General features: G+C 47.5%; 108 protein-coding genes and 1 pseudogene (2 of these 109 running past the window's edge). 84 read left to right on the top strand and 25 right to left on the bottom strand.

From position 1 onward, the window contains the following. The 9 genes from KI379_RS14740 to KI379_RS14700 all read left to right on the top strand — a co-directional run. Positions 1-1,108: the 3' portion of an NAD(P)/FAD-dependent oxidoreductase gene (locus KI379_RS14740; protein WP_076164735.1), read on the top strand. 77 nt of this gene lie to the left of the window's left edge; the window shows 1,108 of its 1,185 coding nt (coding positions 78-1,185); its start codon lies off the left edge, out of view; its stop codon occupies positions 1,106-1,108. A 134-nt stretch (positions 1,109-1,242) separates the two neighbouring features. Next, positions 1,243-1,767 carry a DUF5946 family protein gene (locus tag KI379_RS14735; RefSeq protein ID WP_076164737.1) on the top strand — a complete coding sequence of 175 codons (525 nt, stop codon included), beginning with the start codon at positions 1,243-1,245 and terminating at the stop codon, positions 1,765-1,767. Positions 1,768-1,784: 17 nt separating this feature from the next. Further along, complete coding sequence (locus tag KI379_RS14730) at positions 1,785-2,363, top strand: MBL fold metallo-hydrolase (protein ID WP_212984020.1); 579 nt, start codon at positions 1,785-1,787, stop codon at positions 2,361-2,363. 305 nt (positions 2,364-2,668) lie between these two features. Beyond that, on the top strand, positions 2,669-2,935 hold the full coding sequence (locus tag KI379_RS14725) for a CD3324 family protein (RefSeq protein WP_076164741.1): 267 nt from the start codon (positions 2,669-2,671) through the stop codon (positions 2,933-2,935). A 132-nt stretch (positions 2,936-3,067) separates the two neighbouring features. Next, the gene (locus KI379_RS14720; protein ID WP_212984019.1) at positions 3,068-3,922 is read left to right on the top strand and encodes a GNAT family N-acetyltransferase; all 855 of its coding nucleotides are present in this window, start codon (positions 3,068-3,070) and stop codon (positions 3,920-3,922) included. A gap of 169 nt (positions 3,923-4,091) precedes the next feature. Continuing rightward, the gene (locus KI379_RS14715) at positions 4,092-4,730 is read left to right on the top strand and encodes an HD domain-containing protein (RefSeq protein WP_076164746.1); all 639 of its coding nucleotides are present in this window, start codon (positions 4,092-4,094) and stop codon (positions 4,728-4,730) included. 171 nt (positions 4,731-4,901) lie between these two features. Further along, positions 4,902-5,453, top strand: a complete 552-nt coding sequence (locus KI379_RS14710; protein ID WP_244879297.1) for a hypothetical protein — start codon at positions 4,902-4,904, stop codon at positions 5,451-5,453. Between the two features lie 69 nt (positions 5,454-5,522). Further along, entirely contained in the window at positions 5,523-6,059 is a 537-nt protein-coding gene (locus KI379_RS14705; protein ID WP_212984018.1) for a DinB family protein, read from the top strand. Positions 6,060-6,375: 316 nt separating this feature from the next. Then, complete coding sequence (locus KI379_RS14700; protein WP_212984017.1) at positions 6,376-8,364, top strand: Na+/H+ antiporter; 1,989 nt, start codon at positions 6,376-6,378, stop codon at positions 8,362-8,364. An 8-nt stretch (positions 8,365-8,372) separates the two neighbouring features. Here KI379_RS14700 and KI379_RS14695 read toward each other — a convergent pair whose 3' ends face one another. Further along, on the bottom strand, positions 8,373-9,587 hold the full coding sequence (locus KI379_RS14695) for an MFS transporter (protein ID WP_212984016.1): 1,215 nt from the start codon (positions 9,585-9,587) through the stop codon (positions 8,373-8,375). Between the two features lie 243 nt (positions 9,588-9,830). After that, entirely contained in the window at positions 9,831-10,676 is an 846-nt protein-coding gene (locus tag KI379_RS14690) for an SDR family oxidoreductase (RefSeq protein WP_089547607.1), read from the bottom strand. 94 nt (positions 10,677-10,770) lie between these two features. Between KI379_RS14690 and KI379_RS14685 the strand changes: the two genes are divergently transcribed. Then, on the top strand, positions 10,771-11,184 hold the full coding sequence (locus KI379_RS14685) for a MerR family transcriptional regulator (protein ID WP_076164757.1): 414 nt from the start codon (positions 10,771-10,773) through the stop codon (positions 11,182-11,184). Between the two features lie 35 nt (positions 11,185-11,219). Here the strand turns inward: KI379_RS14685 and KI379_RS14680 are convergent, their stop codons facing one another. Both KI379_RS14680 and KI379_RS14675 read right to left on the bottom strand, forming a co-directional pair. After that, on the bottom strand, positions 11,220-12,131 hold the full coding sequence (locus KI379_RS14680; RefSeq protein WP_212984015.1) for a helix-turn-helix transcriptional regulator: 912 nt from the start codon (positions 12,129-12,131) through the stop codon (positions 11,220-11,222). Positions 12,132-12,340: 209 nt separating this feature from the next. Continuing rightward, complete coding sequence (locus tag KI379_RS14675) at positions 12,341-13,201, bottom strand: SDR family oxidoreductase (protein ID WP_212984014.1); 861 nt, start codon at positions 13,199-13,201, stop codon at positions 12,341-12,343. Positions 13,202-13,398: 197 nt separating this feature from the next. Between KI379_RS14675 and KI379_RS14670 the strand changes: the two genes are divergently transcribed. Then, complete coding sequence (locus tag KI379_RS14670) at positions 13,399-13,992, top strand: TetR family transcriptional regulator (protein WP_212984013.1); 594 nt, start codon at positions 13,399-13,401, stop codon at positions 13,990-13,992. 94 nt (positions 13,993-14,086) lie between these two features. On the opposite strand, the gene KI379_RS14665 is transcribed toward KI379_RS14670, so the two are convergent. Together KI379_RS14665 and KI379_RS14660 are read right to left on the bottom strand one after the other, a co-directional pair. Further along, complete coding sequence (locus KI379_RS14665; protein ID WP_212984012.1) at positions 14,087-14,482, bottom strand: hypothetical protein; 396 nt, start codon at positions 14,480-14,482, stop codon at positions 14,087-14,089. 371 nt (positions 14,483-14,853) lie between these two features. Continuing rightward, positions 14,854-16,326 carry an MFS transporter gene (locus KI379_RS14660; RefSeq protein ID WP_212984011.1) on the bottom strand — a complete coding sequence of 491 codons (1,473 nt, stop codon included), beginning with the start codon at positions 16,324-16,326 and terminating at the stop codon, positions 14,854-14,856. Between the two features lie 397 nt (positions 16,327-16,723). Here KI379_RS14660 and KI379_RS14655 point away from each other — a divergent pair, with 397 nt between their 5' ends. The 3 genes from KI379_RS14655 to KI379_RS14645 all read left to right on the top strand — a co-directional run bounded on the left by KI379_RS14655 (position 16,724) and on the right by KI379_RS14645 (position 20,849). Then, positions 16,724-17,164, top strand: coding sequence for a DUF5946 family protein (locus tag KI379_RS14655; RefSeq protein WP_212984010.1), 441 nt, complete (start codon positions 16,724-16,726; stop codon positions 17,162-17,164). Between the two features lie 484 nt (positions 17,165-17,648). Further along, positions 17,649-19,388: a Rieske (2Fe-2S) protein gene (locus tag KI379_RS14650; RefSeq protein WP_212984009.1), complete on the top strand. Its 1,740-nt coding sequence runs from the start codon at positions 17,649-17,651 to the stop codon at positions 19,386-19,388. Between the two features lie 237 nt (positions 19,389-19,625). Beyond that, entirely contained in the window at positions 19,626-20,849 is a 1,224-nt protein-coding gene (locus tag KI379_RS14645) for an RNA polymerase sigma factor (protein ID WP_212984008.1), read from the top strand. An 83-nt stretch (positions 20,850-20,932) separates the two neighbouring features. On the opposite strand, the gene KI379_RS14640 is transcribed toward KI379_RS14645, so the two are convergent. After that, a complete protein-coding gene (locus tag KI379_RS14640; protein ID WP_212984007.1) occupies positions 20,933-21,382 on the bottom strand; it encodes a MarR family winged helix-turn-helix transcriptional regulator in 450 nt (149 codons plus the stop codon). A 134-nt stretch (positions 21,383-21,516) separates the two neighbouring features. On the opposite strand from KI379_RS14640, the gene KI379_RS14635 reads away from it, so the two are divergent. After that, a complete protein-coding gene (locus KI379_RS14635) occupies positions 21,517-22,383 on the top strand; it encodes an SDR family NAD(P)-dependent oxidoreductase (RefSeq protein ID WP_373309591.1) in 867 nt (288 codons plus the stop codon). Between the two features lie 120 nt (positions 22,384-22,503). Here KI379_RS14635 and map read toward each other — a convergent pair whose 3' ends face one another. Continuing rightward, complete coding sequence (map, locus tag KI379_RS14630; protein WP_212984005.1) at positions 22,504-23,256, bottom strand: type I methionyl aminopeptidase; 753 nt, start codon at positions 23,254-23,256, stop codon at positions 22,504-22,506. Between the two features lie 5 nt (positions 23,257-23,261). Continuing rightward, positions 23,262-23,864, bottom strand: a complete 603-nt coding sequence (locus tag KI379_RS14625; RefSeq protein ID WP_212984004.1) for a TetR/AcrR family transcriptional regulator — start codon at positions 23,862-23,864, stop codon at positions 23,262-23,264. A gap of 476 nt (positions 23,865-24,340) precedes the next feature. Between KI379_RS14625 and KI379_RS14620 the strand changes: the two genes are divergently transcribed. Genes KI379_RS14620 through KI379_RS14600 form a run of 5 tightly spaced genes read left to right on the top strand, consistent with a single transcriptional unit; the run spans position 24,341 to position 26,898 of the window. Next, positions 24,341-24,649 carry a PadR family transcriptional regulator gene (locus tag KI379_RS14620; RefSeq protein ID WP_280518777.1) on the top strand — a complete coding sequence of 103 codons (309 nt, stop codon included), beginning with the start codon at positions 24,341-24,343 and terminating at the stop codon, positions 24,647-24,649. Beyond that, complete coding sequence (locus KI379_RS14615) at positions 24,646-24,993, top strand: DUF1048 domain-containing protein (RefSeq protein WP_076164786.1); 348 nt, start codon at positions 24,646-24,648, stop codon at positions 24,991-24,993. Before KI379_RS14620 ends, KI379_RS14615 begins: the two co-directional genes overlap by 4 nt. A gap of 12 nt (positions 24,994-25,005) precedes the next feature. Continuing rightward, on the top strand, positions 25,006-25,356 hold the full coding sequence (locus tag KI379_RS14610; RefSeq protein ID WP_076164788.1) for a DUF1048 domain-containing protein: 351 nt from the start codon (positions 25,006-25,008) through the stop codon (positions 25,354-25,356). 15 nt (positions 25,357-25,371) lie between these two features. Further along, the gene (locus KI379_RS14605; protein ID WP_212984002.1) at positions 25,372-26,130 is read left to right on the top strand and encodes an ABC transporter ATP-binding protein; all 759 of its coding nucleotides are present in this window, start codon (positions 25,372-25,374) and stop codon (positions 26,128-26,130) included. Beyond that, positions 26,131-26,898, top strand: coding sequence for an ABC transporter permease (locus KI379_RS14600; protein ID WP_212968192.1), 768 nt, complete (start codon positions 26,131-26,133; stop codon positions 26,896-26,898). A 259-nt stretch (positions 26,899-27,157) separates the two neighbouring features. Here the strand turns inward: KI379_RS14600 and KI379_RS14595 are convergent, their stop codons facing one another. Beyond that, positions 27,158-27,367 (bottom strand): hypothetical protein, encoded by a 210-nt coding sequence (locus tag KI379_RS14595; protein ID WP_076164794.1) that lies wholly within the window; start codon positions 27,365-27,367, stop codon positions 27,158-27,160. Positions 27,368-27,570: 203 nt separating this feature from the next. Here KI379_RS14595 and KI379_RS14590 point away from each other — a divergent pair, with 203 nt between their 5' ends. From KI379_RS14590 to KI379_RS14580, 3 genes are all read left to right on the top strand, one after another. Beyond that, on the top strand, positions 27,571-27,903 hold the full coding sequence (locus tag KI379_RS14590) for a winged helix-turn-helix transcriptional regulator (RefSeq protein ID WP_089547588.1): 333 nt from the start codon (positions 27,571-27,573) through the stop codon (positions 27,901-27,903). Between the two features lie 240 nt (positions 27,904-28,143). Further along, the gene (locus tag KI379_RS14585) at positions 28,144-28,872 is read left to right on the top strand and encodes an NAD(P)-dependent oxidoreductase (RefSeq protein ID WP_212984001.1); all 729 of its coding nucleotides are present in this window, start codon (positions 28,144-28,146) and stop codon (positions 28,870-28,872) included. Positions 28,873-28,885: 13 nt separating this feature from the next. Beyond that, complete coding sequence (locus tag KI379_RS14580) at positions 28,886-29,344, top strand: DUF2269 family protein (RefSeq protein WP_212984740.1); 459 nt, start codon at positions 28,886-28,888, stop codon at positions 29,342-29,344. Between the two features lie 48 nt (positions 29,345-29,392). Here the strand turns inward: KI379_RS14580 and KI379_RS14575 are convergent, their stop codons facing one another. Together KI379_RS14575 and KI379_RS14570 are read right to left on the bottom strand one after the other, a co-directional pair. Beyond that, positions 29,393-29,704 (bottom strand): Dabb family protein, encoded by a 312-nt coding sequence (locus tag KI379_RS14575; protein WP_152397843.1) that lies wholly within the window; start codon positions 29,702-29,704, stop codon positions 29,393-29,395. Between the two features lie 21 nt (positions 29,705-29,725). Then, positions 29,726-30,295 carry an NADPH-dependent FMN reductase gene (locus tag KI379_RS14570; RefSeq protein WP_212984000.1) on the bottom strand — a complete coding sequence of 190 codons (570 nt, stop codon included), beginning with the start codon at positions 30,293-30,295 and terminating at the stop codon, positions 29,726-29,728. 167 nt (positions 30,296-30,462) lie between these two features. Between KI379_RS14570 and KI379_RS14565 the strand changes: the two genes are divergently transcribed. Next, positions 30,463-31,371 carry a helix-turn-helix transcriptional regulator gene (locus KI379_RS14565; RefSeq protein WP_306433672.1) on the top strand — a complete coding sequence of 303 codons (909 nt, stop codon included), beginning with the start codon at positions 30,463-30,465 and terminating at the stop codon, positions 31,369-31,371. Here the strand turns inward: KI379_RS14565 and KI379_RS34345 are convergent. Together KI379_RS34345 and KI379_RS14555 are read right to left on the bottom strand one after the other, a co-directional pair. Continuing rightward, positions 31,368-31,796, bottom strand: a pseudogene (locus KI379_RS34345) (DMT family transporter); the annotation flags it as partial. The gene KI379_RS14565 and the pseudogene KI379_RS34345 sit on opposite strands and share 4 nt — an antisense overlap. Before the next feature lie 12 nt (positions 31,797-31,808). After that, a complete protein-coding gene (locus KI379_RS14555) occupies positions 31,809-32,300 on the bottom strand; it encodes a DMT family transporter (RefSeq protein ID WP_212983998.1) in 492 nt (163 codons plus the stop codon). A 487-nt stretch (positions 32,301-32,787) separates the two neighbouring features. Between KI379_RS14555 and KI379_RS14550 the strand changes: the two genes are divergently transcribed. From KI379_RS14550 to KI379_RS14495, 12 genes are all read left to right on the top strand, one after another. Further along, on the top strand, positions 32,788-34,380 hold the full coding sequence (locus KI379_RS14550; protein ID WP_212983997.1) for an extracellular solute-binding protein: 1,593 nt from the start codon (positions 32,788-32,790) through the stop codon (positions 34,378-34,380). A gap of 70 nt (positions 34,381-34,450) precedes the next feature. Continuing rightward, entirely contained in the window at positions 34,451-35,413 is a 963-nt protein-coding gene (locus KI379_RS14545) for an ABC transporter permease (protein WP_212983996.1), read from the top strand. 13 nt (positions 35,414-35,426) lie between these two features. Next, on the top strand, positions 35,427-36,308 hold the full coding sequence (locus tag KI379_RS14540; RefSeq protein ID WP_076164814.1) for a carbohydrate ABC transporter permease: 882 nt from the start codon (positions 35,427-35,429) through the stop codon (positions 36,306-36,308). A 94-nt stretch (positions 36,309-36,402) separates the two neighbouring features. Beyond that, the gene (locus tag KI379_RS14535) at positions 36,403-38,769 is read left to right on the top strand and encodes an AraC family transcriptional regulator (RefSeq protein ID WP_212983995.1); all 2,367 of its coding nucleotides are present in this window, start codon (positions 36,403-36,405) and stop codon (positions 38,767-38,769) included. 93 nt (positions 38,770-38,862) lie between these two features. Next, entirely contained in the window at positions 38,863-40,008 is a 1,146-nt protein-coding gene (locus KI379_RS14530) for an enolase C-terminal domain-like protein (protein ID WP_244879296.1), read from the top strand. Positions 40,009-40,272: 264 nt separating this feature from the next. Further along, a complete protein-coding gene (locus KI379_RS14525; protein WP_212983993.1) occupies positions 40,273-40,998 on the top strand; it encodes a stalk domain-containing protein in 726 nt (241 codons plus the stop codon). Between the two features lie 173 nt (positions 40,999-41,171). Beyond that, complete coding sequence (locus KI379_RS14520) at positions 41,172-42,326, top strand: GntR family transcriptional regulator (protein ID WP_212983992.1); 1,155 nt, start codon at positions 41,172-41,174, stop codon at positions 42,324-42,326. A 205-nt stretch (positions 42,327-42,531) separates the two neighbouring features. Next, positions 42,532-43,482, top strand: a complete 951-nt coding sequence (locus tag KI379_RS34075; RefSeq protein ID WP_076164825.1) for an ABC transporter permease — start codon at positions 42,532-42,534, stop codon at positions 43,480-43,482. A 33-nt stretch (positions 43,483-43,515) separates the two neighbouring features. After that, complete coding sequence (locus tag KI379_RS14510) at positions 43,516-44,433, top strand: carbohydrate ABC transporter permease (protein ID WP_076164828.1); 918 nt, start codon at positions 43,516-43,518, stop codon at positions 44,431-44,433. Between the two features lie 57 nt (positions 44,434-44,490). Next, a complete protein-coding gene (locus KI379_RS14505) occupies positions 44,491-46,182 on the top strand; it encodes an extracellular solute-binding protein (RefSeq protein ID WP_212983991.1) in 1,692 nt (563 codons plus the stop codon). A 117-nt stretch (positions 46,183-46,299) separates the two neighbouring features. Next, positions 46,300-47,283, top strand: a complete 984-nt coding sequence (locus KI379_RS14500) for a Gfo/Idh/MocA family protein (RefSeq protein ID WP_212983990.1) — start codon at positions 46,300-46,302, stop codon at positions 47,281-47,283. 19 nt (positions 47,284-47,302) lie between these two features. After that, positions 47,303-48,385 (top strand): Gfo/Idh/MocA family protein, encoded by a 1,083-nt coding sequence (locus tag KI379_RS14495; RefSeq protein ID WP_212983989.1) that lies wholly within the window; start codon positions 47,303-47,305, stop codon positions 48,383-48,385. A 103-nt stretch (positions 48,386-48,488) separates the two neighbouring features. Here KI379_RS14495 and KI379_RS14490 read toward each other — a convergent pair whose 3' ends face one another. Then, complete coding sequence (locus tag KI379_RS14490) at positions 48,489-49,529, bottom strand: NAD(P)-dependent alcohol dehydrogenase (protein ID WP_212983988.1); 1,041 nt, start codon at positions 49,527-49,529, stop codon at positions 48,489-48,491. Positions 49,530-49,676: 147 nt separating this feature from the next. Between KI379_RS14490 and KI379_RS14485 the strand changes: the two genes are divergently transcribed. Then, complete coding sequence (locus KI379_RS14485; RefSeq protein ID WP_076164838.1) at positions 49,677-50,099, top strand: MerR family transcriptional regulator; 423 nt, start codon at positions 49,677-49,679, stop codon at positions 50,097-50,099. Between the two features lie 63 nt (positions 50,100-50,162). Here KI379_RS14485 and KI379_RS14480 read toward each other — a convergent pair whose 3' ends face one another. Continuing rightward, positions 50,163-50,708 carry a TetR/AcrR family transcriptional regulator gene (locus KI379_RS14480; RefSeq protein ID WP_076164840.1) on the bottom strand — a complete coding sequence of 182 codons (546 nt, stop codon included), beginning with the start codon at positions 50,706-50,708 and terminating at the stop codon, positions 50,163-50,165. A gap of 208 nt (positions 50,709-50,916) precedes the next feature. Here KI379_RS14480 and KI379_RS14475 point away from each other — a divergent pair, with 208 nt between their 5' ends. The 4 genes from KI379_RS14475 to KI379_RS14460 are packed head-to-tail and all read left to right on the top strand — an operon-like array spanning position 50,917 to position 53,432. After that, positions 50,917-51,303, top strand: coding sequence for a DUF2255 family protein (locus KI379_RS14475; protein WP_212983987.1), 387 nt, complete (start codon positions 50,917-50,919; stop codon positions 51,301-51,303). 37 nt (positions 51,304-51,340) lie between these two features. Further along, positions 51,341-52,096: a carboxymuconolactone decarboxylase family protein gene (locus KI379_RS14470; RefSeq protein WP_244879295.1), complete on the top strand. Its 756-nt coding sequence runs from the start codon at positions 51,341-51,343 to the stop codon at positions 52,094-52,096. 17 nt (positions 52,097-52,113) lie between these two features. After that, the gene (locus tag KI379_RS14465; protein WP_212983986.1) at positions 52,114-52,977 is read left to right on the top strand and encodes an aldo/keto reductase; all 864 of its coding nucleotides are present in this window, start codon (positions 52,114-52,116) and stop codon (positions 52,975-52,977) included. 47 nt (positions 52,978-53,024) lie between these two features. Next, positions 53,025-53,432, top strand: coding sequence for a cupin domain-containing protein (locus KI379_RS14460; RefSeq protein WP_212983985.1), 408 nt, complete (start codon positions 53,025-53,027; stop codon positions 53,430-53,432). 87 nt (positions 53,433-53,519) lie between these two features. On the opposite strand, the gene KI379_RS14455 is transcribed toward KI379_RS14460, so the two are convergent. Further along, on the bottom strand, positions 53,520-54,008 hold the full coding sequence (locus KI379_RS14455) for a DinB family protein (protein ID WP_212983984.1): 489 nt from the start codon (positions 54,006-54,008) through the stop codon (positions 53,520-53,522). Between the two features lie 267 nt (positions 54,009-54,275). Here KI379_RS14455 and KI379_RS14450 point away from each other — a divergent pair, with 267 nt between their 5' ends. Genes KI379_RS14450 through KI379_RS34070 form a run of 3 tightly spaced genes read left to right on the top strand, consistent with a single transcriptional unit; the run spans position 54,276 to position 56,877 of the window. Next, positions 54,276-55,034 (top strand): cyclase family protein, encoded by a 759-nt coding sequence (locus tag KI379_RS14450; protein ID WP_212983983.1) that lies wholly within the window; start codon positions 54,276-54,278, stop codon positions 55,032-55,034. Then, a complete protein-coding gene (locus KI379_RS14445) occupies positions 55,031-56,200 on the top strand; it encodes a hypothetical protein (protein ID WP_212983982.1) in 1,170 nt (389 codons plus the stop codon). Before KI379_RS14450 ends, KI379_RS14445 begins: the two co-directional genes overlap by 4 nt. A 53-nt stretch (positions 56,201-56,253) precedes the next feature. Continuing rightward, positions 56,254-56,877: a hypothetical protein gene (locus KI379_RS34070; protein ID WP_244879294.1), complete on the top strand. Its 624-nt coding sequence runs from the start codon at positions 56,254-56,256 to the stop codon at positions 56,875-56,877. A 35-nt stretch (positions 56,878-56,912) separates the two neighbouring features. On the opposite strand, the gene KI379_RS14435 is transcribed toward KI379_RS34070, so the two are convergent. Continuing rightward, positions 56,913-57,272 (bottom strand): DUF6220 domain-containing protein, encoded by a 360-nt coding sequence (locus KI379_RS14435; protein WP_143811866.1) that lies wholly within the window; start codon positions 57,270-57,272, stop codon positions 56,913-56,915. A gap of 208 nt (positions 57,273-57,480) precedes the next feature. Between KI379_RS14435 and KI379_RS14430 the strand changes: the two genes are divergently transcribed. Next, positions 57,481-58,032 (top strand): dihydrofolate reductase family protein, encoded by a 552-nt coding sequence (locus tag KI379_RS14430; protein WP_089547557.1) that lies wholly within the window; start codon positions 57,481-57,483, stop codon positions 58,030-58,032. A gap of 177 nt (positions 58,033-58,209) precedes the next feature. Then, the gene (locus tag KI379_RS14425) at positions 58,210-59,301 is read left to right on the top strand and encodes a hypothetical protein (RefSeq protein WP_212983981.1); all 1,092 of its coding nucleotides are present in this window, start codon (positions 58,210-58,212) and stop codon (positions 59,299-59,301) included. A 181-nt stretch (positions 59,302-59,482) separates the two neighbouring features. Here KI379_RS14425 and KI379_RS14420 read toward each other — a convergent pair whose 3' ends face one another. Then, the gene (locus KI379_RS14420) at positions 59,483-61,768 is read right to left on the bottom strand and encodes a beta-L-arabinofuranosidase domain-containing protein (protein WP_244879293.1); all 2,286 of its coding nucleotides are present in this window, start codon (positions 61,766-61,768) and stop codon (positions 59,483-59,485) included. Positions 61,769-61,991: 223 nt separating this feature from the next. Here KI379_RS14420 and KI379_RS14415 point away from each other — a divergent pair, with 223 nt between their 5' ends. Beyond that, on the top strand, positions 61,992-62,843 hold the full coding sequence (locus KI379_RS14415) for an AraC family transcriptional regulator (RefSeq protein WP_076164862.1): 852 nt from the start codon (positions 61,992-61,994) through the stop codon (positions 62,841-62,843). Positions 62,844-62,965: 122 nt separating this feature from the next. Here the strand turns inward: KI379_RS14415 and KI379_RS14410 are convergent, their stop codons facing one another. Next, complete coding sequence (locus KI379_RS14410) at positions 62,966-63,736, bottom strand: MerR family transcriptional regulator (RefSeq protein ID WP_212983980.1); 771 nt, start codon at positions 63,734-63,736, stop codon at positions 62,966-62,968. Next, entirely contained in the window at positions 63,711-64,637 is a 927-nt protein-coding gene (locus KI379_RS14405) for a DUF2268 domain-containing protein (protein WP_212983979.1), read from the bottom strand. Before KI379_RS14405 ends, KI379_RS14410 begins: the two co-directional genes overlap by 26 nt. 195 nt (positions 64,638-64,832) lie before the next feature. Here KI379_RS14405 and KI379_RS14400 point away from each other — a divergent pair, with 195 nt between their 5' ends. The 6 genes from KI379_RS14400 (at position 64,833) to KI379_RS14375 (ending at position 70,781) form a co-directional block, all read left to right on the top strand. Next, a complete protein-coding gene (locus tag KI379_RS14400; protein WP_212984736.1) occupies positions 64,833-65,864 on the top strand; it encodes an aminoglycoside phosphotransferase family protein in 1,032 nt (343 codons plus the stop codon). A gap of 187 nt (positions 65,865-66,051) precedes the next feature. Then, a complete protein-coding gene (locus tag KI379_RS14395) occupies positions 66,052-66,501 on the top strand; it encodes a nuclear transport factor 2 family protein (protein WP_212983978.1) in 450 nt (149 codons plus the stop codon). Between the two features lie 744 nt (positions 66,502-67,245). Further along, a complete protein-coding gene (locus tag KI379_RS14390) occupies positions 67,246-67,689 on the top strand; it encodes a MarR family winged helix-turn-helix transcriptional regulator (RefSeq protein WP_076164873.1) in 444 nt (147 codons plus the stop codon). Between the two features lie 3 nt (positions 67,690-67,692). Continuing rightward, positions 67,693-69,495, top strand: a complete 1,803-nt coding sequence (locus tag KI379_RS14385; RefSeq protein WP_212983977.1) for a DHA2 family efflux MFS transporter permease subunit — start codon at positions 67,693-67,695, stop codon at positions 69,493-69,495. A gap of 41 nt (positions 69,496-69,536) precedes the next feature. Further along, positions 69,537-70,100 carry an NAD(P)H-dependent oxidoreductase gene (locus KI379_RS14380; protein ID WP_076164879.1) on the top strand — a complete coding sequence of 188 codons (564 nt, stop codon included), beginning with the start codon at positions 69,537-69,539 and terminating at the stop codon, positions 70,098-70,100. A gap of 189 nt (positions 70,101-70,289) precedes the next feature. Beyond that, positions 70,290-70,781, top strand: coding sequence for an NUDIX hydrolase (locus KI379_RS14375; RefSeq protein WP_244879291.1), 492 nt, complete (start codon positions 70,290-70,292; stop codon positions 70,779-70,781). 121 nt (positions 70,782-70,902) lie between these two features. Here KI379_RS14375 and KI379_RS14370 read toward each other — a convergent pair whose 3' ends face one another. Next, a complete protein-coding gene (locus KI379_RS14370) occupies positions 70,903-71,184 on the bottom strand; it encodes a hypothetical protein (RefSeq protein WP_212983976.1) in 282 nt (93 codons plus the stop codon). Positions 71,185-71,303: 119 nt separating this feature from the next. Here KI379_RS14370 and KI379_RS14365 point away from each other — a divergent pair, with 119 nt between their 5' ends. The 5 genes from KI379_RS14365 to KI379_RS14345 all read left to right on the top strand — a co-directional run bounded on the left by KI379_RS14365 (position 71,304) and on the right by KI379_RS14345 (position 78,007). Next, complete coding sequence (locus tag KI379_RS14365; RefSeq protein ID WP_212983975.1) at positions 71,304-73,613, top strand: helix-turn-helix domain-containing protein; 2,310 nt, start codon at positions 71,304-71,306, stop codon at positions 73,611-73,613. 156 nt (positions 73,614-73,769) lie between these two features. Continuing rightward, complete coding sequence (locus KI379_RS14360; RefSeq protein WP_163875335.1) at positions 73,770-74,684, top strand: ABC transporter permease; 915 nt, start codon at positions 73,770-73,772, stop codon at positions 74,682-74,684. Positions 74,685-74,699: 15 nt separating this feature from the next. Continuing rightward, the gene (locus tag KI379_RS14355; protein WP_076164886.1) at positions 74,700-75,596 is read left to right on the top strand and encodes a carbohydrate ABC transporter permease; all 897 of its coding nucleotides are present in this window, start codon (positions 74,700-74,702) and stop codon (positions 75,594-75,596) included. 25 nt (positions 75,597-75,621) lie between these two features. Next, on the top strand, positions 75,622-77,292 hold the full coding sequence (locus tag KI379_RS14350; RefSeq protein WP_076164889.1) for an ABC transporter substrate-binding protein: 1,671 nt from the start codon (positions 75,622-75,624) through the stop codon (positions 77,290-77,292). A 265-nt stretch (positions 77,293-77,557) separates the two neighbouring features. Then, the gene (locus KI379_RS14345) at positions 77,558-78,007 is read left to right on the top strand and encodes a DUF1569 domain-containing protein (protein WP_145132980.1); all 450 of its coding nucleotides are present in this window, start codon (positions 77,558-77,560) and stop codon (positions 78,005-78,007) included. Positions 78,008-78,085: 78 nt separating this feature from the next. On the opposite strand, the gene KI379_RS14340 is transcribed toward KI379_RS14345, so the two are convergent. Both KI379_RS14340 and KI379_RS14335 read right to left on the bottom strand, forming a co-directional pair. Beyond that, positions 78,086-78,886: a Cof-type HAD-IIB family hydrolase gene (locus KI379_RS14340; protein ID WP_076164895.1), complete on the bottom strand. Its 801-nt coding sequence runs from the start codon at positions 78,884-78,886 to the stop codon at positions 78,086-78,088. A 35-nt stretch (positions 78,887-78,921) separates the two neighbouring features. Further along, entirely contained in the window at positions 78,922-79,662 is a 741-nt protein-coding gene (locus KI379_RS14335) for an SIS domain-containing protein (protein WP_076164897.1), read from the bottom strand. Between the two features lie 212 nt (positions 79,663-79,874). Between KI379_RS14335 and KI379_RS14330 the strand changes: the two genes are divergently transcribed. The 20 genes from KI379_RS14330 to KI379_RS14240 all read left to right on the top strand — a co-directional run bounded on the left by KI379_RS14330 (position 79,875) and on the right by KI379_RS14240 (position 104,692). After that, the gene (locus KI379_RS14330; protein ID WP_076164900.1) at positions 79,875-80,648 is read left to right on the top strand and encodes a DeoR/GlpR family DNA-binding transcription regulator; all 774 of its coding nucleotides are present in this window, start codon (positions 79,875-79,877) and stop codon (positions 80,646-80,648) included. A gap of 274 nt (positions 80,649-80,922) precedes the next feature. Then, positions 80,923-82,554 carry an extracellular solute-binding protein gene (locus KI379_RS14325; RefSeq protein ID WP_076164903.1) on the top strand — a complete coding sequence of 544 codons (1,632 nt, stop codon included), beginning with the start codon at positions 80,923-80,925 and terminating at the stop codon, positions 82,552-82,554. Between the two features lie 71 nt (positions 82,555-82,625). Further along, on the top strand, positions 82,626-84,368 hold the full coding sequence (locus KI379_RS14320; protein ID WP_212983974.1) for a DUF4838 domain-containing protein: 1,743 nt from the start codon (positions 82,626-82,628) through the stop codon (positions 84,366-84,368). 54 nt (positions 84,369-84,422) lie between these two features. Continuing rightward, a complete protein-coding gene (locus tag KI379_RS14315; protein WP_084203662.1) occupies positions 84,423-85,412 on the top strand; it encodes an ABC transporter permease in 990 nt (329 codons plus the stop codon). Positions 85,413-85,428: 16 nt separating this feature from the next. After that, positions 85,429-86,337: a carbohydrate ABC transporter permease gene (locus tag KI379_RS14310; RefSeq protein WP_076164910.1), complete on the top strand. Its 909-nt coding sequence runs from the start codon at positions 85,429-85,431 to the stop codon at positions 86,335-86,337. A gap of 22 nt (positions 86,338-86,359) precedes the next feature. Further along, a complete protein-coding gene (locus KI379_RS14305; RefSeq protein WP_212983973.1) occupies positions 86,360-87,334 on the top strand; it encodes a BadF/BadG/BcrA/BcrD ATPase family protein in 975 nt (324 codons plus the stop codon). A gap of 54 nt (positions 87,335-87,388) precedes the next feature. Then, positions 87,389-88,117 (top strand): sugar isomerase domain-containing protein, encoded by a 729-nt coding sequence (locus KI379_RS14300; RefSeq protein ID WP_076164915.1) that lies wholly within the window; start codon positions 87,389-87,391, stop codon positions 88,115-88,117. 392 nt (positions 88,118-88,509) lie between these two features. Next, positions 88,510-89,556, top strand: coding sequence for a hypothetical protein (locus KI379_RS34065; RefSeq protein WP_244879290.1), 1,047 nt, complete (start codon positions 88,510-88,512; stop codon positions 89,554-89,556). A gap of 126 nt (positions 89,557-89,682) precedes the next feature. After that, entirely contained in the window at positions 89,683-90,765 is a 1,083-nt protein-coding gene (locus KI379_RS34060) for a glycosyl hydrolase family 95 catalytic domain-containing protein (RefSeq protein WP_244879289.1), read from the top strand. 22 nt (positions 90,766-90,787) lie between these two features. Beyond that, positions 90,788-93,115: a helix-turn-helix domain-containing protein gene (locus tag KI379_RS14290; RefSeq protein ID WP_212983972.1), complete on the top strand. Its 2,328-nt coding sequence runs from the start codon at positions 90,788-90,790 to the stop codon at positions 93,113-93,115. Between the two features lie 153 nt (positions 93,116-93,268). Then, the gene (locus tag KI379_RS14285; RefSeq protein WP_089547543.1) at positions 93,269-94,918 is read left to right on the top strand and encodes an extracellular solute-binding protein; all 1,650 of its coding nucleotides are present in this window, start codon (positions 93,269-93,271) and stop codon (positions 94,916-94,918) included. 78 nt (positions 94,919-94,996) lie between these two features. Beyond that, positions 94,997-95,968 (top strand): ABC transporter permease, encoded by a 972-nt coding sequence (locus tag KI379_RS14280; protein WP_084203664.1) that lies wholly within the window; start codon positions 94,997-94,999, stop codon positions 95,966-95,968. A 13-nt stretch (positions 95,969-95,981) separates the two neighbouring features. Next, a complete protein-coding gene (locus KI379_RS14275; RefSeq protein ID WP_212983971.1) occupies positions 95,982-96,872 on the top strand; it encodes a carbohydrate ABC transporter permease in 891 nt (296 codons plus the stop codon). A gap of 29 nt (positions 96,873-96,901) precedes the next feature. Continuing rightward, a complete protein-coding gene (locus tag KI379_RS14270) occupies positions 96,902-98,026 on the top strand; it encodes a glycoside hydrolase family 88 protein (RefSeq protein ID WP_212983970.1) in 1,125 nt (374 codons plus the stop codon). A gap of 182 nt (positions 98,027-98,208) precedes the next feature. After that, positions 98,209-100,437 carry a chondroitinase-B domain-containing protein gene (locus tag KI379_RS14265; protein WP_212983969.1) on the top strand — a complete coding sequence of 743 codons (2,229 nt, stop codon included), beginning with the start codon at positions 98,209-98,211 and terminating at the stop codon, positions 100,435-100,437. A gap of 260 nt (positions 100,438-100,697) precedes the next feature. Continuing rightward, positions 100,698-101,174: a GNAT family N-acetyltransferase gene (locus tag KI379_RS14260; protein WP_212983968.1), complete on the top strand. Its 477-nt coding sequence runs from the start codon at positions 100,698-100,700 to the stop codon at positions 101,172-101,174. Positions 101,175-101,331: 157 nt separating this feature from the next. Further along, positions 101,332-102,591: an FAD-binding protein gene (locus KI379_RS14255; protein ID WP_212983967.1), complete on the top strand. Its 1,260-nt coding sequence runs from the start codon at positions 101,332-101,334 to the stop codon at positions 102,589-102,591. A gap of 217 nt (positions 102,592-102,808) precedes the next feature. After that, entirely contained in the window at positions 102,809-103,411 is a 603-nt protein-coding gene (locus tag KI379_RS14250) for a hypothetical protein (RefSeq protein WP_212983966.1), read from the top strand. Positions 103,412-103,635: 224 nt separating this feature from the next. Continuing rightward, positions 103,636-104,199: a sigma-70 family RNA polymerase sigma factor gene (locus tag KI379_RS14245; protein WP_212983965.1), complete on the top strand. Its 564-nt coding sequence runs from the start codon at positions 103,636-103,638 to the stop codon at positions 104,197-104,199. Then, on the top strand, positions 104,189-104,692 hold the full coding sequence (locus tag KI379_RS14240; protein WP_089547535.1) for a DUF3600 domain-containing protein: 504 nt from the start codon (positions 104,189-104,191) through the stop codon (positions 104,690-104,692). The genes KI379_RS14245 and KI379_RS14240 overlap by 11 nt, the downstream gene beginning before the upstream one ends. A gap of 90 nt (positions 104,693-104,782) precedes the next feature. On the opposite strand, the gene KI379_RS14235 is transcribed toward KI379_RS14240, so the two are convergent. Next, a complete protein-coding gene (locus KI379_RS14235; RefSeq protein ID WP_076164951.1) occupies positions 104,783-105,340 on the bottom strand; it encodes a TetR/AcrR family transcriptional regulator in 558 nt (185 codons plus the stop codon). 142 nt (positions 105,341-105,482) lie between these two features. Here KI379_RS14235 and KI379_RS14230 point away from each other — a divergent pair, with 142 nt between their 5' ends. The 6 genes from KI379_RS14230 to KI379_RS14205 form a co-directional block, all read left to right on the top strand. Next, positions 105,483-106,751, top strand: a complete 1,269-nt coding sequence (locus KI379_RS14230; protein ID WP_212983964.1) for an acyl-CoA dehydrogenase family protein — start codon at positions 105,483-105,485, stop codon at positions 106,749-106,751. Beyond that, positions 106,748-107,293, top strand: coding sequence for an NADPH-dependent FMN reductase (ssuE, locus tag KI379_RS14225; RefSeq protein ID WP_212983963.1), 546 nt, complete (start codon positions 106,748-106,750; stop codon positions 107,291-107,293). The genes KI379_RS14230 and ssuE overlap by 4 nt, the downstream gene beginning before the upstream one ends. Before the next feature lie 414 nt (positions 107,294-107,707). Further along, complete coding sequence (locus KI379_RS14220; RefSeq protein WP_244879288.1) at positions 107,708-111,859, top strand: carbohydrate-binding protein; 4,152 nt, start codon at positions 107,708-107,710, stop codon at positions 111,857-111,859. 395 nt (positions 111,860-112,254) lie between these two features. Then, entirely contained in the window at positions 112,255-112,974 is a 720-nt protein-coding gene (locus tag KI379_RS14215; protein WP_212983962.1) for an endonuclease/exonuclease/phosphatase family protein, read from the top strand. A 419-nt stretch (positions 112,975-113,393) separates the two neighbouring features. Then, the gene (locus tag KI379_RS14210) at positions 113,394-114,881 is read left to right on the top strand and encodes an Lsa family ABC-F type ribosomal protection protein (RefSeq protein ID WP_212983961.1); all 1,488 of its coding nucleotides are present in this window, start codon (positions 113,394-113,396) and stop codon (positions 114,879-114,881) included. 255 nt (positions 114,882-115,136) lie between these two features. Then, positions 115,137-115,343 carry the start of an aldo/keto reductase gene (locus tag KI379_RS14205; protein ID WP_212983960.1) on the top strand. Its footprint extends 735 nt past the window's final position, so only the first 207 of its 942 coding nucleotides appear in the window; it begins with the start codon at positions 115,137-115,139; its stop codon lies off the right edge, out of view.

The raw sequence follows: 115,343 nt of genomic DNA, 5'->3' as shown, positions 1-115,343 counted from the left end.
CCGGGGGATGGCGAACGGACGGCGCATTCGGTTTCTTCTAATCGACAAGCAGCCCGGTCATGTACGCAAAGTGATGTTGTTCCGGCAAGCCGCAGACGGGGAAGAGATTATGATTCCCTGGAGTCATTATTGTTCAGAAGGAGTCGAATTCTTGCAAGGTACAGTTACTTGCGTAGATGATGAGGCCAAACGGGTTCAATATACGGATTCACAAGGAAATGATGCCCGAATTCATTATGACCTTTTAGTAGTTGGCGTCGGAAGCATTGTTCGTCGACCTGATCCCGATAAGGGAGGGATCGCCTTGACGGACCCGCAAGCGGCGGCAGACATCCGGGAGCGCTGGCGTGCCAATCTGCGGAAGGCTGCCGTCGAGACGAACCCGGATAAACGAAAGCGACTAATGACAATCGCGGTTGCGGGAGCGGGCATCAGCGGTATCGAAACGTCCGCCGAGCTGATGCTTGCCATGCGAAAGGAAGCAGCGGCGCTGAGTCTGAATTCGTCCGATGCCTCCGTTTATTTGCTCAATGCGCAGGAACAGCTGTTCCCGGAAGGGCCGGAGAAGGTTAGACGGAAGTTGGAGCGGTTGCTCAGCGAATGTGGGGTGACAGTGCTTCACAATAGTAAGGCAATGCGGGAGCAAGCAGGAGTGTTGACGCTAAGCAATGGTGATCATCTGCCGGTTGGCCTATGTGTATGGACGATTGGTCTGATACCGAATCCGGCGCTTCATAGCATGGGCTTGCCACTATCTTCTGGAAGTCAAGTACTGGTGGATGAATGTTATCGCGTCCAAGGGATGTCGGGCGTATACAGCATTGGCGATTGTGCGAGAATCGTCGATCCAGGTACCGGCAAGGCGGATCAGATGACATGCAAAGAAGCTGGACCACAGGCTTTAAGGCTGGGGAAAATCGTAACGGCCGATCTGGAGGGCCGTTCGGCACCGGTTCACAAATCGTTTGTGGATACCTTCGGCTTCGGCCTAGGGCAAAATCGCGGGTTGATCTGGGTACGTAAATGGGGACTTGATATCATCATTACGGGGAAGCTTGCGTGGAAAGTGAAAAAGGTGGGATGGGATTTTGCGAGCTGGCTCCGATAGAAACAAAGGGATCAAGTTGTATGAAACCCGGATAATAGCTTATTGACCTTAACGTTACGTCAACCCTTAAAATGATCACAAAAGGGCGATTCAGATTTTCAGGGGTCTGTGTTCACGAAGGGAAGGTGAGTTCTATGCAAAATATAGAGCGACAAGCCCAGAAAAAGGGGATCGAGTTGAAGGATTACGGCAGATGCCAATTTTGCGGGTCGAATACCAGGGGTGGAGTATTTGAATGCTTTGATGTTTTCAACGATCTGGCAATGACCTTTATGGAAGGAAATCATCTATTCACATTTATATATGCCGATGCACATTGTTTGCAGCATTCGGAGGTTCATGGGGGATGGAACAACAATTTGCATCTCACTAGACAGTATTTAATCCTTGAACAAGCTATAGCATGGGAGTATGCAAAGACAAGCCAGCTGAGCAATATTCTGGATCAATACAAACGGACACACCCGGATATTTTGATTCCTGCATTGCCGCTGCAGCAAAGAGGACATTTAACGGTTACAGACTTAATCGGACTGAAGCAGAAAGAACTTGAATCCATGGTATTCAAGTGGGCAATGGATGTCTACCATTCATATGATCGGTACCATACAAATGCAAAAGTTGTGGGAGACCTATATATCAACAAATATGAACGATAACAATGGGGGAAGGCGAGATGAATGTAATAAATATTGGCTACGGTTCGACCAATTATTATGCGATCGGCTTCCAGGAAAAGTACCTTCTCATTGATGTGGGGTTACCCGGTACGTTGGGGAAGATGGCCAGCCAATTGCGAAAATATAACATCCCATGGAGTGACATTCACTATTTAATGGTTACGCATTTTCACACTGATCATTGCGGAATCGCACAAGAGATACAATCCATGGGTGTTGAGCTTATTATCAGCCGAACGCAGTCGGATTTTCTTGAAAGTGCAAACGAGACCATGAAAAAGTTCTCCAGTTTTAAAGAAATAAAGGTGGAAGCCCATAATATTATCAATGAACATGATCAGGCCGTCCTCACTAAAAAAATGGGCATTCCAGGATATATTCTTCATACACCCGGTCACTCGGATGATTCCATTAGTATTGTTATCGAGGGGCTGGGTATTTTTACAGGGGATTTACCCTATAACCACCATATGAGTATGGAAACGAATGAAAAGGTTGATCAAAGCTGGTCACGGTTAAGAAATACAAACGAACACAAGGTATTCCCTGGGCATGGCCAGCCCCTCATGCTTTGAAATATGACAGTTAGGCGCAGTTCCAGACATTTACATGAAGTGGAGAAATCGGTAAAATAAACATATTATCGATTGTAATCTTTGGTACTGATTAGACACCGATCATATTTTTGAAAGTGAGGTCTCGAATGATGAGAAAATCTACGATTAGCTCCATGCAAAGTCTTGTACTATAAACAACGGCGGTTGTTTGTATGGAGCTCAGAATTCATTTTTACCGCCTGAATATCAGCGTTCATGATAATTGTTTATAGGATAGGCTTTGCAACCTTAAATTTTAATAAATTTTAAGGAGCAGAGCTATCATGAAATATGTAAACGCAGATATCGTTTTTCCGGAAGAGCTTTTAAAGGAAATACAGAAATATATCCACGGAAGCATGGTTTACATCCCAACTCCTGAAGGACAACGGAAGAAATGGGGCGAAAATTCAGGAAGCCGAAAACATTTGAGCCTCAGAAACGAAACGATACGTCAGCAATATATCGATGGTGCAACGATCGATGAACTTTCTGATCAATTCTGCCTTTCCATCGACAGTATTAAAAAAATCATTTATTCCAAAATATAGGCCGTAGAAATCACATCATATGTTATGATGTGATTTTTTGTGTAACAAATGATTCTGAAAGATCTTTTATATATTTCTAAACGGGATCCTTTGCTACGATTGAAGAAACACCATTCAGAGAGGGGCATTTGGATGTCATTACAAGTTCGTCCATATCGTTCTGAATTTGAGGAAACGGTAAAAAACTTAAGTCACAAGGCATGGATCCTTTTTAAATATAATCAAGATTATGATCATCAGAGGATGAGCTGCGTATTTAACGAGGACGGGAATTTAATATGTGTGGGATATTTACGACACGGAATTGCGGATAATCATGATGTATTCGAAGTCGAAATGCCCACGAATGAATTAGCTTTAAACCGCATGGATGAAGTGAGGGCAGCTCTTTTCCCTACTTTTATGGAAACTTGTCAAAAGCTGCGTAATCCTAACAAGAAAACGAAGCTGGTTGCGTGGAAGGACTTTTATGGTGACAGAGCGTTTTACGAAGAGAAGGGTTTTAGCCCTTTTCAAACCTATTACATAGCACGGCGTTCCCTTGAAGAATCCATACCTGAAGTCAGAACGCCTGTTGGAGTGAATGTCCAATACCACCCAATGGAATCCAGAGAAGAAAGAATCCAATATACCGAGCTGGAAAATCAATTTTATCAAGGTGTAGTATACCGGAGTGTAAATATGTTGGAATGGATGATGGGTGGTCCGGAGTTACATACCATTTCTGCATTTGAAGGTGATGAGCTGGTTGGCAGCGTAATGTGTTGGCAAACCGGGGCAGTCGAGAGGTTATTCGTCATTCCACGTTGGCGTAATAAAGGGCTGGGTAGGCTTCTCATCACGAAGGGATTTGAGTATCACCTGAAGAACGGCCGAAACGAAGTGGAGACGCTGGTTCATGAACAGAATAAGGAAGCTATGTCGTTGTTAGAGTCAATGGGGTATACCTTTCCTGTAAAATTAGTACTTATGTCAATGGATATTTAGAAAAAGAATCTGCAGCGCCCCCGGGAATATTCGAATGTCTTAAGGGGATACTGGAAATAGGTAGGAGATCATTCATTTGGTCGATAATGATCATTGAAACACCCGCATTGATCTCCATTCCATGAAACCCTAGTATAAGCTTAACGACATAAATAGGGGGCGCTTAGCGATGTCCATGTCAATCGCAGATATCCAAATACCTGATAGCAAACTGGCCAAGGAAGCGGCCGAATTACTCCGGGAACATGGCGATGATTTGCTGTGGAACCATTCAAACCGGGTATTTCTTTTCGCAGCATTCAAAGGCAACCTGAATCAATTGAAGTATGATCCGGAATTGCTCTATATCAGTTCTCTTTTCCACGATTTAGGCCTTACGCCTGCATTCCGCAGTCCTGATAAGCGCTTTGAAGTCGACGGCGCGAATGCCGCTCGAGATTTCCTGCAAAGCCGTGGCGTGCCGGAAGAATCCATCCGATTGGTGTGGGATGCCGTCGCCCTGCATACTACGATCGGAATCGTCGAATATAAAGAAACCGAAGCGGCCCTGATGAATTTTGGCGTCGGTTACGACGTCGTGGGGAAAAACTTCGAACTGATCTCGGAAGAAATTCGCCGGCAAATCGTTGATGCGTTCCCGCGAAACCGGTTTAAGCACAACATTCTGCGCGCCTTCTTTGAAGGCTTTAAGCATAAACCGGAAACGACCTACGGCACGATTAACGCCGATATATGCGAGCTGTTTCTGCCGGGCTATAAACGGCCTAATTTTTGCCATCACGTGCTTCATTCCAGATGGGATGAATAACAACGCACGTTCAATCAGCCTAAGTCATGGACCTGGACAAGAGCATACACAATTCATAGCCGCGTAACTGCGGCTTTTTGTGTTTTAAGAAGAATGTATGCTGAAGTATGATGAAACAAATTGGAAATTTTTAACGTCTAAGCAGTGACGCTAGGATAGGAGGGGCTGGACATGAAGAGGATAGCCATGCTGATCATTTTGGCTTTTTCGTATATGACTTTAGTTGGCTGTTCGAGCACATTAACAAGCGGTAAGGACGTAGTCGTTGAAAAACAATTAACGGGGGAACCAGAACAAGTACCAGAAAAGCAACCAGAGAGAAAATCAGATTTAAAGAAACCTCCTAAGGCTGACATTGTGATAGGGGAAAGGGTATATCCGACTAAACTCGGCACCTATTACTGGACCTCAACCAATCAAAGTATATGTGTGGATACCGCTGGACCGGTTGAACTTTTAAAAGATGTAGCTCCTGTTTCCGTACAGCCCGGTGAAGTCGTGAAGTTTGCAATGAATGTTGAGCCTAAGCCCAACAAATATCACGTCACGCAAATGACGGCGGAGGGAAGTTCAATAGACGTTGCGGTGAAAGAGAATAGTTTTCATGCCCCCGCACAAAAAGGGACTTATTATTACGCTTACGGCGTATGGTGGATGGACGAGCTTATCGAAAATCAATCGAATGGTGATGCTTTTTATTGTTTTGTCTTACAAGTCATTTAAAGAATCAGGAGACGATCGTAATCTGTATTAAGACTCCCAAATATGAATCATCGAGGAGAGAGAGAGCAAATGAATATGAAACAGATAGATATTTTTCGTATGCAATTTGACTTTGTTTGGGATACGGAGACCTGGTTTTTACCCTTAGAATCAGCTCTTGCGGGTTTAAATTCGACCGATGCAAGCTGGCAGCCCCCTGGAGGAGGGAATACCATTTGGCAAACGGTAAACCATTTAAATTATTACAACGCCCTGCTTGTCAGACAACTTCATGACACAACGCCTGGAACAGAGGCATCTGAACGCAAGCCTACATATGGAGATATCGGAGAACCCCCTGATTCTAAATGGGAGGCCGTTTTGGCAGAAGATACATTTGGAGGGCCTGGGGACCCGGCGGATTCTGACAAGTGGGCGGCAACCGTGGCAGAAACTCGCCTGATTTGTGAAGATTTGCGTCAATCGCTGGCACAAATGAACGAAAGTCAGCTGGATGAGGAGCGTGTTGGGAGGCTGGCGCGTCAAATGCTGCACAACGTATACCACATCGGACAAATCGTATTCATTCGCAAACAGCAAGGTTCTTGGCCAAAGGAACGGGAATAATTTGTATATTCGCTTAAGGGCGCTATAATGAAGTACCAAAGCCTAATTTCTCACCGAATGCCGAGAAATTAGGCTTTTTCACGCTTAATAGGCATATCTGGTTGAAGAACGAATGGAAAGTAGGGTGTATTAAAGAAGCTGTCGGTAATTCCGATGATAATACCTATGGGTACTATAGAATATTGCTCTGGGCTTAAGTGCAAAGCGATTCACATACAGTTCATAAATTTACTTTACAATAAGCTGAATCGTTTGTGAGGGCCCTGAATTTACGACAAGCTGATGAATACAGATCGATAATGGAGGTAAGAATCGTTTGGAATTGTTTGAGTTTATTTTGCTAATGCTGGCGGCGGTGTCTTTATCCAATTTAGTGAACCGGTTTATCCCCTCGGTCTCCGTGCCTATTATTCAAATCGTTCTGGGGATGTTGATCACTTGGCTGCCGTTTCACTTTGAACTGAAATTAAATCCAGAGCTGTTTCTGCTCCTGTTCATTGCCCCGCTGCTGTTCAATGATGGAAGGCATGCGGATAAGGAAGCGCTCTGGAAGCTGAAGAAACCAATCCTTTTGCTGGCACTGGGTCTGGTGTTCGTCACGGTAGCCGTGGTTGGTTATTTCCTGAACTGGCTCCTTCCGGTGATTCCGCTGGCGGCATCTTTTGCACTGGCGGCTGCATTAGCGCCTACCGATGCTGTGGCCGTGGGTGCACTGGAGCAGAAAGTAAAAATCCCTCATCAGACGATGCAAATTCTGGAGGGAGAATCCTTAATCAATGACGCATCGGGGCTCGTGTCATTTCAGTTTGCCGTAGCCGCGATGATCACCGGTGTGTTCTCTTTCAAAACGGCCAGCATCAGCTTTATTTCCATCTCACTTGGCGGTGTAGTGCTGGGCCTGCTGCTCACGCTTGTCAAATATGGGGTGGTGAAATGGCTGCGCAGATTGGGGATGGAGAATGTTACGCTCCATATGCTGATTGAGATTCTGACCCCTTTTGTGATTTTCATGACGGCCGAGGAATTAGGGGTTAACGGCATCTTGGCCGTCGTCGCCGCAGGAATCGCCCATTCTTTTGGCTACAAGAAAATGAATCCCGAGGTAGCCAAGCTGCGGGTTGTATCCAAAAGCACCTGGTCGGTCATTGTTTTTGTACTGAACGGGCTGGTTTTCCTGCTGCTTGGCACACAGCTTCCAGATATTATTCAGACGATTTGGAACAGCGCGGAAATCGGAAATCTGAAAGTAATCATGTACACCCTCTTATTGACCGCAGCTGTGCTTGGGCTGCGCTTCATCTGGGCGATTCTGATGGATATGGTCGAAGGGACCAAACCGCGCGGCCCTTGGCGGCTCAGAGTCAAGAAGGCGCTGATCCTCAGCCTATCCGGCGTCCGGGGAACGATCACACTGGCGAGTACGATGTCACTGCCATTATTTCTTCGTGATGGCACCGCGTTTCCGGCGAGGGATCTGATCATTTTCCTTGCGGCTGGAGTTATCGTGTGGACCCTCCTTGCGTCCAACTATCTGCTGCCGCTTTTATTGGGGAAAGAAACGCAAACGGAGCAGGAAGAGGAGGAGGTTCAGGCAAAAATTGAAATTCTGAGGAATGTGGTGAACGGATTAAACGAACTGACCACGGATCAGAACCGGCTGGCGATTGCCCAGATCATCAATACGTATACTTCCCGAATCAAATCGCTCAGAAAAGAGGAAAAGAACGATAAAGTGCAGAGGGCCTTGGGCCTGTCTATCCTGAAATGGGAAAGAGAGAACACACTGCACGCGGTTCAGAAGAAAGAATTGAATCCAGTCACAGCGTACCGTTACCTTAAAAGAATAAATCAGCTGTTATTCATGCACACAGGAGATGTCCGTTATAAAAAAGAGCTTTTCCCTGTGAAGCAATGGATTGAAGTGTTCGGAATGCTGCATCCGGCCCGCCTGAGTATCCGAGAGAGACGCGTCGAATTGGCCAAGCTCAGAATTCAAAATACGGCTTACGTCTTAAAGGAGCTGAACGCGCTGCTTGCAAAAGGGGAGACGGATATGGAGTCGGTCAGCTCGCTGATTTTGCAATATGAACGAACGCTGCTTCTTCTGACCCGAAACGAATCGGACATCTACAACCGGGAAGAGTTTGACATCCTGATGCAGGAGCTCGCACGGGTCGGGATTCAGCTGGAGAGAGACAACATCCAAACCATGTTCGAGACCGGACGGATATCCAGACAGGGCATGAAGGAAATGAAACGTGATATTCTCTTCATGGAGCATGACTTGAGAGAAGAGATGGGTTGAGAATCATCCTATTGATTTATGCTGCCTGTTAACGGGTTTGTAGACGTCGATGACGATTTTTTATTCAATTTTCTTACAGAGACTAGACTGCTTACAAGCAGCACAAATGCGCCAAAAAGATAAGGCAAGTCGATATGAATTTCATATAAGATCCCTGCGAGTAACGGTCCAAAGATCGTACCAAGGCTCGTATAGGCATTATTCATCCCTGCGACGAATCCTTGGTCCTCTCCAGCTTCTTTGGATAGGAGGGTGTTGATGGTAGGACGCAAAATATTATTGAATGAAAAAAATAGCATGGTGATGATCATGACATAATAGTAATTGCCTGAGAAAAGCAACGATGCGAGCGTGAAAGCGGATAGCAAAAGCATGGCGACGATAACCCGCTTTTCCCCGAACCGGCGGGTGATCCGATCGGTCAGGAGCACTTGGTTCAGCGTGCCGATCAAAGAGCACACGGTAAGTAAAATGGCGATTTGCTGCGTAGTGAAACCGTAACCCTGAACGACAAAAAGCGGAAAAATGGCTTCAAAATGCGTCAGACCAAACGTCATGGCGAAAACAATAAGCAGCAGGATAAAATAACGGGATTTTACGGAAAGACCAATTTGACGAAAGATATTGTCTTTCTTGTCCTGCACAGATTGGCGAAGCCGGCGGATCTCAGGCGACAGCGGCTCGGGGAGCATCCACATACTGCATATCATAGCCAGCAGACCAACGGATGCGGAAGCGAAGAAAGGCATTTTGATGCCCCATTCCGCAAGCAATCCTCCTACACCCGGCCCGATAATAAACCCTGAAGTCATCGATGCGCCTAACCAAGACATAGCCTTGCTGCGCTGGGCATCTTCTGTAATATCTGCAACGTAAGCAATAATCGCAGGGACCAGGGCGGCTGACCCGATTCCGCCGATCAGTCTCGACACGAATAATAAGGTTAAATCGCCTGCAAACGCCGCCAGTAGATTAGAAATGGCAAATAAAATCAACCCTGTAATGATCATCGGTTTACGACCGTACCTATCGGACAAATTTCCTGCGAAGGGTGAGAATAGAAACTGTGTCAAACCGAAGCAAGAGACGAGATAGCCGGCGGCTTGGCCGCTTGCTGAAAACATTTCGAGCAGTTCCGGAACGATCGGAATGACGAGGCCCATGCTAAGATTGGCGAGAAACATATTCAATAGAAGTAATGGAAATGCGGACCTTGGTAACATCAATGATCTCCTCTGTAGTCAATATATAACGATGGAAACAGGATAAACGGTTCCTTTCATTAATGTTAGCATGCATCAGTCCGCTTGAATAATATGAATAATATTTACGACAGGAATCATTTTTATATAGATGGCTATTCGTATCCGATGAACAAAAGAGGCATAACAAGCGAATAACGATACCCTTTACTGCAAATAAAAAGGGTGTCCCTAGCCAATTAAGGCTTGGGACACCCTCCTATTTTATGCAAAATAATGCCCTTCCTTGAGATCGGCGATGAGTCCGGGCTGCATCGGTTTCCAACCCAGAAGCTCCCGTGTTGCCTGACTCGCTTGCGCAGTGTTATACAAGCTTGTAATGTCGAGGGCGGCAATGGCACCGAGAAAACCGAAATGGGCGGCAGCTTCTTCAGATGTGATGCTGACCGCCGGCACGTTCAATTGCCGTCCGATGACCTCGGCGATCTCGCGGAGCGGAATGCCTTCATCGCCGGCGCCAAGCAGCCGTGAGCCCGCCGGGGCGGATTCCAGCGCCAGACGGTACAGAACTGCCGCGTCCAGGCGGTGAACCGCCGGCCAGCGGTTCGTTCCATCACCGATGTAGGCGGCGAAGCCCTTCGACCGGGCGATGCTGATCATCATCGGGACAAAGCCCTTATCGCCTTCGCCGTGTACGGACGGTGCAAGCGAGACGATCGATGCCCGGATACCCCGCTTCGCCATCGCGAGCACGGCTTGATCCACGGCATGGCCATTGGCGTGTGCTGTGGTAATGAACGGCTTCCCGGAGCCTTCGAGTGCCGCTCCCATGACTTCTACGGCCCGCAAATCCAGAGCCAGCGCACCTTCAAAGTCGGAAAAATCGTTGGTGAACGCCAGATGAATCACGCCGTCCGCAGCCGCGGCGGCGCTGCTGAGCGTATCGAGATCGTCCAGCGTGCCGTACAGCGGTTCGGCTCCCGCTGCCTTTAATCCCGCGGCTTTCTCTTCAGAGCGGCAAAGACCCGATACGGTATGTCCCGCACCGATCAGTTCTTTGACAACCGCGGAACCGACATAGCCTGTTGCTCCTGTAACAAAAACATGCATCTTGAAATCCTCCTTCATGAGTTGACTGCTTGATCATGTTAAGCATAAACTATGAAGTGAACTCTAGGGCAAGCGGTCCAAAGGAGAAAAGACGATGAAAATTCAGGAACTGGCGGATAAGATGGGATTAACGATTCATACGATCCGCTATTATGAAAAGGAAGGCTTGCTGGATGATCGGCATGTCCGCCGAGAAAGCAACAATTACCGCAACTATTCGGATGAGGCTGTCGAGCGGTTGAAGCTCATCAAGAAGTTCCAGTCCATCGGCTGTTCACTGGCTGAACTGAAGGAAGTGCTGCAGGACCACGACGCCAACACGCACACGAACCAGCAGATTATCGATTGGATTCGCGGCAAGAAAAAGGAGATCGAAGGCAAGAAGGAAGAATATGACCAAATGCTGGTCACTCTTAACTGGATGCTGGAGTATCGGACTCTACTCATGGACGATCCGCAAAAAGCACAAGAGATGCTAAAGGCTTGGCATGCCGGCTCATCCGATTGAGCTGCTGATGCGTTTCGTCTCCTTTTGGCGGCCATTTAGGAATATTGATTCACCATTTCAAGTAAATAATTTCGAAATTGTTCAGCATACGATGGGGGCTCCACGACTTTAAGGTTTGTGCCGAAGCTTGCTAAAAATTGAAATCCGATGTGGCTTTGAGGAACGTGGATGGTTGCCAAGAATAAGTCAGAACTATAATTTTCAATACTTTTACGGCCATACCTTTCAATGAATTGATCCTTTACGCTGGGCGAAATCAACGCTCTTACAGCGACCAGTTCCGGTTGGTAACTTGGCTCATATTCTTGATCTAAGGAATAATCTCTAGGGTTAAACGTTTTTTCATCCACTTGAAGATGGTCGATCCTGGATAATTTAAACGTTCTATACCTCATGCGATGCAGACAGAATCCTTTCAAATACCAACTCGTTTCGCTAAAATGAAGCTGATACGGCTCGACCATTCTGTCCGTGATCACGCCGTTTTTATCAATATACTCAAATGAAATCAACCGTCTTGCTAATATTGCTTCCTGACACTTCTTCAAGGTTTGACGGATTTCAGACCTGCCCTCCCAATCATAAAAAGACAGTTGAACTGAACTTTTCGGAGCCAACGGGCTAACCATGGCCTCTATTTTTTTTATAGTCACATCCACTTCTTCGCTGATTAGAATTTGTTCCAATCCACTGAGTGCCGTTAAAATATTCTCCAAATCGGAGCTGCTTAAAAGGCGTTTATCAACCTTGTATTCGTCCATAATACCGTAACCGCCATGAACCCCGCTGACGGAATAGATGGGGATGTTGGATACACTTAATGTTTCCATATCACGCAGAATCGTTCTTTTGGTAACGTTGAACAATTGTGCGAATTCTGTGGTTGAAACGACATCCTTTTTCAGCAGGATCATGATGATTGATATTAATCTCTCAACCTTTTCCATATGTACTCCTTCTTTTAGATCGTTGATTTATAAATGGTGACATCATGCTGTCACCCCTTCGTCATTATACTATATTTAGAACAAGAAGGAGGTTTTACTACATGTCGGCGATTGTCTATTATTGACAAAAAAATGGAGCAAAGGAAATTAAAAGATCAAGAACGGATCAGGCCATCCAAAGTGGACAGCCCTTATCCGAGGTTTATCATTTAAGCGTTAATTAAACTGTCTTTTAAAAAATCCGAAAAATTTACAGGGGATCTGCCAATCAGATGTTCCAATGCGGGATTGGTTTGCGAAAAATCTCCGAGTCGACTTGCCTGAAACATCCCCGTTAGCATGTCGACCATCGCTTTCGGCAGTCCCCGGGACACCAAGTGGATCCGATATTCATCATCCGACACGACAATTCGCCGAATGGGTCGGTCCAAAGCCTTGGAAGCTATCGATGCGATTCTACTCATGTCCAACGCTTCAGAAGCCGTAAGGGGAGGAGTGATACCGTCATATCTCTGCTCTGTCAGGATGACCGCTGCGGCTTCAGCCAGGTCGGAATGGGTGGTCCAGGCGACTGGACCATCTTCGGGAGCAATCAATTCGCCTGTTTCCAAGGCATCACCCATCCACATGATCGCTGATGCGGCATAAAATCCGTTTCGGAGCGACGTAAATGCCATTCCTGAAGATTGTAGCATCTCTTCTGTAGCAGCATGAACGTTCATGGGAGAAAAGTGTGATGTTGCCGATGAAAACATTTGGCTTGTATACAGCAGTCGACCAACTCCAGCCTTCTTTGCCGCGTCGATTGCGGTTTGATGCTGACGAACAGCAGCTTCTCCCAGGGAGTGGGACGAGATCATGAGAACTTGAGATGCTTCCTCAAAAGCGTAAAGAAGACTTTCGGAATCTTCGAAATTTCCTTGCCGAACACGGACTCCGCGTTCTTGTAGATCACGAACCTTGTCCACATCCCGGACACTGACACCAACATCCCCGGCAGGAAGACGCTTCAGAAGTTCCTCTACGACCTTACGGCCCAATTTTCCATTCGCTCCAGTAACGACAATCATTTCTAACTCATCCTTTCGTCTGCAAATCAGATTAAGCGTTTCTTGCCATACGATTTGCATGTGCAATCATAATCGTATAAGTTTAGTTAAAGGGAATGAGCCCGTGCGAACAACCTGCAAATCGCTGTTTTTGTCCTGTTCCCAACATAGTTGTCCTTTTGTCTGTTATTTGAGTTCAAGAGAAAGTGGGGGTACACATGTCTGTAAATCCCGAAGATCCGCGTGTTATAAGAACCCGTCAATTGTTCGTTCAGGCATTTAACGATTTGGTTGAGAAAAAGAGAAACCTCTATTCCATATCTGTGCAAGATATCACGAAACAAGCAGTTGTAAATCGAACAACATTTTATGCGCATTTTCAGGACAAATATGACTTTCTTGAATATTGGATGAAGGATAAATTCCAAATGGCAATAAGGGATAGACTCCCGGAAGAAACAAGATGCAATGCGAACAATTTGCGAACCCTTCTTCAAACCCTATTCGAGTTTCTTTTGCGGTTTCAACAATGTAGTACGCCGGGAGACAAACCGTTTGAAGCGATGCTTGAAAATGTCATACATCAGGATCTTCATCGACTCCTGCTTAAACGGGTCAATGAAATGGATATACAGGGCTTTTCGCCAGAAAAATTAGAAGCTGCAGCACTCGTTATCAGTTGGGGCATGTTCGGAACGGTTTTACTGTGGAGCCGGAACCCTCAAGATCACTCAGTGGAAACGATGTTTGAAGAGGTTGTTGAGGTTTTATCCGTCAATTTGGCTCCATTTTGGGAGCAAACAGCCAGTTGAAGAGAACCAAAAAGTCATAAACACATCATTGTGTTTATGACTTTTTAGCGCATAGGGGGGATTGAAATGATCCTATCGTCAAAATGGAGACGGCTTAGTAGAGAATATTTGGACTTTTATAGGAGGGGAAGAGTATCTTCCATTTGCCATTAAACTTTTTCAGCGTGAAAGTAATATCTCTGGGGTTTGGTTTATTTTGCTCGGTTAATGCAACTAAGGCAACGTAACTGTCTTTTCCTAAAACAAAGAACTTTTTAATGGAGTAGCTCACAATTTGGTTTGAAATCGCATTTCGTTTATAACTTTCGAATGGCTCAGCAAATCCATTTTCAAAAACAATACATTGATAAGCTTCTTCGATATGTAATTGTTTCAGACTTCTAAGGTAGAAATCTAGGGTCTTTTCTGGATCAGACTTATGAATATAATCAAAGAATATAAACGCTATTGCAATAACAATGATGACTCCCATGACTCTTTTCGTTGTCACAACCACCTCCGTTTCAGTGATATGCCCCATGTGATTATACATAATTTCTTGCATAACTTGTATAAAACTAGAGAAGAGATTGCTGAGAATGGAATACCACTTGAATTCGGCCACACGTTGGAGCAGCAATTGCAGGGTCAAATCGATGCCGGTTTTGTCATTACCGGGTTTTACGAAGATACCTTCGGAGGGGAAAAGCTTTTGGACCGCTATACAAACAGCTTTATTGCAACACGAGCCGTAAAACCTAAATAATAATGGGTGTTTCTATATGTTGTTATAGGGCTATCGTTGAGCTTTGTTTACGATTACAAGAACCGGATCACGTGGAGATCCGGTTCTTTTCTTTTTGTATTTCCTTGTATTTGCGATCATTCAAACTCTATCTTTTCCGAATTTTTAATCGGGCGAGTCCCTTGCCGTTTTCTTTGCGTGCCCAGTAAAAACAGTCCCAGCAGGATGGCGAGTGCAAGAAAGGCTGCGAACAACCGAAAACCAACATTCGTCGCATGAATAAAGGCATCCCTTGATGAACTCATGTCATGATTCTGGGCCCCCGACAACAAATGAGAAGCAACGTCGGACTTCGCCACCCATTGAATGATGACGAGAACAAGCGCTTGGCTGATCGCACGGCACATATTGTAAACGGTCCAGAACACTCCTGATGCAGGTCCGGCTTGATTTGGTGGAGCCGCTGACAGCACAGCTTTCGCAAGCGATGGCCAGGAGAGCCCGGTTGCTGCAGATATAATCATAAGCGGAATGATGACAGCTGCTCTCGACATCTCGGGGCCGAGCTGTCCGAGTAATAGGATGGAAAGACCGATTAGAAACGAACCGAGCAATATCATTCTTGCCGGGCCGAAACGGTCCGCAAGTTTGCCTCCTAATGGAGCCGTGAACAGTTGGGGTACGGATAAAGGGATCAACATGAGCCCTGCTTCCAAGGGACTGAGGTGTTGAGCACCTTGCAAATACAGTGTCAATAGAATGGAAACAGCAAAATAACCGATGCAATAGCTCGCCGTGATTCCAAGCCCAATTGTATAATCCCGATAGCCGAGGAGACCTAGATCAAACAAAGGGTGTCGGACTTTTTTCTCAATGAAAACGAATGCGGTCCAAAGGAGAATTCCAAGCGCGAGCAGCCCAAGTGTTATAATCGTTGCCCAACCCCAGGATTGCGCTTCGGACAAGACAATGAGAAGAGCGGTTAATCCTGTCCCATAGGTAAGTAAGCCTGGCCAGTCCGTCCTGGCTTTTTGCAATTCCGCAGATTCTCTTAAAATAAAAAATCCGGCGATCAAGCCCAAGATTCCGAGCGGAACGATAACGTAGAACATGGAGCGCCAGCCGAACCCGCCGATGAGTGCCCCTCCGACAACAGGGCCGAGAAGAGAACCGGTCACCCATGCGATGTTGTTGATGCCAAGGGCTCTTCCAAGTTCTTGGGGAGGAAAGGTCCGCATCAGAATCGGGGTGGATGCTGCCATCGCCATAGCGGCCCCTGCTCCTTGCAGCAGACGAGCGAGGATCAACATCGTACCGGAACCTGCCATACCACAAAGAGCGGTAGCTATAGTGAATAAAGCAAATCCCCATAGAAAAATCCGTTTCGTTCCAAACATGTCTGACCAACGGCCTGAAGGAAGCAAAAATACAGTACTTGTGATGTAGAACGAGGTAAGCGTCCACATTCCAAGTTCCAGCGAAATATGCAAATCCTCCATGAGTGGTGGGAGACCATTGACCACAATCGTCGCATCCAGATTCGTGATAAAGGACACTAGCGTGACGACAAACAATACGGACCATTTACCCGATTTCCCACGTGTGATCATAAAGGCACCTCCTCGTTGGAATTGTTCCTCCCATGGTCCAGCAGCCAGGATTTTTTTCGATTAGCACCTGATCATACGTATGTTTCAAGTCAGCCGATATCATGCTACTCCTCCTTAACGCTTTTTTCATCTTGCTTGAGGCTTTGCACAATTTTAACACTTCAGAAAATGAATGCCGCCGAAAATGGAGCATCTATTTTTGGCTGGTTGGGTGAACAAGAAGCTCGTGGTTGCTGCCTACACGCATTAGCTATTGACTCTCTCGCAAGGTGAAGGTTTATGATTACGGAGAAGGAAGAAGTCAGCGGCATCTAATAATATGAATTGAAAAAATAAGGATTAGAAAGACGCTTAACATTAAGGGGTTATTAATGCGAGTGGATGAGGAGGAAAATTCATGCCGAATACTTGCGTTCTATGCAACGCCGATCTTCCTCAGGGGATTACCTGCGAATCGATTTTCAACGAATTTTTGGCACTTGAATTCAACGATCCCAGCTATGGACGGGTTCACTTTCTCACCGTTGCCTCCTACATGGTTCAACACCAAGGGTATAGCGATGAGATGTACGCTTGGATCCAATCCGCATTACAGAAGCATTTGGAGGAAGGCTACACTACAGAGTTGATTCGCCAGGACATGGCCAAAGGACCTGGAAGCACAAAGGGGATTCGAAGGCCATTGGATGCGCAGCCTCTCCCCACAATATCTTGGACCATGACGATCGCTGACGTGGCGGCGCAGCTGCATGACGCCGAAAGCTATTGTAAGCTCATTGAGCAGTGGGCACGTACTACGCTGAAAGAGATGGGACCCCTTGTTTTGAAAAAGATTTAAAACTTTTAATCATGAGCTAAGGAAAGCATCTAATTGTCGACACATCTTTTCCCTGTCCAGGACAGCTCCTGTCAGTTCCTGAGCGTATTTACACCTGATTTGAAGGACGGCTCGGTGGAGCGTCTGGCTATCTTAGCGGATCAGTCGTTGAAGCAAACATCTGCCGTCTTGAAAGGGTAGGAATTGACCGAAAAGAACTTTCAAGGTACTGCAAAGTTTTAAGTGAGCCTGAGAACGATAAATTGCTTGTTAAGATCAGGGTATGAAGAAAGACCAGTTCACAGTTCACGCTGTGAAACTGGTCTTTTTGTTCTGGTGTTGCAAGCTAAGAGAGCAGCATCAGAGGACAAGAGCATGTAGGTTATCTGAAATCAACATAGTAAAAAATTTATCAACTTTTTAAATAAAAATGTTTAATAAGTGTTCGAAATCATATAATCTGTATACAAGGAAAGCAAATGAATTCAAAAATGGAGGCGTTTTCATGAATGGTTGGATTCAGGCGGGTTCGGTAGAAGAGCTTCGAAATCAAGGGCCGAAGTTGATCAAAGGGGGCATCGTCGTTTTTTATCACGAAGATCAAGTGCATGCGCTCGATAACCGATGTCCTCACCTCGGTTTTCCTCTCCACATGGGCAGTTTGTGCAATGGAATTTTGACATGCCATTGGCATCATGCAAGGTTTGATGTATGCAGCGGGGGAACGCTCGACCCTTGGGCGGACGATGTTCCTGTACATGATCTTACCGTTCATGACGGATTGATTTGGGTCAATCCAAGTTCCCGAAACGGCAATCAAGTACAACTGTATAAGGATCGGCTTCTAAGCGGACTTGAGCAAAATATCGGTCTTGTCATCGCTAAGGCCATCGTCGGATTAATGGAGGCGGGCGTTCCGGGGAAGGAAATCGCGGCGGTCGGGATCGAATTTGGAGTCAAACAGCGCAGGGAAGGGTGGGGCTCCGGATTAACGATTCTGACTGCGATGACCAACATTCTGCCTAAGCTGGATAAGCAGGGCCAGATCCTTGCGTTGTTTCAAGGATTGCTGCACACGGCGCGCGATTCAGCCGGAAGCGGAACGCGCTTCTTGCTCGATCCGCTTCCGAATACAGACGTCTCCATAGAACGGTTAACGGAGTGGTACCGCGAGTGCATCGAGGTTCGGGATACGCGCGGCGCGGAACGGGTGCTTCTGACCGCCGTTCAGGCGGGGGCGGATGAGAGCCGGTTATTCTCCATGATGAGCATGGCGGCAACGGACCATTTTTATATTAATGGAGGCCACACACTGGATTTCCACAATAAAGCTTTTGAGAGCTTGAAGTATGTCGGACAGGAACAGCGTGCGGATGTCCTCGCTTCGCTCGTTCCGATGTTTGGGAACGCATCGCGCAGTGAGGAGCTTCATAGCTGGCAATCTCCAGTCAATTTGGTTCAGCCGTTGAAGGAAGCGTTCGAGGAGTTATCCAGTAAGGGAATTTCATCTGGAAAAGGGGGCCCCGGCATTGGCGAGGAGGAACTGCTTCAAGCGCTGCTCGGAGACGATCCGCTTCGGACGATTCGCTTGTTAAAGGAGGCTTTGCTCGGTGGCGCCTCTCCGGTGCGTATATCACAAATTGCCGCATTGGCTGCGGCTGAACGGATCGTCCGCTTCCATATCCATAACGATTTCGGAGACTGGATTTCGGTACTGCACACGTTCACGCATGCTCACGCGGTTCATGAAGGCTTGATTCGTTCCGCCGATCCAGGGCTGGTTCGGGGGATTTTTCATACGGCGGTTACCATTTACCTCGACCGGTTTTTGAATATCCCGGCTGCCCCGAGACCAAGTGCAGTTAGCGCGAGCGAAGAAGTGCCGCAGCCCTTGGAACTGCTGGAGATTCTCGATAAGCAGCAGCAAGTGGCGCCGGCTGCGGCATGGGTGATGCGTTACCTGCACAGCGGCGGTAAGCCGGAGCCATTATTCAACGTCCTGGGTCATGCACTGCTGCGAGAGGATGCGGAATTCCACTCCTTCCAGATGTACGAGGCAGCCGTAGCGGAATATGACCGTTGGGCATCCGAGTCTGGGCCGTTTGCTGAGAAGGCGTGCGAAACGCTGATCCTTGCAGTTACACGTTATTTGGCAGCGCATGCTCCGACTTCCCGTGAGCTGCCTCATACAGCGAAAATTGCATGGCGGCTCCATCGCGGAGAGAAATTGTTCGAGGAAGAATAGGTGATTCGGTGACGATGTCATTCCTATAATGTAGAATGAATTGTGCTGAAAATGGGCTTTCGATATCATCGGTGGCCTATTTTCTTTTGTATAGGAAAGAGATCATGTACTATTGAAAGCTGATTTAAGCTGTAAAAGATATAGCGATGTAATTACATAATATTTTTTTGTAATGTACGTGGCTTTTTGGCTCCCTCTGGTGTCTAATTCATTGTAAATCAAGAGGAGGTTCTCATCATGTCAGGAGCTCACGACACAAAACCTGTTTATCCGGATGAACAGGCGATCATCACAAGCTTTGAAAGGGCGTATGAGCAGTATCGTCAAAGAATCCGCAACTATTTCTCGCTGAAATTAAACCCGATGGTTGCGGATGACTTGACTCAACAGGTATTTTTGAAAGCTGTCGAAAACATTCAGAGCTTTAAAGGCAGCTCTAATTTATTCACGTGGATATTTAAGATTGCTCAGAACACCGTCAAAAACGAATACCGGAGGTTGTCACGAAAAAAAGAATCTCCTTTTGATTTTACAGCGTATGAGTCACAGTCGATCTCCCTTGAGTTTACAAAATTTGTTGATTTTCGAATGGATATTGGAGCTGCGCTAAAAGAATTAGATGAGGTTGACCAAGAAATTATTGCACTACGTTTTTTTGTGGATTGCACCTTATCTGAAATCTCCAAAATCGTTGGAATGCGAGAGAGTGCCGTAAAGAACAGATTGTACAGATCACTGGATAAACTAAAAAAAGAATTGAAAGAATGGGGGGAAATTACCATCATGTCGATTCAGGATTTGATTTCAATTGTAGATAAGGGTGGCAGCGAGAGCACGAGCAAAGGTTTGAAAAAGGTTCAACAAGATTTGTTTGCTGAACTCAGCAATAATGTAGAGCGTATCTCGACAAAATACAATCACCATCCATCACAAAAGATAGTGATTGAAATATACCCGGATCTTCCAACGTTTCATCGAGCTGTAGGCGAAGCCGATGCACCCAATTGGTTTATGGGCACATATGAAGGACATATTCTTAAAATCGTATCACCATTGAATCCAGGGCCTGAGCATACGTATCAATCCATCCTGAAAAGCACGGTCCATCTGTTCACCATGTGGTTAATCAATGAAATTAATAGAGCTGCTCCGAAATGGATCAGGCAGGGGATAGGCGGATACGAAGCGAAACAAATGACTCAAGACTTTATTAAAGGCTCGACAGAAGATGCAATCCGCAATTTGGCGATCCCGTCATTTGATGAGTTAAATAACGATACTTGGGATTTTGAAACGATGAAAGGATTCCAGTTCTCCTATATGTTCGTCGAATTTGTTGTTGAGCAATATGGAATGGATACATTAAACAAAGTGATCCGTAATCCACATGATTTTAACGGAATCTTTCAATGTTCTGAATTGGAACTGCATAAGAAAATGGTTGAGTATATCAGTGGATGATTGCCTGTATAAGGGTACCATCTGAGGTTGAAAATCACCGGCACGTATGCCGGTGATTTTTTTGTTGAGCGTTCTGTTCTATTTTACAAACCATTAAAGCGCTTAAGCATCTGAGTAAAAGCCTCCAGGCTGGAGTCGTCCCAGCCCGAAATGCGGTCATAAAATTCAGCTCCTTTTTCATTCATGGCCAGAACGGCTTTGTCCCGTCCCAAATCAGTTACAGACAGCACGACGCCGCGGCGATCATGAGGGTCAGGTTCACTATGAACATAACCTGCTTTTTTGAGCTGGGCGACGAGTCTGCTGACGGAGCTGCGGTCCATAGCCAAGGATTCAGCCAATGAGGTAGCGCTGGACGGACCGTAGGCTAGAAGCCATCGAACCAGCAGGAACGCAGCGGGCTGCAAATTCGGATCAAATACAGCCGCTGTTTTTACATGAAGGGCATGGGATGCGCTTAACAGGGCATTCAACTGCTGACCAAGATGAAGTTCCAGCTGCGCTCTCCCGGTTTCGTGATTGTTGTTTTCCATAATAAACTCCCATCGATTCCAAAATAGTTGACATATATCAAATAAATAAATATAGTTGAGATATATCAATTATATGAAAGATATAAGCACTCATCAAGTTCAACGCATCCAAGTAAGGAATCGGGGAGGAATGAATCATGTCAGATCCCATTATTGCGATAACAGGGGCGACGAGAGGCTTAGGACAATTGGCAGCCATTAGCCTGGCTAAGCAAGGCGCCCATCTCATATTAACGGCGAGGAGCGAAAGGGCAGCGGAAATAACGATAGATATACTTAGCCAGCATGCCCCCAACGCAAAGGTGGACTTTTTTTTCGGTGATCTTTCACTCATGGACCAAGTCAGACAGGTAGGGGATGAAATACGCTCGGCTTATCCTAAAATTGATGTATTGGTAAACAATGCGGGCTTGCATGGTTTCGAGCAACGTATTACCAAGGATGGATACCCGGAGATGGTAGCGGTCAACTATTTAGCGCCGTGGCTGCTGACGCATCTGCTGCTTCCTTCGCTGAAGAATGCTGAGCAAGCAAGAATTATTAATGTAGCTTCCGAAGCCTCCCGCCATCACGGGGAACTTAAGCTGCCCCAAGACCTTACGGACACCGCGGAGTTTTCGCGATGGGGTTCCTCCAAGATCTATGGAAAGACGAAGCTGTTGAATATCATGTTTACGGGTGAAATGTCGCGGCGGTTGGACGGAACAAGCATCACGGTGAATGCGCTGAATCCCGGTTTCAACGTAACGGGTCTGGGACGTGAGCTAGCGTTTTCGTCAATTCTCGAGAAAGCATTGCGATTTTTAAAAATTGGGGATCCGCGGAGAGGTGCGGGGATCATCGTTCAATTGGTTTCGGATTCAAGGTATCGGGGCGTTACTGGCGGGTATTTTAATGTCGGTTCCGGGAAAGCGATCACTCCAGTGCATCCCGGCGGGGATTCCAACACGCAAAGTTTGTTGTGGAATGCCACTGAGACATTGTTAAAGCCCTATTTATAAAAAACTTTGAGATCATCTTGCTGAGATGGTGCGTTTTACAAATACGATGAAAAGGGGAAGGGCGATCATTAAGAAAGACGAATACCCTGCCGGCTATGTGCTGGCAGGGTTTGGTTGAATCTAATTCTTTTGCTCGGTCAATATGATCGGTCCATCCGCAGTGATGGCGATCGTATGCTCGTACTGCGCAGAAAGTGAGCCGTCGGCAGTTCTGGCAGTCCATCCGTCGGCATCAACCGTCATGAATGCTTTTCCGGCATTGATCATCGGCTCAATCGTCATAACCATTCCTTCCTTCAAGCGGAACCCTTTGCCCGGCTTCCCGACATGGGGATAATTAGGTTCCTCGTGCATCTCCCGTCCCACGCCGTGACCGAGCAGATCCCGCACCACCGAGTATCCGTTGCGCTCCGCATGGCTTTGAACCGCGTGCATCACATCGCCGATCCGGTTTCCGACGACGGCCTTTTCGATACCAAGGTATAAGCATTCCTTCGTTACCCGCATTAAATCACGGGCTTCTTTCGATACCTCGCCAACTGCATAGCTCCAAGCTGAATCGCCGATCCAGCCATCCGCTTCCGCGACGATATCGATGGTGACGATGTCGCCTTCCTTGAGCGGCTTAGGGCTCGGAAAACCGTGCGCGATGACGTCGTTGACAGAAGCACAAGTCGCATACGGATATCCGTTGTAGCCGACCGTATAAGCCCTGGCGTTATTATCCTTCAGGAACCGAACAGCGAACAACTCAATGTCGAGCGTTGAGACTCCCGGCCGGATCATTCCCGCAATGGCTTGATGAAAAGCAGCGACAATTCGGCCGGCTTTTCTCATTTGTTCAATTTCCGCTTTCGATTTCAGGGTGATCATTCCGTTTATCTCTCCTTTGCCTGTATGCCTGAAAAAATCACGTCAACGATGCCTTCGACATCCATCTCGTTGCGCATATTGTGGTGGATGTTCAATGCTGCACAGCCAACCAGCGAGCCAAATATCAGATTAGCTGTCTTCTCCGATAACTTGGAACCGATTCCTTCACGGATCATTTCCGCAAACGGCATATAGATCCGCTCCTGAAAATGGTCAGACAGCTTGATAAACCGGTTACCAGGGAAGTGATGAAAATTATCCGCAACCGTCTTAAGCAATATAAATACGGAGGGATCTTGAATGCATTCCTTCAGAAGCAGCCTCGAGAACGATTCCGCTTTATGCAAACTGCTGCCGTCTCCGGTCAAAACGGGCTGTACTGCCGACTCCGTTCGATATAGGGCATCCCACAATAAATCTTCCAAAAGCATGTGCTTATTTTTGTAGTAATGATACACGGTTCCGTAGCCGAGCTCAGCCTTAACCGCAACATCGCGTATTTCCAATTGGATACCCTTCTCCAAATATACTTCCGCCGCTGCCTGCATAATTTGGTTCATCCGCATTTCCCGGATCGCGTCATTCTGTTCTTTGGTACGAGGTGACATGGCTCCTCCTTTTTTAGACCTGCAGTAATGTCAATGTAAAAACAATATACATCATGTGACTGATTTGCGCAATCAGAAAGAAATGCAGAAATGAAATGGTCATTTTGGGATACAGAGGACTGCGGGTGTAACGGGGTGCTGGCTATCGAGATTCTTGAGCAGCCGTTTTTTGTAGTCTGGATTCAAAAATGTAAGACGACAAGAACATACACATTGAATGGCCGCATAACTGCGGCTTTTTTTATTTTTAACAATGCCTGGGTTACAGGACGTTGTTTCAGCATCCGGAATACCCGACAATAAGAGGCTTCACAGCTTGTGATGGAAAATCAAATGTAAGCCTATTTTTGATAATACGTCGGGAAACGCGTTGACAATTCCAGCTACTATGTGTTACTTTATAGCGGTAGTAAGTATTACTTCATACCAGTCACACAGAATAGCAAGGAGCGATTGTGTTGGATAATTTAACGGAAATGCTTAAAGGCGTGCTTGAGGGCTGCGTCCTTGAAATCATAAGCCGCCAAGAAACCTACGGCTACGAAATTACGCGGCAGCTGAACGCCCTCGGCTTCACAGATGTTGTGGAAGGAACGGTATACACCATTCTGATCCGGCTTGAAAAAAACAAGTTGGTGGAGATCACCAAGAAACCCTCCGACATGGGACCGCCGCGAAAGTTTTTCGCGATCAACGACGCAGGGCGTGAGGAGCTGAAGAAGTTCTGGGAAAAATGGGAGTTTGTATCATCCAAAATAAACGAGTTAAAGGAGAAGAAAAAATGAATTTTTGGGAAAAAATCACCGGCAGCGACATGACCAAAGAAATGAAAGCTTTTGAATCACGGGCCCAAAAGCTGCCTGCCGATTATCAAGCGGCGTGGAAAAAAATAAATGCCAACCTTTGGGTGCATTCCGACTTCACCGGCCGCAACCTCATGCCGATTCTTGACGGTGTGCTAGGCCTGCTTGAAGAAACTGCGGCGGACGGCCAGAGTGTTCAAGAGGTTTTGGGTGACGATATCCAAGGCTTCTGTTCAGCGCTGGCCGGCGAAGAAGGGGCAAAGTCTTTTCGTGACAAGTGGCGCGAGCAGCTCAACCATAATATCGCCAAAAAATTAGGCAAATAGGAGGAGGATCACATGAGTATACGAGATATCATCGAAGGCAAAAAAGAGTGGCGGGCGCACGTGGCGCGAGTCAAAGCGCTCCCGCGGGACTATCAGATTGTGTATAAGGAGATTCAAAAATATCTCTTTAAAGTAGGCCCTGTTGAGCTAACCGAAGGGACCGGCTTACTCTCGGGAATTGTTGATCTTTTTGAAGAGGGCGCAGCTGTGGGGAAAGGCGTGCTCGAAGTGACGGGAAGAGACGTAGCGGCTTTCTGCGACGATCTCATCAAAGATTCAAAAACTTACGCTGACATCTATCAGGAAGCGGTTGCCCGAGAAAGTAACAAGGCCATAAAAAAGGCAACGGATAAAACAAAGTAAAAGAGGGATATCCGGATGGAAAAACCAATTGAAGTGAAAGGTCTGCGAAAATCTTTTAAGGACACAGAAGTTCTAAAAGGCGTCGATCTTGAAGTGGAGCGAGGTGAGATTTTCGCCTTGCTTGGCTCTAACGGGGCGGGCAAGACGACAATGGTCAAAATCCTCACCACGCTCCTCAAACCAGACGGAGGGACCGCCACCGTAAACGGCTGTGACGTAGCATCAAAGCCCGACCGGGTACGACAATCGATCAGCCTGACCGGACAGTTTGCCGCCGTGGACGAAATATTGACGGGACGGGAAAATCTGATCATGATCGCCAAGCTGCGGCACCTCAAAAATCCGCGCCAGGTCGCGGATAGTATGCTCCAACGCTTCGGCTTGACGGACGCGGCTGACCGCAAGGCATCTACTTATTCGGGAGGAATGCGCCGCAGGCTCGACATCGCCTTGAGCCTTGTGGGCAATCCACAGATCATTTTCCTCGACGAGCCGACTACCGGGCTTGACCCCGAGGCCCGCATCGAGGTTTGGAAGACCGTCAAGGAACTTGCCGGCGGCGGCACGACGATCTTCCTGACCACGCAGTATTTGGAGGAAGCTGAGCAGCTCGCCGACCGTATAGCCATTCTGCATGAAGGCCGGATTATTGCGAGCGGCACGCTCTCTGAGCTGAAAAAGCTGTTCCCATCCGCAAAGGTGGAGTATGTAGAAAAACAGCCGACATTAGAAGAGATATTCCTCGCAATCGTCGGCAAGGAGGAGGCTATGTAAATGGAGACAGTCAAAAATCACTTTTTTAGCGATATGGGCGTTATGCTTGGACGTTCCATGCGTCATATATTCCGCAGCATGGACACCATCATTACGGTCTGCATCACACCGATTGCGATGATGCTGCTGTTTGTCTATGTGTTTGGCGGCGCAATTCACACCGGAACGGAAAACTATGTGAACTACCTGCTGCCCGGCATCCTGCTGATTGCGATTGCGAGCGGGATATCCTATACGGCTTACCGCCTGTTTATGGATAAGCAGCGGGGCATCATTGAGCGGTTCCACTCCATGCCGATTTCGCGTTCCGCCGTGCTGTGGGGGCATGTGCTGACCTCGCTGGTATCCAATATGATTTCTCTTGTCGTCATCATACTCGTAGCGCTCATCATGGGCTTTCGTTCCTCGGCAGGGGTTCTGCCATGGCTCGCTGTAACCGGTATACTCGTGCTGTTTACACTGGCTTTGACATGGGTCGCAGCGATTGCTGGATTGTCCGGAAAATCGGTCGAAGGGGCCAGCGCATTTTCCTATCCGCTGATCTTCCTGCCATTTATCAGCTCGGCCTTTGTGCCGACCGATTCGATGCCGAAGGTCGTTCGCGCTTTTGCCGAAAACCAGCCGGTCACCTCTATTGTTGAAACCATCCGTGCACTATTGTCCAATCAACCGGTAGGCAATGATATCTGGATCGCTCTGGCGTGGTGCGTCGGCATTATGCTCGTCGCTTATGTCTTTGCGATGAGGGCGTATAAAAAGCGGGCGTAAATTAGTAATCACCATCCTTTTCTCCGTCGCGAATTTCAGCAAACCCTCCATTAAGACGGAACATTGCATACATTTTTATTCTCGGCTTCTGGGCTGCGGTCTACCAGGTAATCATAGATTACGGATGGCACTGACGCGGGCTTTTAATAAAACAGCAGCAGTCTGGTACTATTGTTTTCTCGTCCTTGGCTGCTGCTTATTTATTGGTGACAATAGGGGGATTTTTGCTTGCGCCCAGGCACCACTGCCGGACCCCCCCTTATCGAATACGGAAGAAAACACCAATATTTTTCTGTTCCGTAATGACAAACCCGTTTTTAAGCAGACAAAGCACAGCATCTTTTACGGGTGCCCCTACTTTTAAAGTACTGAGGCAAGGGGAGGCGCTACCTATAATGCGTACTTTACCGATATTGGCAAAATTTTTTTTGCTTCGGACGATAATGACCACATCTGGAAAACGGCTCATGATATCAGCTCCTAACTTGAAGTGGATATCATAAGTTATTCCGCTTCATGCAGGAATGCTTGGACACCGTGAAGTACTCGGGATGGGGGGGGCAATACGGTTCAGACGGTTATGGATTGACTTGATTGTAGGGGCTAATGTAAAATTTTGTTATGTTCATTGCAGTTAATGTACTTACTTACAGGTAAGGGGATGATTCATCAATGATTCATCAGCGTGAGTGTCCGATTGAGACCATCATTCATGTTCTAAGTGGCAAATGGAAGCCGATGATTTTATGGCTTTTGATTGATTCTACAAAGCGATTCAGCGATCTGGAAAAGCTTATCCCTGATGTTTCGCAAAAAATGCTTGCACAACATCTCCGGGATTTGGAACGAGAAGGCGTAGTCGATCGAACGGTTTACCCGACAGTCCCTCCAAGAGTAGAATATTCTCTTAGTGAATACGGCCAAACCTTGATTCCTGTTGCGGAAGTCATGTGTGCTTGGGGAGAGAATCATAATAAGCGGAAGTATGAAGAGCCGGCGTCATAAAGCGGAATAATGAACTTGTACACGAATTCAATCCACTCCAAATAAAAGCTGCCACGGGATTTCCGGGCAGCTTTTTGCTTCCCTGCAGTCACACTACTGAAAAAAAGCATGGTATCCCTTTCCGTCATACTTACTTTTAAGTAAGTCCCCTACTTTAAAGTGGGTTCTTAACATCCTTTTGAAGCGATGCTAAGCTTGAGCTAACCAAATATTGGGACCTATGAAGAGGAGGACATAACGATGAAAATCATTGTTTTTGGAGCGACGGGGAATACAGGGAAAAGAGTGTTGGCACAAGGGATACAAATGGGGCATGAAATGACCGCATTTGTGCGAAATGCTGAGAAGCTTTACGATCAGCTGGGTGAGCATTCCGAAAAGCATGTGAAGGTGATCGTGGACGATATGATGGACCCGGTGAGCGTTCGTGAGGCACTTGTGGATCAAGACGCCGCTATTATTGCAGCCGGCCATGCGGGGCAGGGAGAAGAGTTTGTCCGTATCGTTGATAACATTATAAGCCAGTGTGAAATGGAGCCTAGTTTCTCCGGGCGGGTATGGGTTATGGGAGGAGCCGGTCTGCTGGATATTCCATATACTGATTGGATCGGCAACAATTTACCCGGCTTTCCGCCTGAGTATAAAAACCATAACCGGAATTTCGAAAGGCTGCAGCGGACGGACCTCGATTGGACCATGATGTGTCCGGGAACCATGACAGATTCGAGAGAGCAATCAGATTCTGCTCATCTGCATGTCACAACGGAGATCTTGCCCGTTCCGATGCAGGAGACGATCAAGGACTTTTCCGAAGCAGAGGTAGCCGGTCACTTGTTCAGCAGATTTCAAGAACTGAATGTGGCTTATGACGATGTCGTCATGTGTATGTTAGACCATCTTGAACTCGACGGATCGTTTAAAAGAAAAAGGGTCGGTCTAGCCTATCAAAGCCATATTGCAGTGAGCTGAGGAGGAGGGGATGATGGGTCTATTTGGATTCCTGCTCGTTTTGCATATATTGTCTTCGATCGCTTTTATCGGCCCCGCTTTCGTAACGCCCATCATTCGGAGATCCGCCAGAACGGTCGGCCAGCTGCACTTTGTATTAGGTATAACGGCCAAACTGGCCATCATGCCTAAAATTGGCGGAACCGGACTTATTCTGACCGGGGTTGGGCTTATGATCATCACCAAGATGGGTTTATCCCAAATGTGGCTGAATGTATCCATTCTCTTAGCGCTGCTTATGGTTGGACTGATCGACGGATGGATCGAGCCGCGCATGAAAAAAATCCGAAAAACCATATCTGAGCGTCAAGACCAAGGTAATGACATACCCGCCGAATTCGGACTGCAGTTAAAAAAGATCGTGCCCATCGAGATGGCAGCCATGCTGCTGATGATTGCCGTATTGGTGCTCATGGTCGTTAAGCCATTTTAAAAGCCGCATAACTGCGGCTTTTTTTATTAACAAAATATGTGTATTCTTCTAATCTTGACCTTTCCAAGGATAGTCCATAACGATGATCCCTTCAATATATGGGCCAATCGCCTGCAAAAACTCTTGATGCAGGGGATGCTGAATATAGTCTTGGCAAGCTTGTTGATTTTCAAAAGAGACGCGGATTCCCAGCGCATACCCCTGCATATGCTCCTTCTCCATCGTAACGTTCATTCCAGCGCTGATTTCTGTGATACCCGGAATGTTTCCCTTAAAGTCATAAACTTGCATGACGGCTTCTTCTTTTTTGGCAGTCGAAACATCGGGCTTGAATTTCAATAGTACAATATGCTCAAACATCTTTTTCCTCCAGATTCTCGTTTATACTAGACTTTGCAGCTGCTTTAATCGGGATTGTTCCTTTGCCCATTTCACGAAATTCTCGGATACGAGATCCAGGTGCTTAATCGTAAGTTTATCTGTCAACTCACCCTTCTCATTCATTTTCTCATGCACAAGGCCGATGTATACTTCATTTCCCGGTAACAGCGGCGATGAAATGCCGGAAGCAAACAATATATCACGTAGATGGCCCTGAGCTTTCACCGATCCCAGCAGACCCATGGAAGAGCCTACGATCCAAGAGGGCTTACCGACCATTACTTGGTCAACGCGGGATAACCAGTCAATCGCATTTACCATAACACCTGGAATGGTTGAATTATACTCAGGAGTGACCCATAACACCGCGTCGGCTTCAGCGACTTTGCCCTTGAAATCGACAACCGTCTGCGGCGGAGCGGACTCCGTATCCTGATCGTAAAAGGGAAGATCCCGGATATTCAACACATCCAATTGGAAAAGATGCTTATAACGATGTTGAATATAGTAAGCTAGTTTTAAATTAAAAGATTCCTTGCGGATGCTGCCGACAATGGCGGCTACTTTCATTGTCATCACCTCAATCAGATTGGTTCGAATGGAAAAGAACAGGTTGGGGCGACCACTGTCTTATCCATTCTTGCTTTTCCTCCTATGGAGGACATAAACTGAGTTTAATGAAACCTGAAGAGGCTAGGAAGAGATCTGGTTATCGTAGGATTGGGAATCCTACGTTCATGAATATAGTAGGGGGCATGGGGATTATGTCAAAGAGATTGGACCGATACGAGGAATTATCTCGATTTTTACGCTCACGGCGAGAAAGGATAACACCTAAGCAAGCAGGATTACAGGATTCCGGACGCAGACGTACACCTGGACTTCGCCGAGGAGAGGTGGCTCTGTTGGCAGGTGTAGGATTAGATTGGTATACCTACTTGGAACAGGGGCGTCATATTAACGTATCCGTAGAAGTCCTTGATCGGATAGCAGAAGTGCTCCGGTTAGATGAATCGGAACGCAGACATCTGTATCATCTGGCCCGTAAGCAATACCCCTTGGTTGAAACAATGAAAACATCTAAGGTTACACCGGAACTGCAACGCTTTCTGGATAGCCAAAACCTGTCCGCGGCAAATGTCATGGATGCGCGTATGAACATCATTGCCTGGAATGAAGCTTATTGCGCGTTGAATGGGGAGCTGGCCGCTGTGTCAGATCGGGAGCGGAATTTCGTATGGATGACGTTTACGTCACCCCGCTTCCGTTACGCTAAAGGAGAACAATGGGAACTGCATGCCAGACGGATTGTCGCTAATTTTCATGCCGGTTATGCGCGTCACGGTGACGACCCCTGGTGGTCTGAACAGTTCGAGGCTTTGTCTCAAGTTAGCAGGGAGTTTCGGGAGTTTTGGGACGATCATGAAGTACTCGATGCCATAGATGCTCCAAAGACGCTGCACTGTCCGAATCTCGGGAAGTTGAATTTTGATCTTGTTTCGTTTCAGTATTTACATGATCCGAATTTGACCGTCTCCATTCATGTTCCGCATCAAGATGGCACGATGGAAAAAATGCAGCGTTTATTAAGTGATTATCAGAGCAGCAGGCATGCTGAGGCACTTGAAACTTCACGAAGAGTTTAGTTGTGAGGACCGGGAGCGGTGATGGTTGGCTTTTGCCCATGATTCCCACTCGGCTCCGTTCGTTTTGTCCGTACTGCGGTGATGACACCCAATATGACCATGAAGGTACCGACGACTTGAACCCAACCTACCGGCTGCCCCATTAGTACCGAAATCATCAGCGTTACGATAGGAACCAGGTTGAAGAATACGGAGGTACGGTTTGCACCTACCTTCTGTATGCCTTGATTCCACCAAAGAAAAGTTAAAACAGCGCCAAATGTCCCCATAAAGAAAATGCAAATCCATGCTGTTGTGAGTGTCGTTTGCGAGATACCCGATGTATGGAAATTCAGAAAAGGCAGAAAGCAAATGGTAGCCATTGCCATGGTGATGGCTGAGGTGGCGAGCGGAGTGCTGTTGGTCAGAAACTTTCGTCCCAGTACACCATAGAGTGCCTAGGTGATATTCGCTCCCAGTGCTATAAAATCTCCAAGTGATATGTTTGTGAGTTGCCAAAAGGCTCCGTTGGTAATGACCATAAGAACACCGGCGATCGAGCACAACATCCCGATGATTTGGCCCTTGCGGATGTTTTCTTTCAGCAAAGGCACCGCCAAAAATGCCGTTACGATTGGGTTTGTAGCCATAATCAAGGCTGGATGAAGCGGTGATGTAAACTTCAAGGCTGTGAACTGCAGAGCATTCGTTACGAAAACGCCGACTACCCCTAATAAAATATAGACCCAGATCGAGGAACGAAGAGTGCTCCACGATGGTTTTTCCTTCACAAATAGAAGCAACAGCATGAGTGCTGCGGCTATGAGGAATCTCCAAGCAGTGACCGTCAAAGGGGGCATCGCTTGAATGGCCAGCTCACCGGCATTAAAACTGGCTCCCCAAAACACGGATACGGCGGCAAGTCGGACATAGGTCCATGCATGATTCATTGAACATCCTCCATCGATTTGGAATAGAACCTCGTTAGCATTAGTGTAAGGCATTGCTGTAGAACGATCTTGAACAATGTGCTCTTTATTTTGTACAAAAGAACCACAGTTAAAGTTGAGATGGACCTGCCTGCAAATGTGGAGGCAATCGAAAACGGGGATGAAATGGATCAAGATCCCAGATGTGAAACCCATAAACGATTAAGGTGAAGATAAAAGCCGCACACCTGCGGCTTTTTATTTTTTCACGAAAGATGTTCCTGTCAAATCCGACTACAACAACAGGTTACGCAGCAGGAAAAAAGACAAGGAAACCAACACGTTTTCGTCTATATTCATTAATATGGTCGATTCAGTTTTATTTTCGCAAGTAGTCGATCTTAATAACGGCAAACCTTTTCTGATTTTGTACGATTTCGGGAGAAACCACCATCCTTTATGCTAAATATGGCAAAAGCACATCTAAATTGAGGAGGAGCTACGATTGATGCAGATGAGCAGGAAAATAATCAATAAGCTTGCACCCGTTTTATGTTTGGGGCTAGCCGCCATAGCGATGGCCGGCTGCAGCAGTGAGGATACGGCAAAGGGGAGTACGAAATCCGCAGAGACAACCGAACCTTTGAGCCACTTATCGTATTGGAAAGAGATGCATAAGGACGCAGCGGCCATTATGAAAAGCTATGGAGAGATTACCGCTATTAAAGAAATCGAAAAGAACACCGGTGTCACCATCGATTATCAACACCCGGCCCAAGGCCAAGGTGGGGAACAGTTCAACTTGATGATGGCCTCGAAATCACTGCCTGATGTCGTGGAGTATTCTTGGAATAACTATCCGGGAGGCGCTCAAAAAGCGATTCAGGATGGTAAGATCATTCCATTAAACGACTATTTGGATGATGCGCCTAACTTCAAAAAGCTGCTGGACGAGAACCCGGAATGGAGAAGGCAAGCATCTACTGACAAAGGTGATATTATCGGCTTCCCGTTCATCCGCCCCGTCAGAAAACTGCAAACCCACGACGGCCCGGTTATCCGTAAAGATTGGCTGGACAAGTTGGGGGTGCCTATTCCTAAAACGATCGACGAATGGTACACCGTTTTGAAAGCGTTTAAGGAGCAAGATCCCAACGGCAACGGGAAGGCGGATGAAATTCCGATCATGGTCGGAGCAGGCGAGCTTGCTTTTACTGGAGTTTTTGGAATCCCGAACGGCTTTTATCATGAAGGAAATGCAGTCAAATATGGCCCCGTTCAACCCGAATATAAGGAATACCTTACCACCATGAACCGTTGGTACAATGAGGGCTTGCTGGACAAAGACTTTGCAGCCAATGACAGCAAAATGTACGATGCCAAAATGACAGGCAATCAGGTCGGTGCGGCTGTGATGGCAGTAGGCGGCGGCTTGGGCAGATTTATGGATTTAATGGAGTCCAAGGAACCGCAATTCAAGCTTGTTGCCACACCTTATCCGACATTGAAGTCCGGCGATAAACCGATATTCGGTCAAATGGACAATCAAATTGTAGGCATATTCACGGCTATTACCGGAAGCAACAAGCATGTAAAAGAAACTGTAAAATTCCTCGATTACTTCTATAGTGAAGAAGGACGAATGATCATGAACTTCGGTAAAGAAGGCGTATCCTATACGATGGAGAACGGTTATCCGAAGTATACGGACTCGGTCATGAACAATCCGGATGGATTGCCGCTTGCGCAATCCCTTAAGCAGCATGTCTTGTCCGCTGATGCCGGTCCGTTCTTGCAGGATGTACGCTACATGGAGCAATATGCGGCCAGACCGGAGCAGCAAGAGGCTTTAACCGTCTGGGCAGAACCTTCGAATGAAAAGAGAATGCCTCCGATCACGATCGCCAGGGAAGACAACAGCCGATATGCCTCGATCATGAACGATGTCGACACCTACAAAAATGAAATGATCGTTAAATTTATTATGGGCGCAGAATCGCTAAATAAGTTCGATGAGTATGTCGCTACTCTGAAAAGCATGGGGCTCGACGATGCGATCAAAATGCAGCAATCCGGATTGGAACGCTACAACAACCGCTAAAAAGCCTACTAAACTGGAGGCGGAAAGCTTACGGCTTGCCGTTCTCCCGTGTTCAAAGAAGGAGTAAGCCATGCCTAATGTACAGGGAAATATGGTGACGACGGCAGCGGGGAACCGGGCAGAGACGAAATGGAGCATCATTAAAAGGGACTTGATCCGAAACCGCTACATTTATCTTTTACTGCTGCCTGTCATTGCCTACTATATCGTTTTTCATTACGGACCGATGTATGGTCTGCAAATTGCTTTTAAAGATTACGGGCTTGCAGACGGCATTTGGGGAAGTCCGTGGGTTGGTTTCGACCATTTTAAAAGCTTTTTTGGAAATTACTATTTTTGGAGACTGATTCGGAACACCTTGTTGATCAATATTTATGAATTGCTGTTCGCATTTCCCGCTTCGATTATTCTTGCGTTATTGCTTAATGAAATTCGGAAGGGCTTTTTTAAACGGATCGTACAGACGATAAGTTACCTCCCGCACTTTATTTCCATCGTCGTTGTGGTAGGGATGATGATCGATTTCTTTGCCCGAGACGGTCTGGTGAATAACCTTCTCCTCATGATTGGACTTCAACCGATTGCTTTCATGCAGGAGCCGGAATGGTTTCGGTTCATGTACATTTCCTCGGGCATCTGGCAGGGAATCGGATGGGGCTCTATCATCTATCTCGCATCCATTGCCAATATCGATCCGACGCTTTATGATGCAGCCCGAATTGACGGAGCAGGACGATGGAAACAGACCTTGCATATTACCTTAACCGGAATTATGCCAACCATTGTGATCATGTTCATCCTCAATATTGGATCCATGCTTTCCGTCGGGAGCGAGAAAATTATCCTCATGTACAATCCGATAACTTATGAGACGGCCGATGTCATCTCCACCTATGTATACAGAAAAGGTATTCTTGGAGCCGATTTCGGTTATACCGCTGCCGTGGGGCTGTTCAATTCGGTCATCAGCTTCATTCTGATCGTACTCGCCAATTCCATTAGCAAACGAGTGAGTGAACATAAATTATGGTAAAAGGAGAAACGGTATGCTTCACAAACGCAGCCTGGGTGAATGGATATTTTCCGGCGTCAACACATGCTTCATGATTCTGCTTTGCTTCGTCACGCTTTACCCGTTCCTATACGTATTGTTCGCCTCTTTGAGCGATCCTACAGAAATGGCCCGATTTCGCGGCATGCTGTTTTACCCTAAAGGATTTAACTTGGAGGCATATAAAGCCGTAATGGATAATCCGATGATCCTGACGGGTTACCGAAACACGATTTTTTATGTCGCTGGCGGTACAGCCATCAACTTATTCATGACCACACTTGGAGCCTATGCACTTTCTCGCCGCAACGTCTATTTCAGCAATTCCATCATGTTCATGATCGTGATCACGATGGTGTTCAATGGGGGGCTCATTCCATCGTTTCTGCTGGTGAACAGTCTCGGCATGCTGGATACGCCTTGGGCACTTCTCCTGCCTGGGGCAGTCAGTTCATTTAACTTGATCATTATGCGAACCGCATTTCAAGCGGTACCTGTGAGTCTGGAGGAATCCGCGCGGATCGACGGAGCGAACGACTGGACCATCATGAGCCGGATCATTGTTCCTCTCTCGATGCCCGTGATAGCCGTCATGATTTTGTGGTATGCCGTCGGACATTGGAATTCGTACTTTAGCGCATTGATTTATTTGCGTGACCGGGAGTTATTTCCCCTGCAGCTGGTTCTCCGTGAAATTCTGATCTCCAACAGTACGGACAGCATGACGACCGATGCAGCGGCCTCAGATCGGTTAGACATCGGAATCACGATCAAGTATGCGACAATTATCATTTCTACACTTCCGATATTATGTCTGTATCCGTTTCTGCAAAAGTATTTTGTGCACGGTGTCCTGATCGGTGCGTTAAAAGAATGATCGTCACACGAATCGGTCATCCAACGAAGGGAGTAAGCTTGCTCTTCCCGAATAATAGGGAGTGAGCAAGCTTTTCTATACTAGGAGGATCGCAATGTTTTCATTCATCCGAAAAAAGAATGCCGGAAGCAAAAGAAGAAGCCTATTCATCAGGATGCTCGTATCCAATTGTCTGCTGCTCCTGCTTCCCATCATCATCTGGTTTGTTTTCTATACCCAGTTTGAACATATCATGAAAGCCAATGCGGAACGTTCCAATCTTGGCATGCTGGAGCAAATGCGTCTCAATATAGACAGCAATCTTAAAGATATTGAACATTTATCCAATCAAATGATACTTAATCCTAAGCTGCGTTATTTATTGGATACGCAAAGCAAAAACTTATCCGAACGATATCATCTGGTACAGTTTTCAAGAGACTATTTAAAAATGTACTCCCACATGACCAACAATTTTGTTTACGATTTCTATATTTTTTTGGACCGAAGTGATTCTGTGATCAAACCGAACCTCGTGACCGATTCGCACAGCTTTTACGATAAATATTATAGCTTTGATCATCTTACCTATGAAGAATGGCGTAAACAGATGATCAGCTACCATAGTCAAACTTACCTGCCGGCCGCAACCTTACAGCGAAACAGCAGCCTGAAGAATGATCCTATGAAAGTCATTACCTTTATGCAATCGCTGCCTGTCGAAGACACCTCCACGATTAAAGGGAGTCTTGTCGTTCTGATCGATGAAGCCAAAATTCACGAAATGACACGAAAAATCGAGTCCGCCAACGGGAGCTCCGTTTATATCGTGGACCAAAATCATGAACTCATCAGCAGTACACCCGGTGCCAGCCCTTTATCAAAATCCATATTGAACGAACTGAAGTCGAATACCGGTCTACTCAATACCCATCTGAACGGTCAAGATGTGATGGTATCCTTCACTACCTCGGAACAAGTCGGATGGTACTATATTGATGTGATGCCATTGAATTTATATCTGCATAAATTAAAACAAATGGAGCATCTTGCGCTGTGGCTTCTCTTGTTATGCATCCTCGTAGGGAGCGCAGCAGCGTATGGAATCACATATAGAAATTATTTTCCAATCAAAAGAATTGTAGAGGCGATACCGGCCGGAAAGTTCCATCCCCGGAAAGCGGCTGGTGATGAATTCGACTACATCATGGAAATGATGAAGGTTTCCTGGGACGAGGAGAGAAGTATTAAGAACAAGCTTACCCAGCAGCTGCCCTTGCTTCGTTCCAATTATTTGCATCGTGTGCTTCAGGGCTATTACGAGCCTCCAGAGCAAATGAAACAATCGCTGGAATTTATGGGTATCCAGTTTCCGTTTCCTCATTTTGCCGTCATTCTCGTTCAAGTGGACGACTTGACCCGGTTCGCACCGAACCAAAGTGAAAAACAATGGGCATTGGTCCGATTTATTATCTCCAATTTGGCTGAAGATTCGATCTACGACTTGCATACGATACATACTATAGACCTGGAGAAAAACCGGCTGGCCCTGCTCGTCAATCTGTTGCCGGATCAGTTGGAGCATCCGACTTGCCGGGTTAAGGACATCGTCTCTGAATTGCACTACATTTTGGAGACCCGATTCAAGCTGGAGATCAGTATAGCCATAAGCGGAGTTCATGAGGGGCAGCATCAGATTGGAGAAGCCTATTTGGAGGCGGCTGCCGCCTTGGAGTACAGGATGGTAAATGGGCAGCTGTCGATCTTTTATTATCATGATATCCGCCAGCAAAAGCTGCAATATTATTACCCCGTCGAAACCGAGCTGCAGCTAATCAATTGTGTTCGAAGCGGTGACAAAGAGCAGGTTGTCCTTCTGCTTAAACAGCTGTTCGATATGAATTTTAGCGACGAATCTATCACTCCTGAGCTGGGGAGATGCCTATTATTCAGTCTCGCCAGCACCCTGCTGCGTATCATGACTTCGGATACTCCGGCGTACCGCAGGCTTACAGAGGGCGACATCCATCCTGTACGTTTCCTGCTCTCCTGTAAAACAACCGATGAAATGTTTGAAAAAGCGAAGGATCTGTATTTATCGGCTGCCGAATCATTCAAACTGGAACGGAGTGACCACAGTGAACAGCTCCTTCTGCAAATACAGGCTTGTATTCAAGCGAATTACGCCGATCCCAACATGAGCCTGAATTTATTGTCTGAGCATTTGCAAATCACACCGCAATATATCTCACAATTTTTTAAAAGGGTAAGCGGGCAGAACTTAAACGACTACCTGACAGTTGTACGGATGGATCACGCAAAGGAACTGATGTCGGATCCCGGGCTGACCAACGCACAGATCGCCAAGATGGTCGGCTATACAAGTGACAGCGTTTTCATTAGAGTTTTTAAGAAAGTCGAAGGGATTACTCCTGGTAAATATAGAGAGAGTATGACGAAATGTGATAGACGAATACCATAGGCTGCTAACCATATAGTCTTTTAATGTGGTCAACGATTTGAATCATTGGGAAATGAAACCGCCGAGTTGATGAAGGAGGGGGATCCTGTGAATATGACGGGTATACAACCGGATTGGATCGTGGAAAAGATCGAATTCGCCAAGTTAAGGGGAGAACGTGCCAGAAACGCCGGGGCCAATGGCAGAATCGGCATTCATGGCAAAAGCTGTACTGTCGATATCGCCAGAATTACGATCGATGGACAAACGGGTTACGGCAGCTCGCTATATATGACGCCGGAGTGGGCCGAAGGCATCATAGGCCGCAGATTGCTTGACTTATTTGATGACAAGGGCAGACTGCGCGAAACGTATCGCTTGCCATTGGAATATCCGGTGTTAGATTGGTTAGGACGGAGACAAGGCAAACCAGTATATGACTTGGTATCGGATGCCAACCTGGAAAGGGGAGTCCCATTTGTTGTCCCATGTTATGACACCTCTCTATACTTCGACGATTTGCATCTTTCCGATGAGCAGGCAGCCGTCGCATTGATGCAAGAAGAAGCGATACAAGGCTTTGCGAAGGGCCAGCGTCATTTTAAAATTAAGGTTGGCCGAGGCGGACGCCATATGCCGCTTTGGGAAGGGACGAAACGGGATATTGCGATCGTACGCGGGATTGCAGAAGTGGCGGGTCCCACAGGCAAAATTATGATCGATGCAAATAATGCGTATAATTTGAACTTAACCAAAGAAGTATTGGCGGCTTTGACGGATGTGAACCTGTATTGGCTGGAAGAAGCGTTCCATGAGGATGAAGCCTTGTACGAAGACCTCAAGGAATGGCTCCGGCAACGCGGGCAGAATGTGCTTATCGCAGACGGGGAAGGGCTTGCCTCACCGCATCTCGTGGAGTGGGCGATTCGCGGATGTGTCGATGTGCTGCAGTACGATATCATCTCGCCGGGTTTCACGCATTGGATGGAATTAGGCGAAAAGCTGGATGCCCATGGTTTGCGGTCCGCGCCTCATTGTTACGGCAATGCTTACGGGATTTACGCGTCGGGGCATTTGTCAGCTGCGGTGCAAAACTTCGAATTTGTGGAATATGACGACATGATCATTGAAGGCATGGATGTATCAGGCTATCGAATCGAAAACGGAGAGATTCATATTCCGGCGACCCCCGGTTTCGGAATCGTCTTCGACGATGAGCTTGTCACCAGCCTGATCCAGCAGTCCGGATGGTCCCTTTAAAACCTCAGAATAAGCCGAGAATATATTCAAGTTGCAAGGAGGCTGCCGCATGGCGGCCTTTTTTAGTTCTCTTGATTTCGACCAAAATGTTTACAAGTCGGATACAATTCGGAGATAGTTTGGAGATAAAGTCGCTTTATAGTTAGGTACATAAGGAACCCCCGCCTTAAACAAGATAAACGGGGATATGAAGAAGGTTTGAGTTCTACCAAGGTAAGACATCGCGTTTGCTTCGGCAATAAAACAACAAGGGAGAGAATAATTATGAAAAATCGTGTAAAAGGAACCATTATGGCTGCACTTGTCATAGGAATGACTGTTTCCGGAGCGGCAGGCGTCTACGCCGGTGCCAACCTGCAGAAAATTTCCGCCTACCTCAATCACAACATCAGTTTCAAAATCGATGGAAAAACGTTTGTACCGACGGATGGAAAAGGGAACAAATTGGCTCCAATCGTATACAATGACTCGACTTATCTTCCGGTTCGTGCCCTGTCTGAGGCATTGAAGGCATCGGTTGATTATAATAGCCGTACCGGTGTCATCACCATTGGTACACCTTCTGCGCCTAACGATGGGAATACAGGAAACCATACAGGAGCCGATCTTGTGGCTGTTACGTATTCGACTTCTCAAATTCAGGCGATTAAGAAAGAATTCGCGAAATTCGACGGCTTTACTACGGCTTATGCGCCAATGCAGGCGGTGAAAAATGATAGTTTCCAGAAAGTAGCTGCTGGTGGGGATTCGGTCAAGTTTACGTTTAAGCACATGAGCGTAGAAGTATCGCCGCGGGACTACGCTTTCGAATATGATGGTAAAAACGTCACGCTCTCCAATGGGGTGCAGGCTAAATGGTATACACCAAGCGATACCGCGATGCTGACTTTTAAACTCGATGACCGATTTGTTACGCTCTACTCGCAGGACCATTCCCTCTCGAACGCGCAATTGGAGAAGGTAGCCGTATCCGTCGCTAAATTGAAATAATTCATTGATGACGATTTTGTTTAACTTAACAAGCAGATCGATGAAGCAGCAGGCTTCCGAAATATCGGGAGCCTGCTATTTGTGTATCCAACAAAGAACGGACATGGAATAAATCGATCTCGTCATTCGTATTTTATATATTGAATATATTGATATGAAATGTGGTGATTCGGATGAACTCAGCGGACAGAATACCTTTGTATCAGATGGTTCAAGAGTATATACGTGATTTGGTCACGTCCCAGGTATTGAAGGTTGGAGACCGTATCCCTACGGAAAAGGAACTTATGGAGCGTTTCGGTGTAAGCAAGATTACTGTCGTGCATGCCTTGTCCGGTTTGGTTAACGAACGAATCATTACAAGAGTGCCCGGAAAGGGGTCCTTTGTAAGCGATCCGGAATATGAAATGCCGACGGCATCTCCTAAAAGTGCGGTACAGCAAACTAATCAAACCAGCGCAGAAATGCAGACGAGGCTGATCGGTCTGATTATGCCCAGCATTTATGATTATTTTACCATTAGACTTGTCCAGGGGATTCAGCAAGCACTAAATGAAAACGATTACCGTTTCGTGATCTATTTATCGGAGGGCAGCATTGAGAAGGAAAAAGAGGCGATCCAGACCTGCAGTAAAATTGGAGTGGAGGGGCTGCTGATTTTCCCGGTAGACGAGGAACTATTCAATGAAGAAATATTAAGCATGAAATTTGCGGGATTTCCATTTGTTCTCATCGACCGTTACCTTCCGGGGGTAGAAACTCACTATATCGCATCCGACGGTAGGCTTGGCGCTAACCTGGCTGTCAATTACTTATGGGAGCTGGGGCATCGTGAAATCGCCATATGCTCTGATTCGCCCATACAAACCGTTACCGTTCAAGAGCGGATCGACGGATATATGAATGCCTTAAAGGAAAAGGGATCCCTCATTAACCCGGCTCACATCGTAACCGGTTTTGAAATCGGAAGTCTTGAGCAAGCTGAAGCACATCCGCTGTACCGATATATCCAGAATCGAATGGCAACGGCCTATATTACGCTAAACGGAAGTCTTGGCGTGAAAATCCATCAGATGGCACGTCAAGCCGGATTGAAGGTGCCTGAGGACATATCCATCATCAGTTTTGACGATCCGACTTCCATCATCGAAGGATACAGCACATTCACACATGTTAAACAGTTTGAACGAGATATGGGCTACCGGGCGGCAAACACGCTGCTTGAGGTCATAAACAGTGATGACGGCCAACCCGGAAAATACATTAAAACTCTCGTGGAGCCGGAATTGGTGATTGGCGAGACGACGGGAACATTTCCTTTTTTCTGACCTGAAGATAACTTTTATGCGAATGAAGAAATTATGGAATGATTCCTACACCATATTGAATATATTTGAATCATACAAATGAAACCGCTTGCAATAAAGGAGGGGGAAACCGTGCGATATGCCTTACGCAAATGTGAGACCGGAATGTGTGAAATCCATGCGATATAAAGCCTGATACGACGAAGATGTAGGAGGTGTTCGGAGAATGGTACCCAAAGGTGCTGTTATCCCTAGATATGAACGACTAAAAAAGAACAGAAAATTAGTTAAAATATGGCAATTTAGATATATATACTTATTTATTCTTCCTGCGATCCTATGGTTTCTGGTTTTTGCCTACTATCCGATGTACGGCATTCTGATCGCGTTCAAAGATTACAAATTCAATCTGGGGATCTTGGGGAGTCCGTGGGCAGGCTTTAAATATTTCGAGCAGTTTTTAAACGATTCCAGCTTTTACGATGTTCTCCGAAATACGTTGTCCATTAGTGCCCTTAAGCTGATTTTCGGATTTCCAGCTCCTTTGGTCTTGGCCTTGATGCTTAATGGAATCATGCACAAAAAAATTAAAAGGGTTTTTCAAACGATTTCCTATCTGCCGCACTTCGTGTCGTGGGTCGTCGTCGTTACTTTACTTCAAAAAATCCTGTCTCCGAACGTAGGTCTCATCAATGATATTCGGTACCAGATGGGTTTGGATCCGATCTTTTTTATGGGGAAGCCGGAATTGTTCTATCCATTGGTCATCATTTCCGATATCTGGAAAGGTGTAGGCTGGGGTTCGATCATTTATTTAGCCGCGTTAACGAATATCGATCCGCACCTGTATGAGGCAGCCGAAATCGACGGGGCAGGCCGGTGGAGCAAACTGTTTAAGATCACGCTTCCATCCCTTACGCCAACGATCGGCATATTGCTCATTTTCTCCCTCAGCGGAATACTGAATGCCGGCTTTGACCAAATCTGGCTGATGCAGTCTCCCGCAACATTAAGCGTCTCGGAGATATTGGACACGTATGTCTTAAAAACTGGCCTGCAGCAAGGGCAATTAGCCTATTCCACGGCCATTGGTTTATTCAAGTCAGCGATCTCGCTGCTTCTCATCGTGGTTGTCAACAAAGTATCCAAACGCGTGAGCGATGTATCGTTGTGGTAAACAGCTGGCGCTGAAGATTGAGGAGGTGTGTGTATGGGGGAGAGAAGGCTGACGCCGGCAGATAAAATGTATGCGACGCTGAACTATTCGGTGCTGCTTTTATTCTGCGCTACGGCACTCTATCCATTTATCTATTTTCTGGCCCTTTCTTTCAATGACGGCTACGACGCGATGAAGGGCGGAATCTATCTTTTTCCTAGAGTGTTTACATTAGAAAACTATGCGAAAGCTTTTAGCAATCCCTTAATCCTAAATTCGTTTTATATTTCCATTTCCCGGACCCTGATCGTAACGGTTGGCTCCGTATTTTTGACGGCGTTATTAGCCTACGCCCTGTCGCGGAAAGGGCTGCCCGGAAGAAAATATATCGTATTCTTCTTTTTCTTCACCACGTTGTTCAGCGGAGGCCTCATTCCGACCTTTATCCTGTACCGGGAATTGCACATCCTGAATACGTTTTGGGTGTTGGTACTGCCGTCCCTGTATAACTTTTTCAATGCGATTATTATGAAAACCTTCTTCGACGGAATCCCGGAAGGTCTGTCGGAATCGGCCCGAATCGACGGAGCAAGTGAGTTGGCGGTATTCGCAAGAATCATCCTGCCTCTTTCGATGCCGGTCCTTGCTACGATTGCCTTGTTTGTCGGGGTTGGCGTGTGGAATGACTGGTTTACCGGTCAGTTTTTCATACAGAACGAAAAACTGCAGCCTGCGGCTACGTTCCTGAACAAGATGATCAGCGAAGCGTCTTTCCAGTCGATGACGTCGTCGGGAAATAGCGGATCAGCGATCCAAAACATGACCCAGTCTCAGATGGAGCTGCGGGGTGTAACGCCGGAAGCCTTGCGCATGACCTTTGTCATTATTATCACGACCCCGATCATCTGTGTGTATCCATTTCTTCAGAAATATTTTGTCAAAGGCGTATTGGTAGGTTCGCTTAAGGAGTAGTTGGTATAAAAGGCTAGGCCTTTTATATATAAACTTCCAATGGAAGGGGATTGTAGGATGAGGAAGAACAGGCGTAGGAGTGTTCTTGCCACGACACTAATCGCGTTACTGCTGTTAGTGACCATGACGGCATGTACGGGAACAGGCAAAGAAGAGAAAGCAGGCACGGTTGACCCGGGTCCGAATAAGACAGGTACTGAAGAAATAAAGCCGGTAACCTTGACTTTCCTCAGTGCTTGGAACGGCGGCGGAGCCGGTTTCCCTCAGGACCAGAAAAATAATCCGGTGGCCCAAAAAATCAGGGAAAAAACCGGGGTGACGTTAAACCTCGAATCCATCACAACAAGCGAAGTAGAAAAACTGAATACGATCTTCGCTTCGGGTACGGTTCCGGATATTGTTAACGCACCGTTCTGGTCTACTACAGGAGGAGAAGGGCAAGTCATCAAGAAGGCAGCCATGGAAGGACAGCTTCTGGATTTAACCCCTTATCTCGATAAATACCCGAATATTAAAAGACTGGTGACGACCGGGATTGCGAAGGATTTTGCCGAGTTCGATCTCAATAGTCCAGATTTTGAAGGCAAGACGTATCTCATTCCAACGGAGACCCCGGACGGAACCCCCGAGAGCCTTCATAATTGGAATTACGGCCTTTTTGCCAGGGGAGATATCCTGAAAGCTCTAAATGTAAAAGCGGAGGATATTGATACGCAGGATGAACTGTACGATCTATTGGTCAAGATCAGAGATGGCGGTTTCAAAGATATTGGCGGGAAGCCGGTCATCCCGGCCGGAACGATGTGGAATGGATGGGATTACGGGCAGTTCCTTGCCGGATGGTCGGATTATTCGATTTCGGACTTCCGTGAAGTGGACGGAAAACTGATTCACTGGACGCAATCCAAGGATTATGAAGCCAAGTTGTTATACATGAGAAAGCTGCTAAAAGAAGGATTGTTTGATCTTGAAGCCTTCAGCAATACGAGTACAACAGCGAATGAAAAGCTCACGACGGGCAAGATGGCTGTATTCGGTGCCCAACCGATGTTAGCTGATTTACAAAAAACGCTGTATAAGACGAATCCGGAAATGCAATATGAACTACTCGGCCCGATGAAGAATAAGAACGGAGACATTCGAACGCAAGTTGAAAAACCCGGCCGTTCCGGTTTCCCTGTCCTTTTCTTGAGCGCGAACATCAAAGATCCCGATGCGGCATTGCGGTACATTGATTATGTCAACAGCGAAGAAGGGCGATTGCTTGCGTATTTCGGAATTGAAGGAACGCACTATACTATGGAAAACGGGATACCTCAATGGATTCCGGATGTGAAAAAACAATTCGATGAAAACCCGGATCTGAAGAGAGACGCAGGGCTCAATTTTCTTCCAGGAAGATTCATCGGGGCATTCTCCAATGAAGTCACTTGGCCAACGCCCGAAGATCAAAAAACGCAGTGGCAAAAGTTGGAGGAGAGCTTCTCGGCAAAAATGCCTATCAAAATCATAGACAAAGTAAGCGCCAGCTACCTTGCAAGAGAATGGCCCAAATACCAGGATTTTATCAGTAAAACCAGCAGCTTGAATTTCGATGACGAATTTAAGAAAGCACTGTTTGCTTCGTCAGATGAAGAAGCTCTAAATCTTCTTCATAGTGTTCAAGAAAAATATAAAGCCGCCGGCGTGGATGAAATGGCGGAGTTCGTAGCTCAAAAAGCTGCGGAAAGAGATGATGTAGAATTCTAGATCGTTCAATCTATATCGTGAACCATTTTGGGGTGGCGTTACTGCCATCCCAATTCACTTTCTAACGAATGCTCAAACGCATACGACGACCATTAACCGATTACGGAGGGGAAAAGGATGTTGAACGTTGCGATGTTAAGCAAGTGGCATGTGCATGCAGCTGATTACGCCAGAAGGCTGCAAAATCATGGAAACGTGAAGATTACAGCCGTCTGGGACGAACAGCCTGAACGCGGAAGCGAATGGGCTGCCCAATTGGGAGCGGATTTTGAAGCGGATTTGGACAATTTGCTGAAACGGGAAGACGTCGATGGCGTCGTCGTGGACGCCCCTACAAGCATGCACGCAGACGTCATGGTAGCAGCCGCTCAGGCCGGCAAACACATTTTTACCGAAAAAGCCATGGCTCTTACCACCCAGGAATGCGATCGGATCTCTGCAGCGGTACGAAAAGCTGATGTCAAGTTTTGCATTTCATTTCCTGCTCTTACAAGACCACACCAATTGTTCGCTAAACAATTGATCGACGACCATATACTAGGGGACATTACGCTTTTACGCATTCGTAACGGCCACGACGGTGCTTTAAACAATTGGCTGCCGGAATACTGGTATGATGAGAAGCAGACAGGGGGCGGAGCCATGATGGATTTGGGCTGTCATCCGATGTACATCGCAAGTATGCTGCTCGGTAAGCCCAAAAGAATCACCTCCATGTTTCATTACTTTACCCATCGAGCAGTGGAAGATAATGCGCAGTGCTCGATTGAGTTCATAAACAACGCGGTCGCCCTTGTCGAAACAAGCCTTGTGACGTACAAAACTCCTTCCGCACTTGAGATTTACGGCACGGAGGGCACCTTGATGATCTCAGATGATTCCGTTAGAGTCATCTCGAAGAAGCTAGATTTGCCTTTCTCCGGATGGATTTCTCCGAACCAACTCCCTAAAGAGCAGCCGCTTCCGATCATCCAATGGGCAGATGCATTGCTTCATAACAAGCCGATGCCCTTCGGACTGGAACAGGGGACAAAATTGACGGAGCTATTGGAAGCGGCATACACCGCTCATAAGGAAAACCGGACGGTAGAGTTCAAATAGCGTGGGGGAGGGAATTCAGATGAGAACTGTAAAAGTAGGAATCATCGGCTGCGGCATGATCGCGGGCGGGAAGCATATGCCGTGTTTGTCCAAGTTAGATCATGTACAGATGGTGGCCTTCTGCGACTTGAAGCCGGAAAGGGCCGAGGAAGCGGCGCAAAAATACGGCACGCCAGATGCAAAGGTGTTTACCAATTACAAAGATCTGCTTGCGATAGAGGATATTGAGGTCGTACATGTATTGACACCGAACAGCGCTCACGCGTCGATATCCATTGATGCTCTCGAAAGCGGCAAACATGTCATGTGCGAAAAACCGATGGCAGTCACAGGTGCGGAGGCTAAAGCGATGTACGAAGCCCACTTGCGAACAGGCAAGAAGCTAACCGTCGGGTATCAGAATCGCTCCAACGCGAGAAGCCAGCTGTTAAAAAAGATGATTACCAATGGGGAACTTGGAGATATCTATTTTGCCAAAGCGGTTGCGACCCGGAGAAGAGGCGTACCTACATGGGGCGTGTTCCTGGATAAAGAGAAACAGGGAGGCGGTCCTATGATTGATATTGGAACCCATTCCCTTGATCTGATTCTGTGGTTGATGGATAACTATGAACCGGTTAGTGTCGTCGGCAGCGTCTTCCATAAACTGAAGTATACCGAAAATGCCGCAAACGAATGGGGATCCTGGGATCCAAACGAATTCGAGGTAGAAGATTCGGCGTTCGGGTATGTGAAATTTAAAAATGGAGCGACGGTCATCATTGAAACCAGCTGGGCCCTTAACATTGCAGAAGGTGGCGGCAACCTGTTGTGTGGAACGAAGGGAGGAGCAGATTTTGCTAAAAATGAGCTGCGGATCAATGGCGAGAGGGACGGGAGCCTGTTCCTGAATAAAATCGATGTGAATCCGAATGCGAGAGAACGATTCAGCGGAGAAGCAATGACCGATTTCGAGTATGAAGCCAAGCAATGGATTGACAGTATCGTGAACGATACCGAACCTTTGGTTAAACCGAGGGAAGCGATGGTTGTATCGCAAATCTTAGAGGCGGTGTATATATCCGCAGAAACGGGAAAAACCGTTTATTTTGATGAGGAATAAGGACGTGGAATGAAGATCATAGAATAAAGCGAAGGTGCCCAAAAGCTTGCTTTTGAGGCACCTTCAGCATGTAATCACTTATGGAACAAATGTGGTACGCAGCTTACATCGTGCTAATATCAATGACGAATCTGTATTTCACATCCGAGGCTAATACACGTTTGTAGGCTTCGTCAATCTGGTCGGCCGAGATCACTTCGATCTTAGGAACGATGCTGTGCTGTGCACAGAAGTCCAACATTTCCTGTGTCTCGCGGATGCCTCCAATCATGGAGCCGGCAAATGAACGCCGATGTCCGATGAGGGACATGACATTCAGCGACAACGGCTCCCCAGGGGCACCGACGTTTACCAAAGTTCCGTCAAGCGTAAGCAGTGAGAAATAAGCATCCATATTGATGCTGGCACTCACCGTATTAATCATCAGATCAAAGCGGCCGGCGAGTTTTTCGAAGGTTTCCGGATCGCTAGTGGCGTAGTAGTGGTCTGCACCCAATTGCAGGCCATCTTCTTTTTTGCTTAAGGTTTGGGACAAAACCGTGACCTCGGCACCCATCGCATGCGCAATTTGAACAGCCATATGCCCGAGGCCGCCCATACCGACTACAGCTACTTTTTTGCCTGGGCCGGCCCCCCAATGATTAAGCGGGGAATAGGTAGTAATACCCGCGCAAAGCAATGGCGCCGCGGCATCAAGCTCGATGCTGTCAGGAATTCTGACTACGAAATCTTCAGTGACGACAATGTGGGTGGAATAGCCGCCTTGAGTTGGCTCGCCGTATTTGTCAACACCCGCGTAGGTCGGTACGTTTCCTTTGAGGCAGTATTGTTCTTCCCCTTTAAGGCAGTTCTCGCATTCGCCACAGGAATCAACCATACAGCCAACCCCTACACGGTCACCGACTTTGTATTTTGTGACATGAGGGCCAACAGCCGTAACAATTCCTGCAATCTCATGTCCAGGCACAAGCGGATAGTTGACAGGTCCCCATTCGCCGTGAGCCGTATGGATATCGGAATGGCATATTCCCGCAAATTTAATTTCAATTAAAATATCCTGCGAATCCAGATCGCGCCGTTTAATTTCAGCTGCTCGAAACGGTTTGTCAGGACCGTCGACAGCTCTTGCTTTAGCAGTAATCATCTCGAAATCCTCCTATCAATGATTGTTCAAATGTTGCAAAATCAATTTTATTCCCTAGAGTTAACTCTAGGTCAAGCACTGATTTTATGATAATATCAAAATAGGTATAAACGACAGAGCCATATCGCAAAGAAAGGAAGATCCCTGTTGAAGACATTTTCAATCAGCGAAGCTGCCAAGCAATTGAACCTTACTATATATACGTTGCGTTACTACGACAAAGAGGGACTTTTGCCTTTTGTAGAACGTACAGCCAGCGGAACACGCTTGTTTAAAGAATCCGATATTGAGGCTTTAAAAGTAATCGAATGTTTGAAAACTACGGGGATGCCGATTAAGGAAATTAAAAATTTTATTAATTGGTGTTCAGAAGGGGATACGACTCTGAAACAAAGATATGATATGTTTCTGGAACGGAAAGCTGCTGTAGAGGCGCAGATGGAAGAACTTAAAAAAACGATGGAAGTCATCGAACATAAATGCTTTTATTACAAGACCGCGCTCGATGCCGGTACGGAAGATGTTCATAAGCACAACAAAATTGGGAGTAACTTCGCCTCGACTTATTAATAGAAAACCACCTGTAATCCATAGATTTCTATAGGAATTACAGGTGGTTTTGTTATTCAGAGGTTATAAATTTCGATCCAGCAAGATCCCTGTCTGTTCTGCCATGACACGAGGGGGAACAGGCATACCATTCCTGAACCACCATTCAACGGCCCCCACGACGGCTGCCCCGAAAAATTGCAGGATAACTTCTTGATTTAAGCCTTGATTTTTCCCTTCGGTTACATCGACTTCAACTTTATACTCTTGAACGACTAAATCAAGGAAACGGCTGCGGAAATGAGCCGCGCTTTTGGTATTCAGCATAATTGAAAAAAACAAATGATGCTCTGCAAAATATTCGAACCAGACATAATTTCCTTCTTGGAAGCTCATTTCGGATGCAGATCGGCAAAGTTCGCTGAGATTACTGATGTGTTCTTCGATAATTTTATCCAGCAGGTCGTATTTATCCAAATAGTGCAGGTATACCGTACCTCGATTCACATTGGCCCTGTCGGAAATATCACGGATGGTAATGTCATCAAAGTTTTTTTCTGCCATCAGTTCCAGAATGGCCTTCTTGATCGCTTCTTGGGATTTGACTACCCTTCGATCCACTTTAGTCATTTTTATAACGTCCTCCATCTTAAGATAATCGGCAATTATAGATCATTTGTTGAGTAACGCACACATAGTGAGGAAATGACCATTGTAAGCATGGGGGTTCTGTATAAAATTATAAACACGAGTTGATTAAACAATCAATGTTCATTTTTACTGCTGTAGTTCATTCTATGTGCATGCTTAATATCAAGTTTTAAGGAGGATCCCATTCATGAGTACGTGGTCGAAAGAAGAATTGAACAGGATCGCTGAGTCCGATGATCTTCACATCTCACCTTTTCGGGAAGACGGCGTTACCTATGGTACCCCGACCTGGATTTGGTCTGTTGTGGTTGGCGACTCACTCTATGTACGCGCCTATTACGGGCAGAACTCCCGTTGGTACCAGGCAGCAGTACAGAAAAAGGCGGGGCGCATCACGGTGGCTGGCATGACTAAGGAGGTTGCGTTTGAACCGGTTGAAGGGGAGATCGGCGACCTCATCGACAATGCATATCGTACGAAATATAAGGGAAGTCCTTATCTGAACTCGATGATCAGTATGCGAGCCCGTTCAGCCACAGTGAAGGTTGTGCCGTTTACCGTACATGAATCATAACGGCTTGTTTGAATTTGTCCTATGGATAGGAGGCTGCATGATGAATCGAATTGAGAAGAGCCAAGAAACGTACAAGCAGCTATTCGGCGATGGAGTGCCTGCCGCATATGCCACGGATCCCGATTTTCAGGATATTTTGAGCCGGTTTATTTTCGGGGAGGTCTTTCATCAAGGCAGCCTGGATGACAAAATGAGGGAGCTCATCACCTTAGTGGTGCTAACCACAAACCAAACCTTGCCTCAGCTCAAGGCACATGTCCATGCTGCCCTGAACGTCGGACTTACGCCGATCGAAATCAAGGAAGCCGTGTATCAATGCGCGCCTTACGTCGGTTTTCCCAAAACGCTGAATGCCATGACGGAGGTCAACGACGTTTTCAATGCAAGAAACATCGCATTGCCGCTGGAGAGTCAACAACAGGTTGAAGAAGAGACTCGGTTTGACAAGGGACTTGCCGTGCAGGTGGACATTTTCGGCGACATCATTACCAAAAACCGGGAGAATTCTCCGATCAATCAAAAGCATATTCAGGATTATCTTTCCGCCTTTTGCTTTGGCGACTTCTATACCCGTGGAGGCCTGGATTTGAAAACGCGGGAGCTGCTGACGCTCAGCATCATCAGCGCACTCGGGGGTGCGGATCATCAGGTCAAGGCACATGTACAAGGCAATCTAAATGTCGGCAATGACAAGGAAACGATGATTACCGCCATCACGCATTGTCTTCCTTATATGGGATTCCCTAGAACGTTAAATGCTTTGAGCTGCATCAATGAAATCATTGCGGAATAGTAAAGGAGACAAAACCAATGTTTAACGAAACATTCAAATTATCGAATGGTATTGAAATTCCTAAATTAGGATTGGGCACTTGGCTTCTTGACGATGAACAGGCGGCACAGGCCGTGCGGGATGCGGTATCTCTAGGATATCGCCATATGGATACGGCTCAGGCCTATATGAATGAGGCTGGAATAGGCGAAGCAATCCGTACCTGTGGTGTCGCGAGAGAAAAACTTTTCATTACGACAAAGGTTGCTGCAGAAGCAAAAAGCTATGATGCAGTTACGCAGTCCATCCATGAGTCCTTAGCCAAGTTGGGACTGGAATACATTGACCTTCTGATTATTCACAGTCCACAACCCTGGACGGAGTTCCGTGAGGAGAAGCGTTACTTCGAGGAAAACAAAGAAGTATGGAAAGCGATGGAGGATGCTTATAGAACAGGCAAAGTAAAGGCCATCGGTCTGTCTAACTTTCTTCAGGATGATATTGAGAACATACTTGCAGCCTGTGAGATCAAGCCTATGGTCAATCAGATCTTGGCACATGTGAGCAATACGCCCTTGGAGCTCATTGAATTCTGCAAAAAAAATGACATCCTGGTGGAGGCCTATTCACCCATTGCACACGGTGCAATCCTTGGTAATACTGAGGTTAAGGCAATAGCAGATAAGTATGGGGTATCCGTTGCCCAGCTTTGCCTGCGTTATGATATCCAGCTTGGTCTTGTCGTACTTCCAAAGACGGCAAATCCTGATCACATGAGAAACAATGCAGAGCTTGATTTTGTTATCAGCGATGCAGATATGGAGACATTGAAGAACGCAGAGCAGATCCAAGATTATGGTGAGCATAGCTTCTTTCCGGTATTTGGCGGGAAATTGAAGTAAACAGAGCCAGAGGATACGAATAAATAATGTTTAATGGAGGAACCCAAATGGCCAAACATGAAGAAGTAAAAAACGGTGTGATTTTCCCTGTTGGAGAGAAGAATGAAGCATTTGCCAAATATTTTGTCGGACAAAGTTACCTGCAGACGTTGGTTGCCGATCCCAGCGTTCCTGTTGGCGTTGGCAACGTAACCTTTGAACCGGGATGCCGGAATAACTGGCATATCCATCGTGATGGGTATCAGATTCTATTGGTAACCGGCGGCGAAGGCTGGTACCAGGAAGAAGGAAAGGCCGCCCAGTTCCTGAGAGCTGGTGATGTTGTTGTTACGCATGATGGTGTAAAACACTGGCATGGTGCAGCAAAAGACAGCTGGTTTGAACATATTGCTATCACCGCTGGTAAGCCGGAATGGCTGGAACCCGTCACGGATGAGCATTACGACAAATTGTAATACAGGTGAAGGCTAGGACCACTTGTTCAGGTATAAAAAACGGGATCGTCCGAATTTGGACGCTCCCGTTTTTATTCATGAAGTTTTTTAAAAGCTGCGTTTACCTGCCAAAGCTCCCTGCATTTTAGTTAAGAATACAATTTGCCCAATATGATATGCGTCGTGCATTGCTAAACTCTTTAGTTCGAGCACCAATGATCTTTCTCCAGGGATCGGTCTATACAAATCTTCTTCTTCTGATTTTGCTAGTATTTTTTCAAGTTCGCGATGAACGTAAACGTATTCTTGTTTTGTTTCCTTCCAATTTTGAAGCGTTTCAGCTGGTAATCTAAATGTAGATTTATTATCTTCGGCCTGTGGTTCATTGCCTGTCTCACCAAGAAATCGCATCAGAAGTCTCTTTTCATAGAAAAGTAAATGACAAACTAACTCCCAAATGGAATTCATTGAATCAACGGGTTTCCAAATTGCCTGTTCAAACGTAACATCCTCTAGCACTTTTTCAAGTGGTGGAAACCAGTCTTCTTGATCTAAGCAGCTTGCCCATTGCTGCAGCAAAAGCGTTTTTACATCCATTTTTACCCTCCAATACATTTTATGGTCACAATTCATTTGCGAAGTGTTGCTGATGGTTATGAAATGAGCCTTATTACGGAACAATGAACGACACATTATTTTGGAAAACTCTGTTACCAATAGATTATCACAAGTTGTGTTTACCAAGAAATAACAACTATCTAGAGTCGTATAGGGATGGGACATACCTTCACGTTGGCCTATCGGTTATATGTACAATTTAGTATAATGTGGATGATTCGAGGTGAGAGGGGAGAAATAATCATCATGAAGCTTATTGACTTGAGCGTGCCGATCAGCCCGCGTATCCGCGAGCCGCTGCCGGCGAAAATCGAATATGCGACCCATGAAGATGGTGCGCGGCAAGCAGCCGAGATACTGGGACTGAAGCAGGAGGATTTTCCAGAGAGCAAGGCGTGGGCAACGGAAATGGTGACCCTGAATACGCATTCGGGTACCCATATCGACGCGCCATGGCATTACTGGCCGGTCTCGGAAGGGAAGCAAGCAAGGACGATCGACGAACTGCCGCTCGAATGGTTTTTTTCTGACGGCGTGGTGCTCGATTTCAGTGCGAAGCCGCCAGGTTATGAGATTACAACGGATGACTTGATCGCTGAACTGAAACGGATCGAGTATACGCTGAAACCTTTTGATATCGTTCTCATTCGGAGCGATGCGGACAAACGGTTGTATCACGAGCATTATGCATTTCTTCATGCCGGGGTATCGGCTGAAGCTACGCTGTGGCTTCTGGACCAAGGCATCAAGGTAGTCGGCACTGACGGCTGGGGCTGGGATATTCCGCTCAACCTGCAGGCTGAAGCGTATAAAAAGCAGCCGCGGGAAGGCGTACTGTGGGCAGCGCATTACGTCGGCAAGGACAAGGAATATTGCCAGATTGAGAAGCTGGCTAACTTGGACAAAATACCGAAGCCGTTTGGTTTCAAAGTATGCTGTTTTCCGATTAAAGTGGAAAAGGCCAGTGGCGGCTGGTCCCGACCGGTCGCCATCGTGGAAGAATGAGACAAGATGGCCGCTTTCCCATCGACCTGACAGGTCTTCGCAGCCACACGCTTGTGATGCGACCCGGGGTGGGGAGCTTATCCATTGGCCCGTCGTACTTAGGGAAAAAGGCGGATCTTCACGTCGAGCCCGACGCGCGTATCGATTGGACCGTATTCGATGCCTTTGCTACGCCAGCCGGCTCACCTTGGCCGCGTTATCTGCGCTATACAGGCAGTGACGCAGGCTTCTTGGATTGGGCACAGAAGCGTCCTATTGAAGAAATGACGTGGGCCCCCATCCTGCCGGCAGACACGGTGGCGGATGCCAGCCTGTCCATTTTGCATGGATTGCACATCGAGTTGGGTCCGTCCGGAGGGTGTCTGAACCTAAAACTTCCGATAACGCCTTGCCGCTTGAATGTGTCCGGCGATCTATCACGCCTCTTGGTCACTGGAAACATACCGTCTTCTCTGACACTAGCGCCTCACACAAGTAGACGCAAGAATGATCCCCCTTTCTTGATGCCTGACCTAGGTGAGCTGCACCAGGTGACGAGCCTGGCGTTACAGAATACGCCGATGGGACAGCCGGTCTCGCTGGAGTGTCTGAACCGCTTTCCGAACCTGAATTCACTGAGTTTATGGGGGAATTTCTGCGATATGGACGTGTTGGCCCGTCAGGCCCGGTTAACGAATCTGGAGCTGCGTTTCATGCCGGATCTGAAAGATTTGCCCCCGTTAGACACGTGGCCGATGCTTGATAGGTTTATCGCATACAACGTGGAAGAGATGACCGGTAAACGTCTGAAGCAGCAAATGAAAGCCCGCGCGAAAATCCGGCCGTGGAGCGGTCATGCTTCAGTGAGCCAATTGCGCAAGCCCGAGTGGTGGTCGACCGAGTTCGGGCGCCCATTCTCGTCCTGGCCTAAACGTCTGGCCAAGGTGGCTAACGAGGCTTACAACGTTGCACAGGCAAGCTTATCGCAGGCCCGCAGCTTCGCCGATGCCGAGGCAGCCATTACCGCCTTCACCGTGCGCTTCAATACCCTCAAAGGTATAGAAACGACTGAGAGAGAGGACCTCGGCGAAGCAATATGGCAGCTCAGCCAGTCCGATCACCTGATCGGCCAGCCTATCACGGAAGAAATGGCTCAACGCTGGTTCGATGCTGCGCGCAATTACTGAAGCATCAACTCCGTATTTTGCTGTGCCAAGTTTATAGAAGGAGTGATGGCGCCATGACTTTAAATCAACAGCATTGTCAGGAATCGATGAGGTACTTAGCGACTGCCCCCATTCGCGAAAATGATCCGAAGTTTATCGGCGCAATAAATGAAGTAGACTATGAGTTGTTAACAGCAAATGAGGCAGATTTCATTGAGGTGCTGTATTTTAAACTGAAAAATATCGCCCTTCGCAATAGAATTCTGCATGGTTTAATCCGGTGCAAGGAATTGGAGCTGAAGGATTTTTTTCAGAAAGCCTATAAGAAGGAACGATATTTGGACATGAGACTGCTCGCCATCCATGGATTAGCGCATTATGCCACAGAAGAAGAGATCGACAAGGTCATCGATCATTTCCTTAAGATTTTGATGAAGCGGCCGGAGACTACACCCTACAACTACCAGGAATATGAGTTTTTAAGATCCGCCTTCGGGCTGCCTCTCCTCATTAAAAAATACGGGTATCGCTGTTTTGAGAAAGCACTTCAACAAGTCGAGAAACAATATGATGCTATGCCGGAAGCATTTAAGGGGCATTTTACTATTGATGAAAATGGAAAGGCAGTCCAGTTGAGGAGTCCCCACGAAACGAAACAAATGATTGAACGTTTTTTTGCGGCACAGAACGGTCGCTAATCAGCTTATTCGCGATGTCGTGAAGTGGCTTAATTTTATTTTTTCTTCATTAAAAACGGATAAGAACTTCGAACCAAGGCAAGAGAGCCCCAAAACAAGGCGAGCGCCAGAACGGGATGCAGCGCGCCTGCAATATGGAGAGCCGTAATATATTGAAGACTGATCAGGACGAACAGCCCAAGACTTCCCCAGATCATGCTCCGGTTGAGTTTCCCGACGATGCCGAGGATGAACAGGATGAGCGAGATCGATCCAAACAGGGGAACGAACGACCGATGATATTTCCAAAGTTCCGAATCCCCGAACAAAGCCATTCCGGCCAGATATACTTGCACAACGATACAGATCAAAAATACGAACGCAAGGATGGCATACGCCGAGCGGTAATATTTCACTCGGGAAGACTCCTTTTTAATCGCTTCAACGTTCAATGTTCCAGCTCCTTTCATCAGATGTAATGGTCATACGTCAATTTTTGAACTACACATAAGACGCTGAAGGGCTCTGGATTGTGACAGCGGAAACGAACAAGGAAATGAAACCGGCAAGTAGAATAAATAAGGAATAAATAAGGAACATATATTTTTGGGGAGGGATGACTGAATGGCTGAACTGATTTATCATGTTGCCGTTTCATTAGATAACTTTATTGCGGATCAAGGTATGATGGATGGAGATATTCATGAGTCAAGCTTTTTATTTGAAGGGGATCATGTTCCAGACTTTTTAACAGATATTCAACAATACGATGCCGTATTGATGGGTGGAAAAACATATGAGTTTGGATTTCAATTCGGTGCTAAACCAGGTGAACCGGGTTATAAGGGCATTAAACATTACATATTTTCAAAATCCATGCAATTTGAGTCAAACGAAGAGGTCGAACTTATCCATGGTGATGCAATAGAATTTATTAAGAATCTCAAACAACAAGGGAACGGTAAAATTTGGTTATGTGGAGGCGGGGAATTAGCGGGGTCGTTGATTAAACATAAACTCATTGATCAATTAGTACTGAAGGTTAATCCAATTATTGTGGGTGAAGGTGTTCCTCTCTTTGGAAGCGTAAAGCCACGTCTTAACTTGAAATTAGTGGACATGAAACAGTACTCTAATGGTGTTACCAAACCGACGTACAACATTATTTATACATAGGATGATTCTGGAGAACCTCTTTGTTAAGCTAGTTTAGCCGGCTGTTTTTCATTTCTCAATATATACAGAGGAAAAAGTGAAGCTTGCAAATGGCTGCAACCTATTTGAAGCCGCTTCCGTCTGATGGATTGTTAGCAGGTAGACGTCATCCATCTCAGGATCGGAAGGAGCTTTTTTATGAACAAGAAACGAGCTAAACTAACGGTATTATTCACTTTGGCGGGGGTACTCGGCACAACGGCCGCAGTCGAAGCTGACGCTTTAGTTGAAAAGGTTACAGGTTACCTTCAAAAAGATACAAAGGTTCTTATTAATGGACAAGACAGCATGCTTACGCCTGTATCTATTGATGGTAAACTGTATATTCCAGTCCGTGATGCTGCGGCCAAGCTTGGATATACATTAAATTACGACGAAGCGAGCAAAGAAATTGAGCTCGGCGAAGCGGTTGACCTGATGCGTGCCTCCGGTGTAATCGTAAGCGTGCAGGCCAATGAAGACGGGAAGTACCGGATCGAGCTGCTCGGCAGCACATGGGTCATATTGACCGTAGACAAATCGACGGCTATTAAAAGCCTGGACGGCAAAATGCTAACCCCAGCCGATTTGAAAGCCGGCACACAAATCGATGCAGCGTTCGGACCTGCGATGGCGACGAGCTTCCCGGGCCAAGCGCAAGCTGTGAGTGTTCAAGTTCACGCAGATCGCACGGTCAAAGAAGATACCATCAAAGCCGTGAAACACACGGATGACGGCTGGCAGGTTCAATTAGGCGACAATTTGCTTTTGAACGCAGGTAAGGAAACGCGTGTCATGACATCTCAAGGGGAGTCCTTGAATTGGGAGGACCTGAAGACAGGTACGAAAGTAACAGCGTACTACGGCCCACTCATGATGCAAAGCCTTCCTCCACAAAGCCCGCTTTTCCTCCTAGTGGTACAGGCTCAAGCACCCGTTGCAGGCGGACTGAAAATGTCGCCGGAGACAGCGCAGGAATACCGCAACTTGGCATGGGCGCAGGTGAGTTCGCAAGTTTCCCATATTACGACAAAGCAAAACGAGGCACCTGTTCAAATTGTCTCTTCTAAAGAGGTTGGTGTATTAGCTACTACGGCCGAGCAGAAGAAATTGCTTGATGACGTCCAGGCTGCGAACGGAAGCGTTGTGACGGTGACTTACAACACCGACCAAGACGAGCTGCTTGGGCCGCTGACCGCCGTGTTCGATTTCAACACAAAAGCTTTTATCGGATTCAATGCTAGAAGATAAAATGATTTCTAAGCTGCCATGAAATTCAATCGCCTTGAATTTCATGGTTTTTTTATTTACCGGATGAAGTTGTTAAATGAGATGATCTTCTTCATATGTTACGGATATGTATAAAAAGCCTCCCGACAGGAAGGCTTTTCAGGTCATTCGATGTTAAGCATTAGCATGTATAATTAGCTTGTCACAGCTTCACAGACCGTAACATGCCATAGATGCCGTTTAAATTCTGGATCGGGGAGAACTTTACTTCAACCGCTGCTTTGCCTGCGGTCATTTCAGCAGGGATTTCAAACATTTTGTCATAAAAAGCCCGTTTTCTTTCCAACGGAACCGATTCGGTAGCAAGCTGTTTTCCGTCCACCCAAATCTCGACGCCCCCGGCTCTGGACCCGTGGCTGAAAGTAACAGAGAGACCGTTTTTTACTTCCGGGTCTACCTTTAATTCATAGCTGAACCAACCGCCTGGTTCCGCTCGTCTCCCATTCAGGCCTTCCCAAGTTCCGGCATGGGTCCGTTCACCCTTAACTTGATGCTGCAGCTCATATTGGTCGTTTCCAATCTGGATACCGTCGATCGTGGCTTCCCTGATCAGCTGCTCTTGCTGAGATTTCTCCAGGTGTTCTTGCAGGCTGTTCGAATTGGCTTCAACGAACCTCCAATAAATGCCGTATCTCTCGCTATGCTGCTTGAAGTGTGGGGTAAAGATTAATCGATTGTCTTCATCCGTATTTCGGAGCACAAAGGAAAGCTCGCCGTCTTTTTGGATGAAATGCCGGTCGAAGCCTTCAAACCATTCCTGAACAGTCATACCTTGCGGGATGACGAAATCTTTTATGAGCATTCGCCGGGTAGGGATACTGACGTTAACCCCTGTTTTCGATTCAACCCAATCATCTTGGCCCAATCCGGCACTTAGAACGACCGGACCATAACGAAATCCCACCACATTTGGTGCATCAGGCAAACTGGAGTAATCGGCTTTCATCAGGATGCGCATATGTAACGAGTCGCCATCTTTCCATAACCGGTCAATGATTGCATAACCATCCCTGACTTCCGGTTGAATGTTCGCTCCGTTCAGGGATATGGTTGGTTCGCCTGCGGTCCAATAAGGGATGCGAATACGAACGGACAAGTGTCGTTCCTTCTTGCAGGTATCGGTCAGCTCAAAAGTCAGTTGAACCGTATCGCTGAATGGAACGTCAGAGTTTTGCGTGATCTTCACCTGCTGCTCCGCCCAATCCAGTGTACTGCTTATAAATTGATTGACATACAACCGGTCACCCGAGTGAAAATAAAGGCTGTCGTTCAATTTGGTGAAGCTCTCCATGCCGGTCCCGGTGCAGCACCAGAAGTGCTCAAACGGAGAGCTGTACACCTTGAAATAACCAGTCGCCATCGGCTGAAAATACATCGTCATTCCTGTGTCCGGGTTTTGGGAGGAAAGGATAGCGTTGATATATGTTGTCTCGTAAAAATCAGCGTATTTCACATCCTGGGTAAGCTTGAATAGCTCCCGCGTCAACTTCAACATATTGTAGCTATTGCAGGTTTCGCATGTGATATCGGACCGTCTGGCATCGAGCTGATCAGGCTGTCCGAAATGCTCGGATTCGCTGTTGCCTCCTGTTATGTAGCTGTGGTGGTATACGACCATGTCCCAGAATCTTTCGGCAGCCTCCCGATAAAAAACTTCGCTTTCTCCCAATGTTAAATATCGGTTCAGGGCTCCTACAAATTTGGGGATCATTGTATTGGCGTGCTTGCCCTTCAATATATCTTTGCCTTTCCAAATGGCCTGAAACAGGCTGATTTCGTCAAATTGATGGGCGGCTTCCGCATGGCGGGGATTTCCGGTCAATTGATACAAGTTGTAGAGACAATCGTTCATCCCACCGTATTCCACAGCCAGCACGGTTTTTTGCAATTCTTTGGACCAACGGGAAGTCCGATCCGCTGCCCAATCGCCCAGTTTATTGACGAGGTCATAAGCGGCTTGTAATCGGGTCGATTGATAAACATCGATGAGTCCGGCGATGATCTTGTGCATGGTATACCATGGCACCCAAGCCGGAATCCGATTTTCCACGTTATCGAACAGCGTTTCGGGAAATGCTGACAAATACCCGTTATGCAACTGGCAACCGGCCAATTCGGATACAAGATACTCTAAATTAGCGAGGATCCTGTCGTTCCGGCTCTGGGCATAGGCCTGCGCGCATGCTGACAGATAGTGTCCCATGGTATGGCCGCGAATCTCTGTTTTTTCCCAGCCAGGGTAAGTCTCGGCTGTGGACGGCAGTCCCGCAACTTCCCGGAATCCGGCCAGCAGGCGATTTGGATCGTAGCTTAATAAATAAGCGACCTCTTTTGTAAAGGCATTCATAAGATAATCTCCAGTCAGCACGACCTGATTCAAACCAAAATCGTGTAATTTCATTTCCCCGATCGGTCCTTTCTGTACCAAGTTTCTCCTTCAGTGGAGAGTACATCAAGTGTACCTTTTCCTCACTTTTCGTTAAATAATAGAAGGTCGCTTTTTGTGTCAAAATGTCAGCAGTTTAAGCTTACATCTGCTTCAGCATGATTTTTAGATTTACTTGAGAATATCATGGATAAACCTCTCCAAGTTTGGTATCTTATTCATACGCTTAGTGTATAAAGGTTTGATCGCAAGGGAGAGACCGACGATGAATTATTTTCGCTTCCGGGTGGATGGCCCGGTGAAAATGGTGATGACCGGGAAATTTATGTCTCCGTCTCCGGAGTGGCAGCATATGAACCGGATCTTAATGGAGTATGAGTTGTTTATCCAGACTCGCGGAACGTTGTACATTTCATGCAATGCGAAGAAATTTGCCTTGAGAGAAGGGGAATTCCTGCTGATGCCGCCTCGATCGCATCAATACGGCTATCAGGCGTCGGACTGCAGTTTTTACTGGCTGCATTTCTCGGCGCGCGGGGAAACGGAAAGCATCACTGCCGATGAACTTGAGCAAGCCTGTGATCCTGAGGTCATCGCGATTCCAGAGTACGGCACCCTGCGCAGCCCCAACAAACTGACCGTCATGCTCAAGCAATTGCAGGATTCCGTCAGGAGCTACCGAGAACCAAACTTGAACAATTATTTGACAACCGGTGTCTTGTGTGAGATTTACAATCAGATGTTTTTCGTTCAGAATCAACCCGCCAAACCGGAGAAGCAGCAGCTGTACAATGACATTGTGGATTACATCAAGTGGTACAAGGAAGAAAATTTGAAGGTTGAACATTTGGCCAAGCATTTCGGGTATAACGCCAAATACTTGACGGGCTTGTTTTCTTCCATAGCGGGCATTTCCTTGAAGCAGTATATCATGCAGGAAAAGATGGAGGCGGCCAAGTTTCTGTTAACGGATACGAATCGGAAGATTACCGAAATCGCCAACCAATTGGGATTTTCAAACAGCCATTCGTTCATGAAAGCATTCAAGAAAAAAACAAGTCTGACCCCATCGGAATACCGCAATGCTTACGCTACCCGCTTGCTTTATTATAAGTAAAAAAAATCCGCTCCAGAGCCCTGATGGCTTACTCTATATCAGCAGCAGAGGCGAATTTTATAAATGAAACCGCAAGATATGACATTGATGTCATGCATCCTGCGGTTTCCGTAGTGGACTTATTACTTGTCTGTTTCAGCATCGCTCAACCGATTGACATGGTACATGATTGCACGGTAAAGAAAATCTGCTAAATCCTCAGTACTATATTGATAATAGTAGCTTGCGAATCGTGTATCGAATTTATAAGTATTGGCAATGCAAGCCAGTAACTCCGCATCACAAGGCATGAATTGCAGTAAAATTTTTTTCCACTCTTCGATGAATCGCTGCACTTCTTCGGAGGAAGGATCCTGATGGATACAAGCCGCCATTTGTTTGAATATTTCCTCCATGGCTGAAAAACGTTCCTCTTTTTCTTCGGGTGAGCATGCTTCCAACGTTTCATTGTACACTTGATACGCCTCTGTCTCACCGTAAATGAATCTTGCCTCATTTGCATATTGTTCTCTCAATGGCAGAGCGGAAGTACTGTTGAAGATTTGCAAATGACTAATATCATTCCCCGACACATATTCTTCGAGAGCCGCCATGATGTTTTCCAGTCTTTGCTTTTTCGATAATAGGGTTTGTCCTTGCTTCTTTAATATTTTTTTCTGTTCTTGCTTAGTCAGCTTTAAAATGTTGGCAATTTCTTTCAAGGAAAAATCCAATTCCTTTAAGAACAAAATCGTTTGTAGTTTTTCCAAACTGCTTCGATCGTATAGTCGATACCCTTTTTCTGTCAGATGTGTCGGTTTAAATAAATGAATTCTATCGTAATAATGCAGGGTCCGTGCTGTAATGCCTGTAATCTGAACAATATCATTAACCGTTAATAATGGTTTCTTCATCCCAAAATCCTTCGACTTCATCTAGTATTTGAGCAGCGGGCGTTATCGTTGCCTCAAAGATTGTTTTTCCTGTTTTCCTTAAATAATATTGGATTAAATAATATCCGCAAGCGTAACCAGCGCTATAAGGCATATTGACCGGTTTAAAGTTTTGAAGTTTTGCGATCTCGTCGCCGTAAAGATACGGAGCGATTTGATCAAAACCTGTTACGTGCAATTTCTCTCTAATCACAGGCTTAATGTGCCTGTTAAGGGTGTCTGCGTTTGTTTTCGTTACCCAAGGGCCGAGCCATTCTTCGCCAAACATGAACGCAGCATAGTTTTCAGCTAATCCTTCACTGACAATGAGCTCGCCTAAATGAACGGTGTGATCCCACTGAATAAATTGATATCTCACATTATGGTTGCATTCGTGCGCCAGCGCAACCTTCATGCGAGGGATGGTGTATTCATTAGGCAAGAGCGTGCCCCAGATAAACCCGGGAATGCCCCCAAAGCCGCTATATCCTTCGTTTATGGTTAGAGCACGGCTTTCCGGATTCCCTAGCTGCACGGTAAACAAATATTCGGATACGGGGAGGTCAATTCCATGCTCTGCAAATAGATCCAGGCTTTTCTTCACAGCATGCTCACATTCTAACCAAAAAGATTCGGACGAAATCTGCTCGATCTCTGCCGATATCTGAGGGGTAATCTGATCCGGGGATCGATGCATCATGCTGTTAAACGCAATAACGTCAAACCCATTCGCCTCTTCAGCTTTAAAAGGGATCTGTTGAATTTGCCATTGTTTCATAAAGGGAGCCATCATTTCGTTTCTGAATAATTCGAGTTTGTCCTCGGGCAATGCTTGGGCAACTTTCTGATAAATACGATCTGAGCGTAGTGTTCTTATATTCATTTCTCTCACCCCAATTAATTTATAGTGAGAATTATGCACTATGACCTTACGTCATAGTCAAGTACATCGGATCAAAAATCCCCATTCAGGGGAAGTTTTTTTAAAATTACTTTTTCCCTTCATTTGTACAGGATGGCAGCCTAAACTTGAAGTACGACAAAGGGTTACCTTGTTAAAAGATTGGAGGACTTCATGATGAGCGGGATCAAAGCCGGAACGCTGACAAAAGTAATAAGCCAAATGCTCGGTACTGAAATCATCTGTGCCGATATCCATACCAAACCATTACATGGCGGTACAGTAGGTAATGTACAGCTTGTAACGGGCATTGCCAAAACCACAGATGGCAGAGAAATCACCTATAACATCGTTGTAAAAACGCAGAGGAAATGGGAACGCTACAGGGATCCCGATTCATGGCGCAGAGAATATGATTTTTATATGTCCAATTTTGGCGCCTTGTTTTCTGAATCATTCCGTTGGCCCGAATGTTATCACGTGGAAATAAACGAAGAAGAGAACGAAACACAGATATGGATGGAATATACCGACGGCATATCGGGCTTGGACCTCACCGGCAATATGTATGAACGCGCAGCCGAGGAATTAGGACGGTTCCAGGGCAAGTTATTTGCCGAACAGCCAGCTTTTTTACAAAATATGTCCAATCTGAGCAGAGCGGAGTATATGAAGGATATCTATCTTCATTACCGGTCATGGAATCGAGTGTATGATTATATCCGTTCCGACGATTGCGGTATCCCGAAGCATCTATGTAAAATGCTCATCGACATAGATGAAAGCGCAGACGAAATATTCAACCGTATTGAAAAGCTGCCCATCGTGCTTTGCCATAGGGATTTTTGGGTGACAAACATCATTTATTCAGACGGTAACATTATACTCATCGACTGGGATACCACGGGGTGGGGCTATTTAGGTGAAGATTTGGCAAGCCTTATCGCGGACGAAGCCGATATTGAACACATGGTTGAATACTACCATAGATGTATCCCGGCGTATTACAAGGGCTTTTCGGAACAAGCGGATATTTCGCACATAACGGATAACTGCGTTTATGAGATGATTCTCCTTTTGTTCGGTTATAGGCTGGTAGAAGGTTATATGGATGCAGGATCGGGAGACCAGCTCCAGGAAACGGATCATGAAAAAACGCTGCACATTCGTACCCTGCAAAAAATCTTTGAGATCAAAAATGAACAATAGTTTCGCAACAAAGCGGGAAAATGACCGTCTATATGATACATAAAGGGGACAGCGGCGGTTCAGCGCAACCGGCGTAAGGTTCGAATGAATGTGTTTGGAGGCGGGATATCACAGCAACAAATCGAAAGATCCTTTGTTCTATAATCACAGATGAAGCGGAGGTTAATATGAACGGAGGATAATATGAATGGATAATACTTGGAGTGATAACAGCAATAAGGCAATGGAAATATTGGATCGAATGTTTTCAGCCGAAATGGAATTTATGCGTTCGGATGGAAATGACTTTAGCGGTATAACATCTGCTTTTCACCCCGATATCGTTGTTCATGAGCCTGCATCCCTGCCTTATCCGGGCGATTGGTGTGGTTATGAAGAACTTGGAAAACTCTTTAATACGATGCATAATACTTGGAGTTCCATGAATGTTGAGAACATCGTTGCTACATTAGATGGTGACACCCTTTTTATGGGGGGGACTTTAGTGGCAAAGGCTAGACAATCTGAGAAAAAAGTTCAATTACCTTTCGCTCAAATCTTAAAAATTAAGGACGATTTAGTCGTAGAAGCATTTCCTTATTATTTTGATACTTCTTTAATTAACGCAGCACTTGGCCATTCAGAAATTAATAAATAAGCTTTAAGCTAACGGAGGACAATAGACCATACAGCGAAACAGCAGCCGGCAAATCATAGGCTGCTTTTTTTGCTGGTATAAAAGGGCAATGGTTATGATTGCTTATGAATGGGAGTTGACATGCTGATTGAACAGCAGTCAAACTAACGGGTGCTTTGGTGCTGCCCAAGAATACTGCGGGCACGAAAAGATGTAGTCCCTTTTATCCATGGTGATGGAGCGATACCCAGACACATGACAGTGTCAGGTTACATGGGATCATTTTGAAATTTCTCAAGAGTCTGCAGTAACCTTTTTTACATGGATTTTCCTGCTGAAAATGCTCACATTATAATGATCATGGGTGTTTTATTTTTTGGCAGATTAGAGATATTAATTCCGTTAAGGGAAATATTAGGATGAATGGAGAGGTGGAAGTGCCTGTATAATAATGTTAGACGACAAGAACATACACGCTGGGTAGCCGCGTAGCTGCGGTTTTTTTTATAACCATAAAACCATTTAGAGCCTTACTTGAACGTGTCATCCTAAGGGTTCATTGCTCCCGTTGATTAAGCCCTTATCCTATCGATTGATACCACATTAAAGTCAGATTTGTCCTATCTGAAGGTGTAACCTGTACAATAACAGTCATGGTTGAACAGATCGTTCGTGACTACATTTACTACTATGAACTTATTGACATATCGATTAAATGGTTAGATAATAGTTCGCATGCGAAATATTTGCGAAGGGAGCTTAACGTTGCAAGAACAACGGATCCTGGAAATATTCCAAAGCTACCGTGAGGTCCATCAGGCGTTCTTCCAGCTGATGACCAAAGCGGCGAGTAAGCATAAACTCACTGCGCTGCAGCTGATCGTGTTGAGGGTGCTGCGGGAGCACCCTGAGATCCGCCTTTCGGACCTTGCCGAAAAGGTGAAGCTCGGCAACAGCACGACCAGCGGCATCGTCGATCGGATGGTCAAGGCCGGTCTCGTGGACCGGGAGAGGACTGAAACCGACAGGCGAGCGATGACGCTGACCCTTTCCGAGAAAGGGATGGCGCTCTGGCGCGAGACGGAAGCCACCCGCTTGCACATGATGCGGTCCCTGCTTGAGCTGCCTGAGGAAGACCAGAGGGAGCTTGACCGCATCCAGCAAAAAGTACTGCAACTTTTAAGAAATTATAGAGAGGAAGAAGCTTAAGCCATGACCACTATGGTATCCAATCACTTGCGCAAGGGGCCGATCATGGCCTCCTTGCTCATCGCCGCGTTTGTGGCGCTGTTAAGCCAAACGGTGCTTAACGTCGCGCTACCGAAAATGATGGCGGATCTCAATGTAACGGAAAGCACGATCCAGTGGCTGTCTAACGGTTATATGCTGGTGAACGGCGTACTCGTGCCCGTCAGTGCCTTCCTGATTAACCGGTTTACAACCCGGAAATTGTTTCTGGTGGCCTCATCCATGTTTGCACTAGGCACGGTCATCTGTGCGTTATCCGGCGATTTCAGCTGGCTGCTGGCCGGCCGTCTCGTGCAGGCTTGCGGTGCCGGCATTCTAATGCCGCTTATGACGGTCGTCACGCTGACCATCTTCCCGGTCGAGGAACGTGGTAAAGCAATGGGCCTGATGGGGGTCGCAATGATTTTCGCGCCGGCCATCGGACCAACGCTCTCCGGCTGGATCGTCGAGAATTATGACTGGCACGTGCTGTTCTACATCGTGCTGCCGCTTGCGATCATCGCCGTGATTTTCGGCGCCTTCTCGATGAAGGACGTCATCAAGACGTCCCGTCCGAAGCTCGACGTCCTGAGCGTGATCCTGTCGACACTCGGGTTCGGCGGACTGCTGTACGGCTTCAGTGAAGCCGGTACGAAAGGCTGGGACTCGGAGGAAGTCATCATCTGCCTGGCCGTCGGCGCAGTAGCGCTCATCCTGTTCATTGTGCGCTCGATCATGGTGAAGAATCCGCTGCTCGAAATGCGCGTGTTCAAATATTCCATGTTCTCGCTCACGTCCCTGATTAACGCCATCATTACCATGGCGATGTTTTCCGGCATGATCCTGCTGCCAATCTTCTTACAGAACATCCGCCACTTTTCGCCGCTTGATTCCGGTCTCCTGCTGCTGCCGGGGGCCATTCTGATGGGTATCATGTCCCCGATCACGGGCATGGTGTTCGACAAAATCGGCGCGCGCTGGCTGGCCGTCGCCGGTCTTATCATCACAACGATCACGACGTACGAGTTCAGCCATCTGGAAGCCGATTCATCATACAACCATATGATGCTCATTTATACGGCGCGGATGTTCGGGATGTCCATGCTGATGATGCCGATCCAGACAGCAGGCCTCAACCAGCTGCCGCGCCGCCTGAACGCGCACGGCTCGGCGATGTCTCAGACGCTCCGGAACGTATCAGGCGCGCTCGGAACCGCCTTGCTCGTCACGGTCATGACGAACAGAGCGGCCTCGCACGGGAAAGAGCTCGTCATCGCAGGCCATATCAACCCGAAAGACGCGGTCAAGATGGCCGAGGTCACGCAGCAGGCGACCATTTACGGCATCAACCAGTCCTTCGTCGTGGCCACCTGGCTGACTGTCGCTGCGCTTGTCCTGGCGTTCTTCATCCGCAAGGTGAAGCCGCAAGAGGATACGTTGCAGGCACCGGTTAAAGCGCCTGAGGCGAGTGAGCCGGCGGCCCAACCGGCGCCAGCTACAGCTGTAGCACAACCGGTAGAACAACCGGCACTCGCGGAGGTAGCGGCTCACGCGGACATGCAAAACAAGGATAGCGAATTCCGAAATGCCATTCGAGGGTTTTTAACCCCGTCTCAGCCTGAGAAAGACGAAGGGCAATTCACCGATAAAGAATACCGGAAGGCGCTGCTGAAACTGAAGGATGCCACTAACCAGGAGGTAGCGGAACCGGATGAAGAAATGTCCCCCGACCAAGCTTACCGGGAAACGCTCAAGAAATTGAACGGGCTCCTAAAGGAAAACAAATAAAGAAGCGCGTTTGAACAGCGATCAAGAGAGGAGATCAATCGATGAAAATCTATATTGTGTATGATAGTGAAGCGGGGCATACAGAACAGCTGGCCCGTTCCATTGCCAAAGGCGCCCAAAGCGTGGAAGGCACGGAGGTGTTCATCAATCACGTAAGTAAGGCAAACGTCAAAGATCTTGCCGATATGGATGCGATTATTTGGGGATGCCCCGGACACTTCGGCACGATTAGCTCCGGCTTAAAGGAGTGGATCGATAAGCTTGGATATTTGTGGGCAAACGGGACGTTGGTTGATAAAATCGGCGCAGTATTTTGTACGACGGCAACCATTCATGGGGGGATCGAGGCGACCTTGCTAAACCTGGTTACACCGATGCTGCATCAAGGCATGATGGTTGTCGGCTTGCCGGCTAATATTCCGGAGAATGCACTGTACGGCAGTTATTATGGGGTCGGAGTGACATCCCCTGTTGAAGATACCCGCGATGACCTGATCCAATCGCTATTTACGAAGGGTCTCGGACTGGGAGAAGCCCTTGGAAAACGTGTGGCGAATACAGCAAACACCATTGCGGCAGGCAAGAAATTGCTGAGTAACCTTTAAGTGACCTAATGCAAGTACCCGCTGAGGACATCCTCAGCGGGCTCATATCAACGAGAGCGCAGTCCCATTGTTATGGACCGCGCTCTTCTTTTTGATTGAACGAGTAAACATTAATCCTCGACATTGAACCATGTTAGGCCGAAAATAAAATGGTAGGCATAATTACAGATAGCTTGGGGGAATGGCAGGGTGGCTGATATCAATGACAATCTTCATCGGCATGTGGGGGTTTATGGAATTTGTACAGCTGATCACTGTATCTTAGTTATTCGAAAGGTATTAGGTCCCTACACAGGGAAATATGATTTGCCTGGTGGCCGATTAGAGAAAATGGAGACTTTAGAGCAAGGGATCATAAGAGAACTCCGGGAAGAAACGGGATACACAGTTCGAAAGCTTAAAAATATTGGGGTTTGTGATTTTTCTGTGATGTGGACCTTACAAGATCATACAATAGAACATTTACATCATATTGCCATTCTATATGAAGTTGATGTTGATTCAGAAGAGATCGCTAATGCCATTGAATCGTTTGAAGGACAAGATTCAGAAGGGGCATTTTGGCTGGACTTTGATGAAGTCAATGGTAACAATTCATCGCCTTTGGTATTGCAGGCAATGAAATGGGTACGTACTGGTACCATTGCAGCTGCGGGTGGTTCTTTTGATTATAGAATCTAAGTTTAACATGAAGTACATATTTCCGAAATTTCCATTCTTAAGGGAACTGGAAGAACCATCAGAAGCCGCGGGCAGATAATATCGTCCGCAGCTATTACGAATTGGGGTTCTCAAATTCCTTTCAAATAGCGTCGAAAGCCGGCTTTAGAACCGTTTCGGCCCAATGGCGGGAGCTGGTGAGTGAGGTGTTTTCCGGCGTACGCTGAAGCGCGTCGAAGATCCCGTCCGCTCCGGCTATATCCATGTCCACCATGCCCTGGGCCATGGCCTCCGTATAGCCCATGCCAAGAAATAATTGCTTGTAGCTGTCGAGTGCCATCTGCTCATAGCGAATCGGCGTTCCGAGCACCTCGGTCAGAATCTTTGCCATATCCTCGCAGGAGAGGTCTTCCGGTTCGAGCACAGCCAGGTTGTCCTGTTTGCTCCACGCCTTTTCGGTGCATAATTTTTATTAGTAATGACGGGTTACGAGGTTCTTGCTATATTGGAGTTACCGATAACTCTAGAAAGGATGGAACCCATTTGAAAGAAGCAACAGGTAGCCATGCAGTGCTGTTATTCCGCTTATTTGTGCCGTACGCCGTCATTTTATTGGCCTCGCTACTGGTTGGTTGGTTTGCTTATCACAAAACATCGGAGCTGGTTGAGAGTGAATCGCGGGAAAGGAATTCAGCAGTACTGGGCCAAGTCAGGGAATCGCTTGATCGACGGTTTGCCGAAATCGAGACAATCGCTCGGCAAATGTCCAGCGAGTCCAAAGTGCTCTCGTTTCAGTTTGTCAAATCACCTTTTTCCGATACGCATCCCTACAGGCTCTGGGAACTCGAAAAAAGCCTGTTCGATTATCAGGTCTTCAATCATTTTATCGTTGACTATTATATCGCTTACAAAAACAGCGGTATGGTCGTTTCGCCGGGAAAGGTATACACAAGCAGGCAGTTTTATGATCTGCAGCTTCATTATGAAGGGTTATCTTATGAGGATTGGTATAAGCAATTGTTCAATGAATTTCATTATAAGACCTACATGCCTGGTACTGAGGTAAAGTATGAAGGCAAAGCATATTCAGTAGTGAGTTACATGCAGTCTTTCGGGAGCAGGGACAGCCAGGGAATGATTACGGTGTTAATCGATAATAAGCAGATTCAGGAGATGCTGGGCCACATCGATATAGAGCAAGGGGGCTTTGCTTACATTGCGGATCAGAACGGGAGGGTGATCAGCCAAATTGGAGATGTATTTCCGGATTCAAATTTGAAAGCGCTTGCAGTTAGAGAAGGGTTTTCCAGAGGCCAGTGGAAGGGCGAAGATATGCTGATCACTCAAACAACCTCCGGATACAATGGATGGACCTATGTGGCGGCACAGCCCGAGGCAGTCGTACTCAGAAAGGCACATTACATCAAAGAGCTGACGCTAAGTGTGTTCACGGCGTCGCTGGCTTTGGGGCTTGCCGCGGCCTTTGTTCTGGCTTACCGCAGCAGCACTCCCGTCATCAAGCTCCAGCGGATGCTTCCTTCGGCCGACAGAAGGGGGACGAATCGGAACCGCTTGCTCCGGCTAAACGCGATGGAGGATATCCACCATTCGGTATCTGCGCTGATTGACAGCCGTGAAGAGTTAAGACGCAGGCTGGATGAGCAGCTCCCGCTCATGCAAAACGTGTTTTTTGACAGGCTTCTAAAGGGCGGCTTTACCTCTATGGAAGACGTGGAGAACGCTATGGATCATGCCAAGATTTCCATATGCGGCACCTGCCATACGCTGGCGGTCATCCGGCTGGGGGGATATCAGGCACCTTATAATGAGGGGATGCTCACGGAGCTCGATATTGTAAAGCTGGCGGTCTCCGACCGGATTTCAGGGATGGAACCCGACTCGTTAAAAATTCATGATCTTGGGGAAAACCAGCTTGCCTTATTGCTAAGCAGCCATGCAGACACGGAAGAGCGGTGCCGCGAAGAAGTCAAACGCCGGGTGACCCGTATTTTTGATCAAATCCTTAGTCTGCACCAAGCCGGAATCACCATTGCGGTCGGCGGACAGCAGAGCCGGTTGACGGAAATTTACCGTTCTTTTGGGGAGGCCATATTCGTCCAGAATCATGCCTATTGGGGCGGAAGAGAACAGATTATATTTCATGATGACATGAAGTTGACGGTTCCTGCATACTACTTCCCTTCCGACGTAGAGCAAAGGCTGATACAGATGGTGAAATCCGGGAATTACCAGGAAACTCAACAGCTGATCCAGATGATTCGGGATAAAAACAAAGGAGAGTTGCAGCCATCCCTTGCTGTAGAACGCATTCTGTCACAGGAACTCTGTGGAACGCTTTTGAAATGCCGCGAACGGGGGCAGCAGGGACCGGACGGTAGGATACCGGAGATAGATACCATTCTGAAGGCAGCCGACCCCCGCATGGATCCGGCTTCTTTGATAGAAATGGTTCAACGGGGACTGCTTGAGCTGTGCAGACAGAACGAGCAGCGTAAAAAAAGCCATAACGATAAGCTCGCCGTCCAACTCGCCTCCTTTATCCACGAACATTTTCATGATCCGGACCTCAGTCTGGCTATGCTGGCGAGGGAGGCACGTACTTCCGAGGCGTACGTATCCTATTTTTTTAAAGAGCACATAGGGCTTAACTTTTCCGACTACTTGGAAGATATCCGTATGAACAGGGCCAAAGCCTTACTCGCCGGAGAAAACAGGCCTATTAGTGAAATCGCCCTCTCCGTCGGCTACCTTTCCCTTAATTCTTTTAGCCGTGCGTTTAAACGGGCCAACGGAGTAAGCGCGACCGAATACAGGCGTTTAAATCAAGCCTAATCCTTTCATCACTTGAGATTTGTATAGTCCATAAATCGGGAATAATGCCTTTTCTAAAATTTCGCATAGTGCAAAAAACGTGCAGATTTACCCGGAATTCCTCCCCGTTCTATACTTCGATCACCGGCCGGTACCACATGGCAAAGTAAGGGGGGGATGAAGCTGAAGACGTTGAAGGAGTTGAGAAAAGGCTGGCAGTTGTACGCACTTTTTTTGCTGCCGCTGCTGTATATCATCATTTTTAAATACGTGCCGATGTATGGTGCCCAAATCGCATTCAAGGAATTTAATGTGACCAAAGGGATTACGGGGAGTCCTTGGGTCGGGTTTGGGCAGTTTGAACGATTCTTCCGGTCTCATGAGTTCTGGAGGCTGCTGAAAAATACGCTCTCCATCAGTTTCTACACATTACTGGCGAGCTTCCCGTTTCCGATTGCCCTTGCACTCGGTCTGAATTACGTCAGGAACCGCCGTTTCAAAAATACGGTTCAAATGGTGACCTATGCTCCTTATTTCATTTCACTGGTTGTACTGGTAGGACTGCTGCTGCAGTTCCTCGATCCGCGGACAGGAATGATTAACACGGTGCTTGGATGGGCAGGGCTTGGGCCCTACCATTTTATGGCCAAGGCTTCCTGGTTTCAATCGATCTACGTATGGTCTAACGTATGGCAAAATACGGGTTTTTCCTGCATTATTTACTTGGCTGCGCTTTCAGGGATTGATCCCGCGCTGCATGAAGCAGCCGTGATGGACGGGGCTACCAAGGTTCAGCGCATGCGGCATATCGATCTCCCGGGGATTATGCCCATTGCGGTCATCCTGTTGATTCTGAATACAGGTCAGATGATGGAGACAGGCTTTGAGAAAATTTTGCTTATGCAAAATTCACTGAACCTCCGTTCCTCGGAAGTCATTGACACTTATGTGTATAAAGTCGGCCTGGTCTCGCAGGCCATGAACTTCTCCTATGCAACGGCGATCGGACTTTTCAAGTCTGTCATCGGCTTTATTCTGCTGCTAGTCGTGAATCAGACCGCGAAGAAACTGAAGCAAGAAAGCTTATGGTAGAAAGGGATGCAAGTTATGAAACCATCCATAATGAAGGAAGCTGGGGCCGACCGATGGTTCACCCTACTGAATTATGCCGTGTTATCCATTATTTTGATCGTTGTCCTGTACCCGCTCATATTTGTCGTCAGTGCGTCATTTAGTTCCAGCACGGCTGTTTTATCCGGCAGGGTGTGGCTATGGCCGGTTGAGCCTACTTTAGAAGGCTATCGGGCTGTCTTCAAAAATGCCATGGTCGTTAAAGGCTTTTTGAACACGATGTTTTATACCGTTGCCGGGACCGGGATCAATTTGGTATTCAGTGTGATGGCAGCCTATCCGCTGTCCCGCAAGGATTTTCGAGGAAGAAATGGTTTTATGCTGCTCTTCGTATTCACGATGATGTTTAGCGGGGGACTCATTCCTTCGTATTTGCTTGTCAAAGATCTAGGCATGATCGACACTGTATGGGCGATGCTGCTTCCAGCTGCTCTTTCCGTTTGGAATGTGATCATTATGCGGACTTACTTTCAGACGACGATTCCGGATGAACTCCTCGAAGCATCTCAACTGGACGGGTGCAGCGATTTACGATTCCTGCTCCGCATCGTTCTCCCTTTGTCCGGACCCATACTAGCGGTTATTGCCTTGTTTTATGCAGTAGGCCACTGGAATCAATATTTTAACGCGATGATTTATTTGAAACGGGCGGAATTGTATCCGCTTCAATTGGTTCTCCGCGACATCCTGGTTCAAAACGAGGTCAATATTGACATGCTCGGAGATGCCAAAACCGCTGCTGCACGGCAGGGATTGCGGGAGCTGCTAAAATATTCGCTCATTGTGGTCACATCCTTTCCGCTGCTTGTCGTATACCCGTTTGTGCAGAAATTTTTTGTCAAAGGGGTCATGATCGGATCGTTGAAAGGCTAATACCCCAATATGATGGAGGGCTGTTATGAGGAACTTCGTGAAAAAAACGATTGGTTTGGCTGCAGTTCTGAGCTTGCTGCTGGCAGGATGCTCTACGGAATCTGGATCCAAGCCAGCTGAACCGGATCGGAATGCATCCGGAACGGACATTCAACTGACATCGCCAGGCACCTACCCGCTGGTCCAAGAGAAGACAACACTTAAGGTCATGGTGCGCGGCAACCCGCTGGTCGAAAATTTCGAAACGAACGAATTCACGAAATGGTATGAGGAAAAAACGAATGTGCATATAGAATGGGAAGTCGTCCCGGAGCAAAGCATGCAGGAAAAACTGAACCTTGTACTGGCGAGTGAAGATTATCCCGACGTGATTATGGGCCTGAACATTTCTCCGTCACAGCAAATGATTTATGGCTCGCAGGGCGCTTTTCTTCCATTGAATGATCTGATTGAGAAGCAGGGGCAGCAAACGAAAAAAATGTTTCAAGATAATCCGGAAATTAAATCCATGATCACAGCTATAGACGGAAACATTTATGCACTGCCGGAAGTCAATGACTGCTATCATTGTTCCATGAGCCAAAAGATGTGGATCTACGAGCCTTGGCTCAAAAAATTGAATCTGAAGATGCCTGAAACGACGGAGGACCTGTACCAGGTACTGAAGGCGTTCAAAGAACAGGATCCGAATGGGAACGGCAAAAAAGATGAAATTCCGCTGGCTATCACTCAAAAGTCGTGGAGATCCTCGATCGACGCTTTCCTCATGAACTCGTTTATCTATAACCCGATCTATGGATCAGGCTATAAGCATATGTTCGTCAAGGAGGGCAAGGTCGACGTCGGCTATAACAAGCCGGAGTGGCGTGAAGGCCTTCGGTATATTCAAAAGCTGTACCAAGAGGGCCTGATTGCTCAAGAATCTTTTACCCAGGACGAAAACCAGCTGATTCAGCTGGGCGAAAATCAGGATGCCGTCATCATGGGAGCATCCACGGGCGGGCACCAAGGGGTGTTTACCCAACTGCTTGGCGACAGCGGCCGATGGCTTGAATATAAAGCTGTCCCTCCATTAAAAGGGCCGGAAGGCAAGCGGTTTGCAGCCGTGGATACTACCGCATTGACTCCAGGCGCGTTTGTGATTACGAAAAAAGCGAAGAATCCCGAGCTGGCGATGCGCTGGGCGGATGGGTTATACGAAAAAGAGCAGACACTGCGCAGCGTTTACGGCCGTCCTGGGCAGGAGTGGCGTGATGCGGAGAAAGGGGAGATTGGCATTAACGGCAAGCCGGCGGTATGGTCTGAGCTTAAATCGTTCGGTACCGTGCAAAATGTGAACTGGGCACAGACGGGCCCGGCGCTCCGTACCAATGACTTCCGATTGTCTGCGGTTGCAAAAGGGGACGACGATCTGGAGGTTATATTATATCAGGAAACGAAAAATAAATATGAACCCTATAAGCCGACGGATGTGAGTACACTTCCTCCGCTCTTCTTGACCAATGAGCAGGCAACCGAGGCTGCGGATTTGGCCAAGACGATCAACGATTATGTCGATGAAATGATCGCCCGCTTCGTGATTGGCGATGCAAGTTTGGATCAGGACTGGGATAGCTATGTCAGCCAATTGGATGCTATGAATCTGAAGCGGTATCTCGAAATTTATCAGACGGCATATGATAGCCGCAGTAAATAAAACAGACGAAGAGCATGACCATCGATAAGGGGAAGTACCAAGGGTATATGAAGGTCGGTGAACAATAGCTCATTCATGACACGACGGCAGCCGGCCCAAATCATCGGCTGCCCTCGTTACGTTATCAGGCAGTAGACGTTTGCAGGCAAAGGTTGCTGTAATGGAATAGCAATCCCGAAGAAATCGAGTATGCGAATAAAGGTATAATAAGCTTTGTAACTGTCCAGCTGTTCATTTGTCAGTCAATAAATTGAAGGAGTCTGTGATGAAAAACATCTTTAATCAAACGGACACTATGGAGATCTTGAGCCGAATAGACAAATTGAGTCCAAATTCACGCGCTCAATGGGGTAAGATGGATGTTGCCCAAATGCTAGCTCATTGCTCATCGTTCCATGACATTGCAATGGGCAATACCTTTCCCCCAAGAGGTTGGTTAGGCATATTCATTGGAACGTTCGTGAAACCAATGTTTTATAATGACAAGCCACCAGCCCGCAACATGTCCACGATTCCTACAATTATGATTGTAGAAGAAAAAGAATTTGAAACAGAAAAAGTAAAATTAAAACAAAAAATTGTAACATTCCAAAGCAATGGCCCGGAAAAATGTACGTCTCACCCACATCCCTTTTTTGGAAAACTGACTCCTGAGCAATGGGGAAAAGGATTATACAAGCACCTAGACCATCACTTAAATCAATTTGGTGTTTAGTCATTAACAGAAGTATCAAGGTCTGCCAAGATAAAGCCCTCACCTATCAGGTTATTGTAGGTGAGGGTTTTAACGTGTTTAGATGATAGGATCCATGCGGCATATTCCGAGTTGGGCCAGAGCGTAAGCGACGCCATCTTCTTCACAGTGCCGTGTCACCATATGTGCCCGTTCCTGAACGTAAGCTGGCGCGTTAGCAACGGCTACCGCATAGCCGGACTCGGCAAACATCGGCATATCGTTATCATGGTTGCCGATGGCAAGCACGTCCTCCGTGGCTATCTGAAGATGCTGTTTGAGGAAACGAAGCGCTTCTCCTTTGTTAGCCTTCGCGTTGGTGATTTCAATGTTGTGGTTATCGCTTGGATGGATTTGCAGCGGGAGAGACTGGAGATCTCGGGCAATAGCGGCTAGCTTGTCATCATCATCCTGCACGTAAATTTTATAATAAGTCTCGCTCAGGGGAATCGGACCGATGAAGACAGGCAGGTTCGGATAATCCCTTCGAATTGAATCGACAAGATGGGATTCCTCCGTCGCGAACATGGCATCACGTGTGTACATGCGGTAGAGCGCCCGGTGCTTTTCGATCGTATGTATAATTGGGGGAAGATGCTCCGCTCGAATCGGAAAAGAGATCAGTTCTTTCTGGCCCGGAATATCGTACACGTTAGCACCATTGCTGGCGAACAAGTAGGCTGAGCCTTGAAACCTTTCTGCGAAGGGCAGCGCGGCGGCGAACATTTTTCCTGTTATAATGGCCACGATGCTCCCCTGGCGTATAACGTCGTTTACGGCATCACGGTTTGCGTCGCTGAGATGCAGCCGGCGGTCAATGGTGGTGCCGTCCAGGTCCAGCGCGATCAGCTTGAATTTCATGGTTCCTCCTTGCGTGTAGCAGGCTGCCCGATCGATTATTGGTAATGAATTTGGTTTCGGTATTGCTCCAGCAACCTCATATTGTGCTCATCTCCTCCTTCGAGGTTGGCTGATAGGAAGACCGGTGGAGTCAAGCCTCGATGAATCAACAGCTCGATCGTCTGCGAAATGACCGCATGCATCATCGTAATTCCGGTCACCGTGGAGAGCGGGGCCGTTTTGACCTGCAATCCGTTGATCGACAGCGCCGCATCGCCCTTTTCCCCCATGACGTCCAAAATGAAATCTGCGAGCTCAAACAAGCGCTTGCCGCTGGAATGCCGGCTTGAGACATCGGAAGAATAGGCGATCGACGTAAGCGCAATGACTTTCACGCCATGATTCTTTGCCCACAACGCCAGTTCGACGGGGACGGTGTTGCGCCCGGAGACAGAAGCGATAATGAGCACATCGCCCTGCCTGAGAGGCGTTTCCGATAGCACAGCCTCGGCCAGCCCGGATATGCGTTCGAATTTGGTGGTGCGCGTGGAAGGAAAGGTCTCCAAGGTCATACCCGGTAAAAAAATGGGATTCATCAGAATAAAGCCCCCCGCTCTGTAAAACACCTCCTGCGCGAAGAGGCTTGAATGGCTGCATCCTGTGATATAGATGGAGCCTCCCTGCTCCACGGTGTCCGCCAATACACGCGAGGTCTGCTGCATTGCCTCCTGCTGCTCTTGCAAGACTTGAACCAGGTTATCCGTTACGGCCTGAAAATAACGCATAATTTGCAGCATAGTATATCCTCCCCGTTACACTTCAGCTCAATCATACGATCCAAGCTTCAGTAACTTTCGATTCGCTTTCCTTGTGACTTGATTTTATCTTCGGTTAATTTCATTGTCAAACAGTTTTCTTTCGGTTTATTTCCTGTTATAGTAGTTATATCTGTATATTGAAACGATAAGCAGAACCTATTATATACATAAAACAGAGGTGGAGAGAGAAGATGCATGCTATGCAGCGCAGAAGCGAAATCTTGAAGATGGTGCGAGAGAATGGATTTAAAAGGGTTTCGGAGCTAAGGGATATATTCCAAGTATCCGAGGTGACTATCCGTTCTGATCTGCGAACGCTGGAGGAAGAAGGGAAGATTGAGCGCAGTTACGGGGGAGCGATGGTGAAGGATGAGCAGGAATCACCTACTTTTTCAGAGACCTCCTTGCTTCTGAGCGAAACAAAGTCGGCCATCGCCAAAGCTGCCGTCGATTTGATCCAACCGGGGGACAGCCTTTTTCTGGACGGAAGCTCAACGACAGTACTGTTGGCCAATCTGGCACGGCATATCGAGAATGTGACGATCATCAGCAACTCCATCCCCATATTCGAACAGCTCAAAGAAATGACGACGGCCACGCTTATAGGGATCCCCGGCACGCTAAATCCTAGAACTCAAACGTTCGTTGGACCGTATGCAGAGAAGATGATCAACGATCTTCGAGCTACCAAAACCTTCATCAGTCCCAAAGGTGTCCTGTTGGAGGGATTACGAGACATCACGATGGTGGAGGCGGATATCCGCAAACGGATGATGGATTCCGGCAGCGAGGTCATCGTACTGGCGGACCATAGCAAATTCAACAACAACCGTACCTTGATTGGAATCGACAGCTTCGACGGGGTAAACACCATCATTACCGATCGGCGACCGGATGAATCGTACATGAGTATTTTTGATGAGAAGGCTATACGGGTGATCATCGCAGAGGCGATAGATGAATAACAATGTCATACTTTATTCCATAGGCGTCTGGCCCCTTGAGTACAGGAGTGTACTTAAGGGGTTATTTTTTTCTTGCATTCGCAAAACGAAAAGAAAAAAAGAGGATTTATTTTCGTTAATCTTTCTTTTAAAAATATAAATTTATTCTTATTGACAGTCCGATAAATTCCAATCTATAATCGAAACAAATTCGAAAACAAATTTAATTTTTGGATTTCGTTTATTTTCGAATCCGAAAGTTGTTTTCGAAAAACTGTCCTTAAGGGGGAATAAAATGAAGAAGAAAGCGTTGTTGATCTCTTCCTTTTTTCTGATTGTTGTTCTGACTTTGGTGGGTTGTTCAGGTAAGGACAACACCGAAGATGAAGCGGGTGACCCGGCGAAGAACGACCAACCGGTGGAACAAACCAGCAATATTACAAGCTGGGACAGCCCGGACTTGGCCTGGAAAAAGAGCACCGATCCCGTAGCTTTCGATACATACATCGATTTCGACTGGTACCCCGTCGATACGTGGGGGAAGGATGATGTATCCAAAGAGATCACGAAGAGGACCGGCGTCTCCCTGAACGTAACGAAAGGCAGTGACCTCAACCAGCTCCAGGTATTGATCGCTGCCAATGAATTGCCCGATCTCGTCTTCACTTCCAATCTGGTAGAACGCTTCTACAATACGGACATCGCTTATCCACTCGATGAATTGATCAAGAAATATGCCCCCGAAATGATGAATCTACTTGACCCCGTAGAAATTGCTAACAACACCCAGCCCGACGGACATTTTTACGCCTTAAAAACGCACTATAACAACGACGAAGCCTGGAATGACCCAAGAAACCTCCCATCTCCCGGTGACGCGGGGTTCTACGTCCGGCAGGATATCATGCAGGAGATAGGCAATCCGCCGCTAGAATCTCTTGAGGATTTGCTGAACGTCTATCAGCTGGTCAAGGAAAAGCACCCTGACATGATCATCTACCTCCCACATCCGACATGGACGAACCCGCTGATGGAAATGATGGGATTGACCGACCAGAATCCCTATACAGACGAAGCAGGCAAAGTGCACTTAGGCTTCAGTAACCCCGGGTTCAAGGATTATTTCAAATACATGAACTCACTGTACCGTAGCGGATACTTAAGCGCGGAAAGCTTCGCCTACAAGCCGGAGCAGTTCTCGCAGATCATGAAGAGCGGCAATGTATTTTCGGCTTCCTACAACAGTGGTTTAGCCGATGAAATGAACAAAGTGTATGACGACAATGGAATTCAAGCGCATCTGGTGCCTGTATTGAAAGCGCTCACCTTTAAGGGGGAGGCGAAGCTGAAGCCCGTAGATGCTTCTATTGGCTGGGCCAGCCTGTTCGTTCCAAAAACGAATAAAAATCCTGAGCGCGCAATCCAATACATCGAGTTTCTCAAAAGCCCCGAAGGCGATGCCTTGACACAATGGGGAATCGAAGGCAAGCACTACACCTTGAACGAGGATAAGCTGCTGGTGCGTCCGGAAGGTTTCAATCAATTGAAGGTGACGGATACAGGGATCGGGCCTTGGTATTTCGAGGCGAGCGGGCTCGGGGAAGGCGTTGCCGTTTCCTCGGGGGCGCTCAGTAATCCGAAATACAGCTCTTCTGTTGACTTGCTGAAGTTCAGAAAGGCGCTGTACGTGCGCAATCCGGCACTGGCGTTCGTCAAGCCGAAGGCAGATACGGATGAGTTCAATATCAACGTGAAGCTGTCGGAGCTGTACACCAACGCCAAAGTCGAAATCATCACGGCTGCCAGTGAGGATGAAGCCGCGAAGCGATATGACAAGCTGATGTCCGACGCGAACAAAATCGGTCTGGAACGACTGGAAACCTACATGAATGAAGCTTATCAGGAAGCCTTGAAGAAATACGAGTAGAACTAAGCGGCAAGTACGGGAGGGGACTTTCCCTCCCGTATGATCAGAATTCAGGAAATGAGGGAAGATCCATGAAGAACGAATGGGTAATCATCGAGAACGGCTCGACGGATTGGACGATTGTTATTGGAGAGCAGGCCTCGCCTTCAGAGGTGTATGCAGGGGCTGAACTGCAGGCGTATTTGCGTGAAATTACCGGCGTAACGGTGCCGATCAAAAACGACGACGGTCCGCTCACGCCCCATGAAATCGTCGTGGGCTTCAATCTGCATATGGCTGATCTGGCGTCATCCATCGATTTTGAGAGGTTAGGCAATGACGGGTTCGTAATCCGCACGGCCGACAGCCGGCTTGTCATTGCCGGCGGAGCGCTGCGCGGGACACTGTACGGAGTGTACACCTTCCTGGAGGATCGCTTAGGTTGCAGATGGTTCAGCTCCAAGGTAAGCCGCATTCCGAAGCGAAGCCGCGTATCGCTGGGCCATATCGATATCGAGCAGGTTCCCGTGCTGGAATATCGCGAACCGTTTTTCTTCTGTGCCTTTGACGGCGATTGGGCGGCGAGAAACAAATCGAACGGCAACTTCCCTGAACTGGAAACCCGTCATGGGGGCAAGACGGAATACACTTCCTTGTTCGTACATACCTTTGATCACTTCATCCCGGTAAAAGAGCATTTCGATGCGCATCCTGAATACTTCTCGGAGGTTGGCGGCGAGCGGATTTCCGAAAAGACGCAGCTTTGTTTGACGAATCCCGAGGTACAGGAGCTGATGATCAACCGGGTCAAGGAGTATCTTGGCCAGCATCCGGAAACCCGCATTCTGTCCGTATCGCAAAATGACTGGTACAATCCCTGCCAATGCGCCGATTGCCGGGCAGTGGACGAATACGAAGACAGCTACAGCGGCAGCCTCATCCGGTTTGTGAATCGGGTAGCCGAAGCCATTGAGCACGAATATCCGGAGGTAGCCATTGATACGCTGGCTTACCAATATACTCGGAAGCCGCCGAAGTATGTACGTCCACGCCATAACGTGATCGTCAGGCTGTGCAGCATCGAATGCTGCTTTTCACATCCGCTGGAATCATGCCAGGAGCTGGCGTCTTTCAAAAGCCGGGCAGAATCCGGGGTTTCATTCGCTCAAGATCTCATTGAATGGGGCAAGGTATGCGGCCGTGTGTATATATGGGATTACGTTACGAACTTCTCGAATTATGTCATGCCATTTCCGAATATTCGGGTCCTGCAGCCTAACATCCAATTTTTCATTCGCAATCAAGTGAAGGGCATCTTCGAACAGGGCAGCTACGAAAAGGGGGGCGGCGGCGAATTTGCCGAACTGAGGGCATACGTGTTATCCAAGCTTCTGTGGAATCCGGATAGCGACGTCGATACGGCGATCAATGAATTTATGACCGGGTATTACGGCATGGCGGCAACGCCGCTGCGCCAATATATCGATATGCTGCATGACAAAGTGGAGCGGGAGCATATCCACACCGGAATTTACGATCCGCCGACGAGCGAGTATTTGTCGAAGGACCTGATCGAGCAAGCGGTGGCGCTGTTCGACCGGGCCGAAATGCTTGCCGATGACGAGGAAATCCTGCACCGGGTTCATGTTGCCAGACTTCCAATTCGCTACGTTCAGCTGTCCGCCATGCCGCAGGATGTCCCGAACCGGCAGGAGCTAATCGATCAGTTCTTCGCCGACGTTCAGGCTGAGGGCATTACCGCCTTATGGGAAGGACGCAGCCTGGAGAAATCCAAACAGATGATGGAAGAGGGATCCGTTTTTGTGCATGCATAGCAGACGGGACATGAGGAACAATCGATGATCGGTATTGGATTCTGAGTCCAGGAGGTGGGGAGCTTGCCTGCAAATCATCAATCGGAAGTGCTTGCGAATTCGGGCTCTGCGAAACGGGTGTGGAGAACACTTCGGCAGCAAAAGTTCTATCAAATAAGCGTTTTGATCGGCATCGCATATCTGCTTGTTTTTGCCTATGTGCCCATGGTCGGGCTCATCATTGCCTTCAAGAATTTCAAGTTATCGTCGGGAATTCCCGGATTTTTCACCAGTGAATGGGTCGGGTTTAAATGGTTTTTGGAGTTTTACCGCGACATCAGCTTTTGGCAGATTATCCGCAATACGGTCGTCATCAGTCTGCTGAAAATCCTGTTTACTTTCCCGATTCCGATCCTGTTTGCGATAGCGCTGAATGAAGTAAGAAAAGAAGGCTTGAAGCGCTTTGCGCAAACCGCAAGCTATCTGCCTCACTTTATATCATGGGTCGTGGTCTCGGGCATGCTGTTCTCCTTCCTGAACTCCCAAAACGGGGTCGTTAACCAGCTGCTAATGGTTGTCGGTCTGATCGATAAACCGATATCCTTTTTGGCGAGCGCTTCGTATTTTTGGCCGATGCTGGTGCTCAGCGATATTTGGAAGGAGATGGGCTGGTGGACGATCATATTTCTGGCGGCCATAGCCGGAGTCGATCCCACACTGCATGAGGCAGCGGTCGTGGATGGCGCGGGACGCATGCAGCGGATCTTGTACGTGACGCTTCCCAGCATTAAAACAACCATTATCGTCGTGCTGATCCTGGCATTAGGCAACCTGTTCGGCGGCGGGCTGGGCGGATCCAACTTTGAGCAGGCGTATTTGCTGGGGAATCCGGTGAATAACAGCGTTTCGGAGATCATACAGACCTATACCTTAAAAATGGGCCTGGCTCAAGGCAGATACTCATATGCGACAGCGATCGGCCTGATTCAATCCGTGATCTCGCTCACGCTGATTCTGGTCAGCAATTATTCCGCCAAAAAGGCGTCTGGCGTGGGACTTTTCTAACCGGGGGGAATAACCGATGAAACGCGGATTTCGACGTACCAGGGAAGATTACGTGATCGACGGCATCGTGTATACCATCTTGATCGTGGTTATGATCGCAACCATCTACCCATTCTACTATTCGCTCATTATTTCGCTGAATAACGGCATCGATGCCTCGCGGGGCGGGATCTTTTTATGGCCGCGCATGTTTACCTGGGATAACTATGAGGCGGTATTCTCTAATGACCAGCTAATCAAAGCGTACGGAGTCACGATTGCCAGAACACTGATCGGTACCGTATCCAGCCTTGCTTTTACCGCGCTGGTTGCCTACTGTCTCGCTCATAAGGGACTCATGTTCAAAAACTATTATTTTCTATTCTTTATCATTGCGATGTATTTCTCAGGCGGACTTATTCCTTACTTCATTCTGATTAAAAAGCTGCACTTGATGAACACGTTCGCCGTGTATATTATCCCGGACTTATTAAGCGTGTTTAATGTCATCATCATGATGTCCTTCTTTCGTGAACTGCCGGAGGCGCTGAAGGAATCCGCCAGGATCGACGGGGCGAGCGACTTGCGAACTTTTCTCAGGATCATGCTGCCGCTCTCCGCGCCTGTGCTTGCGACCATTGCCCTGTTCAACGGAGTGGGTCATTGGAATGCCTGGTTCGATTCCGCGTATTTCGTGAATGACAAAAGCTTGAAGACGGTATCGTTTATGCTGATGGAGCTGATCAACAAAGCGAACCTCACAGCAGTGACGGGCGCCAATACGGTGGATGCGCAGCGCAGTGCCACTTATGCAGCTCAGACTTTTACCGCGGAATCCATTCGCATGGCCACGATGATTATTGTTGTCATCCCGATTATATGCGTATATCCTTTCCTGCAAAAATATTTCGTCAAGGGCATCATGGTAGGTTCTGTGAAGGGCTGATGCCGGAAAGAGGGGGAGCGCCGTGGGATACTGCCTGAGCGTGGACGGCGGCGGAACGAAAATTATCGCTGTATTGTTCGATCACGATTGGAATTGCCTGGCCGTAGGTCGAAGCGGACCGATTAATCCGAATTTTACGAGGCTCAAAAAGGTCGAGGCCAATATGGAGGCATGCATCCGGGAATGCTTGAAGGAGCATCTACATATCAAGCTGGAGACAGTTTATGCGGCGATGCCCGGTCCAATCGATTTGCTCGCCGATGTCATAGGAAAATATGCACATGTCGGAGAGATGCATGCTTTCAGTGAAGGATATATGTGCTTGCTGGCAGGAATTCAGCGCCGACGAGGTATTGTAGCCTTGGCCGGTACAGGCTCCGGGATATTCGGCGTCAGGGAGGAAATCCAAACCCATCTTGGCGGATGGGGAAGTCATCTTGGCGATGAAGGCAGCGGATACGATATCGGGAGGCAGGGAATGATGGCCGCCATTCAAAGCTTTGAAGGCCGCGGGCCTGTGACGATGCTTCAGGAACTGATCATGCAGCGATGGCAGTTGAAGCATATGGGCGACATCATTTCCGTCATTTATGGCACGTCCGATACCCGTGAAGTCATTTCTTCATGTTCGCTGCTTGTTTCCAAAGCGGCGATGTCAGGGGACGAAGTGGCGCAGGGCATTTTTGCGGCAGCTGGAGAGAGCCTCGCCCTGCAAGTATGCGCGCTGATGAACCGGGACGCGTTCGATGAACAGACATGGGTCATGGCGGCGGGCAGCGTCTGGAAGGGGCATCCGCTCATGTTCACAAGGTTCAGGGAAGTCATTTGGGAGAAGCACCCGAAAACCCTGGCGGAAATGCCGTTGTTTGAGCCCGTCATGGGGGGCGTCGTCCATGAAGCGATGGGTACGGGAGCGGGCGACCCTTTGGATGGTCCGATGCTGCAGTGGTTGAAGTCGGCGTTCGAAGCGTTTCTCTATCAGCCGAAAGATATATAAAGAGCCGTAAGATTCAACCTTACCGCGCTTACTTATGATATGGAGGGGAAGAATATGAGAGGTCAATATTTTCAGAAGCTGAACAGCCTGATTGCCCAAATCGAACAAACCCAGGGGGAGGCCATGGGAGAAGCGGCTCAGGCAATCGCAAACGCGATGGAGGCCGGAAAATGCGTGCATTTGTTCGACACGGGACATATGCTGGATAGCGAGCTCGTCAACCGTGCGGGCGGACTCACCGCTTTTCGGGCTATGCGCTTTCAATTCGACGTGAACAACGAGGTTCGAGAGCGCGAAGAGGAGAAAGAGAAAGACCGCAGCCTCGAAGGGCTGATGGAGTACGTTCTCCGGGCAAGCCGGCTTCTTCCGGGCGATGTGCTCATTGTCGGCAGCGTATCCGGAAAAACGGTCTTTCCGGTCGATATAGCGCTTCATGCAAAGCAGATGGGAGCTTATGTCATCGCCTTAACGAGCATCACTTACTCCTCACTGCTGAAGAGCGAGCATTCCAGCGGGAAAAGATTATTCGAGGTTGCCGATCTTGTGATCGATAACTGCGCTCCTCCGCTGGACGCGATGCTGGAGGTGCCGGAATTAAACGCGTCCATCTGCCCGGCATCCGGTATCGCGGCCGCTTCCATCATGTGGGCCATCGAGGCCGAAGTGGTCGAACTTCTGCTACGGCAAAACTTGAAACCGTCGGTGTTGAAATCCATCAACTTCCCGGGAAGCGCGGAGTATAATGAAACAGCTTATCAAGCCTATGCCGAGACTTCATGTTAAACGGTCTGCGTTTAAAAATTCGAGCCGCCATTGGCGGCTTTTTTATGTTTTCACAATATATGTTCTTGTCAAAACCAGACGACAAGAACATATATGGTTAACCGTAATTGATATAGACTATCTATTACTTTATAAGAAAGCATCCTTAATAGGATAAGACAATGACCTTCAGCAAAAGTGTAAAAAACTCCAAAGAAATTCGTGACTTTTAGGATCCTGATACAAAAACCAAAACTGCCAGTAAACCAGAAGATGTATAATGTATTGGATAAGTAAAACCGCCTTGGATGAAGGTCGAGTCTTTTTGGTTGATTGATTATGTAAGCGGATACATACTGTAAGGCAGGTCTTTAGGTTATTACAACTACCCGAAAATAGAGGAGGAAAAGCAAATGAGCATGTGCATTCAAACCCACATCGATTGGCCCGCATTCTTGTCCCGTCACGATATGTTATGGCAAACCAAACCTATAAGCTGGGATGAAGGAGTTTTTATAGGCAACGGTCTTCTTGGAGCCATGATATATAGCGAGGAGCATCGGGATCAACGACATGTGCTGAGGTTCGTGCTGGGACGGACCGACGTGACGGCTTCGCGTGAAGGAGGGGCTAAGGCGTTTCCTGTACGGGTCCCTATTGGTGAGATCGCGTTGGAAATGGAGGGTTGGATCTATCAGCCTTGTGAGATTCGGCTTGATCTTTGGAATGCTGAAATGCGCGCGGTGATCCCTACGACGAAGGGAGAAGTCAGATTAAGGGCATTGATCCATGCCCTATATCCGGTTCTGGCCATTGAACTTGATAGCGATGAAGGTGAGCAAAGGGCGGAAATGAGATGGTATTCCTATCCTGAGGTCGATCCCATTCTGAAGAATACCGATGGAATCAACCTGAACCAGTACATACCGGAGATCACTGTCGAACGGACGGAAGAGGAAGGGACTGGCATCGGTGTTCAATCCTATGGCAAGGGCGAAGGCTGCACAACGGCTTGGAAGGTGCACAATTACGGAAGAGTGAAGGAAGGTAGCGGAGAATGCGAAAACGATGTGAGGTATCGCCGTTTATGCCTGTTGACGGTGGTCAACGGAATATCAAATGAAGACAGGGAAATTGCACGCCATGAACTTGAGAATGTGCCCCAGGAAGATTTGACTTCGTGGATAGCCGAACATCGCCGTTGGTGGCATGACTATTATCCGGCAAGCTTTATCTCGATTCCGGACACGCAGCTCGAGAGCTTTTATTGGATCCAAATGTACAAACTGGCCTCTGCAACAAGAAAAGATCTCCTTCCAATAGATAACCAGGGCCCGTGGATGACCTCAACGCCATGGCCGGGATTATGGTTTAATATGAACGTTCAGATGAGCTATTCACCGGTATATACCGCGAACCGTCTTGAGCTCGGACAATCCCTTATTTCTTCGCTGCGGTAGCATCAGGAGCAATTAATTCGTAACGTTGACAAATCTTTCCGCAGCGATTCGGCTGGCCTGAGGCGAAGCAGCAGCTATGATCTGAACAGCCCGGTTGAAGATGAGGTCGGAAATTTAACGTGGATCATGCATAATTGCTGGAGACAGTACCGCTATTCGATGGACGAGACGCTGCTCCGTGATTTTGTTTATCCGCTGTTGCGGCGAAGCATCTGCCTCTATATGCATCTTCTGGAGGAAGGTCCGGACGGCAGACTCCATCTGCCACCTACGGTATCGCCTGAATACGGCTCGTTTAAACAACTCAAGACCCCCGATGCTCATTACGACCTCTCCCTGCTGCGCTGGGGCTGCGAAACACTGCTGTATGCTGCCAAAAGGATGGGGATCGAAGATCCGCTGCAGGCGCGCTGGGCCGATATTCTTGCCAGGCTTACGCCGCTGCCGGTAGACCAAACAGGATACAAAATCGGAAGGGATCTCAGCCTGGAATTCGGCCATCGTCATTTCAGTCATTTGCTGGCTGTATTCCCTCTGCATATTACCGGAAATTCTGAGGAGGAACGGCAGCTCGCCATTCGTTCCCTCAGACATTGGATAGCCAAGGAAGGTGATCTGCGTGGGTTCAGCTTCACCGGAGCCGCTTCTATTGCAGCAGCCATGGGTCTGGGCGATGAAGCACTAGCCTATTTGCGAAGCTTAATGCATTTGATTAAACCAAATACGATGTATAAAGAGGCGGGTCCGGTCATCGAGACGCCTTTAGCCGGGGCGGAAGCGATTCATGACATGCTGCTGCAAAGTTGGGGGAACATCATCCGGGTATTTCCTGCGGTTCCGGAGACGTGGCAGGAGGCTGTTTTTCACAATTTGCGTGCTGAAGGAGGATTCCTTGTAAGCGCTGCCTCGAAGGCGGGACAAACGACTTTTATCCGCATCCAGAGTCTTGCCGGGGAGCCATGCAGATTGCTAACAGATCTTGCAAATTCGGAACAAGGGTTTGTGATCGAAATTCAAGGTAAGAGGACCCAATATATATTACATGAGGATAGATCGATCGAAATTGTGCTGAAATCTGGCGATGAGGCCGTACTGTATATTTCAGACGGTGAGGAGCCACGGGTAATTGCACCTGTGCCGGCTGAGCCGGGCATGCAGCACTTTTTTGGAAGCAGGAAGCCATGGCGATTGTATGGATTCCCGAAATAAGCCCAGGGAGGCATGAATGATCATGTTTAAGCAGCTGCGCAAGTACAACCGAAGCGTGATAGTGACTTGGCTCATTTCCTATATTACCGTGTTAATGGTGCCCATTCTCATCAGTATTGTTCTGTATTTCATTACCTATCAACAGGTCAAGACGGAAACAAACCGTTCGAATGCGTTGTTATTGGAACAGATGGAGATGTCGATTGACAGCAAGCTGAAAGGGCTGGAGCAGCTGAGCCTGGAGATTGCTTTAAACCGGAATATCTCCAGCTTTTCGAGTGTCGATCCCCCGCTCAGCGATGCTCAATATTATGATTTGTTCCAAATTTCCGAAAGCCTGCGCACGTATAAAAATGCGAATGATTACATTGAGCAAATTTATGTCATGTATACAAACAGTGATACGGTGATCTCCACCTACGATCATATGAACCGCCAGGGTTTGTTTCAAAAGCTGCGCCAGCAGGACGATACCTCTTTTGAACAATGGAATAGCTTATTTGAGCGAAAATATGTAAACGGCTATACGCCGATGACGTTTTGGGATGGAGGGACTTCAACGCCGGTTGTTGTGTTTGCAAGATCCCTTGTTTTTAACACACCGGGGCAGCCGCCGGCAATCGTACTGTTTGTCATGAAGGATTCGAAATTAATCGAAAGCGCCCCGCGGCATCCGGATGCAAGGATGTTTATTCTGGATACAGAGAGCCGGTATATCGCTGCTCAGACAGATCCAGGTCTCCTGCCGCAGCATCTCAGCTACGGGGAGCTTCGGGATCAGCAGGGCATCGTGTATAAAGATGTGCAGGAGCAGCAAGCAGCCGTTTCCTATATCACTTCAAAAATAACGGGCTGGAAATACGTTTCCGTATTACCGGCATCCCTCTTTAACGAGAAAATGCAGTATATGCGCAAGCTCATATGGATCAGTATCGGAATGTGCTTCCTGGTTGGAGGCGTAATTTGCGTCCTTTTTCTGCGGAAAAATTATATGCCGATCCAAGTGATGCTACAAAGTCTTTCGCATAAATTCGGATTGCGTTTTGACGGAGGTTCAAGTGAATATTCCTTCCTACAAGGGGCCATTCAGCATTATTTTACGGAGAAGGAAGATATGCGTGCGCGTTTAGACCAGCACCGTAACACGATTCGGGCCCATCTCATCCGCAGGCTTCTTAAGGGATCCATAGAAAAGGAGGCTCTTCTTCACGAATCCCTTGCTGCCCATCATATTGAGTTCTCATCCGACCGATTTGTGGTCATTCTCATGTCCGTGGACGGTTTCGGGAAATTCGAACAGTACGGCCAGAACGGCCTGTCGGATCAAAAGGAGCAGATGCTGCATTTTATTCTGACAAATGTCCTGGTGGATGCAGCAGCGGATGATGCCGCTATATACACGACGGAAATGAATGATGTTCTTGCATGTATTGTGAATTTTCATAAAAGCGATTCTGAAGAGCGGGAGCGGCTTACTCTGCATCGCATATCCGCTCAGGTTCGTGAATTTATGCAGGAACAGATGCAGGTTGAGCTGACGATCGCGGTTGGAGAGGTTTATTCAGACATCTATGGAATCGCGCAGTCCTATCATGAGGCACTGGATGCCCTGGAGTATCGGATTGTACTTGGAAGCGGACAGTTCATCCGGTATCGGGATACGCAATTGAATCAGGCGCCGCCGCATCATTATTATTTCCCACTCAGCGTCGAACAGCAGCTCATCTATGTAGTAAAGAGCGGAAATTACGCGAAGGCTGAGGCGCTGATCGAAGATATTTTCCAGAAAAACTTCACGGGACACCCGGTATCCGTTCCACTTGCCAAATGCTTAATGTATAACATGGCCAGCACGATGCTTAATACGGTTGATGAAGTCAGCGTTACCGGCAAACGATCGCTGGAGGCGCATCTCTTGGATGTAGAACCGCTCCTTTCATGTGAGCACGTCCCGCAAATGAAGGAACAATTGAAGGTCAAGCTGAGTCAGGTCTGCAGCTGGATTCAAGCCGAGAAGCGGGATCACCACCGCTATTTAATTGAAGATGTACAGCGCTACATAGAGAACCATCTGCACGATCCGAATTTGAATATTTCCATGATCGGAGATGTATTCCGGATGACCCCGTCCTATATCTCGCGTCTTTATAAAGATCATACGGGAGAAGCGCTGCTGGACACGATTAACCGTTCGCGTCTGGCCGAAGCCAAAAACCTCCTGAAGCATAACAAGCTGACCGTCAATGAAGTCGCTGGCCGTGTCGGTTATGCGGATGTCAGCACGTTTGTACGAACCTTTAAAAAGTTTGAAGGCATGACTCCCGGAGCATTCCAAAAGGCGGCGCAATGACGCAGAGGACAGACAAGATCACGGTTTTTTAAGGAATTGCCTATCATTTTATGTTTTGTCTATGTTCACTTTCGCGGATTTGTTGAACAATGGCTTCGGATACTTTGTTTTGAAAGGGTATTCATCATACTATCCTGAATCGGGGGAATGGCAATGGATCGACGTTTGCGGATAGGCAAAATCTTAATAAGGCGTTTTAAAGCGGGTGTCTCTTCTGTCCTGCTCATGAGTTTGATCCTGGCGGGATGCTCAACAGGAAGCACCGAGGAGGGTGAACCGAAAGATCAAGCGGGCGCTTCCTCAGATATCGGTTCGACCTATCCGCTGAAGACGAGCGAAGGGTTCACATCATGGGAAGCTTTGAACAATAATGCCGTCACCTTCTATTCCAATCTAGCCGAAACACCATTTGGAAAGGCGCTTGCGGAGAAAACAGGAGTGAACGTGAAGTATGTCCATCCGAATGATCAGCAGACGAAGGAACAATTTAATCTGATGATCGCTTCTGATGAGCTGCCGGATACGGTCGAATATGACTGGACCGGGCGAAGCGCAGGCTCGTATCCGGGGGGACCGGAGAAGGCGATCAAAGATGGGGTCATTCTGGAACTCAATGATCTCATTGATAAGTATGCGCCAAACCTCAAGAAAAAGCTGGAAGCAGACAAGGAACTCGACAAGATGGTGAAAACGGACAGCGGCAAATATTACGTATTTCCGATGATCCGCAACCCGTCCGGGCTGGTATTCCGGGGACCGATCATTCGAAAAGACTGGCTCGACGACTTGAATTTGCCTGTACCTACCACAATTGCGGAATGGGAAACCACGTTAAAAGCTTTCAAAGATCAGAAAGGGGCGAAAGCTCCGCTTAGCGTCACGTACACGGGAGGAAATTTTGAAATCCGGGATGCTTTTATCGGTGCCTACCATACGTCCAACTCTTTTTATATTGATGACGAGGGCAAGGTGAAGTATGGTCCGGTCGATCCACAGTACAAGGATTTTCTGGCGTTGTTCCGCAAATGGTTTGCCGAAGGCTTGTTCGATAAGGATTTTGCACTTACGGACGGCAAAGCTCTGGATAACAAGATTTTGACCGGCCAGACCGGAGCAACGGTATCGCTGCTGAGCGGCGGCCTTGGAAAGTGGATGGATGCTATGAAGAAACAGGACCCGAAGTTTAAATTGGTGGGTGCCCCTTATCCAACGATTCAGAAAGGTGAGGTTCCGTTTACGGGTCAGCGTGATTTCAAATACAACCCCGGTCCAAGCAAAGCGATTACCACCGCCGCCAAAAATCCGGAATTGGTCGCAAGGTGGCTGGACTATGCATACAGCGATGAAGGTGCCATGCTGTTCAATTTCGGCATTGAAGGCGAGAGCTATTCGATGGACAACGGAACTCCAGTGTATACCGATTTGATCAAAAATAACGAGAAATACAGCCTGCAGCAAATGGTATCCCAATACTCCAAACCGAATGGTCCGTATGAAGCGGATGAGCGCCGCAATTGGAATACGTTCCCTGAGCAGGATGAGGCCGTTAAAATATGGTCTCAGACAGACGCGGAAAAGCACACACTGCCCGCTTTCCTCACCCCAACGGACGAGGAGAGCAAGGAGCTCGGCAAAATCTTGACGGACGTAAGCAACTATAAGGAAGAGATGTTCGTGAAGTTCATCGTTGGGAAGGAACCGATGGAGAATTATGATGCTTACGTCGCACAGATTAAGAAGCTCGGGATTGATCGGGCGGTCGAAATCTATCAGAATGCGCTGGATCGGTATAACGAGCGGTAAGTGTTGATCAGCCCGGAGGAGGGCGATAACCGCCCGATTCTTCTGGGCTTTAGATTGATCATGAGGAGTGACAACGGGATGGCGAAACATCCGCCTCAAGAGCAGCATGCGGCTCTATTGACTACTTCCGGAAGCAGGAGCCTGATCCACTGGGGAATTCTGAAGGATATCCGAAGAAATCCTTGGCTCTATATCATGCTGACACCGGTGCTGCTCTATTTCACTATTTTTCACTATTATCCGATGTACGGCGCCCTGATAGCTTTCAAAGATTTTTCCCCGCGATTAGGAATCATGGGAAGTCCATGGGTAGGCTGGGAACACTTCGAGTCCTTTTTTGAAGGCATTTATTTCTGGCGTGTCATTAAAAATACGTTATTAATCAGCTTCTATGAGCTGCTATTTGGATTTCCCGCTCCCCTGATTCTCGCCCTTCTGCTGAATGAAGTGAGAAAGACGGTATTTAAACGGACCGTCCAGACCTTTACCTATATGCCGCATTTTATATCGCTTGTTGTCGTTTGCGGCATGATCAAAGAATTTACGATGAGTGATGGGATTATTAACGACCTGCTGGCGTTGTTGGGCTGGGAGCGGGTTTCTTTACTGCTTGAATCCCAATATTTCCGTACGATCTTTGTCTCATCAGGAATTTGGCAAAATATCGGATGGGGGACCATTATCTATTTGGCGGCGTTAGCCGGTATCGACCAGGAGCAGTATGAAGCGGCAAAAATGGACGGCGCAAGCCGCTGGAAGCAAATGCTCCATGTGACATTGCCGGGAATTATGCCCACCATCATCATCCTGTTCATTCTGGAAATGGGAAGAGTCATGAATGTGGGAGGGGAGAAGATCATTCTCCTATACAATCCGTCCACCTATGAAACCGCGGATGTGATTAGTTCTTATGTGTACCGTGTAGGACTGCAGGAGTTCGATTACAGCTTCAGTTCGGCCGTAGGACTGTTCAATTCGGCCATCAACTTTATGCTGGTCATCTGCTCCAACTGGTTGAGCCGGAAGATGAACAATACGGGCTTATGGTAGGAGGAACTTGCTCATGAAACGAAGAATCGGCCGACCATCCCTAGGTGAGAGAGCATTCGATGCCTTTAACTATACTTTATTAACGGTTATCACCATCTTTACGGTTTACCCTTTGGTCTATGTTTTATTCGCTTCTCTAAGCGATCCGACGCTGTACATGCAGCATTCCGGGATATTATGGAGACCGTTAAAATTCAGTTTTCATGCTTACGAGCTGGTGTTTGAAAACCCAATGATTGTTAAGGGCTATGTCAATACCTTCATTATTCTTGCCGGCGGACTTGTCCTCAATATCATCTTAACAGCCTTTGGGGCGTATGCGTTATCGCGCAAGGGACTACGTTACCGTAAGCCGCTCATGCTGTTTATCGTATTTACGATGTTTTTTAATGGAGGCCTGATTCCTTTATATTTCACGGTAAAAGGGCTTGGCCTGACGAACTCGCTGTGGTCTCTGATGATCCCTCAGGCGATTTCGGCCTTTAATCTGATTATTATGAGGACGGCGTTCGAGGCTGTGCCTGACAGCCTGGAGGAATCGGCAAAGATCGATGGGGCGAATGAGTTCGTCATTCTCTTCCGGATCATGATCCCGCTCTGTATGCCGGTGATGGCAGTGATGCTGCTTTACTACGGGGTCAGCCACTGGAATTCATGGTTTAACGCAATGATCTATCTGCAGGACCGATCCCTATATCCGCTTCAGTTGGTTCTTCGCGAGCTGCTGCTGCTCAATGATGCCAGCTCCATGGCCACCGGAGCCAGCGGTGGAGAGGTTGCCATTATCGGTGAAACGCTCAAACACGCGACGATTATCGTGGCCACCGTTCCGATTCTGCTGGTCTATCCATTTCTGCAGAAGTATTTTGTCAAAGGGGCCTTGATTGGGGCGATTAAGGGATAAAAAAGTTGAGTAGCCAAGGGAGGTTTACGATGAATAAGCTCGGAAGCGTAAATGACAAGCATTTGGAGACATGGTGGAGGCAGGCTCAGCAAAAAGTGGAACGTTTGATGCAAAAGGAACCCCTGCTTGCGCCGCATGCGGCAAAATCCGGAGAATACGACGGGTTGACATTGGATAACTGGATATCGGGGTTTTGGCCGGGAATGCTGTGGATTTATTACGATATGACAGGAGATCAAAGGTACCTAGATGCAGCTTGGGACTGGGACATCCGAATGGAGCGGCTGACGCTGGAGGAGAACCGTTTTCATCATGATGTCGGATTTCAATATTTGCCGACCTCGATTCTGAAATATAAGCTAACCGGCGACGCCGATGGCAGAAGGAGGGGTTTGGCAGCTGCCAACTTTCTGGCAGGCCGGTTCAACCTGGCTGGCCAGTACCTGCGGGCTTGGAACCGCGATCTCCCGGGATGGGCAATCATCGATTGTCTCATGAATTTGTCCATTCTGTTGTGGGCGGCAGACGAGAGCGGGGATCCGAGATTCAGCCATATAGCCAAAGCGCATGCCGACATGGCCTTACGGTATATGGTCCGGCCCGACGGTTCTACCTGCCATGTGGCCGTGTTTGATCCCGCGAGCGGCGAGCTGCTGGAATATAAAGGCGGGCAAGGCTATGCTCCGGATTCCTGCTGGTCCAGAGGGAATGCTTGGGCATTATACGGCATGGCAAACCTATACCGGTACACGAGGGAACACGAATATCTGCAGGCATCGCAGCGGGTGGCACACCACTTTATCGCTTCATTGCCGGAGGATATGGTTCCGCCTTGGGATTTCCGTGTTCCGAACCAGGAGACCGAGCCTCGGGATACCTCTGCTGCGGCCATTGCCGCTTCAGGTCTGCTGGAGCTTGCGGAATTAACATCTCCCGAAGTGGGGGCTGTATATCATCATGCAGCCACACGTATTATCGCTTCTTTATCTGAACGCTATTCCACTTTCGGCGACGATGAGCACGAAGGGATTCTGCATAGCGCGACAGGGCATAAGCCGGAAGGGGTCAATGTCAATGTATCCTTGATCTACGGGGATTATTATTATGTGGAGGCGCTCGCGAAATTACGGGGCTGGTCTCACCGTGTGTTTTAGTACTTTACACCGTTAATTTTAGAAAGAGGTGGAGCGTGTTGAGTACGTTACTGAAAAAAACGATCAGGCAGAGGCTTACGGGCAGAGTAGGGATAGGACTTTTACTGACGTTGTTATTAGGGTCATTAACGTTACAACCTTCACAGGTGAATGGAGCAGCGAATGAAACGGGAGGCAGCCATATGAAACTAGCAGTGAGCGGTGTGACGGCCAGCTCATACCAGCCGAACACGAATTATGTACCTGAAAAGGTCGTGGATGGGATCTGGGGAGAAGACGCAGACAGCCAGCAAAGCCGCTGGTCTGCATCCGGGCAAGGGGAATGGCTTCAGTTTGACCTGGGACAGCCGCAAAAGGTAACTTATGCGAACATCGCTTTTTTAAACGCACGGGAACGGCTTTCCAGCTTTGAAATCACTGCATCGGATACGCCTGATTTCGAGACGGGGACCGTCGTTCTTGGCAGGCAGTCCAGCCGTCAGCTCCAGCCGGAGGAGAGCATCCTGCAGACCTATGTGTTTGATCATCCGGTGAAGGCGAGATACCTCCGTCTTACGGGATATGGAAACAGTGCCAGCGGAAGCTCGGGAAATTGGAACAGCATTATGGAAGTGGAGCTGTATGCAGGAAACCCGCCGGAGACAGGGGAACCGGCCCCTCCTCCATCTGACGCGGGAAGTGTTAAGGAAGGGGAGGTCAAACCTCCTGAATTCAATCATATTAAGGTCCGGACGGCCAAGGAGCTGCAGTCGGCCCTTGATGAAGCCGTCAGTGGAACATGGATTGAGCTTCAGCATGGCAGCTATGAACAAAATGGCCCGTTCGTCATTAAAGAAAAGCATGGTACCGCAGCGTATCCGATCCGGGTAACGGTAGCGAAATCCGGCAAAGCGGTGATTACAGGGAACAGCTACATGCACATTGAGAATTCCAGCTACATTGAGGTAACGGGACTCCAATTCCGGAATGGCATCGGAGATGAGACGGGAGATCAAACCCTGGTCGAACGCGGATTAGAAAACCGCTCCTTGACGGGTGTCCATCCTGGCGTGCAGCTGCAGAGCTCCAGCCATATCTCCATTGTGGGGAACACCTTCGCGCTCGATGAGACCGGTCAGCCGTACCGGTTCAAGGCAGATAAGCGTTCCGTGTGGTGCCTGGTCAACATCAAGGGGAGCTGCCGCTATGGAGAAAACAGCTATGATCCGAGCGGTGAAGTTTATAGCGGGTCGACACCGTATGAAGATGATAAGCTGTTAACCGACAATGGAACCAACCGACATTATATCCGGGTCGAAGGTACGAGCAGCCATAACCGGATCGCTTATAACGACATCGGTCCCAAGAAGGGATTTGGCGCTGTGGTGATCTATGACGGCGAGGGCCACAGCGGGCAGAGCATTTCACAATACGATGTGATTGAATACAATCATTTTCACGATATCGGCCCCCGGGTCAGCAACGGCCTGGAAGCGATTCGCCTCGGGTTATCCAGCTTGTCATTATCCTCAGGCTATGTGACAATCCAGCATAATCTATTTGACGGGTTAAACGGCGAAGACGAAATTATTTCGGTAAAAAGCAGCGATAACATTATCCGCTACAATACGGTGCGCAATTCGTATGGCGGGATCGTATCCCGTCATGGGAACCGCAACCGCTTCTATGGCAATTTTATTGTCGGCGATGGAAAAACGGCTGGGCTCAGCGGCTTCCGGATCTATGGCAACGACCATCAAATCTTCAACAATTACATGGAGGGGCTAACGGATAAAATTATCCGCCTTGACGGCGGCACGCATGACGGGGGGCCGGAAGGCGGAACGAACCCGACCGTCCGCTGGGGCGGAGAGAATGAACAAACCGCTGTATTAAACAGCCTTCCGGAGGAGGAAAGAACAGAGCTGCTGCGTGGACACTGGCGGCAGTATAACGTCCAAATCTACCATAATACGATTGTGAATGTCGGTAACAACACGCCTGTGTTTACCCTCGGTGGAAGAACGTATCAGCCGGTTGGGACGAAGATCTATAACAATCTGATCTTCAGCCATGCGGGCACCATGTTTACTGAGACGGAAGCTATGATGAAAGCACCGGCTCAGGAACGACCCGAATACAAAGGGAACAAGGTAGAAGGCATTGCGCCTATTTCGAACAATTCCGTTGTTGGCGGGGCAATCCGCAAAGAGGATCTGAGGCTGGTCCGCGGTAATGACGGGTTAATCCGGTTGTCGGTATACAGTCCGGCCATCGATGCGGCCATCAGCCCGCTGCTGGCTCTGGACGACATGGACGGTCAGATGAGATACGCGCCGGATGTGGGCGCAGATGAATATAGCTCTGGCAAATCCATAACCAATCGGCCGCTCACGACCATTGATGTTGGACCCCAGGCATTAATGAAATAACACGCTTCCAACGGCAAGTAAATGAAATTCCGTAGCAATACAGAATGCAGTTAGTAAATGAAAAGGCCAACTCGGTTAACGAGTTGGCCTTAATTTTTGTAAATACCTTACCACAGCATGTGGTGACGACACCTATTAGGACACTTGCATGCCATCCAGACAAAAATGTAACTTGGCCGCTAATCTGCATTATATCTGCAATATATTCGTCAACCCAGGGTAATAAGAAGTATCTGCGCCGTGTAAGGGAGGAACTAGATATGCAGTGGAAAATAAGAGAGGCGAAACCGGAGGACTTTGATGCGATCAACGAGCTCGTTGGTCAATTATACAGCATCCATGCAAAGAACCGGCCGGACATCTACAGACCTTGCGATAAACCGCTCGATTACGATTATTATATTTCAATGTTGAACGACGACAACGTAAAGGTCTTCATCGGGGAAGACGGTGACCGAATAATCGCCTACACCATATTACTTTTCATGGATGCACCGAAGAGGGCTGCTTATGTAGAACGAAAATATATCGAATTAGACCATATCTGTGTGTCAGAAGAATACCGAGGGAACGATATCGGAAGCAAGTTTATCGACTATATTAAAGAGCTCGCAAAATCGCAGCAGTTTAGCAGTATCGAATTGCATGTAGCGGAATTCAATGAAGATGCGATCGGATTTTATGAAGCCAAAGGATTCAAACCGAGAAGCAGGACGCTGGAATTGCCTATCGTATAAATCGCGCGACTAACCAAGTACAAGGTTCGAGTTTAAGCATGACTACTACTTTCAAAGGTTAATGAAGCTACCGGGCAGGATTGTGGAATGCTATGCCGAATACCTCAATAATCAAGTTGATTCAGACAAAAATTTGCATTTTAAATAGGAGAGTCGTATGGGAGATCAGTTGAACTGGGCCGGGAACTATCGCTACAGCTCGTTGGAGCTGCTTGAGCCTAAAAATCTGGAAGAGGTTAAGGATCTGGTAGTTAACCGCAGAAGCATACGCGTGCTTGGGTCGAGGCACTCTTTTAACGGGATTGCCGATACCCGTGGCAGCCATCTCTCGCTTCGAAAGATGGATCGGGTCATCGACCTCGACCGTGAACAGAACATCGTAACTGTCGAGGGTGGCATTCGGTATGGCGATCTGTGCCGCTATTTAAATGATCGTGGCTGCGCATTGCATAATTTAGCGTCGCTTCCGCACATTAGTGTGGCTGGTGCCGTCGCGACAGCTACCCACGGCTCGGGCGTCCATAATGCAAGCCTGGCGTCTTCTGTCCGTGCTATTGAGCTAATCAAATACGATGGAGAAGTTACGGTGCTTACGCGAGGGGTTGATCCCGAGTTTGATGGGGCGGTCGTCGGGCTTGGCGGACTGGGAGTCGTCACTAAGCTTACACTGGACTTAGTACCTTCGTTTCAGGTAAGTCAGACCGTATATGAACGTCTTCCTTTTTCTGCACTGGATAGTGACATCGAAGACATTTTATCTGCCGCATACAGTGTCAGCTTGTTTACGAATTGGGCAGAGCCCATATTCAATCAAGTGTGGGTAAAACGAAAGCTGGGAGCAAACGGGGAGGATGAGGCACCATCCCATTTCTTCGGGGCTTTACCCGCTCCGGAAAAACGGCATATGGTTTCTGGTCAATCTGTCATAAACTGTAGCGAGCAGTTAGGCGCTCCGGGACCATGGTACGAACGGCTGCCTCATTTCCGCATGGATTTTACCCCCAGCGCGGGCAACGAACTGCAAAGTGAATACTTCATTCCGAGGCGGCATGCGCTCGAAGCGATACATGCGCTAGGTAAACTGAGTGATCGAATTGCGCCTCTGCTCTTCATTTCCGAGATACGAACAATTGCTTCGGATTCTTTCTGGATGAGCCCATGCTACTATCAAGACAGCGTTGGTTTGCATTTTACATGGAAGCCGGAATGGGAGCGGGTACGCCAGTTACTTCCGCTTATCGAACATGAACTGGAACCGTTTGGAGTACGACCGCATTGGGCGAAGCTGTTTACGATGGAGCCGGAAAGATTACAAGCCCGGTATGAGCGGTTGGCGGATTTCCGTCAGTTGCTGCTTCGATACGATCCAACCGGGAAGTTTCGGAATTCGTTCCTGGATCATTACATTATGAATTAATGTAAAGTATTAATGACTTATCTAGAAAATGTGATTGACCTCCACTTCTTGCAATAAGGGATGGAGGTTTTTGAGTTTGTAAGCTACGAAAGAATCCATTTGATCAATAAGCTAATAGGTAGATGAGTGTAACTTTCTATTATTTGGATGCGTTTAATAATTATTACTACTATAAAGTGAAGAGCGAGGAAATGTTTAGGAGTGAACAAATGTGAGGATGTATTTTACAAGCATTAGAAAAGTGTTTGTTGTTGGTTGTATTGTTTTTGTAGTGGCTAGTGCCATGGTATTCCAAAGCACGGATGCTAAACGTACAATGATTCAAAGCAACACAACTTCTCTGAACTTCCCTGAAAATAAACATGGGCAAACATACGGTTCAGCTCAAGAGGACAACTCCGCTGATATGCTCCCTGATTTAATCCATGCAGGAAGTGTGAATGGTATTCGAGGGTATTTGCTGAAAAAGGATTACCTCGGTGAACCTGGCGATGTTCCACTGTATGATGTTGATGGGAAAACGGTAATTGGTACTTTTCATGTTGGCGCCAAGAATGTGAACTTTCCTAAAAATAAACACGGACAGACGTACGGTTCTAGCGCAGATGCTGCTTCTCCTGGTATGGAACCTGAATTAATCAGGGCTATTGGTGTAGATGGCACTGCAGGATATGTGCTGGAGAAAGACTTAGATGGTGAGCTACCTAAAACACCCGAAGAAGCCATTGCGATACAGAACAGTAGATCACCAGATGGTCGTGATATTCCGCTGTATGACGTTGATGGTGAATCCGTAATTGGTGTGTTTCATGTTGATTAAGTGCAATGTTTATTCCGATAAAATTCAAAAGCTTCCGATAAACACATACATATTAAAGCCGCGTAGTAGCGGCTATTTTTGTTTCACAATATAGGTGGAAAATCCTATAACGGTCATCCTGAAAAATTTCCTATAACATCGCCAAAAAAAATTCATTCGCGTACTGAACCTTTTTCCCCATGAGAGCGAATTAAGGGTTGTAACACGTTCAGGAGGGGGCCCCTATGAATGATAATGAGTTACTATCGTGGCTTGAAAAAGCGAAGTTAGGCGACGAGTCCGCCTTTCAGCTAGTCTATCAGGCGACTCACCAAGACGTCTATCGGACGGTTGCTTTTCTCGTCTACAACAAACAGGATATTGAGGATATCGTGAATGAAGTGTACATGAGCATGTGGCGGACGTTTCAAACCTACGACCCGAGCCGGCCGTTCCGGTTTTGGCTGCACGGGATTACTGTCCGTCTAGTCCAAGACTGGAAAAGAAAGACATGGCGGCGAATTCGCCTCTTTGAACGAAACCGCCGGATGACATGTGAACATTTCGACGGGACGGATAAAGCTGTGCTGCAGTTCGAGATGCAGCATGAACTTTTCAGCCTTGTCCGCCAATTATCGTACAAATTACGTGTGGTCGTCATCCTTCGCTATTTTCACGACTACGCTCTGGAAGAAATTGCAGACATTCTACAGATCCCCGTTGGCACAGTGAAATCCAGGCATTACCTGGCAATGAAAGAACTCCGGAAACGGATCGAAATGACGGGAGGAGACGCGTATGTCCATTGAGAAGGAATTGCGTGAAGAGCTTCGCCAGGTGGCGGATTCGATGCAGTGCCCACCCGAATTGTATGGTCGTGTCCGACAATCCTATCATCAGTATGCAAACGATAAGAGAGGTAGATCTCCCATGAAAAAACGAGTGCTCGCAGGTATTGCCGCAGTAGCCATCCTGATTCCGTCCGTGGTTTTTGCTTCTTCCTATCTAGCCGATGATCTATTCGGTTCTGTTTCAACCATTGAACAGCACGGCGGCACACAGGAAGATTATCAAGAGATTGAAGGAATGCTGCAGGCAGCAAAAGGCAAGCTTACGGAAGATGAATTTAAGGAGTATCAGGTGCTGATAAAGCAGTTGATCCAATTAAAGCTGAAGATCACCGATGAAAAAGGGGTCAAACATGAGGAGAAGCTGACCCAAGAAGAACAGCAGCGGTTAGAGCAGCTAGCATCTAAACTGGCACCATACTTCGAGAAGATAAACAAAAATGCCAAGCCGTAATAGGAATGAAGTAAGGACCGATCCCATGTGGATGGGTCCTTTTTTTGTCAGATTGGGAGATTAACCGAACGAAAATAGAACCATTCGAGATTATTCGGCGAAATTCCATCCTGTAAAGATATTCATTTTGGTATATATTTCTTCTTCATCAATGGACATGTTGTTCTCAAACCACCAATTTAGGACACCTAAAACGGCTCCGATATAGGCCTCTATTTTAATTTGTATTTCGATGGAATTTACTTCAATGGCGTGCTGTTCGGCTAAGTATTTCTTCATGCCTTTCCCCATATCCCTCCGCAACAAATTCCTTAGGGAATCCCTTTCTTCAAATAGAAGCTGTGAAAATAAGGTTTTATGTTTCGCTGCTATAGAAAACAATTCCCGGAAATTATCCGATGGAGAAAGGGATACTTCGGCAAAGTTCCGAAATTCCTCCTCAGCAATTTGCATCACGGCATGTGAAAGTAAATCAAATTTATCCTGAAAATGCGTATAGAACGTAGTTCGGTGCACCATCGCTAAATCACAAATTTGCTTCACTGTTATTTGTTCGAAGGAGTGTTTTTCCATTAGATCAAACAGAGCATTGTACAGAAGCTTGTGGGTTCTTCGGACCCTGAGGTCGTCCGTTGTTTTGTTAACCATGACAGATTCCTTTCCGTGTATCGTTTTTCGACATATTCGCGATTTTATCGGTTGATGAGGTACATTATACATCATATCATTTAATCTACAAAGGCAGTTTAAATATACATCTGTCTAATATGATTTTGTAGGAGTGATAAATATGGCCAACTTAAGCACAGATCATCAACTCACTGCACTTGAACAGCAATTACTAAACAACGCAACAGCGTTAGTTCCCTATCTTCAAAAATTCGGAAGGCTTATAGATGAGGAAAGACATATTCCCGAAGAGGTGATTCAAAAAGTTTCGGATGCAGGTTTGTTTAAACTTGGCACACCCAAAGAGTACGGAGGTCATGAGGTTAGTATCCGTGCCATGGTTGAAATTATTTCCGAGGTAGCCAAGGGGAACGGTTCTGTTGGCTGGGTCGTTCAAATCATCAACGGGAACAATTATACCGCCTCATTATCTTTCCCTTCCCAAGTATTAAACTCGCTCTTCAGCCAGGAAGAGGAGGTGCGTTTTTGTTCTGTCTTAGCAGCACGCAAAGCTGTTGTAAAAAAAGTGGACGGCGGTTATTGGGTAGAGGAGGGCTTTTGGGGATTCGGTTCAGGTTCTAAGCATGCAACCCATGCTTTGTTAAATTTGAATGACGTGAAGTCCATGCAGGAAAGCGGGAATTTGGGGATGACGTTGGCCATAGTACCGATGAGTGAAGTTACCATTGTAGATGATTGGTATACGATGAGCTTAAAAGGATCTGCAAGTAACAGTTTGGAATTAAAAAATGTCTTTATTCCAGATCAATATGTCGTCACCCAGGACACAGAACAGATAAGTTCTTTGTCTGCCGAATTAAAAGGACGTGACAGATATAGACCTTATGTTCAGCTTATAACAAGCATTACAACAGGGATCAGCGCGATCCTCGGGCTTGCCAGGGGGGCCGTTGAATATTTTGTTGAAAAGGCGCCTCTTAAAGGTATTACGATGACTGTCCATACCTCTCAAGCGGCAGTAGGTCATATTCAGTATAAAGTAGGGCTCGCGGCCATGAAGGTTGAATCCGCGCATCTTCATATCAGTCGGGCGATTGATCATATGGAGCGACATGTACAAAATGCGGAAATATTCAGTCTAAAGGAGCTTGCTCAGCTTCAAACGGATATGACCTATGCAGCGATGTTATGCTGGGAAGCTGTAGACATGCTAATGGCTGAGAGCGGAGGGAGTGTTATTGCCGATTCCAATCGCTTATCCCAAATCTTCCGCGACATCCGAGGCGGCTCCAATCATGCGCTGACTACTGCATCCACGGGACTTGAGTTATACGGAAGAGTACTGTTGGGCTTACCGCCACAGCATGGTATGACGTTAGCTTACGTATCTTCTCTAAGAACAACTACTGGAGCTGAAGCAAACTCATGAGTAAAATAGCGATCATTTCCGGAAGTCTCAACCATAAATCCCGATTAAACGGCATGATCAACTATGCCAAGCTGAAATTGGAGCAACAAGGCTGCAAAGTGGCGATCATTGATGTTTCTTCCTTGCCTCCCGCTGATTTGATGCACGCCAATTTCAATAGCAGACTGATATTAAGTGCACACGCTAAAGTGGAAGAAGCGTCCGGCATCATTATTGCAAGTCCGGTTTATAAAACGACTTATACAGGCGTCCTAAAAGCTTACGTTGATTTATTACCGCAAAACGGCTTTAAAGATAAAATCGTAGCTGCTTTTTTCGTAGGAGGCACCATTTCGAATTTACTTTCGATTGACTATGCGTTAAAACCCCTTTTAGCTTCAATGGGAACGAAGTCTTTTGCGGAAAATGTATTTGCGATCGACAGTCAAATCGAACGGATGGAGGAAAGCGAACAAAACACCCGTTTCCAATTGGCTGACGAAATCCAGCAACGAATTGATGCTTCAATACTGGATCTGGTTTCCTACACCAAATGTATCTGACGGAGCTTTATCAAACCTACGAGTACAAAGTTACTGCTCATGGTGACAACGGGCTATGAGTCATGAATGTCTGCTGTACAGGAGTTTTGTTGATGATGTTGACTGACTAACGATCTTGAAGGAGCTGTCGTGGACAGCTCCTTTTGATATTTGCATGGGTGTAATCACCTACCGTTTAACTGCCCATAGCGATCTCATTTATTACATTATTATTGTATGATAAGCTAAAAAAACAGATATTTCTTTGAATATTACAAGATAATTGAAATAAATCGTTGACTTTGCCTGGATAATGCCGATATACTCACGATGTATTACAAATATATTGGATGAATGGAGGTGATAGGATATCGGTGGCAGGTGAAGATCGATACGATCATTTTACTATGAAAGCGTTTTAATAAAATCAGTGAGGTGATAAGTTTGATATTAAAACGGAGTATTGCGGTCGTGATGTGTGTGCTGCTCTTGTTTGCCCCTCAGGCGGCATTCGCCTATAAGAACCCGGCATCGCTGCCGGACGAATGGGGGCAATATGGACTTGGCGACCCTTACGTGCTGAAGTTTAACGGTACATATTATTTGTATGTGAGCACAAGAGACACCGATGTCGGGGTCAAAGTGTGGAGCTCTCCTGACCTTGTCAACTGGAGCTATGGAGGACTGGCCGCAACCGATCCGGTTACGAAGGGAGCCTACGCTCCTGAAGTCGTTTATTGGAACGGATATTTTTACATGTATACCTCTCCTGCCGGCAATGGTCATTATGTGCTGCGCAGTGAAAGCCCGACGGGTCCGTTTACAGTTCAAACGGGCAATTTGGGACATTCGATTGATGGCAACGTCTTCATTGACGATGATGGCAAGTGGTATTTCTATCATGCGAACGGAGAAGGAATTCTCGCAGCTGAAATGCCTACGCCGACGACGATCGGTAACAGCGTCAATACGGGGGCAAGCATGAACGGTTGGACGGAAGGTTCTACGCTGTTCAAACGCAACGGCAAATACTATATGACGTATACCGGCAACCATGTATTCAGCAAAGGCTATCGAGTCGACTACGCGGTCAGCACAAACCCGCTCAAGGGATTCGTGAGTGATACGGACAACCCGCTTCTGATCAGCACGGAAGGTCCGACCGTCGGTCTCGGCCATAATACGGTCGTCGTTGGCCCGAACCTGGATGCCCGCTATATTATTTACCACAATCTCGAAGGAAAAGGCATTGTCGGACCTCTTCGCCATATGGGGATGGACCGGATCGTGTTCAACGGTGACAAAATGTCCGTACTCGGACCGACGGCAACCGAACAGCCGGATCCGGAGATGCCTGATTTCGAGGACCGGTTTAATGGTGCGAAACTCAGCACGGCGTGGACGAATGCGGACGGTGCCAACTGGAGCTTGGATTCGGGACTTCTGCATCAGCAAGCTGCCGGTACAAGCAGGCTGTTGACTACTGCTGAGGCCGGAAGCAGCTATACGGCAGAATTTAACCTGCAGCTGGCTGAGTCAAGCAAAGCCGAAGGCCAGCGGCTGGGGGCCGTTTTCTCCTACAAGGGGGATAACGATTTCGGCACAGCGCTGTTAGATCCGGCGAGCAATTCGCTGAAGACGCAGTTCCGGGTGAACGGCGCCGATCTGGGATGGGAGGAGAGCACGCTTCCGGAAGGATACGATTATACAAAACTGCATAATATCCGGGTTGAGAAAGCAGGGGACGCGTTCAAGATCTACGTCGACGGCATGCTGAAGCAGACGCGCAGCGCCAAGCTAGGCGGCGGCAGTATCGGTTACGTCACGGAGAACGCGAAGGCTAATTTCGGTTATGTTGCTTTCAGTAACGACGTGAACGGAAGCAGCGATTTTGATGCCACGAAACCGGTTCCGGGGCAAGTCGAAGCCGTTCATTACCTGCCAGGCGGCGAAGGAATCGGATATCACGACGAGACGCCGGGTACCATCTGCAAATACCGTGGAGATGGCGTGGATACGGACACAGCAGATGACAGCACCTCACATGTCACCGCTTTCGAGAAAGGCGAATGGCTGCAATACCGGCTGAACATCGCGGAGACAGGCAAATACGATATAGATCTCTCTTATGCAGATGCAGCTCTGGGCAGCAAAGTACAGCTCACTTTGGATGGTGGACAGCCGCTGGGTGTTTTTGAGCTGACAGGTGACCCTAACGCTGCTGATGCAGGATGGCAAACCGCGCAGCTGAATGGGGTAGATTTGCCGGCAGGTGAGCATATTTTGAAGGTCACTGCCGCCTCGGGCACGACTTCGCTGGACAAGCTTTCGTTCCACCGGCACGCGGAAGTTCCGGTTCTCTATGATAACTTCGATGATGGACAAGACGACGGCTGGCAGCGGTATGAAGGCTTCTGGAGCGTGAAGTCCGACATTGCCGAGGAGGAGCAGGCTTATGACGCCTATCATCCGATCCCGGGTACGATTGGCACAGTCCACTATATCTCTGGTGGAGAGGGTGTAGGTTATCATGAGAATACACTCCAAAACATCGGCGGCGAGTACCGGGGAGATTCGGTCGATATTCGCTCCAATCCGGCCAGCGGCGGTTACAACGTCGGCTGGAACCAGACGGGAGAATGGCTGAAGTTTAACATTGACGTAGCGGAAGCCGGAACCTATAACGCAGAATTCAAAGTGGCTACTACGATGGATGGAGGTCAAATCCGGCTCTGGCTGGACGACACGACGGATCTTACCGGCATAGTAGACATTCCGAAGACCGGTGACTGGAATATCTGGAATGTGGTGCGCAAATCCGGTGTTACTCTCCCGGCAGGCAAGCATACGCTAAAAGCGGAGACGGTCCGCGGAGAATTCGATTTTGCAAGCATAGTGTTGACGAGGAGTGATCAGCCGATACCCGTGCCCGGCGTCGTCGAGGCTGAGCATTACAAGCCCGGCGGTGAAGGCGTTGGCTATCATGACTTGACGCCTGAGAACATTGGGGGCAAATACCGCAGCGATAGCGTCGACATTCGATCCGCTGCAACCGGCGATCAGATCGTAGGCTGGAATCAAACCGGCGAATGGCTGAAGTACAACATCCGCGTCGCGGAAGAGGGATTGTACGATCTCGACTTGTGGGCAGCTACGACGTTTAAGGATGCACAAGTCCGGCTGTGGCTGGATGACACGACCGATCTGACTGGTATACTGAACGTTCCTGCTTCCGGCGACTGGAATAAGTGGAAGTCGGTGACGAAATCCGGTCTCCAGCTGCCGGCCGGTGATCATGAACTAAAGGTCGAAATTGTCAAAGGCGAGTTTGACATGACGAGACTATCGCTCACCCAGTTCGATAAGCCGCACGTGCTGCCCGGATTTATTCAGGCTGCTGATTATAAGGCAGGCGGCGAAGGTACGGGCTACCATGATCTGACTCCCGTTAACATCGGCACGGAATACCGGAATGATGCGGTCGACATCCGCCGGAATGCGGGCGGCAGCTACAATGTGGGGTGGAACGCTACCGGCGAATGGCTGGCCTACAACGTAGACGTTGCCAAGGCCGGCGTGTATAACGTCGATTTCGTGACCGCTACATCGATGGATGGGGCGAAAGTCAGGCTGTGGCTCGACGATACAACCGATCTGACCGGTGAAGTCAATATCCCGAATTCCGTCACGTGGGAGAACTGGGCGACAACAACGAAGCAAGGCATTTATCTCCCGGCGGGCGCACATACCTTGAAGGTCGAAACTGTGGTAGGTGAATTCGACTTCCAGGGAATACGAATTCATCAGAATCCGATCGAACCGAAATCTGCTCATGCTGGTGAATATCAAGCAGCGGTCGGCAGCTTCGGGAAAACCTTGATCGGAGACGCCAATTGGTCTGATTACAGCGTGGAGTCTGATATCAAGCTGATTAGCGATACAGGCGACGGAGGCATTCTGTTCCGGGCGAGCAACCCGGCTCACGGCAAGGAGCTGAACCAGAACAACGCGGATTTCGTGCAGGGATATGTCGCGTACCTGAACAAACAGGGCGTTCATCTCGGCAAGTTGAATTACGGCTGGACCTATTTGACAGGAGAGCCGCTCGAGGTGAAATCAGGCGAATGGAAGCATGTAAAAGTCGTAGCGCAGGGTGCTCGCATTCAAGTATTTGTCGATGATATGAGCAAGCCGGTTATCGATTATACGGACCGCAGCGGCAGACCATTTACACACGGTAAGGTCGGCATGCGGACGTACATGAATGAAACGAGTTACGACAATTTCACGGTTCTCCCCGCTCCCATTAACGCTCCTGCCATCGGCAAGCTGCTGGAGGAGTTTGGCTCAACCGGACAGTTAGACGAGAAGATTCGGAAGCAGCTGGATAAGGAGCTTGAGCATGCCGCCGATGCGGTAAGCAAGAAGAAGCCGGACTGGAAGCAGGGGATCAAGCATCTGGAGAATTTGCTGAAGCAGCTGAATAAAGAGCAGAAGCAGAATGGCGTTTCTGATCAAGCAAAAACAACGCTCAATCGGAGCGTACAAGCACTTATTGAAATGTGGAGCGCTAATTTGGGCAAGTAGCAGGCCAAGCAATGATCTAATACCGACGTCCCCGTACCGAAAGAGCTTCGGTGCGGGGACGTTTTGCGTTATTTTATCGTGTGCCGAAAAAGACAAGAATACGTATGCCTAGCCGAAATTAAAAGGATTATCAATGGCGTGGTTGGCGCATAAATGTTACTGCAAAATCAGGTGAAGGATGTTAACGGGTAGGATTGGTGAGGGGAAATATTGAAATCAAAGCCCATTATTAAAGTCCACATGTTTGCAGGCTTTTTTGTTTTCGCTTTAGGTGTACACCCTGATATTTACGGAACATGCTGTTAAGAATAAAATGGAATCATGCACGATTCTGGCCATTGCTACGTTCAACAAACTCAAACGTTCATTTCAAAACAGAAAGACAGGGGATTCAATTGCAGATCAAGGTTGTCACTTTCAATATTCATCATGGGAAAGGGACGGATGGAAAAATAAACTTGAACAGAATTGCCGAAGCTATAGAAGAAAGTGAGCCTGACCTTATCGCTCTAAATGAAGTCGACAGGTATTTTTCCAAAAGAAGCCATTACTTGGATCAAGTATCATGGTTAGCCGGACGATTAAAGATGAATGCAGCTTTTGGGGCAGCGATCACCATCAAGAAAAAGAAGGGTAACATGATCAGACAGTATGGAAATGTCCTTTTGTCTCGTTATCCCATTGTATCGGAGAAAAATCATCCTATGAAATCTGGTATGATCGAAGGCCGATCTTTATTGGAAGCAGATGTACTCATAAATGATAAGCCACTCAAAATGTATGTCACCCATCTCAGTTTGAATCCACGCAGACGTAATAAACAAATTGAATTTATTGCGAGCAAAATTAAGGAGGATCGTTCACCTGTTGTCATTGCGGGGGATTGGAATATGAAACGGGGAGGTAAGGCATGGAGCACCATAGCGGGAATTGTTCAGGATTGTTATATGGCGGCCAAAACGCCTAGCAATACGTTTCCGTCGTTACGTCCCGTTTTGCAGCTTGATTACATTTTCACCACCCGGAATATAGAGATTACTTCCGTTGAAGTCATTAACAAGATTCCGGCTGCCTCAGACCATCTACCGTTAATGGCAACATTGAGCCTGCATTGATGCTGTATCCTTAACCGCGGCCGAACTTTTTAATAAACAGTTTACTTCAAAAGGAACGGAATCTTGACCTCAGTGAACGGATATGCTAAGTTGTGTTCATATTCATGAGATCTTGAGGGGAGGGATAAAGCGATGTCCGAATTAGAGGTTGTAGATGTTCAAGTGAACCTGTCATATCCGCGTTTTTTTGGCATGGTTCACCGAATAAACAATCAGTTACCGGAGCTTTATCCCCCATGTATACATCTGCCAAGCGATTTTTGAATGAATGTCGCTCGGTTTATTTATTGTATGGTCGGGTTCGTATAAGCGCCGAGAAGCACTGGTTGGACTGGTGTTTTTTCGGCGTTTTTTGTTGGCTTCCGGTAACGGGCGGGAACGGTTTATGTTCTGCCTACACTTAACTGGAGGTTGATTTGATGTCACAGATTTATGTTTCAAACCTGACGTTTGCCTATGAGGGCAGTTATGACAACATTTTTGAGAACATCCATTTTCAGATCGATACCGATTGGAAATTAGGGTTTACGGGCAGGAATGGAAGAGGGAAAACGACATTTCTCCGTCTGATGCAGGGGCAGCTCGAATACAGCGGGACCATATCCGCGAACGTCGAATTCGATTATTTCCCGTTCGAGGTACAACATAAGGAATACCTTACTATAGACGTAATCAGCGAGGTTTATCCAGACTTTCTTCAATGGAAACTGATTCGAGAGCTGAACTGGCTGAAGGTATCGGAGGATGTGCTGTACCGCCCGTTTAATACGTTGTCGAACGGAGAGCAGACGAAGGTGCTGCTGGCAGCCTTATTCATCAAGGACAACCATTTCTTACTAATTGACGAGCCGACAAATCATCTCGACTCGCATGCGAGAAAGCTGGTCGCCGATTACCTCAACCGAAAGAGCGGGTTTATTTTGGTTTCCCACGACCGTGCCTTTCTGGATCGGTGCGTCGATCATATTTTGTCCATCAACAAAACCAATATCGAGATCCAGAAGGGCAATTTCTCGACCTGGTGGGAGAACAAGCAGAGGCAGGACCAGTTCGAGCTGGCTCAGAACGAAAAGCTGAAACGGGACGTTCAACGCTTATCAGATTCTGCCAAGCGGACGAGCGGCTGGTCGCATGAAGTAGAAAGTACCAAAAACGGCACGAGAAATTCCGGCTCCAAAGTGGACAAGGGGTATATCGGTCATAAAGCAGCCAAAATGATGAAACGCTCGAAAGCAATTCAGCAGCGGCAACTCTCCGCCATTGAGGAGAAAAGTAAGCTTCTCAAAAATATCGAGAACACGGAGAGTCTCCAAATTTCCCCGCTTCCATTTTACAAAGAGCGTCTTGCCGAGCTGGATCATATCTCGGTTTCATACGGGTCGAACCCGGTATGCGAAGACGTGACCTTTGAGATTCAACAAGGAGAGCGGATTGCGCTATCCGGTGCAAACGGTTCAGGCAAGTCCAGTATTTTGAAGCTGGTCTGCGGCAAGGATATCCCATATAACGGAGGCTTCCATAAGGACGCCCAGCTAAAAATATCATACGTAGCCCAGGATACGTCCCATCTTCGGGGCGATTTGTCCGAATATGCGAAAAGCTGCGGGATTGATGAAAGCCTGTTTAAGTCGATATTGCGGAAGCTTGATTTCTCGAGACTGCAATTTGAAAAGGACATCTCAACCTACAGCGGCGGGCAAAAGAAGAAGGTATTGATCGCTAGAAGTCTCAGCGAAAGAGCCCATTTGTATATTTGGGACGAGCCGCTTAATTTCGTTGATGTCATCTCCCGCATCCAAATTGAAGAACTGCTGCTCGAATACACACCGACGCTTCTGTTTGTTGAGCATGACAGCGAATTTGTGAGCAACATTGCCACCAAGGTCGTTGAACTATCCGGGCGATGATGGATGGATTTATACCGATCCGCCTTGAGAGGAGTTGGCTGGGGATGTAAGGAGACAAGAACAGAACATATTCTCTTCATAGCCGCGTAACTGCGGCTTTTTTTGTTAGCCGTAATGGATATGCTTATCTACTTGCCCTTATAAAATTATCTTAATTCAGCTAACAGGCAGGATCGCTTAATCGATTCGCGAATATGGAAATATAGGTTGTACTCGATCCTGTACATATCGATTCGAGAGAGGAGTAGATGTCTAATGAAGTACGCAAAACTCGGCAGAACAGACATGGAAGTGTCACGCATTACGTACGGCGCAATGGAACTGGGAGGGGGCAATGCCTTCTCAGGCGGATTGACTCGCTGGGAGCTGAAGCCCGAAGAGGACAACATCCGGCTTCTCCGTCAAGCTTTTGAGCACGGGGTCAATTCATTCGATACCGCTGAGCTCTATGGAGCCGGACGT

The sequence above is a fragment of the Paenibacillus cineris genome, assembly GCF_018333335.1.
Taxonomy (GTDB): domain Bacteria; phylum Bacillota; class Bacilli; order Paenibacillales; family Paenibacillaceae; genus Paenibacillus_AQ; species Paenibacillus_AQ favisporus.
The sequence above is the reverse complement of the archived record's forward strand: the minus strand, read 5'-3'. Positions and strand labels throughout refer to the sequence as shown.

Excerpts from the sequence above, each read along its gene's own strand:
- KI379_RS14510 (WP_076164828.1), top strand. The coding sequence starts at position 43,516 with ATGGGGGAGAGAAGGCTGACGCCGGCAGATAAAATGTATGCGACGCTG.
- KI379_RS14470 (WP_244879295.1), top strand. The coding sequence starts at position 51,341 with ATGATGAATCGAATTGAGAAGAGCCAAGAAACGTACAAGCAGCTATTC.
- KI379_RS14640 (WP_212984007.1), bottom strand. The coding sequence starts at position 21,382 with ATGGAAAACAACAATCACGAAACCGGGAGAGCGCAGCTGGAACTTCAT.
- KI379_RS14240 (WP_089547535.1), top strand. The coding sequence starts at position 104,189 with ATGTCCATTGAGAAGGAATTGCGTGAAGAGCTTCGCCAGGTGGCGGAT.
- ssuE (WP_212983963.1), top strand. The coding sequence starts at position 106,748 with ATGAGTAAAATAGCGATCATTTCCGGAAGTCTCAACCATAAATCCCGA.
- KI379_RS14270 (WP_212983970.1), top strand. The coding sequence starts at position 96,902 with ATGAATAAGCTCGGAAGCGTAAATGACAAGCATTTGGAGACATGGTGG.
- KI379_RS14505 (WP_212983991.1), top strand. The coding sequence starts at position 44,491 with ATGAGGAAGAACAGGCGTAGGAGTGTTCTTGCCACGACACTAATCGCG.
- KI379_RS14285 (WP_089547543.1), top strand. The coding sequence starts at position 93,269 with ATGGATCGACGTTTGCGGATAGGCAAAATCTTAATAAGGCGTTTTAAA.
- KI379_RS14310 (WP_076164910.1), top strand. The coding sequence starts at position 85,429 with ATGAAACGCGGATTTCGACGTACCAGGGAAGATTACGTGATCGACGGC.
- KI379_RS14725 (WP_076164741.1), top strand. The coding sequence starts at position 2,669 with ATGAAATATGTAAACGCAGATATCGTTTTTCCGGAAGAGCTTTTAAAG.
- KI379_RS14385 (WP_212983977.1), top strand. The coding sequence starts at position 67,693 with ATGACCACTATGGTATCCAATCACTTGCGCAAGGGGCCGATCATGGCC.
- KI379_RS14520 (WP_212983992.1), top strand. The coding sequence starts at position 41,172 with ATGAACTCAGCGGACAGAATACCTTTGTATCAGATGGTTCAAGAGTAT.
- KI379_RS14685 (WP_076164757.1), top strand. The coding sequence starts at position 10,771 with ATGAAAATTCAGGAACTGGCGGATAAGATGGGATTAACGATTCATACG.
- KI379_RS14680 (WP_212984015.1), bottom strand. The coding sequence starts at position 12,131 with ATGGAAAAGGTTGAGAGATTAATATCAATCATCATGATCCTGCTGAAA.
- KI379_RS34060 (WP_244879289.1), top strand. The coding sequence starts at position 89,683 with ATGCATAATTGCTGGAGACAGTACCGCTATTCGATGGACGAGACGCTG.
- KI379_RS14265 (WP_212983969.1), top strand. The coding sequence starts at position 98,209 with ATGAAACTAGCAGTGAGCGGTGTGACGGCCAGCTCATACCAGCCGAAC.
- KI379_RS14605 (WP_212984002.1), top strand. The coding sequence starts at position 25,372 with ATGGAAAAACCAATTGAAGTGAAAGGTCTGCGAAAATCTTTTAAGGAC.
- KI379_RS14525 (WP_212983993.1), top strand. The coding sequence starts at position 40,273 with ATGAAAAATCGTGTAAAAGGAACCATTATGGCTGCACTTGTCATAGGA.
- KI379_RS14655 (WP_212984010.1), top strand. The coding sequence starts at position 16,724 with ATGCCGAATACTTGCGTTCTATGCAACGCCGATCTTCCTCAGGGGATT.
- KI379_RS14550 (WP_212983997.1), top strand. The coding sequence starts at position 32,788 with ATGCAGATGAGCAGGAAAATAATCAATAAGCTTGCACCCGTTTTATGT.
- KI379_RS14500 (WP_212983990.1), top strand. The coding sequence starts at position 46,300 with ATGTTGAACGTTGCGATGTTAAGCAAGTGGCATGTGCATGCAGCTGAT.
- KI379_RS14450 (WP_212983983.1), top strand. The coding sequence starts at position 54,276 with ATGAAGCTTATTGACTTGAGCGTGCCGATCAGCCCGCGTATCCGCGAG.
- KI379_RS14350 (WP_076164889.1), top strand. The coding sequence starts at position 75,622 with ATGAGGAACTTCGTGAAAAAAACGATTGGTTTGGCTGCAGTTCTGAGC.
- KI379_RS14730 (WP_212984020.1), top strand. The coding sequence starts at position 1,785 with ATGAATGTAATAAATATTGGCTACGGTTCGACCAATTATTATGCGATC.
- KI379_RS14400 (WP_212984736.1), top strand. The coding sequence starts at position 64,833 with ATGAGCGGGATCAAAGCCGGAACGCTGACAAAAGTAATAAGCCAAATG.
- KI379_RS14690 (WP_089547607.1), bottom strand. The coding sequence starts at position 10,676 with ATGCATGTTTTTGTTACAGGAGCAACAGGCTATGTCGGTTCCGCGGTT.
- KI379_RS14490 (WP_212983988.1), bottom strand. The coding sequence starts at position 49,529 with ATGATTACTGCTAAAGCAAGAGCTGTCGACGGTCCTGACAAACCGTTT.
- KI379_RS14410 (WP_212983980.1), bottom strand. The coding sequence starts at position 63,736 with ATGAAGAAACCATTATTAACGGTTAATGATATTGTTCAGATTACAGGC.
- KI379_RS14735 (WP_076164737.1), top strand. The coding sequence starts at position 1,243 with ATGCAAAATATAGAGCGACAAGCCCAGAAAAAGGGGATCGAGTTGAAG.
- KI379_RS14650 (WP_212984009.1), top strand. The coding sequence starts at position 17,649 with ATGAATGGTTGGATTCAGGCGGGTTCGGTAGAAGAGCTTCGAAATCAA.
- KI379_RS14260 (WP_212983968.1), top strand. The coding sequence starts at position 100,698 with ATGCAGTGGAAAATAAGAGAGGCGAAACCGGAGGACTTTGATGCGATC.
- KI379_RS14245 (WP_212983965.1), top strand. The coding sequence starts at position 103,636 with ATGAATGATAATGAGTTACTATCGTGGCTTGAAAAAGCGAAGTTAGGC.
- KI379_RS14405 (WP_212983979.1), bottom strand. The coding sequence starts at position 64,637 with ATGAATATAAGAACACTACGCTCAGATCGTATTTATCAGAAAGTTGCC.
- KI379_RS14300 (WP_076164915.1), top strand. The coding sequence starts at position 87,389 with ATGAGAGGTCAATATTTTCAGAAGCTGAACAGCCTGATTGCCCAAATC.
- KI379_RS14600 (WP_212968192.1), top strand. The coding sequence starts at position 26,131 with ATGGAGACAGTCAAAAATCACTTTTTTAGCGATATGGGCGTTATGCTT.
- KI379_RS14625 (WP_212984004.1), bottom strand. The coding sequence starts at position 23,864 with ATGTCACCTCGTACCAAAGAACAGAATGACGCGATCCGGGAAATGCGG.
- KI379_RS14615 (WP_076164786.1), top strand. The coding sequence starts at position 24,646 with ATGAATTTTTGGGAAAAAATCACCGGCAGCGACATGACCAAAGAAATG.
- KI379_RS14675 (WP_212984014.1), bottom strand. The coding sequence starts at position 13,201 with ATGATTGTCGTTACTGGAGCGAATGGAAAATTGGGCCGTAAGGTCGTA.
- KI379_RS14360 (WP_163875335.1), top strand. The coding sequence starts at position 73,770 with ATGAAGCTGAAGACGTTGAAGGAGTTGAGAAAAGGCTGGCAGTTGTAC.
- KI379_RS14715 (WP_076164746.1), top strand. The coding sequence starts at position 4,092 with ATGTCCATGTCAATCGCAGATATCCAAATACCTGATAGCAAACTGGCC.
- KI379_RS14340 (WP_076164895.1), bottom strand. The coding sequence starts at position 78,886 with ATGAAATTCAAGCTGATCGCGCTGGACCTGGACGGCACCACCATTGAC.
- KI379_RS14580 (WP_212984740.1), top strand. The coding sequence starts at position 28,886 with ATGGGTCTATTTGGATTCCTGCTCGTTTTGCATATATTGTCTTCGATC.
- KI379_RS14425 (WP_212983981.1), top strand. The coding sequence starts at position 58,210 with ATGAACAAGAAACGAGCTAAACTAACGGTATTATTCACTTTGGCGGGG.
- KI379_RS14645 (WP_212984008.1), top strand. The coding sequence starts at position 19,626 with ATGTCAGGAGCTCACGACACAAAACCTGTTTATCCGGATGAACAGGCG.
- KI379_RS14210 (WP_212983961.1), top strand. The coding sequence starts at position 113,394 with ATGTCACAGATTTATGTTTCAAACCTGACGTTTGCCTATGAGGGCAGT.
- KI379_RS14585 (WP_212984001.1), top strand. The coding sequence starts at position 28,144 with ATGAAAATCATTGTTTTTGGAGCGACGGGGAATACAGGGAAAAGAGTG.
- KI379_RS14475 (WP_212983987.1), top strand. The coding sequence starts at position 50,917 with ATGAGTACGTGGTCGAAAGAAGAATTGAACAGGATCGCTGAGTCCGAT.
- KI379_RS14530 (WP_244879296.1), top strand. The coding sequence starts at position 38,863 with ATGACGGGTATACAACCGGATTGGATCGTGGAAAAGATCGAATTCGCC.
- KI379_RS14290 (WP_212983972.1), top strand. The coding sequence starts at position 90,788 with ATGTTTAAGCAGCTGCGCAAGTACAACCGAAGCGTGATAGTGACTTGG.
- KI379_RS14455 (WP_212983984.1), bottom strand. The coding sequence starts at position 54,008 with ATGGATGTAAAAACGCTTTTGCTGCAGCAATGGGCAAGCTGCTTAGAT.
- KI379_RS14250 (WP_212983966.1), top strand. The coding sequence starts at position 102,809 with ATGTATTTTACAAGCATTAGAAAAGTGTTTGTTGTTGGTTGTATTGTT.
- KI379_RS14380 (WP_076164879.1), top strand. The coding sequence starts at position 69,537 with ATGAAAATCTATATTGTGTATGATAGTGAAGCGGGGCATACAGAACAG.
- KI379_RS14275 (WP_212983971.1), top strand. The coding sequence starts at position 95,982 with ATGAAACGAAGAATCGGCCGACCATCCCTAGGTGAGAGAGCATTCGAT.
- KI379_RS14480 (WP_076164840.1), bottom strand. The coding sequence starts at position 50,708 with ATGACTAAAGTGGATCGAAGGGTAGTCAAATCCCAAGAAGCGATCAAG.
- KI379_RS14330 (WP_076164900.1), top strand. The coding sequence starts at position 79,875 with ATGCATGCTATGCAGCGCAGAAGCGAAATCTTGAAGATGGTGCGAGAG.
- KI379_RS34075 (WP_076164825.1), top strand. The coding sequence starts at position 42,532 with ATGGTACCCAAAGGTGCTGTTATCCCTAGATATGAACGACTAAAAAAG.
- KI379_RS14595 (WP_076164794.1), bottom strand. The coding sequence starts at position 27,367 with ATGAGCCGTTTTCCAGATGTGGTCATTATCGTCCGAAGCAAAAAAAAT.
- KI379_RS14395 (WP_212983978.1), top strand. The coding sequence starts at position 66,052 with ATGGATAATACTTGGAGTGATAACAGCAATAAGGCAATGGAAATATTG.
- KI379_RS14670 (WP_212984013.1), top strand. The coding sequence starts at position 13,399 with ATGTCTGTAAATCCCGAAGATCCGCGTGTTATAAGAACCCGTCAATTG.
- KI379_RS14445 (WP_212983982.1), top strand. The coding sequence starts at position 55,031 with ATGAGACAAGATGGCCGCTTTCCCATCGACCTGACAGGTCTTCGCAGC.
- KI379_RS14695 (WP_212984016.1), bottom strand. The coding sequence starts at position 9,587 with ATGTTACCAAGGTCCGCATTTCCATTACTTCTATTGAATATGTTTCTC.
- KI379_RS14230 (WP_212983964.1), top strand. The coding sequence starts at position 105,483 with ATGGCCAACTTAAGCACAGATCATCAACTCACTGCACTTGAACAGCAA.
- KI379_RS14430 (WP_089547557.1), top strand. The coding sequence starts at position 57,481 with ATGGCTGAACTGATTTATCATGTTGCCGTTTCATTAGATAACTTTATT.
- KI379_RS14495 (WP_212983989.1), top strand. The coding sequence starts at position 47,303 with ATGAGAACTGTAAAAGTAGGAATCATCGGCTGCGGCATGATCGCGGGC.
- KI379_RS14280 (WP_084203664.1), top strand. The coding sequence starts at position 94,997 with ATGGCGAAACATCCGCCTCAAGAGCAGCATGCGGCTCTATTGACTACT.
- KI379_RS14590 (WP_089547588.1), top strand. The coding sequence starts at position 27,571 with ATGATTCATCAGCGTGAGTGTCCGATTGAGACCATCATTCATGTTCTA.
- KI379_RS14325 (WP_076164903.1), top strand. The coding sequence starts at position 80,923 with ATGAAGAAGAAAGCGTTGTTGATCTCTTCCTTTTTTCTGATTGTTGTT.
- KI379_RS14535 (WP_212983995.1), top strand. The coding sequence starts at position 36,403 with ATGTTTTCATTCATCCGAAAAAAGAATGCCGGAAGCAAAAGAAGAAGC.
- map (WP_212984005.1), bottom strand. The coding sequence starts at position 23,256 with ATGATCACCCTGAAATCGAAAGCGGAAATTGAACAAATGAGAAAAGCC.
- KI379_RS14540 (WP_076164814.1), top strand. The coding sequence starts at position 35,427 with ATGCTTCACAAACGCAGCCTGGGTGAATGGATATTTTCCGGCGTCAAC.
- KI379_RS14555 (WP_212983998.1), bottom strand. The coding sequence starts at position 32,300 with ATGAATCATGCATGGACCTATGTCCGACTTGCCGCCGTATCCGTGTTT.
- KI379_RS14545 (WP_212983996.1), top strand. The coding sequence starts at position 34,451 with ATGCCTAATGTACAGGGAAATATGGTGACGACGGCAGCGGGGAACCGG.
- KI379_RS14460 (WP_212983985.1), top strand. The coding sequence starts at position 53,025 with ATGGCCAAACATGAAGAAGTAAAAAACGGTGTGATTTTCCCTGTTGGA.
- KI379_RS14320 (WP_212983974.1), top strand. The coding sequence starts at position 82,626 with ATGAAGAACGAATGGGTAATCATCGAGAACGGCTCGACGGATTGGACG.
- KI379_RS14720 (WP_212984019.1), top strand. The coding sequence starts at position 3,068 with ATGTCATTACAAGTTCGTCCATATCGTTCTGAATTTGAGGAAACGGTA.
- KI379_RS14660 (WP_212984011.1), bottom strand. The coding sequence starts at position 16,326 with ATGATCACACGTGGGAAATCGGGTAAATGGTCCGTATTGTTTGTCGTC.
- KI379_RS34070 (WP_244879294.1), top strand. The coding sequence starts at position 56,254 with ATGACTTTAAATCAACAGCATTGTCAGGAATCGATGAGGTACTTAGCG.
- KI379_RS14710 (WP_244879297.1), top strand. The coding sequence starts at position 4,902 with ATGAAGAGGATAGCCATGCTGATCATTTTGGCTTTTTCGTATATGACT.
- KI379_RS14415 (WP_076164862.1), top strand. The coding sequence starts at position 61,992 with ATGAATTATTTTCGCTTCCGGGTGGATGGCCCGGTGAAAATGGTGATG.
- KI379_RS14620 (WP_280518777.1), top strand. The coding sequence starts at position 24,341 with ATGCTTAAAGGCGTGCTTGAGGGCTGCGTCCTTGAAATCATAAGCCGC.
- KI379_RS14235 (WP_076164951.1), bottom strand. The coding sequence starts at position 105,340 with ATGGTTAACAAAACAACGGACGACCTCAGGGTCCGAAGAACCCACAAG.
- KI379_RS14355 (WP_076164886.1), top strand. The coding sequence starts at position 74,700 with ATGAAACCATCCATAATGAAGGAAGCTGGGGCCGACCGATGGTTCACC.
- KI379_RS14345 (WP_145132980.1), top strand. The coding sequence starts at position 77,558 with ATGAAAAACATCTTTAATCAAACGGACACTATGGAGATCTTGAGCCGA.
- KI379_RS14705 (WP_212984018.1), top strand. The coding sequence starts at position 5,523 with ATGAATATGAAACAGATAGATATTTTTCGTATGCAATTTGACTTTGTT.
- KI379_RS34065 (WP_244879290.1), top strand. The coding sequence starts at position 88,510 with ATGAGCATGTGCATTCAAACCCACATCGATTGGCCCGCATTCTTGTCC.
- KI379_RS14575 (WP_152397843.1), bottom strand. The coding sequence starts at position 29,704 with ATGTTTGAGCATATTGTACTATTGAAATTCAAGCCCGATGTTTCGACT.
- KI379_RS14570 (WP_212984000.1), bottom strand. The coding sequence starts at position 30,295 with ATGAAAGTAGCCGCCATTGTCGGCAGCATCCGCAAGGAATCTTTTAAT.
- KI379_RS14565 (WP_306433672.1), top strand. The coding sequence starts at position 30,463 with ATGAATATAGTAGGGGGCATGGGGATTATGTCAAAGAGATTGGACCGA.
- KI379_RS14610 (WP_076164788.1), top strand. The coding sequence starts at position 25,006 with ATGAGTATACGAGATATCATCGAAGGCAAAAAAGAGTGGCGGGCGCAC.
- KI379_RS14465 (WP_212983986.1), top strand. The coding sequence starts at position 52,114 with ATGTTTAACGAAACATTCAAATTATCGAATGGTATTGAAATTCCTAAA.
- KI379_RS14255 (WP_212983967.1), top strand. The coding sequence starts at position 101,332 with ATGGGAGATCAGTTGAACTGGGCCGGGAACTATCGCTACAGCTCGTTG.
- KI379_RS14335 (WP_076164897.1), bottom strand. The coding sequence starts at position 79,662 with ATGCTGCAAATTATGCGTTATTTTCAGGCCGTAACGGATAACCTGGTT.